Source organism: Stenotrophomonas sp. TWI273, assembly GCF_039674765.1.
In the GTDB taxonomy this organism is placed as follows: domain Bacteria; phylum Pseudomonadota; class Gammaproteobacteria; order Xanthomonadales; family Xanthomonadaceae; genus Stenotrophomonas.
On sequence record NZ_JBDJOA010000003.1, the window covers coordinates 115344 to 228553 of the forward strand.

The 113210-nt window shown below is 66.0% G+C and carries 105 protein-coding genes, 6 tRNA genes and 2 pseudogenes (2 of these 113 cut by a window edge); 35 read left to right on the forward strand and 78 right to left on the reverse strand.

What is annotated here, in order from left to right; translation table 11 throughout:
- From gluQRS to phaR, 3 genes and pseudogenes are all read left to right on the forward strand, one after another.
- Positions 1 to 141: pseudogene (gene gluQRS, locus ABE571_RS05080) on the forward strand (tRNA glutamyl-Q(34) synthetase GluQRS); its annotated part reaches 779 nt to the left of the window's first position; the annotation flags it as partial.
- Positions 142 to 180: 39 nt separating this feature from the next.
- The gene (gene phbB / locus ABE571_RS05085; RefSeq protein WP_121038246.1) at positions 181 to 921 is read left to right on the forward strand and encodes an acetoacetyl-CoA reductase; all 741 of its coding nucleotides are present in this window, start codon (positions 181 to 183) and stop codon (positions 919 to 921) included.
- A gap of 121 nt (positions 922 to 1042) precedes the next feature.
- Entirely contained in the window at positions 1043 to 1588 is a 546-nt protein-coding gene (gene phaR, locus ABE571_RS05090) for a polyhydroxyalkanoate synthesis repressor PhaR (RefSeq protein WP_313218920.1), read from the forward strand.
- 121 nt (positions 1589 to 1709) lie between these two features.
- Here phaR and ABE571_RS05095 read toward each other — a convergent pair whose 3' ends face one another.
- The 6 genes from ABE571_RS05095 to ABE571_RS05120 form a co-directional block, all read right to left on the reverse strand.
- Positions 1710 to 2672 carry a TraB/GumN family protein gene (locus ABE571_RS05095; RefSeq protein ID WP_346481771.1) on the reverse strand — a complete coding sequence of 321 codons (963 nt, stop codon included), beginning with the start codon at positions 2670 to 2672 and terminating at the stop codon, positions 1710 to 1712.
- Positions 2673 to 2674: 2 nt separating this feature from the next.
- Positions 2675 to 3613: a DUF1684 domain-containing protein gene (locus ABE571_RS05100; RefSeq protein ID WP_346493325.1), complete on the reverse strand. Its 939-nt coding sequence runs from the start codon at positions 3611 to 3613 to the stop codon at positions 2675 to 2677.
- A gap of 10 nt (positions 3614 to 3623) precedes the next feature.
- Positions 3624 to 5495, reverse strand: a complete 1872-nt coding sequence (mutL, locus tag ABE571_RS05105) for a DNA mismatch repair endonuclease MutL (protein ID WP_346465984.1) — start codon at positions 5493 to 5495, stop codon at positions 3624 to 3626.
- 107 nt (positions 5496 to 5602) lie between these two features.
- Positions 5603 to 7195, reverse strand: coding sequence for an N-acetylmuramoyl-L-alanine amidase (locus ABE571_RS05110; RefSeq protein ID WP_313209019.1), 1593 nt, complete (start codon positions 7193 to 7195; stop codon positions 5603 to 5605).
- 88 nt (positions 7196 to 7283) lie between these two features.
- Positions 7284 to 7766: a tRNA (adenosine(37)-N6)-threonylcarbamoyltransferase complex ATPase subunit type 1 TsaE gene (gene tsaE, locus ABE571_RS05115; protein WP_346493326.1), complete on the reverse strand. Its 483-nt coding sequence runs from the start codon at positions 7764 to 7766 to the stop codon at positions 7284 to 7286.
- A gap of 2 nt (positions 7767 to 7768) precedes the next feature.
- A complete protein-coding gene (locus ABE571_RS05120) occupies positions 7769 to 9247 on the reverse strand; it encodes an NAD(P)H-hydrate dehydratase (protein WP_313209009.1) in 1479 nt (492 codons plus the stop codon).
- A gap of 72 nt (positions 9248 to 9319) precedes the next feature.
- Between ABE571_RS05120 and queG the strand changes: the two genes are divergently transcribed.
- Both queG and xseA read left to right on the forward strand, forming a co-directional pair.
- Positions 9320 to 10408, forward strand: coding sequence for a tRNA epoxyqueuosine(34) reductase QueG (gene queG / locus ABE571_RS05125; protein WP_346493327.1), 1089 nt, complete (start codon positions 9320 to 9322; stop codon positions 10406 to 10408).
- A gap of 60 nt (positions 10409 to 10468) precedes the next feature.
- Positions 10469 to 11809, forward strand: coding sequence for an exodeoxyribonuclease VII large subunit (gene xseA, locus ABE571_RS05130; protein WP_313209007.1), 1341 nt, complete (start codon positions 10469 to 10471; stop codon positions 11807 to 11809).
- Positions 11810 to 11842: 33 nt separating this feature from the next.
- On the opposite strand, the gene ABE571_RS05135 is transcribed toward xseA, so the two are convergent.
- Together ABE571_RS05135 and ABE571_RS05140 are read right to left on the reverse strand one after the other, a co-directional pair.
- On the reverse strand, positions 11843 to 12745 hold the full coding sequence (locus ABE571_RS05135) for a M48 family metallopeptidase (RefSeq protein WP_313218924.1): 903 nt from the start codon (positions 12743 to 12745) through the stop codon (positions 11843 to 11845).
- Positions 12746 to 12853: 108 nt separating this feature from the next.
- The gene (locus tag ABE571_RS05140; RefSeq protein ID WP_346493392.1) at positions 12854 to 14686 is read right to left on the reverse strand and encodes a formylglycine-generating enzyme family protein; all 1833 of its coding nucleotides are present in this window, start codon (positions 14684 to 14686) and stop codon (positions 12854 to 12856) included.
- Positions 14687 to 14996: 310 nt separating this feature from the next.
- On the opposite strand from ABE571_RS05140, the gene rnd reads away from it, so the two are divergent.
- Both rnd and ABE571_RS05150 read left to right on the forward strand, forming a co-directional pair.
- Entirely contained in the window at positions 14997 to 16079 is a 1083-nt protein-coding gene (gene rnd, locus ABE571_RS05145) for a ribonuclease D (RefSeq protein WP_313209005.1), read from the forward strand.
- 284 nt (positions 16080 to 16363) lie between these two features.
- Complete coding sequence (locus ABE571_RS05150) at positions 16364 to 17542, forward strand: serine hydrolase domain-containing protein (RefSeq protein WP_346493328.1); 1179 nt, start codon at positions 16364 to 16366, stop codon at positions 17540 to 17542.
- 88 nt (positions 17543 to 17630) lie between these two features.
- Here ABE571_RS05150 and ABE571_RS05155 read toward each other — a convergent pair whose 3' ends face one another.
- On the reverse strand, positions 17631 to 19979 hold the full coding sequence (locus tag ABE571_RS05155; protein WP_313209003.1) for a TonB-dependent receptor: 2349 nt from the start codon (positions 19977 to 19979) through the stop codon (positions 17631 to 17633).
- A gap of 332 nt (positions 19980 to 20311) precedes the next feature.
- Between ABE571_RS05155 and ABE571_RS05160 the strand changes: the two genes are divergently transcribed.
- Positions 20312 to 21637 carry an acetamidase/formamidase family protein gene (locus tag ABE571_RS05160; protein ID WP_346493329.1) on the forward strand — a complete coding sequence of 442 codons (1326 nt, stop codon included), beginning with the start codon at positions 20312 to 20314 and terminating at the stop codon, positions 21635 to 21637.
- 104 nt (positions 21638 to 21741) lie between these two features.
- Positions 21742 to 21817 (forward strand) — tRNA-Ala (locus ABE571_RS05165).
- A 70-nt stretch (positions 21818 to 21887) separates the two neighbouring features.
- On the opposite strand, the gene ABE571_RS05170 is transcribed toward ABE571_RS05165, so the two are convergent.
- Together ABE571_RS05170 and ABE571_RS05175 are read right to left on the reverse strand one after the other, a co-directional pair.
- Positions 21888 to 22058: a hypothetical protein gene (locus ABE571_RS05170; protein WP_176989378.1), complete on the reverse strand. Its 171-nt coding sequence runs from the start codon at positions 22056 to 22058 to the stop codon at positions 21888 to 21890.
- 124 nt (positions 22059 to 22182) lie between these two features.
- Positions 22183 to 23205: an NADP-dependent oxidoreductase gene (locus tag ABE571_RS05175; protein ID WP_313218928.1), complete on the reverse strand. Its 1023-nt coding sequence runs from the start codon at positions 23203 to 23205 to the stop codon at positions 22183 to 22185.
- A 223-nt stretch (positions 23206 to 23428) separates the two neighbouring features.
- On the opposite strand from ABE571_RS05175, the gene ABE571_RS05180 reads away from it, so the two are divergent.
- Positions 23429 to 23818 (forward strand): hypothetical protein, encoded by a 390-nt coding sequence (locus tag ABE571_RS05180; protein ID WP_346493330.1) that lies wholly within the window; start codon positions 23429 to 23431, stop codon positions 23816 to 23818.
- On the opposite strand, the gene ABE571_RS05185 is transcribed toward ABE571_RS05180, so the two are convergent.
- Positions 23808 to 24614: a helix-turn-helix transcriptional regulator gene (locus tag ABE571_RS05185; protein WP_123730689.1), complete on the reverse strand. Its 807-nt coding sequence runs from the start codon at positions 24612 to 24614 to the stop codon at positions 23808 to 23810. The genes ABE571_RS05180 and ABE571_RS05185 overlap by 11 nt on opposite strands.
- Positions 24615 to 24707: 93 nt before the next feature.
- Between ABE571_RS05185 and ABE571_RS05190 the strand changes: the two genes are divergently transcribed.
- From ABE571_RS05190 to dxs, 9 genes are all read left to right on the forward strand, one after another.
- On the forward strand, positions 24708 to 25889 hold the full coding sequence (locus tag ABE571_RS05190; protein ID WP_346493331.1) for a YbfB/YjiJ family MFS transporter: 1182 nt from the start codon (positions 24708 to 24710) through the stop codon (positions 25887 to 25889).
- 203 nt (positions 25890 to 26092) lie between these two features.
- A tRNA-Phe gene (locus ABE571_RS05195) sits at positions 26093 to 26168 on the forward strand.
- Between the two features lie 107 nt (positions 26169 to 26275).
- Positions 26276 to 26800: a hypothetical protein gene (locus tag ABE571_RS05200; RefSeq protein ID WP_123730687.1), complete on the forward strand. Its 525-nt coding sequence runs from the start codon at positions 26276 to 26278 to the stop codon at positions 26798 to 26800.
- A 125-nt stretch (positions 26801 to 26925) separates the two neighbouring features.
- Entirely contained in the window at positions 26926 to 27642 is a 717-nt protein-coding gene (locus ABE571_RS05205; RefSeq protein WP_346481748.1) for a hypothetical protein, read from the forward strand.
- A 123-nt stretch (positions 27643 to 27765) separates the two neighbouring features.
- On the forward strand, positions 27766 to 28305 hold the full coding sequence (locus ABE571_RS05210) for a lipocalin family protein (RefSeq protein ID WP_123730686.1): 540 nt from the start codon (positions 27766 to 27768) through the stop codon (positions 28303 to 28305).
- 168 nt (positions 28306 to 28473) lie between these two features.
- Positions 28474 to 28959, forward strand: a complete 486-nt coding sequence (locus ABE571_RS05215; RefSeq protein ID WP_123730685.1) for an LEA type 2 family protein — start codon at positions 28474 to 28476, stop codon at positions 28957 to 28959.
- Between the two features lie 47 nt (positions 28960 to 29006).
- The gene (locus ABE571_RS05220; protein WP_346493332.1) at positions 29007 to 30800 is read left to right on the forward strand and encodes an acyl-CoA dehydrogenase C-terminal domain-containing protein; all 1794 of its coding nucleotides are present in this window, start codon (positions 29007 to 29009) and stop codon (positions 30798 to 30800) included.
- Positions 30801 to 31075: 275 nt separating this feature from the next.
- On the forward strand, positions 31076 to 31735 hold the full coding sequence (locus ABE571_RS05225) for an HNH endonuclease (protein WP_088432555.1): 660 nt from the start codon (positions 31076 to 31078) through the stop codon (positions 31733 to 31735).
- Positions 31736 to 31851: 116 nt separating this feature from the next.
- Positions 31852 to 33762, forward strand: coding sequence for a 1-deoxy-D-xylulose-5-phosphate synthase (gene dxs / locus ABE571_RS05230; RefSeq protein ID WP_313218937.1), 1911 nt, complete (start codon positions 31852 to 31854; stop codon positions 33760 to 33762).
- 116 nt (positions 33763 to 33878) lie between these two features.
- Here the strand turns inward: dxs and ABE571_RS05235 are convergent, their stop codons facing one another.
- The 3 genes from ABE571_RS05235 to ABE571_RS05245 form a co-directional block, all read right to left on the reverse strand.
- Positions 33879 to 34439, reverse strand: a complete 561-nt coding sequence (locus ABE571_RS05235) for a DUF3011 domain-containing protein (protein ID WP_346481749.1) — start codon at positions 34437 to 34439, stop codon at positions 33879 to 33881.
- A gap of 167 nt (positions 34440 to 34606) precedes the next feature.
- Positions 34607 to 34810 (reverse strand): hypothetical protein, encoded by a 204-nt coding sequence (locus tag ABE571_RS05240; protein ID WP_313208993.1) that lies wholly within the window; start codon positions 34808 to 34810, stop codon positions 34607 to 34609.
- A gap of 118 nt (positions 34811 to 34928) precedes the next feature.
- Positions 34929 to 35969, reverse strand: coding sequence for a linear amide C-N hydrolase (locus ABE571_RS05245; protein ID WP_313219225.1), 1041 nt, complete (start codon positions 35967 to 35969; stop codon positions 34929 to 34931).
- Between the two features lie 283 nt (positions 35970 to 36252).
- On the opposite strand from ABE571_RS05245, the gene ABE571_RS05250 reads away from it, so the two are divergent.
- Positions 36253 to 36531 (forward strand): peptidase, encoded by a 279-nt coding sequence (locus ABE571_RS05250; protein ID WP_313218938.1) that lies wholly within the window; start codon positions 36253 to 36255, stop codon positions 36529 to 36531.
- Positions 36532 to 36543: 12 nt separating this feature from the next.
- Here ABE571_RS05250 and ABE571_RS05255 read toward each other — a convergent pair whose 3' ends face one another.
- From ABE571_RS05255 to ABE571_RS05265, 3 genes are all read right to left on the reverse strand, one after another.
- Positions 36544 to 36792, reverse strand: coding sequence for a hypothetical protein (locus ABE571_RS05255; protein WP_313208992.1), 249 nt, complete (start codon positions 36790 to 36792; stop codon positions 36544 to 36546).
- A gap of 69 nt (positions 36793 to 36861) precedes the next feature.
- The gene (locus tag ABE571_RS05260) at positions 36862 to 38226 is read right to left on the reverse strand and encodes a HAMP domain-containing sensor histidine kinase (RefSeq protein ID WP_346463798.1); all 1365 of its coding nucleotides are present in this window, start codon (positions 38224 to 38226) and stop codon (positions 36862 to 36864) included.
- Positions 38223 to 38897, reverse strand: a complete 675-nt coding sequence (locus ABE571_RS05265) for a response regulator transcription factor (RefSeq protein ID WP_313208990.1) — start codon at positions 38895 to 38897, stop codon at positions 38223 to 38225. The genes ABE571_RS05260 and ABE571_RS05265 overlap by 4 nt, the downstream gene beginning before the upstream one ends.
- Positions 38898 to 39012: 115 nt before the next feature.
- Here ABE571_RS05265 and ABE571_RS05270 point away from each other — a divergent pair, with 115 nt between their 5' ends.
- The 4 genes from ABE571_RS05270 to ABE571_RS05285 all read left to right on the forward strand — a co-directional run bounded on the left by ABE571_RS05270 (position 39013) and on the right by ABE571_RS05285 (position 41358).
- Positions 39013 to 39801 (forward strand): MipA/OmpV family protein, encoded by a 789-nt coding sequence (locus ABE571_RS05270; RefSeq protein WP_346493333.1) that lies wholly within the window; start codon positions 39013 to 39015, stop codon positions 39799 to 39801.
- Positions 39802 to 39803: 2 nt separating this feature from the next.
- A complete protein-coding gene (locus ABE571_RS05275) occupies positions 39804 to 40016 on the forward strand; it encodes a hypothetical protein (RefSeq protein ID WP_313208988.1) in 213 nt (70 codons plus the stop codon).
- 38 nt (positions 40017 to 40054) lie between these two features.
- Entirely contained in the window at positions 40055 to 40471 is a 417-nt protein-coding gene (locus ABE571_RS05280) for a hypothetical protein (RefSeq protein WP_313208987.1), read from the forward strand.
- Between the two features lie 116 nt (positions 40472 to 40587).
- Entirely contained in the window at positions 40588 to 41358 is a 771-nt protein-coding gene (locus tag ABE571_RS05285; protein WP_313218942.1) for a transporter, read from the forward strand.
- 93 nt (positions 41359 to 41451) lie between these two features.
- Here ABE571_RS05285 and ABE571_RS05290 read toward each other — a convergent pair whose 3' ends face one another.
- From ABE571_RS05290 to ABE571_RS05325, 8 genes are all read right to left on the reverse strand, one after another.
- A complete protein-coding gene (locus tag ABE571_RS05290; RefSeq protein WP_019182774.1) occupies positions 41452 to 41625 on the reverse strand; it encodes a DUF1328 family protein in 174 nt (57 codons plus the stop codon).
- A 96-nt stretch (positions 41626 to 41721) separates the two neighbouring features.
- Positions 41722 to 42177 (reverse strand): GNAT family N-acetyltransferase, encoded by a 456-nt coding sequence (locus tag ABE571_RS05295; RefSeq protein WP_313218944.1) that lies wholly within the window; start codon positions 42175 to 42177, stop codon positions 41722 to 41724.
- A gap of 90 nt (positions 42178 to 42267) precedes the next feature.
- Positions 42268 to 43650, reverse strand: a complete 1383-nt coding sequence (locus ABE571_RS05300) for a hypothetical protein (RefSeq protein WP_346493334.1) — start codon at positions 43648 to 43650, stop codon at positions 42268 to 42270.
- Between the two features lie 73 nt (positions 43651 to 43723).
- Positions 43724 to 46771, reverse strand: a complete 3048-nt coding sequence (locus ABE571_RS05305) for a TonB-dependent receptor (protein WP_346493335.1) — start codon at positions 46769 to 46771, stop codon at positions 43724 to 43726.
- 160 nt (positions 46772 to 46931) lie between these two features.
- Positions 46932 to 47987 carry a FecR domain-containing protein gene (locus tag ABE571_RS05310; RefSeq protein WP_346493336.1) on the reverse strand — a complete coding sequence of 352 codons (1056 nt, stop codon included), beginning with the start codon at positions 47985 to 47987 and terminating at the stop codon, positions 46932 to 46934.
- On the reverse strand, positions 47984 to 48508 hold the full coding sequence (locus tag ABE571_RS05315; RefSeq protein ID WP_282262043.1) for a sigma-70 family RNA polymerase sigma factor: 525 nt from the start codon (positions 48506 to 48508) through the stop codon (positions 47984 to 47986). Before ABE571_RS05315 ends, ABE571_RS05310 begins: the two co-directional genes overlap by 4 nt.
- 134 nt (positions 48509 to 48642) lie before the next feature.
- Entirely contained in the window at positions 48643 to 49488 is an 846-nt protein-coding gene (gene panB / locus ABE571_RS05320) for a 3-methyl-2-oxobutanoate hydroxymethyltransferase (RefSeq protein ID WP_313218952.1), read from the reverse strand.
- Between the two features lie 31 nt (positions 49489 to 49519).
- Entirely contained in the window at positions 49520 to 50137 is a 618-nt protein-coding gene (locus tag ABE571_RS05325; RefSeq protein ID WP_346493337.1) for a LysE family translocator, read from the reverse strand.
- A 117-nt stretch (positions 50138 to 50254) separates the two neighbouring features.
- Here ABE571_RS05325 and ABE571_RS05330 point away from each other — a divergent pair, with 117 nt between their 5' ends.
- Complete coding sequence (locus ABE571_RS05330) at positions 50255 to 50716, forward strand: Lrp/AsnC family transcriptional regulator (protein WP_346493338.1); 462 nt, start codon at positions 50255 to 50257, stop codon at positions 50714 to 50716.
- A 235-nt stretch (positions 50717 to 50951) separates the two neighbouring features.
- Here ABE571_RS05330 and ABE571_RS05335 read toward each other — a convergent pair.
- From ABE571_RS05335 to thrS, 9 genes are all read right to left on the reverse strand, one after another.
- A tRNA-Pro gene (locus ABE571_RS05335) sits at positions 50952 to 51028 on the reverse strand.
- A gap of 67 nt (positions 51029 to 51095) precedes the next feature.
- Positions 51096 to 51452 carry a MerR family transcriptional regulator gene (locus ABE571_RS05340; protein WP_019182707.1) on the reverse strand — a complete coding sequence of 119 codons (357 nt, stop codon included), beginning with the start codon at positions 51450 to 51452 and terminating at the stop codon, positions 51096 to 51098.
- Positions 51433 to 51732, reverse strand: coding sequence for an integration host factor subunit alpha (locus ABE571_RS05345; RefSeq protein ID WP_005410432.1), 300 nt, complete (start codon positions 51730 to 51732; stop codon positions 51433 to 51435). Before ABE571_RS05345 ends, ABE571_RS05340 begins: the two co-directional genes overlap by 20 nt.
- Positions 51733 to 51758: 26 nt before the next feature.
- Entirely contained in the window at positions 51759 to 54188 is a 2430-nt protein-coding gene (pheT, locus tag ABE571_RS05350) for a phenylalanine--tRNA ligase subunit beta (protein ID WP_346493339.1), read from the reverse strand.
- A gap of 93 nt (positions 54189 to 54281) precedes the next feature.
- A complete protein-coding gene (locus ABE571_RS05355; protein ID WP_313208977.1) occupies positions 54282 to 55277 on the reverse strand; it encodes a phenylalanine--tRNA ligase subunit alpha in 996 nt (331 codons plus the stop codon).
- A gap of 195 nt (positions 55278 to 55472) precedes the next feature.
- Positions 55473 to 55832 carry a 50S ribosomal protein L20 gene (gene rplT / locus ABE571_RS05360; protein WP_017355264.1) on the reverse strand — a complete coding sequence of 120 codons (360 nt, stop codon included), beginning with the start codon at positions 55830 to 55832 and terminating at the stop codon, positions 55473 to 55475.
- 10 nt (positions 55833 to 55842) lie between these two features.
- Positions 55843 to 56040 carry a 50S ribosomal protein L35 gene (rpmI, locus tag ABE571_RS05365; RefSeq protein ID WP_017355265.1) on the reverse strand — a complete coding sequence of 66 codons (198 nt, stop codon included), beginning with the start codon at positions 56038 to 56040 and terminating at the stop codon, positions 55843 to 55845.
- Between the two features lie 468 nt (positions 56041 to 56508).
- A complete protein-coding gene (gene infC, locus ABE571_RS05370) occupies positions 56509 to 57048 on the reverse strand; it encodes a translation initiation factor IF-3 (protein ID WP_172838068.1) in 540 nt (179 codons plus the stop codon).
- Positions 57049 to 57096: 48 nt separating this feature from the next.
- Entirely contained in the window at positions 57097 to 59001 is a 1905-nt protein-coding gene (thrS, locus tag ABE571_RS05375) for a threonine--tRNA ligase (protein ID WP_313218960.1), read from the reverse strand.
- A gap of 407 nt (positions 59002 to 59408) precedes the next feature.
- Here thrS and ABE571_RS05380 point away from each other — a divergent pair, with 407 nt between their 5' ends.
- From ABE571_RS05380 to ABE571_RS05395, 4 genes are all read left to right on the forward strand, one after another.
- The gene (locus tag ABE571_RS05380; protein ID WP_346463810.1) at positions 59409 to 59705 is read left to right on the forward strand and encodes a hypothetical protein; all 297 of its coding nucleotides are present in this window, start codon (positions 59409 to 59411) and stop codon (positions 59703 to 59705) included.
- The gene (locus ABE571_RS05385; RefSeq protein ID WP_313218962.1) at positions 59705 to 59968 is read left to right on the forward strand and encodes a hypothetical protein; all 264 of its coding nucleotides are present in this window, start codon (positions 59705 to 59707) and stop codon (positions 59966 to 59968) included. Before ABE571_RS05380 ends, ABE571_RS05385 begins: the two co-directional genes overlap by 1 nt.
- A 10-nt stretch (positions 59969 to 59978) precedes the next feature.
- Positions 59979 to 61544, forward strand: a complete 1566-nt coding sequence (locus tag ABE571_RS05390; protein ID WP_346493340.1) for a PepSY-associated TM helix domain-containing protein — start codon at positions 59979 to 59981, stop codon at positions 61542 to 61544.
- Between the two features lie 108 nt (positions 61545 to 61652).
- Positions 61653 to 62729: a serine hydrolase gene (locus tag ABE571_RS05395; protein ID WP_346493341.1), complete on the forward strand. Its 1077-nt coding sequence runs from the start codon at positions 61653 to 61655 to the stop codon at positions 62727 to 62729.
- Here ABE571_RS05395 and ABE571_RS05400 read toward each other — a convergent pair.
- Complete coding sequence (locus ABE571_RS05400) at positions 62698 to 64296, reverse strand: winged helix-turn-helix domain-containing protein (protein WP_346493342.1); 1599 nt, start codon at positions 64294 to 64296, stop codon at positions 62698 to 62700. The genes ABE571_RS05395 and ABE571_RS05400 overlap by 32 nt on opposite strands.
- Before the next feature lie 148 nt (positions 64297 to 64444).
- Between ABE571_RS05400 and ABE571_RS05405 the strand changes: the two genes are divergently transcribed.
- Complete coding sequence (locus ABE571_RS05405; RefSeq protein WP_346493393.1) at positions 64445 to 64828, forward strand: VOC family protein; 384 nt, start codon at positions 64445 to 64447, stop codon at positions 64826 to 64828.
- A gap of 201 nt (positions 64829 to 65029) precedes the next feature.
- Here the strand turns inward: ABE571_RS05405 and ABE571_RS05410 are convergent, their stop codons facing one another.
- From ABE571_RS05410 to ABE571_RS05435, 6 genes are read right to left on the reverse strand one after another with little or no spacing between them, the layout of a single operon-like run.
- Positions 65030 to 65458 (reverse strand): SMI1/KNR4 family protein, encoded by a 429-nt coding sequence (locus ABE571_RS05410; protein WP_346493343.1) that lies wholly within the window; start codon positions 65456 to 65458, stop codon positions 65030 to 65032.
- A 2-nt stretch (positions 65459 to 65460) separates the two neighbouring features.
- Positions 65461 to 66054, reverse strand: coding sequence for an HNH/ENDO VII family nuclease (locus tag ABE571_RS05415; protein WP_346493344.1), 594 nt, complete (start codon positions 66052 to 66054; stop codon positions 65461 to 65463).
- A complete protein-coding gene (locus tag ABE571_RS05420; protein ID WP_346493345.1) occupies positions 66051 to 69341 on the reverse strand; it encodes a DUF87 domain-containing protein in 3291 nt (1096 codons plus the stop codon). Before ABE571_RS05420 ends, ABE571_RS05415 begins: the two co-directional genes overlap by 4 nt.
- Positions 69338 to 70231: a hypothetical protein gene (locus tag ABE571_RS05425; protein ID WP_346493346.1), complete on the reverse strand. Its 894-nt coding sequence runs from the start codon at positions 70229 to 70231 to the stop codon at positions 69338 to 69340. The genes ABE571_RS05420 and ABE571_RS05425 overlap by 4 nt, the downstream gene beginning before the upstream one ends.
- On the reverse strand, positions 70228 to 72495 hold the full coding sequence (locus tag ABE571_RS05430) for a dynamin family protein (RefSeq protein WP_346493347.1): 2268 nt from the start codon (positions 72493 to 72495) through the stop codon (positions 70228 to 70230). Before ABE571_RS05430 ends, ABE571_RS05425 begins: the two co-directional genes overlap by 4 nt.
- A 5-nt stretch (positions 72496 to 72500) precedes the next feature.
- Positions 72501 to 73478, reverse strand: coding sequence for a dynamin family protein (locus ABE571_RS05435; protein ID WP_346493348.1), 978 nt, complete (start codon positions 73476 to 73478; stop codon positions 72501 to 72503).
- 294 nt (positions 73479 to 73772) lie between these two features.
- Here ABE571_RS05435 and ABE571_RS05440 point away from each other — a divergent pair.
- Positions 73773 to 73925, forward strand: a pseudogene (locus ABE571_RS05440) (transposase); the annotation flags it as partial.
- A 98-nt stretch (positions 73926 to 74023) separates the two neighbouring features.
- Here ABE571_RS05440 and pnp read toward each other — a convergent pair.
- From pnp to ABE571_RS05480, 8 genes are all read right to left on the reverse strand, one after another.
- Positions 74024 to 76135, reverse strand: coding sequence for a polyribonucleotide nucleotidyltransferase (pnp, locus tag ABE571_RS05445; protein ID WP_121038382.1), 2112 nt, complete (start codon positions 76133 to 76135; stop codon positions 74024 to 74026).
- Between the two features lie 147 nt (positions 76136 to 76282).
- Positions 76283 to 76543 carry a 30S ribosomal protein S15 gene (gene rpsO, locus ABE571_RS05450; RefSeq protein ID WP_038687260.1) on the reverse strand — a complete coding sequence of 87 codons (261 nt, stop codon included), beginning with the start codon at positions 76541 to 76543 and terminating at the stop codon, positions 76283 to 76285.
- 172 nt (positions 76544 to 76715) lie between these two features.
- A complete protein-coding gene (gene truB, locus ABE571_RS05455) occupies positions 76716 to 77627 on the reverse strand; it encodes a tRNA pseudouridine(55) synthase TruB (RefSeq protein ID WP_346493349.1) in 912 nt (303 codons plus the stop codon).
- A 118-nt stretch (positions 77628 to 77745) separates the two neighbouring features.
- Positions 77746 to 78183: a 30S ribosome-binding factor RbfA gene (rbfA, locus tag ABE571_RS05460; RefSeq protein ID WP_346493350.1), complete on the reverse strand. Its 438-nt coding sequence runs from the start codon at positions 78181 to 78183 to the stop codon at positions 77746 to 77748.
- 157 nt (positions 78184 to 78340) lie between these two features.
- Positions 78341 to 80983 carry a translation initiation factor IF-2 gene (gene infB, locus ABE571_RS05465; protein ID WP_313208969.1) on the reverse strand — a complete coding sequence of 881 codons (2643 nt, stop codon included), beginning with the start codon at positions 80981 to 80983 and terminating at the stop codon, positions 78341 to 78343.
- Between the two features lie 95 nt (positions 80984 to 81078).
- Entirely contained in the window at positions 81079 to 82590 is a 1512-nt protein-coding gene (gene nusA, locus ABE571_RS05470) for a transcription termination factor NusA (RefSeq protein WP_019182690.1), read from the reverse strand.
- A 4-nt stretch (positions 82591 to 82594) separates the two neighbouring features.
- Entirely contained in the window at positions 82595 to 83185 is a 591-nt protein-coding gene (gene rimP, locus ABE571_RS05475; RefSeq protein ID WP_313208968.1) for a ribosome maturation factor RimP, read from the reverse strand.
- A gap of 811 nt (positions 83186 to 83996) precedes the next feature.
- A tRNA-Met gene (locus ABE571_RS05480) sits at positions 83997 to 84073 on the reverse strand.
- Between the two features lie 47 nt (positions 84074 to 84120).
- Between ABE571_RS05480 and ABE571_RS05485 the strand changes: the two genes are divergently transcribed.
- Complete coding sequence (locus ABE571_RS05485; protein ID WP_346493351.1) at positions 84121 to 84312, forward strand: hypothetical protein; 192 nt, start codon at positions 84121 to 84123, stop codon at positions 84310 to 84312.
- 35 nt (positions 84313 to 84347) lie between these two features.
- Here ABE571_RS05485 and ABE571_RS05490 read toward each other — a convergent pair.
- The 19 genes from ABE571_RS05490 to ABE571_RS05580 form a co-directional block, all read right to left on the reverse strand.
- Positions 84348 to 84424, reverse strand: a tRNA-Met gene (locus ABE571_RS05490).
- Between the two features lie 126 nt (positions 84425 to 84550).
- Positions 84551 to 86011: an NADH-quinone oxidoreductase subunit NuoN gene (nuoN, locus tag ABE571_RS05495; protein WP_346481764.1), complete on the reverse strand. Its 1461-nt coding sequence runs from the start codon at positions 86009 to 86011 to the stop codon at positions 84551 to 84553.
- 36 nt (positions 86012 to 86047) lie between these two features.
- Positions 86048 to 87556 (reverse strand): NADH-quinone oxidoreductase subunit M, encoded by a 1509-nt coding sequence (locus ABE571_RS05500; RefSeq protein ID WP_282260951.1) that lies wholly within the window; start codon positions 87554 to 87556, stop codon positions 86048 to 86050.
- Between the two features lie 23 nt (positions 87557 to 87579).
- Complete coding sequence (gene nuoL / locus ABE571_RS05505; RefSeq protein WP_346493352.1) at positions 87580 to 89772, reverse strand: NADH-quinone oxidoreductase subunit L; 2193 nt, start codon at positions 89770 to 89772, stop codon at positions 87580 to 87582.
- Between the two features lie 7 nt (positions 89773 to 89779).
- On the reverse strand, positions 89780 to 90085 hold the full coding sequence (gene nuoK, locus ABE571_RS05510; protein ID WP_019182685.1) for an NADH-quinone oxidoreductase subunit NuoK: 306 nt from the start codon (positions 90083 to 90085) through the stop codon (positions 89780 to 89782).
- Positions 90082 to 90738, reverse strand: a complete 657-nt coding sequence (locus ABE571_RS05515) for an NADH-quinone oxidoreductase subunit J (protein WP_121041162.1) — start codon at positions 90736 to 90738, stop codon at positions 90082 to 90084. The genes nuoK and ABE571_RS05515 overlap by 4 nt, the downstream gene beginning before the upstream one ends.
- A gap of 9 nt (positions 90739 to 90747) precedes the next feature.
- Positions 90748 to 91236 (reverse strand): NADH-quinone oxidoreductase subunit NuoI, encoded by a 489-nt coding sequence (nuoI, locus tag ABE571_RS05520; protein ID WP_121038409.1) that lies wholly within the window; start codon positions 91234 to 91236, stop codon positions 90748 to 90750.
- Positions 91237 to 91239: 3 nt separating this feature from the next.
- Entirely contained in the window at positions 91240 to 92331 is a 1092-nt protein-coding gene (gene nuoH, locus ABE571_RS05525; protein WP_313208965.1) for an NADH-quinone oxidoreductase subunit NuoH, read from the reverse strand.
- Positions 92328 to 94562 (reverse strand): NADH-quinone oxidoreductase subunit NuoG, encoded by a 2235-nt coding sequence (gene nuoG, locus ABE571_RS05530; RefSeq protein ID WP_346481765.1) that lies wholly within the window; start codon positions 94560 to 94562, stop codon positions 92328 to 92330. The genes nuoH and nuoG overlap by 4 nt, the downstream gene beginning before the upstream one ends.
- On the reverse strand, positions 94559 to 95899 hold the full coding sequence (nuoF, locus tag ABE571_RS05535) for an NADH-quinone oxidoreductase subunit NuoF (protein WP_123730636.1): 1341 nt from the start codon (positions 95897 to 95899) through the stop codon (positions 94559 to 94561). Before nuoF ends, nuoG begins: the two co-directional genes overlap by 4 nt.
- Positions 95900 to 95902: 3 nt before the next feature.
- Positions 95903 to 96430 carry an NADH-quinone oxidoreductase subunit NuoE gene (gene nuoE, locus ABE571_RS05540; protein ID WP_121038421.1) on the reverse strand — a complete coding sequence of 176 codons (528 nt, stop codon included), beginning with the start codon at positions 96428 to 96430 and terminating at the stop codon, positions 95903 to 95905.
- Positions 96431 to 96524: 94 nt separating this feature from the next.
- Entirely contained in the window at positions 96525 to 97832 is a 1308-nt protein-coding gene (locus ABE571_RS05545) for an NADH-quinone oxidoreductase subunit D (RefSeq protein WP_313208961.1), read from the reverse strand.
- The gene (locus ABE571_RS05550) at positions 97829 to 98581 is read right to left on the reverse strand and encodes an NADH-quinone oxidoreductase subunit C (RefSeq protein ID WP_313208960.1); all 753 of its coding nucleotides are present in this window, start codon (positions 98579 to 98581) and stop codon (positions 97829 to 97831) included. The genes ABE571_RS05545 and ABE571_RS05550 overlap by 4 nt, the downstream gene beginning before the upstream one ends.
- 32 nt (positions 98582 to 98613) lie before the next feature.
- Positions 98614 to 99168 (reverse strand): NADH-quinone oxidoreductase subunit B, encoded by a 555-nt coding sequence (locus ABE571_RS05555; protein WP_019182677.1) that lies wholly within the window; start codon positions 99166 to 99168, stop codon positions 98614 to 98616.
- Positions 99159 to 99515, reverse strand: a complete 357-nt coding sequence (locus ABE571_RS05560; RefSeq protein ID WP_026069699.1) for an NADH-quinone oxidoreductase subunit A — start codon at positions 99513 to 99515, stop codon at positions 99159 to 99161. The genes ABE571_RS05555 and ABE571_RS05560 overlap by 10 nt, the downstream gene beginning before the upstream one ends.
- 112 nt (positions 99516 to 99627) lie before the next feature.
- A tRNA-Leu gene (locus ABE571_RS05565) sits at positions 99628 to 99712 on the reverse strand.
- 49 nt (positions 99713 to 99761) lie between these two features.
- Entirely contained in the window at positions 99762 to 100202 is a 441-nt protein-coding gene (gene secG / locus ABE571_RS05570; RefSeq protein ID WP_346481772.1) for a preprotein translocase subunit SecG, read from the reverse strand.
- A 55-nt stretch (positions 100203 to 100257) separates the two neighbouring features.
- Positions 100258 to 101013 (reverse strand): triose-phosphate isomerase, encoded by a 756-nt coding sequence (gene tpiA, locus ABE571_RS05575; RefSeq protein WP_346493353.1) that lies wholly within the window; start codon positions 101011 to 101013, stop codon positions 100258 to 100260.
- 472 nt (positions 101014 to 101485) lie between these two features.
- Positions 101486 to 102421 (reverse strand): 2-oxoglutarate and iron-dependent oxygenase domain-containing protein, encoded by a 936-nt coding sequence (locus ABE571_RS05580; protein WP_313208958.1) that lies wholly within the window; start codon positions 102419 to 102421, stop codon positions 101486 to 101488.
- Positions 102422 to 102818: 397 nt separating this feature from the next.
- On the opposite strand from ABE571_RS05580, the gene ABE571_RS05585 reads away from it, so the two are divergent.
- Both ABE571_RS05585 and ABE571_RS05590 read left to right on the forward strand, forming a co-directional pair.
- Positions 102819 to 103970 (forward strand): glycosyltransferase family 4 protein, encoded by a 1152-nt coding sequence (locus ABE571_RS05585; protein ID WP_346482772.1) that lies wholly within the window; start codon positions 102819 to 102821, stop codon positions 103968 to 103970.
- A complete protein-coding gene (locus tag ABE571_RS05590) occupies positions 103957 to 104811 on the forward strand; it encodes a polysaccharide deacetylase family protein (RefSeq protein WP_346493354.1) in 855 nt (284 codons plus the stop codon). The genes ABE571_RS05585 and ABE571_RS05590 overlap by 14 nt, the downstream gene beginning before the upstream one ends.
- 72 nt (positions 104812 to 104883) lie before the next feature.
- On the opposite strand, the gene glmM is transcribed toward ABE571_RS05590, so the two are convergent.
- From glmM to trpB, 5 genes are all read right to left on the reverse strand, one after another.
- Positions 104884 to 106236, reverse strand: coding sequence for a phosphoglucosamine mutase (glmM, locus tag ABE571_RS05595; RefSeq protein WP_346493355.1), 1353 nt, complete (start codon positions 106234 to 106236; stop codon positions 104884 to 104886).
- On the reverse strand, positions 106236 to 107120 hold the full coding sequence (gene accD, locus ABE571_RS05600) for an acetyl-CoA carboxylase, carboxyltransferase subunit beta (RefSeq protein WP_070470925.1): 885 nt from the start codon (positions 107118 to 107120) through the stop codon (positions 106236 to 106238). Before accD ends, glmM begins: the two co-directional genes overlap by 1 nt.
- A 138-nt stretch (positions 107121 to 107258) precedes the next feature.
- Positions 107259 to 108065: a tryptophan synthase subunit alpha gene (gene trpA, locus ABE571_RS05605; RefSeq protein ID WP_313209014.1), complete on the reverse strand. Its 807-nt coding sequence runs from the start codon at positions 108063 to 108065 to the stop codon at positions 107259 to 107261.
- Positions 108066 to 108072: 7 nt separating this feature from the next.
- On the reverse strand, positions 108073 to 108771 hold the full coding sequence (locus tag ABE571_RS05610; RefSeq protein WP_313208955.1) for a hypothetical protein: 699 nt from the start codon (positions 108769 to 108771) through the stop codon (positions 108073 to 108075).
- The gene (gene trpB / locus ABE571_RS05615) at positions 108768 to 109994 is read right to left on the reverse strand and encodes a tryptophan synthase subunit beta (protein ID WP_346493356.1); all 1227 of its coding nucleotides are present in this window, start codon (positions 109992 to 109994) and stop codon (positions 108768 to 108770) included. Before trpB ends, ABE571_RS05610 begins: the two co-directional genes overlap by 4 nt.
- A 95-nt stretch (positions 109995 to 110089) precedes the next feature.
- Between trpB and ABE571_RS05620 the strand changes: the two genes are divergently transcribed.
- Positions 110090 to 110980 (forward strand): LysR family transcriptional regulator, encoded by an 891-nt coding sequence (locus ABE571_RS05620; protein WP_313208953.1) that lies wholly within the window; start codon positions 110090 to 110092, stop codon positions 110978 to 110980.
- A gap of 45 nt (positions 110981 to 111025) precedes the next feature.
- Here ABE571_RS05620 and ABE571_RS05625 read toward each other — a convergent pair whose 3' ends face one another.
- The 4 genes in view from ABE571_RS05625 to ABE571_RS05640 are tightly spaced (at most 47 nt apart) and all read right to left on the reverse strand, a layout consistent with a single transcriptional unit that may run on beyond the window.
- Positions 111026 to 111682 carry a phosphoribosylanthranilate isomerase gene (locus ABE571_RS05625; RefSeq protein ID WP_088433287.1) on the reverse strand — a complete coding sequence of 219 codons (657 nt, stop codon included), beginning with the start codon at positions 111680 to 111682 and terminating at the stop codon, positions 111026 to 111028.
- Positions 111679 to 112452, reverse strand: coding sequence for a tRNA pseudouridine(38-40) synthase TruA (truA, locus tag ABE571_RS05630; RefSeq protein WP_313208952.1), 774 nt, complete (start codon positions 112450 to 112452; stop codon positions 111679 to 111681). Before truA ends, ABE571_RS05625 begins: the two co-directional genes overlap by 4 nt.
- A gap of 47 nt (positions 112453 to 112499) precedes the next feature.
- Entirely contained in the window at positions 112500 to 112883 is a 384-nt protein-coding gene (locus ABE571_RS05635; RefSeq protein ID WP_346493357.1) for a VOC family protein, read from the reverse strand.
- Positions 112880 to 113210: the 3' end of a FimV/HubP family polar landmark protein gene (locus ABE571_RS05640; RefSeq protein WP_346493358.1), read on the reverse strand. Its footprint extends 1715 nt past the window's final position; the window shows 331 of its 2046 coding nt (coding positions 1716–2046); its start codon lies beyond the right edge, outside the window; it ends in the stop codon at positions 112880 to 112882. Before ABE571_RS05640 ends, ABE571_RS05635 begins: the two co-directional genes overlap by 4 nt.

A 113210-nucleotide genomic window follows, 5' to 3' on the forward strand; every position in this document is an offset into this window, starting at 1 on the left:
TGCAGGGGCCGATGAGGTGGGCGGGTGGCTTCAGCAGGCGGCCGATGGCTTCGATCCGGCGCGATTGCCACCGGGCGACATTCCGCTGCCGCACGGCGCCGGCGCGGGCGCCCCTTTTGCCCGCTGATGTTGCAGAATCCTGTTCCCCCTTGTTCGCCCTGCCTTTCGGAGTAGCTGCTCATGACATCTCGCGTCGCACTGGTCACCGGTGGTACCGGCGGTATCGGTACTGCCATCTGCCAACGCCTGGCCGACCAGGGCCATCGGGTCGCCACCAACTACCGTGACGAAGCCAAAGCCAAGGCCTGGCGCGAGAAGATGCTGGCGCGCGGCTGCGATGTGGCGATCTTCCCGGGCGATGTGTCCGACCCCGGCACCGCCGAAAGCATGGTGCAGGCTGTCGAAGCGGCGCTGGGCCCGGTCGAGATCCTGATCAACAACGCCGGCATCACCCGCGACACCACCTTCCACCGCATGCGTGCGGACCAGTGGCACGACGTGATCAACACCAACCTCAATTCGGTGTTCAACGTCACCCGCCCGGTCATCGAGGGCATGCGCCGCCGCGGCTGGGGCCGGGTCATCCAGATCAGCTCGATCAACGGCCTGAAGGGCCAGTACGGCCAGGCCAACTACGCCGCCGCCAAGGCCGGCATGCACGGCTTCACCATTTCGCTGGCCCGTGAGAATGCCGGCTTCGGCATCACCGTGAACACGATTTCGCCGGGCTATGTGGCCACCGACATGGTGATGGCCGTGCCGGACGAAGTGCGCGCCAAGATCATCGCCGACATCCCCACCGGCCGCCTCGGCAAGCCGGAAGAGATCGCCTACGCAGTGGCCTTCCTGGTCAACGAGGAAGCGTCCTGGATCACCGGCTCCAACCTGGACATCAACGGCGGCCACCACATGGGGTGGTAAGCGCCGAAAATGCTGCACTCCATGTTGCGCAACATAAATGCGGCCCCTTGCTACCTATGGCGGTTGCATAGGCTGCTGCACTGCGCCATGCTGCGCGCCTACTGTGATGAGTGACTGCTTCATGGCTGCGACCCGCATTATCAAGAAGTACCCGAACCGCCGGCTCTACGACACGGAAATCTCCAGCTACATCACCATAGAGGATGTGCGCCAGCTGATCCTGGACGGTGAGGACTTCGAGGTGCGTGACGCCAAGAGCGGCGATGACCTGACCCGCTCGGTGCTGCTGCAGATCATCGCCGACCAGGAGCAGGACGGCGAACCGATGCTGTCCACCCAGCTGCTCAGCCAGCTGATCCGCTTCTATGGCGACTCGCTGCAGGGCTTCATGGGCAACTATCTGGAGCGCAGCATGCAGGTCTTCCTGGACCAGCAGCAGCAGTTCCGCCAGCAGATGGGCAATCTGCTCGGCCAGACCCCCTGGGCGATGATGAACCAGCTGACCGAGCGCAACATGGAGATGTGGCAGGACTTCCAGCGCAACATGGGCGCCGGCTTCGGCGGCCGCCCAGGTGGCACCGGGACGGGTACCGGCACGGGCACGGGCACGGGTACCGGCAAGAAGCCGGAAACGCCGCCACCGGGCGCAGGCAAGACCCGCCGCTGAGCCCACGCTCGGCGCAATAAAGAAAAAGGCGCTGCCCTCGGGCCGCGCCTTTTCTCGTTTCAGGGTCCGGCGACGTCATCGACGCCGTGCGGTCGGCCCTATCGCCGTCCAGCCGCGCGCATCAGCGCTTGGGCTTGGCGCAGCCGGTGCAGACGCGCTCCACCTTGTAGCCCTTGGCGCGCAGCTTTTCGACCACACCGTCGTTGCCGAGCAGGTGCAACGTGCCCACCACCACCATCGTGCCGCCCTGCCCGGCCTGCAGATGCTGCTGCAGCTTGGGCACCCAGGCATCGTTGCGGTCGGTGTTGATGCGCTTGTACAGCTGCGGGTACTGGCCGCGCATTTCGGTGGCCATCGAGGTCCACAGCAGCTTGTCGTCGCCGCGGCGCCAGGCGTCATGCAGCTTGCGCCCCATCTCGTCGCCCTTGCCGGCCTGCTCCAGCGCTTCGGCCACCATCTGCTGCTGCTCCTTGGCCGACATCCCCGACAGCACCGCGATCTGGGTATCGATGTCTTCCAGCCCGGCGGTCGCCTTGCCGGCACTCGCGGCGCGGGTCATGAAATGTCGATCCAGGCCGAGCGCGGGGTCCAGCCCCATTTTGGTGAACTGACTCAGGGTGATCGTCAGGCCGACGAACCACGGCTTCATGCCCTGCAGCTGGGCCAGCGGCAGCTTGTTCTCCTGCGCATAGGCCTGCAGCCTGGTCCAGGTCGCGGCGTCCAGATCGCGTTTCAGCTCCGAGCCATCGGTGCGCATCGCGGCCTGCACCATTTTCTGTGCCAGCTGCGGCGATTCCATGTCCTGCGGCGACAGCTCGAACACCACCCGCTGGGACGCCGTGAACGCCTGATCGACATCGGCAGAGAGCGGGTAATCGCTCGGCTGCAGCAGATGGAACGACCCCAGCAGATACAGGCGGCTGTCGCCCGGGCCGGTCACCTTCCACAACAGCGGGACCGGCGGGGTGGCTTTCGCCGCTGCCGGCGCGCTCGGCGGCGCGGGGCGCGCTTCGGCGCCGCCCGTACCGACCAACAGGCTCGCCGCGATCAGCAACGGGGACACGACACGCGACAACATCAAGATCATCAAGCCTCTCCTTCAGGGGCGTGGTACGCCTGCTCACCGGCGTCCACACGCAGGTCCAGGCGGTTTTCAGGGGGGGGCAGCGGACAGGTCGCGAACGGGGTGAACGCGCACGGCGGGTTGTAGGCGTGATTGAAATCGATCACCACCCGGCCCTGCGCGTCGGGCGCGGGCAGATCCAGATAGCGGCCGGCCGGATAGCTGCCGTGGCCGCTGGTGCGATCGCCAAAGATCACGAACAACTCGCGGCCAGGCTCGCCGATCGCCTCCAGCCGCCAGGTGCGGCCAGCGCGCTCGAATTCCAGCGTGCCGGCATTGGGCAGGTTCGTGGTCAGTCCGGTGATGTCCACGATCGGCAGCGTCTTGCCGGCCGGATGTGGCACGAAGCGCGCAGTGATGCGCCAGGACGGCCCCCCCGGCCAGTACGTCAGGCCGGTGAAGTTCGTTCGCGAGGGGGCATCGGCGTGCTTGACCCGCAGCGCGAAGCGCTCACCGCGATGGATCAGGCTGAGCCGGCCCTTGTCGTCATCGAAGGCGATGACTGTCGGCGTTGGATCGCGATCACTGAAGAAGCGGATGCGGCCGGTGACCGGCTTGCCCTCCACGCGCATCGGCACGCCACGCTCCGGCGTGAACCAGACGGTGCTGCCCTCGCGCGCGACCATGCCGAGCCTGTCGGGGCCGACCGCCAAACGGATGCCGCTGCCCGGCCCACGCCCGATGTAGTGCGCCTTGTACTCCAGCCAGTGCAGGCCAACCAGGCTGGTCCAGCCATCGGCGGCGTGCAGCGCTTCATAGCGCTGTTGGCGCCACTGCTGCTGTTGGGCCTCGAAGGCCGGATCGACCGCCACGTTCGCCGGTGCCGCCTCATTCTTTTCGCCGCATCCCGACACGCTCACTGCCAGCAGCAACGCGGCGGCCCACACTCCCCAGTGCTTCATGACCTTCCTCTCAACGTCCGCGCAGGAACCAGCGGTCGATTTCCGCCAGCGAAAAACGCGCCCAGGTCGGTCGGCCGTGATTGCACTGACCCGAGCGTTCGGTAATTTCCATGTCGCGCAGCAGGCCGTTCATTTCCGGCACGGTCAGCCGCCGGTTGGCGCGCACCGCGCCGTGGCAGGCCATGGTGGACAGCAGTTCGTCGCGGGCACTGGCAATGCGTCGGCTCTGCCCATGCTCGCGCAGGTCGGTGAGCACGTCGCGCAGCAGCGCTTCGGGTTCGGCATTGGCCAGCAACGCCGGAATGCTGCGTACGTGCAGTGAACCGGGGCCGGCGCGGGTGATCTCAAAGCCCAGCGAGGTCAAGGTTTCGGCCTCGCGCTCGGCGGTGTCGGCATCGCGTTCGCCCACCGCCAGGGTGATCGGCACCAGCAGCGGCTGCGCATGCAGGCCCATGCCATCGTGTGCGGTTTTCAGGCGTTCGTAGCCGATGCGTTCGTGCGCCGCGTGCATGTCCACCACGATCAGGCCTTCGGCGTTCTCGGCCAGGATGTAGATGCCATGCAACTGCGCGATCGCATAACCCAGCGGCGGCACGCCACTGTCGGCTGCGGTCATCGGCAGGCCGTTTTCGGTCGGCATGGGCGGCAGGCTGCCGGTCGCTGCGGTACCGCCCGGCGCGCCATACAGCGCTGCATAGGCGGACGGCGCATCGGCCACGCGCAGCCCCAAGGGGGATTGCTGCGGGCGCCAGTCGCCGCCCATGCCGCCGCCTGCTCCGTTGCCGGCGAGCGCATAGCCGGTGCTGCCGGCGGACGGCAGGCCGTAGGCCGGCGCCGCGGTAGCGGCACTCTCGGTGGCATGCACCTGGGGACCGGCCGCGGTCATGCCGGCACGGGTGTCGGCCAGCGCTTCCTTGAGCGTGCGGTAGACGAAATCGTGGATCAGGCGCGAGTCGCGGAAGCGAACCTCATGCTTGGCCGGGTGCACGTTGACGTCCACGCGGGTCGGATCGAGTTCCAGGAACAGCACGTACGCCGGCTGACGGCCATGGAACAGCACGTCGCCGTAGGCCATCTTCACCGCATGGGCGACACTGCGATCGCGCACCGAACGGCCGTTGACGTACAGGTACTGCTGATCGGTGCTGGCCCGCGAATAGTGCGGCTGCGCGATCCAGCCGTGCAGGCGCAGACCGGCCCCGCTGTGATCCACCCGCAGCGCCTGGTTGGCGAAGTCTTCGCCCAGTGTTTCGCCCAGGCGCGCATCCGAGTACAGGTCGCCGGGCTTGTAGCGGCGCGAGGGTTTGCCGTTGTGCGACACGCGCAGCTCGACATCCGGGCGCGCCAGCGCGAGCGAGCGCAGCCACTCTTCGATATGGCCCAGCTCGGTGCGCTCGGCGCGCAGGAACTTGCGGCGCGCCGGTACGTTGTAGAACAGCTCGCGCACTTCCACCGTGGTGCCGGGCGCATGCGCACGCGGCGTGACTTCGCCCAGCCGACCGCCTTCGATCTGCAGGGCCGAACCGTGCTCGTCGATGGCGCGGCGCGAGCTCAGGGTGAAGCGGCTGACCGAGGCGATCGACGGCAGCGCTTCGCCGCGGAAGCCGAGCGTCGCCACCGATTCCAGATCATCCAGGCTGGCGATCTTGCTGGTTGCATGCCGCGACACTGCCAGCGGCAGCTCTTCCGGGGCGATGCCGCCGCCGTCGTCGCGGATGCGGATCAGCCGCACACCGCCCTCTTCCAGGTCGATATCCACGCGGGTGGCGCCGGCGTCCAACGCGTTTTCGACCAGTTCCTTGACCACCGACGCCGGGCGTTCGACCACCTCGCCGGCGGCGATCTGGTTGATCAGGATCTCAGGGAGTTGGCGGATGCTCATGCGCACCTCCGGGCAGTGGAGGTGGCGGGCGTGGTGGCGCTGGGAATTCGGGAAACGGACGTCATCCCGTGATGATAGCGTGCGCCGGGCAGTGCAGCCCGGAGGGGTTACTTGCTGCCGCCCGCCACGGTGCCGGCGGCATCGATTTCCGCCTGGGCGCGCGCGGCGTACAGCGTGCCCGGCGGCGGCTGACGGCTGAAGAAGGTGTGCACACCGTCCAGCACCGCGCCGGCGATCTGGCGCTGGTAGGCCGGATCGATCAGGCGGCGCTCTTCATCCGGGTTGGAGATGAAGGCGGTTTCGACCAGCATCGCCGGCATGTCCGAGGTGCGCAGCACCGCGAAGTTCGCACGCTCGATATTGGGCTTGTGGTTCTTGCCGATCCGCTTCAGGCCGCCCAGCACATGCCCGGCCGCGTCTTCGGAGGCCTTCATGTAACCGCTCTGGGCCAGATCCAGCAGCACGTTGGCCAGGGTGCCTTCGGTCTGCTGCAGGCGCACGCCACCGACCAGATCGGCGGCGTTTTCCTTGTCGGCCAGCCAGCGCGCACGCTGCGAGGAGGCGCCCTTGGTGGAGAGCACGTACACCGAGGAGCCGGTCGCGGCCCGGTTCTCGGCGGCATCGGCGTGGATCGAGATGAACATGTCGGCCTTGGCCGCACGCGCCTTCTGCGCGCGCATCGGCAGCGGAATGAACACGTCACTGTCGCGGGTCAGGTAGGCCTTCAGCCCGGGCGTCGCATTGACCTGGCGGGCCAGTTCACGTGCCACCGCCAGGGTAATGTCTTTTTCGCGCTTGCCGGTCGGGCCGACGGCGCCGGGATCCTGGCCGCCATGGCCGGGATCGATCGCGATCACCAGTGGGCGCATACCGGCGCGCATCTTCACGCGCGAAGCGTCGCTGGGCATGGCCGGACGCGGGTTGTCCTGCAGCGCCGGGGTCGGCGCGGGCGCGGGAACCGGCGCACTGGCCACGACCGCCGGGGTCGACTGACCGGCCAGGATCGCGGCCGGCGACGCGCTGTTGCTGGCCGCGTTGGCGGTCCCAGCCGCAGCGACGTTGACGGTGGTGGCCGTCGCGGCAGCCGGGCCCGGCGCCGAGGTGGCGACCGTGGCGCTGGCCTGCTGGCGTACCGACGCGGTCAGCAAGGCGGTGGCGCGCGCGGCATCGCTGCGTGCCTGTGCAGTCTGGGCGGCGGTCGGTGCGGGGGTCGGTGCCGGCGCGGCGGCCGGCATCGACGCCGCTGGCGTGGGCGAAGGCGCTGCGGCCGCGGTGGGCGCGGGCGCACTGGCAACGGTGGGCGCGGCCGGCGCATCGCCCGGCCACTCGATCACCAAGCGCGACTCATTGCCCTGCTTGATCATCTGCGGGCGGAACGGCGCGACCGATTCGGCCAGATCGAACACCACGCGGAACGTACCTGGCACCGGCTGCCCGGTGCGGACAGCGGTGACCACGCCCTTGGGCGCAGGCAGTTTGAGGTTGCGGATCGCGCTGGAGTCCGGGAAATCCACCACCAGGCGGTTCGGACCGGCCAGCGACAGGGTCTTGTAGCCCCCGCTGCCGGCCAGCGAAATCTCCGCACGGGTACCGGTCGCACCGGTCTCCACGGCCACCTGGCGGACTTCGCCCGCCCACGACAGCGCGCTCGCCAGACAGAGTCCGACGGCAGTGCAGAGGGCGGCGAGTGATTTCCCCATTGGCATGGGTCTGGATTCAATCACCGCGCTGAATGAAATGCAACTACTTTTCCCTTAATAATCCGTAACCTGCCGGTGTTTCCTAGTGTCAGCCGACAGAAAGGGCCTGCAAGTCACCCCCTTGGGGCAGCCGAGCGAGCCATTCACGACCGGCCGGACTGGTCGCGGTGAGCCGGGCGCGACGCCCCTGTCCCTGGATATCCAGGGCCACTTCGAGGTCGGTCGGCGGCAAGGCACCGGCACCGCGCTCGGGCCACTCGACCAGCCACAGCGAGGCGCTGCCCTCGTCCAGCCCGAGGAAATCCAGCTCCTGTGCGTTGCCGATCCGGTACAGATCCAGGTGCCAGGCCTCGTGGCCGTCGGCCAGCGCGTAGCGCTCCACCAGGGTGTAGGTCGGGCTGCGGATCGCCCCCTGCACGCCCAGCGCGCGCAGCAGTGCGCGGGCCAGGGTGGATTTACCGGCCCCCAGGTCGCCCTGCAGCTGCATCACCGCCTGCGGCGGCCGGGTCGCGGCCAGCCATTGCCCGAGCAGGTCGGTGTCTTCGGTCTGCGCGAGGAAAAACTCGATCATGTTCAAACGTCCGGATTGACCAGCCGGCGCAGCGGCGCCAGCAGATCGGTGGGAAGCAGGCCCCGCTGGCCGTCACTGGCGGCGGCATCGCCGGCCAGGCTGTGCAGCAATGCGCCGGTGCTGGCGGCATCGAAGGCGCCCAGCCCCTGCGCGCGCAGGGCGGCAATGATGCCGGTAAGCAGGTCGCCCATGCCACCCACGGCCATGCCGGGATTGCCGGCGGCCATCACCCGCGGCAGCGCATCGGGCGCGGCGACCACGGTGCCGGCGCCCTTGAGCACCACCACCGCGTGGAAACGCTCGGCCAGCGCTTTGGCCGCCGTGAAGCGGTCGGCCTGCACCTGCGCGGTGCTCAGCCCGAGCAGGCGCGCGGCCTCGCCCGGGTGCGGGGTCAGGATCGCGTCATGGAGCGGCTGCGGCGCCTTGGCCAGCAGGTTCAGGGCGTCGGCATCGACCACCAGCGGCTTGCCGCTGGCCAGCACCTGGCGCCAGAGTTCGTGCGCCCAGTCGTCCTGGCCCAGGCCAGGCCCGATCGCGACCACCCCCGCGCGGGGCAGCAGGGCCTGCAGTTCCTGCGCGTCCTGGACGGCATGCACCATCGCTTCGGGCAGGCGCGCCAGCAGCGGTGCCACATGCGGTGGCTGCGTCGCCACACTCACCAGCCCTGCGCCCGCGCGCAACGCCGATTCACTGGCCAGCATCACCGCGCCGCCGCTGCCGAGGTTGCCGCCCACGCACAGCACGTGGCCGGATTCGCCCTTGTGGGTGTTGGCGCGTCGCGCCGGCAGCTGCGCGCGCAGGCGCGGTTGCTGCCAGCACTCGGCGCTGTACTGCACGCCTTCGCCAGCGTCCGCGGGCAGATCCAGCGCGGCCAGGCGGCGACCGCCGACATGCTCCAGCGCTGCGCCGGTATACAGCCCCTGGTGGCGCACGATGAACTGCAGGGTGACCGTGGCGCGGATGGCAATGCCCGGCACGTGACCGGTGCGCGCATCCACGCCGCTGGGCACGTCCAGCGACAGCACCGGCACGCCAGCGCCGTTGATGGCCGTGATCAGATCCACCGCGGCACCGGCCGGCGCGCGGTTCAGGCCGATGCCGAACAGCGCGTCCACCAGCAGGTCTACCGGCGGGAGCGCCCCATCGAAGCGCGCCACCGCACCGCCGGTGGCGATGAACGCCTGCTCGGCCCGCTGCGCCAACGTCGTGGCTGGCGCATCGGCGTCCAGCCGCAGCGCCGTTACCAGGCGGCCGGCTTCACGGGCCAGACGGGCCAGCACGTAGCCATCGCCGCCGTTGTTGCCGGCCCCCACCACCACACCAATGCGCTGCGCCTGCGGCCAGCGCTCCAGCAGGCAGTGCCAGGCGGCCTGGCCGGCCTGCTCCATCAGCGAGGCCCCCCCATCGCCCAGCAAGGCACTGGCCTGCGCATCCAGGCGGCGCGCAGCGGCGATATCGAACAGTTCAGCAAGCTCGGGCATGCCGGGATTCTATACTTGTCGCCCAGGCGCAGCCGTGTCGCGCCCTCCCCAGGCTCCGTTTCCGCCCAGGCCATGTCCGCCGTTCCCCTGCCCGCCCCCGTCCATCTGGCCCGTGCCGCCGAACGCATCCGTGCGATCGCGCGCGTGCACGGCTTCCAGCGCTGCGGGGTATCCGGCATCGATCTGCGCGAAGACGAGGCGCACCTGGCCGATTGGCTGGGCAAGGGCCTGTACGGCACGATGGAGTGGATGGCGCGCCACGGCACGCTGCGCGCCCGGCCGGACGAACTGCTGCCGGGCACGGTGCGGGTGATCTCGGTCGGCATGGATTACGGCCACAAGGACGACGCTGAAGCCTGGGCCACCCTGCACGATGGTGACCGCGCCTACGTGGCGCGCTACGCGCTGGGCCGCGATTACCACAAGCTGATGCGCAACCGGCTGCAGAAGTTCGCCGACAGCATCGCCGCCGAGATCGGGCCGTTCGGCTACCGCGTGTTCGTTGATTCGGCCCCGGTGCTGGAGCGCGCGCTCGCCCGCAATGCCGGGCTTGGCTGGATCGGCAAGCACACCTGCCTGATCGACAAACAGGGCGGCTCGTGGTTCTTCATCGGCGAGATCTACGTCGACCTGCCGCTGCCGGTGGATACACCGGCCACCGCACACTGCGGCACCTGCACGCGCTGCATCGATGTCTGCCCGACCCAGGCGATCATCGCCCCGCACCGCCTGGATGCACGCCGCTGTATCTCCTACCTCACCATCGAACACGACGGCGCGATTCCCGAGGAAATGCGCACGGCGATGGGCAACCGCATCTACGGCTGCGACGACTGCCAGCTGGTCTGCCCCTGGAACAAGTTCGCCAAGCGCACCGACGAGCCGGATTTCCGCGCGCGCAACGATCTGGACACCGCCTCGCTCGCCCAGCTGTTCGCCTGGGAAGAAGACGAGTTCCTGCGCCGCACCGAGGGCAGCCCGATCCGCCGCAGCGGGCATGAACGCTGGCTGCGCAACATCGCCGTGGCGCTGGGCAATGCACCTGCCCATGCCGAGACGCTGGCCGCGCTGCAGGCACGACGCGAGCATCCTTCGGCGATCGTGCGCGAGCATGTGGCCTGGGCGCTGCAGCAGCACGCCGACCGCGCCGCCGCGGGATGAAGCATTGCCGCCGACGTGCGACCATGGCCCCCCGTTCGTACCGTTTGGCCTGATTCCTCCATGGACCGCAGCGCGCAGATTCTCACGCCCAGCCAGCTCAACATCCTGGCCCGCGACCTGCTGGAGGGCGCATTCCCGTTGATCTGGGTGGAGGCCGAGCTGGGCAGCGTGACGCGCCCGGCCTCGGGCCATATGTACTTCACGCTGAAGGACGCGCGGTCGCAGATCCGCGCGGCGTTGTTCAAGCCCAAGAGCCAGTGGCTGAAGTTCGTGCCGCGCGAAGGCATGCGCGTGCTCGCGCGTGGCCGGCTGACCCTGTACGAAGCCCGCGGCGAGTACCAGATGGTGCTCGACCACATGGAAGAAGCCGGCGAAGGCGCCCTGCGGCGCGCCTTCGAGCAGCTCAAGGCGCGCCTGGAGGCCGAGGGCCTGTTCGCGCCGGAGCGCAAACGCCCGCTGCCGGCGCATGTGCGTCGCCTGGCGGTGATCACCTCGCCCACCGGCGCGGCGGTACGCGACGTGCTGAGCGTCCTTGAACGGCGTTTCCCGATGCTCGAGGTCGATCTGCTGCCCAGCCTGGTGCAGGGCGACAGCGCTGCCGCGCAGATCACCTCGCTGCTGCGTGGCGCCGATGCCAGCGGCCGCTATGACGTGATCCTGCTGACCCGCGGTGGCGGCTCGATGGAAGATCTCTGGGCCTTCAACGATGAGCAGCTGACCCGCGCGATCGCGGCCAGCCAGACCCCGGTGGTGTCTGCCGTGGGTCACGAAACCGACTTCAGCCTGGCCGACTTCGCCGCCGATCTGCGCGCGCCGACGCCGTCGGTCGCGGCCGAACTGCTGGTGCCTGATCAGCGTGACCTGCTGCTGCGTGTGCGTCGCCTCGACGCGCGTCTGGCGCAGCTGCAGCGGCACAGCCTGGGACAGGCCATGCAGCGCGCGGACCGTGCCCTGCTCCGCCTCAACGCGCAGAGCCCGCAATCACGCCTGCAGCTGTTGCAGCGCCGCCAGCAGGACGTCGCGCGCCGTCTGCACGCGGCGTGGACGACACAGCATCAGGGCCGTCTGGCCCAGCTGCGCCACGCAGCGGCCGTGCTGCGCAGCGGTCATCCGCAGCGCCGGCTGGATGCCCTGCGTGAGCGCCTGCAGCGCCTGCAGCCGCGTGCGGACAGTGCGATCGGCCGCCAGCTGCAGCGCGACGCCCTGCGCCTGCGTGCGCTCGCCCGTTCGATGGAGGCGGTCAGCCCGCTGGCCACCGTCGCGCGTGGCTACGCGATCCTGACCCGCGAGGACGATGGCAGTCTGGTGCGTTCGCCGTTGCAGGTGCGCCCGGGCGACACGCTCAAGGCACGCGTGCAGGACGGCGTGATCGACGTAACGGTCAACGAACCGGCGCGCTGATCCGCCACGCCTACACTGCTGCGCAGTTCGCCTTCAACGCCCTGCGCTTTCGCAGAATTTCTGCCGGTACTCCATCGCCTTGGGCATCAACGCCTGCAGGTTCTGGATGCGCGTGCCCGGGTTGGGATGCGTGGACGCGAATTCCGACGTTGACTGCCCCCCACTGGCCTGCCCCATCCGCTCCCACAGCGGAATGGCTTCCTGCGGATCGAAACACGCGGCCGCGGCCAGCATCAGGCCCACTTCATCGGCCTGGGTCTCATGGCTGCGCGCGTACGGCAGCAGGTAGCCGTAGCCCATCGCCGACATCATCATCTGCTGCTGTTGCGGGTCCATGCCGCTGGCGGCACCGGCCATCTGTCCGATCTGCGTCATTTTCTGCTGGGCCATCCGCTGGGCACCGTGCCGCAGCAAGGCGTGCGCGATTTCATGCCCCATCACCACCGCCATCGCGTCCACCGTCCGCGCCACCGGGATCAGCCCCGTGTAGACCGCCATCTTGCCGCCTGGCAGGCAGAACGCATTGGCCTGGTCGGACGGGATCACGTTGACCTCCCATTCGAACTCCCGCGCGAAGTGCGCAGGCTTCAGGCCATGCTCTTCGGCGAGCGCGGTTTCCACGACGTCCACCTTGGCGATCAGGCGCTGGGCGATCGCCTGGATTTCGCGTGACTGTGGCGCACTGGGATCCAGCGGTCGCTCCTGCGCCAGGATCTCCTGGTAGGCCTGCAGGCCCAGCGCCTTTTCCTGGGTCGCATCAAGCGAGCTGTCGATCAACACGCTTTCGCCGGTATACGGATCCACCGCACGGTTGGAGAACCAGTAGAACGCGGCATAGCCGGCAAACGCCAGCAGCACCCACCAGCGGATGTTGCCGAACAGGCCTGGCCGCCGGGCGCGGCCCTGCTGCTGACCGCCGAATGGATCGTTGCGCATGCGCGTGGTTCCTGAGATGGCCGCGGCACCCTGCCCGACACTGTGCCAATCCTAGAGCGCGCGCCGGGGGGCCGGGTGAAATCCCGTCACCTCACATCGGGGACATCCTCAGATGCCACGGACCAGCCGGAAGCCGATCCGTGCGCTGGTGGTGTCCGAATCCTGCGATTGCCGCCACGCCGCGCGGGTCTGTGCCGGCGCATTGGCCCAGTTGCCACCGCGGATCACGCGCTGCCGGCAGCCCGGGTTGAACCACGCGACGCCATCGGACGGCGCCCGCCGGTAGCTGGCATGCCAGCAGTCGGCCACCCATTCGCTGAGGTTGCCGGCAATGTCGTGCAGACCCCACGGATTGGGATCGAAGCTGGCCACCGGGGCCGGCCCCCAATACCCATCGCCATAGCCGACGAAGGCGTTGTACCAGTGCCGTCCGGAGGGCGAGACATCCTCGGCCCCGGTGAAATTGCCCGCGCGCGCGGGCGGCGTGCCCGCATCACCCCATGGATACCGGCCGCTGCTGCCGGCGCGCAGCGCGTACTCGAATTCGGCCTCGCTGGGCAACCGGTAGGAGCGCCCGGTCTGTTCGGACAGCCAGGTCGCGTAATTCTCGGCATCGCGCACGCTGACGTGCATCACCGGCAGGTTGGCGATCGCCTCGGCCCCGTTGTAATCGGACTGCCAGTCCACCCCGCTGCGCCGGACGAAGTTGCCGCTGCGCTCGTCATACACGATCGAATGGCCGCGCCGGGTGGCCCGGGGGCGGGCCTTGGTAGCCTGCACATAGCGGCGGAAATCGGCGACCGTCACTTCGGTGATCGACATCGCGAAGCCGCGCTCGAAGCGCACGTAGTGCGCGGGCTTCTCTGCATCGGTCGCGCCGAGCTCGTTCTCGGCCGCGCCCATCTGGAACCCGCCGTGCGGCACCACGATCATCTGCGGCCCGCGGCCGCCATCGCGCAGCGCATCGCTGAACACCTGCCGCGGCCGGAAGCTGCCGTAATGGGTGACCAGTTCGATGCGCTCGCGCAGCTGCCCCACGACAGGATCACCGGGCAGCGCGATGCGCAGGGCATCTTCCAGCTTCTGCCGGGCCGGCTTGAGTCCCTGTGGCGTGGCCAGATCGCGCAGACCCTCGTTACGCAGCCGCACCAGGGTGTCGGAGCGGATCTTCTCGATACGTTCGAAGGCGTCGGCAATGGTGATGGAGGAGTCCCGGACCTTGGCCGCTTCGGCCAGCCAGGTACCGGCCGTCGCGAAATCGGCCGCCAGCGCCGCCGTCTCGGCACGCCGGATCAGCGCGCTCTCGGCCGCTGCCAGTCCTTGCCGGGCGCGGGGGTTGTCCGCGTCTAGTGCGAGTGCTTCACGGAAATTGGGAATGGCGCCATCGCCGTCTTCGCCGATGCGGTCCGCGCGCAGATCGTCTTCGCCGGCGCGGTTGTACGCCACCACGCGCTGGGCAATTTCCACCCGCGACTGCAGCTCGCGCACCTTGGGATCGTCCGGCGCCAGGGTCAGCAGTACCAGGGCCATCTCGCTGGCCTGGGCCAAGGCCTCGCGCTGCTTGAGCGGCCGCTGCAACAAGGCGGACGCCTCCTGCAGCAGGCGTTGCCGCGCGCGTTTCAGCCCGGCCTCGGCCACGCGGTCCTTGGGGTCGTGCTGCAGCAGGGCAAGCCAGATCGGGATCGCGTCCTCGGCGGTGCGGTACAGCCGGTCCTCCTCGAAGGCGCCTGCGGCGTCGCGGCGAGCCTGGACAACGTCGTCGTCAACGAGGGTGACGGCAGGTGGCTGCCAGCGCTCCACCGTCTCGGCAGCGTCCTCGCCTCCGATGGTGACCTGCGCCACCGGCGCGCTCGCTTTGGCCGGTGCGGCAGCCGGCTTGGCCGCCGGCGCTGCCGACGGTGCCGGCGCGGGCGCGGGCGCGGGAGAACATGCGGCCAGCATGCCCAACAGAGCAGTGAACAGCAGCGGCAATGGGCCTGACGGTCGCAAATGGGGGTCCTTGGGGCGTGTCATCGTCTTGCTGGTGCCCACGCCACGTCGCAAGCCGCCGCCCGGGGCGGGATGGCGATCCAGGGGGCATGCCGCAGGCGCAGGCAGGGGATCATCATAATCGCCACCGTCGCGGGGGGCGACCGTCCCCGGCCCGGGCGTTCATCACCGCACGGCGGGATGCCGGACATGGCATGGCATCGCATGGCGTTAGGCTATCCTCCCCGACCTGAGCACCCCTTTGCAGTACATGGAATCCCACGTGGCTTACTGGATCAAAACCCCGGCGGAACTGGACGAGCGCTACCGCCAGCGCCCCACCCGCATCGGCCTGGACACCGAATTCATCCGCGAACGCACCTACTGGCCGCAACTGGCGCTGGTGCAGATGGCGGTCGGTGATGAAATCCTGCTGATCGACCCGCTGATCCCCGGCATGAACGCGGCGCTGGCCCCGTGGCTGGCCGACACCTCGATCCTCAAGATCATGCATAGCGCCAGCGAAGACCTGGTCACCTTCAAGGTCGCCTGCGGCGTGCTGCCGCGGCCGCTGTTCGATACCCAGATCGGTGCGTCGCTGGCCGGCATCGGCGGCGGCATGGGCTACCAGAAACTGGTCACGGCAGTCACCGGCGTCACCTTGGCCAAGGGCGAAACCCGCTCGGACTGGATGCGCCGCCCGCTCTCGGAGGCGCAGCTGGAGTACGCCGCCGACGACGTGGAATACCTGTTCCAGATCCACGACACCATCGAGGCCCGCCTGGAAGAACTGGGCCGCCGCCAATGGCTGCAGGACGACGCCGAGCGGCTGCTCGCCAGTGTCGAACACGATGAAGAGCGCTGGCCGCACGTGGCGATGCGCTCGGCACAGTTCATGGATACCCCCGCGCAGCTGCGCCTGCTGCGGCTGCTGCGCTGGCGCGACGTGCAGGCGCGCGCCAGTGACAAGCCGCGCAGCTGGGTACTCGACAACGAACTGGCTGCCGTGCTCGCACGCACCCCGCCGGCCGATGTGGAGGCGTTGTCCAAGCTGATGGAAGGCTTCCCCAAGGCTCCGCGCAAACTGGCCGCCCAGGTGTGGCAGGCGCTGTCCACCCCGCTGGCCGACGAAGCCGAGGCACCGCTGGCGCTGCCGGCCAACGATGCCAACAAGCAGGCGCTCAAGCGGCTGCAGGATGCCGTCAGCGCGCGCAGCGCCGAACTCGGGCTGCCTGATGGGGTGCTCGCCTCGCGCAAGCATCTGGAAAGCTATCTGGAAAACCGCCAATGGCCGGCCGCGCTCGCGGGCTGGCGCCAGGCGCAGCTGGAGCCGATCCTCTCGCCGCTGTTGCCGCCGGCGGCCTGACCTTCGTGCATCGGCGCGGATCTCACCGCACCGATGCACCGCCTCGCCCAGCGTTTCAGTGCACTGACGACGGCGCAACGCCGTCGATTCCTGAACGGATCGCGTCACCCTTTTGACCTGCCGCCATCGGCATGACTGCAGACACATACGCGGGTCTGAAACGCATGCAAGAGTGAATCGCACGCACCGTTCCCCGCCTGCTCCAGGCGCGGTCCGGACACGGCATCCCGCAGGACCGTGCCGCCGGCGCAGGTTCTGCCCACGCGGCTGCGCAAAGGACTCCCATGCATCTGATCGCGACTCGAAGGAACGCCCCCACCCCTCGCCGCACCACGCGCCGCCTGCACCGCTGGCTCGGCATGACCCTGCTGCTGGCGGCCACCACGGCCAGCGCTGCCGGTGATCTGAACGCACGGCTCGCGCAGGCCCTGCAGGGCACCGCCACACCGGCCATGGGCGTGCTGGTCATCCGCGATGGCAAGGTCGCTGAACATGCCGTGCGGGGCGTCCGCCGCAACGATGCGTCCACGCCGGTCACCACGGAGGATCAATGGATGATCGGCTCCACCGGCAAACCGATCACCGTGGCCATGATCGCGCGATTGGTCGAACAGGGCGTGTTGGGCTGGGATGCGCCGCTGTCGACATTGTTGCCCGACCTCGCCGCACAGATGCAGCCGGCCTACCGCAGCGTCACCCTCGTGCAGTTGCTCTCGCACCGCGCCGGCCTGCCGGAAAACCTCACCGACGCCGCCGCGCTGGACGCGTTCTTCGTCGATAGCCGGGCCCTGCCCGTGCAGCGCGAGGCTTACGTCAAGGCAGCCCTGGCCGAAGCGCCGGTGCATCCGCCCGGCACCGAATTCGCCTACAGCAACAGCGGCTTCCTGATCGCGGCGGTGATCGCCGAACGTGCCACGGGCAAGGACGTGGAAACGCTGATGCAGCGCGAAGTGTTCCAGCCGCTGGGCATGACCGGTGCCGGGTTCGGCCCCACTCCGGCCGGGCAACCGGTGGGCCATCGCGGCGGCAAGCCGGTGACCACCGCGCCGCAGAAGGCCGAGGACGGGGTGCCGCCGCTCTACACTGCCGCCGGCAACCTGCATATGCGACTGCACGATCTGGCGCTGTTCGCCATCGATCAGCTCGCGGGCAGCCAGGGCAAAGGCAGGTTGCTGACAGCGGCGTCCTACGCGCTGATGCAGACCGTTCAGCCGGGCAGTGGCTCCGGGCTGGACTGGGGCGTGCAGCCGTCGATCGCCGGTCGCCAGGGGCCGGTGCTGGTGCACGGCGGCTCGGACGGCAACTGGCTGGCCTGGGTGGTGCTGTTCCCTGGCCAGAACAACGGCGTTATCGCCATCGCAAATGCCGCCGAAGACATGGGCGCCGACCAGGCCACCATGGGCGTGCTGGGCGGACTGTTCGCCGAGCTGGCGCCCGCTGCAGCCGGGGCGCCCGCCAAGTAACAGAAACGACAACGCCCCGCAGGTGCGGGGCGTTGTCGGAACACGCATCACGCTCACCGGTGCCCTGCGGCACCGGCGATCGCGTGTCTTACCAGTTCATGTTGAGCGACACACCCACGGTGCGCGGTTCGTTGTAGACCGCGGCCATGTAGTTCTCGATCACACCCTTGAGGTTCTTCTCATTGGTGATGTTGCGCGCGAACAGCGCCACTTCCCAGGCACCGTAGTTGGCAGAGTAGCCCAGCTTCAGGCCGCCTTCGAAGCTACCCTTGGAGTTGAACTCGGCCGAGTCGTACAGCACGAAGCTGGTATAGCCCTGCTTGTTCCAATCGGTGGAGACGAAGAACACATCGCTGTCATTGACCGGCATGTCGTAACGCGCGGCCAGGTTGATGTTGTACTTCGGTGCGTTCGGCAACGGGTTGCCGTTGATCTGCGCGAAGGTGTTGGCACCGACCTTGATGGTCGGGTCATTCACGGTGCACACCACGGCGCCGTTCAGGGCACAGACCTGCGCGTACACGCGGTCGTCCTGGATCTTGCTGTGCAGCAGGCTGACACCGGCGCTCAGGGCCAGGTTCGGGATCGGGCGCAGCTCCATGTCCGCTTCCAGACCATAGGCCTTGGCCTTGTCGGCGTTGAACAGCACGCCGTTGCCGTCCGAATCGTTGCCGTTGAGCTGGATGTCATTGACCACGTAGGTGAACGCGGCGGCGTTCACGCGCAGGCGGTTGTCCCACAGGCTGCTCTTGATGCCGGCTTCCCAGGACAGGATGGTTTCCGAGTTCGCCGTGGTGAAATCGGCATTGAACACAGCCGAACGGCCCTGGATGGTCGGGCCACGGAAGCCGCGGGCCACGCGCGCATACACGCTCAGCTGCGGGTTGAACGCGTACATCGCGCTCAGGTCCCAGCTCGGCGTGGTGTCGGACATCTCCACGTAGGTGCGGCCCTTGTAGGTCACGGCACCAGCGGCGGTATCGGCGGTCTTGAGCAGACGGGTCTTCTTCTCGTCCTTGGTCTGGCGCAGGCCGGCGGTCAGGGTGAACTTGTCGGTCACGTCATAGCTGACCTGGCCGAAACCAGCCCAGGAGGTGTTGACGTTGCGCAGGCGCACCCAGTTGTTCGGATTGCGGGCATTGCCCTGCAGGAACCAGGCGCGCTGGTAGAAATCGGTGGTGTCGCGGCCGTCGAAGTAGAACGCGCCGACCTGCCACTTCAGGCGGTTGTCATCGGCGTTGGCCAGACGGAATTCCTGGGTCCACTGGTCCAGATCGCGGATCTGGCCCATCGACTGGCCGTAGCCGTTCGGCACGCCGTTGACCGGATAGTTCACGGCGGCGCCGCCGTCGGTGTCACCGCGGCTGTAGCCGGAGGTGGTTTCGTAGGCGGTGATCGAGGTCAGCGAGACGTTGCCGAAGTCGTAGATCGCCTTCACCGACCCGCCGTAGGTCTTGTAGGCCTGCGGGTTGTTGTCGGCTTCGTCGTAGGCGACCTGGTCGCGCGGCACGTCGGTCTTGTTGGAGCCCTTGGTCAGCGCGCTGCGCAGGAACAGGGTCGAGGTGCCGTCGTAATCGCGTGCGTGGGCCGAGGCCAGCAGCGAGAAGTTGTCGCTCGGCTGCAGCAGCAGCTGCGCGCGCACGTTGCGGTCGTCGAAGCCGCCCATCGCGTTCTTCTTCGGCGAGACCGTGCCATCGGCGCTCGGGCCGCGGTAGGTGTTGTCGACGTAATCATCGCGGTGCTGGTACAGCGCCGACACGCGGAACGAGGCGATGTCGTTGATCGGGCCGCCGAAGCCGCCATCGATGGCCACGCTGCCGTACGAGCCATAGCTGGCCTGCACGCGGCCGCTGTAGTCCTGGCTCGGCTTGATCGTGTCGAACTTGACGATGCCGGCGGTGGTGTTGCGGCCGAACAGCGTGCCCTGCGGGCCGCGCAGCACTTCGATCTGGTCCACGTCGTAGACCGGGTTGGACTTCAGCACCACGTGCTCAAGCACCACGTCGTCCTGGATGATCGACACCGGCTGCGAGGCACCCAGGTAGAAATCGATGTTGCCCAGGCCACGGATGTAGAAGCGCGGGAAGATGCGGCCGGTGGTGGTTTCAGCGTAGAAGCTGGGCACCTTGCCCGACAGCGCCAGCAGGGTGTCATCGCCGCCAGCGGTGTAGTCGCGGATCTTCTCGCCCTGCACCACGCCGACCGAGACCGGCACGTCCTGCAGGTTGCGCTCGCGGTGGTCGGCGGTGACGGTGATGGTGTCCAGCGAGGTGGCGCTGGCGGACTGCGCGTCCTGCGCCGAGGCGGCAGCGGACAGCATCAGCGCAGCGGACGCGCAGGCCAGCGCCAGCGCGCGGCGGCGCGGCAGCACGGCGGTGGTGGAGAGGGAACGGGAGAGAAGACGCGTCGACACAGGGGCGTGGCGTAGAGCGGGCATGCAGAGGTCTCGGGTAGTACAGATCGGGGCAGCCGGCGCGATGGCCGGGCACCATAGGAAATCGACATCGCTGTGGAGACAGCGATGCGGCACGGTATTGGCTGGATGTTGCAGATTGGTGTCAGGGCGTTGTGGGCGACGGCTGTCCGGCCCCCCTGGTCCACTGGCTATGCGGCCGCGTTTTCTGGCGCGGATTATGCCCGGCCAAGGCGCGCGCCGGAAGGGCGGGATTCGCGTGTGACGCTTTCCGGGCCATCGGTCACGTGTCGCCCGGCACTTGTCGCCCTGGCAGCGGCGGCGAACACTGAACCGGTCATCCACGAGATCTCTGCATGTCCTCTCGCCACCTGGCCTGCCTGCTCCTGTTGTTGTCCGCCTCGGCCGCCCAGGCCGCCGAACCGCCCGCACAGTGGCTGGTCACCACCGACCTGTGGGGAAACCCGGCCTACCAGCTGCTCAGCCTGCCCGACCAGCAGGGTCCGGTGGAGGGGCGCTTCGATGGGGACACCCTGCAGGGCAGCCGCCAGGGCAACGCGCTGGCGTTTGTCGTCACCGGCGGCGATGGCGCGACCTATCGCTTCCGCGGCGAGCAGACCGGCACGACCCTGCGCGGTACGGCCGATTATCCCGACACCAACGCCAGCGAGCGACGCGCGATGCATCCCTTCAGCGCGCGCCGTCTGCCCGAGCGGCCGGCCAGCGGCCCCCGCCAGCATGACTTCGTGCCCACCTCCTATTCGAACGAGTTCTCACCCCACCGCGCACCCGTGCTGACGATCTGGCCGGGCGACAGCGTGCGCACCACGACGCTGGATTCCGGCGGCGTGGACGCCAAGGGCCAGACCCGGGCGCTGTTCGGCAATCCGCAGACGGGGCCGTTCTATGTGATGGAGGCCGAGCCCGGCGATGTGCTGGCGATCCACATCAAACGCCTGCGCTTGAACCGTGACTACGCCGACAGCCTGGACAGCATCGTGGGACGCGCGCTGACACCGGCCCTGGCGGCGAAGGCCACCGCGCTGGACAAACCGGTGCGCTGGACCCTGGACCGCGAACGCGGCCGTGCCCGTCCAGAGGCGGCCACCGGCAAGCTCAAGGACTTCTGGGTGCCGGTCAGGCCGATGCTCGGCGGGCTGGCGGTGGCACCTGGGTTCGGCAACGCGCCGATCTCCACCGGCGACACCGGCCGCTTCGGCGGCAACATGGACTTCAACGAAATCCGCGAGGGCGCGACCGTGTATCTGCCGGTATCCCAGCCCGGCGCCCTGCTCTACCTGGGTGATGCGCACGCACTGCAGGGCGATGGCGAAACCTCGCAGTACGCGCTGGAGACCTCGATGGACGTGGACTTCAGCGTGGAGGTGATCAAGTCCCGGGCGCAGTCAGCGCCGCGGGTGGAATCGGCCACGCAGTTGATGGTCCTGGGCCAGGCCGGCTCGCTGGATGAGGCCCTGCGCGCAGCGACCGCCGGGATGGCGCAGTGGCTGGAACAGGACTACGGGTTGAGCCTGTCCGAGACGGCCCAGGTGCTGGGGAGTTCGGTCAGCTTCGTGGTGGCCAACCTGGCCGGGCGCAGCGTCGGCGTGGCCGCCAAACTGGACAAATCCCTGCTGCAGCAGGTGGAACGCGCGCCCGCCGCGGCGCGCGGCAGGCACTGAGCCGAACGCAGGCCCCACTTGGCAGGCGCCGCCGGTCGGCGCTAGACTAGGCGCATTGCGGGGTACGGCCGAGGCCGGTGACGCCACGCAGCAGCAGCATCCGTGGGGCCATAGCTCAGCTGGGAGAGCGCGTCGTTCGCATCGACGAGGTCAGGAGTTCGATCCTCCTTGGCTCCACCACTATTCAACAGAACGCCCCGGGAATCAGCTTCCCGGGGCGCTCTTGTTTTCACAGCCTTCGCGCAGTTGCTCACGCGCCCTCGGGAGTGTCCTTGCGCTCCGGCCGGCGCGTGCCTGCATCGTGGATCGCTTGATCGGTCTGCCCCGGCCGCTGCTTGGCGGTTTCATCCTGCTTGCGGTCCTGCTGGCTCTCTTCGATGCCTTCCTGCTTGCCGTGTTCGCTGGGCTTGGTGTCTGCCATGGGTCTACTCACTTGTGCGGTTCCCGGTACGGGGCCTTCATCCGCAGGCTAACCGGCCGATCGTGATGCACGAATCACGATCGGCACGGCCTTGCACACGTCGCACTCACATGCCCCGCGCCGCTCAATCCAGCTTGACCACCAGCTTGCCGAAGTTGTGGCCCTTGAGCAGTCCGAAGAAGGCCTCCGGCGCGCGTTCCAGTCCCTGCACGATGTCCTCGCGATACTGCACGCGGCCGTCCTTCAGCCACTGCCCCATGTCGCGCAGGAACGCAGGGAAGAAGGCGTGCAGATCCGACTGGATGAAGCCGCGCACGGTCAGGCGCTGGCGCAGCACCTGGCTCATGAAACCCGGCAGCCGGTCCGGCCCGGGCAACACCGCACCGCGCGCGTTGTAGGTGGCGATCGTGCCGCAGACCGGAATGCGCGCGAAGTCGTTGAGCAATGGCGCGACCGCATCGAAGACGTGTCCCCCGACGTTCTCGAAGTAGACATCGATGCCGTCGGGCACCGCCGCACGCAACTGCGCGGCGAAATCGTCGGCGCGGTGATCCAGCGCTACATCGAAGCCCAGTGTTTCCAGATACGCGCGCTTCTGCTCGCCACCGGCAATGCCCACCGTGCGCGCACCCTGCAGCTTGGCGATCTGACCCACCGTCGCGCCCACCGGGCCGCTGGCAGCCGCCACCACGAGCGTTTCGCCCGGCTGCGGCTTGCCGATTTCCTGCAGGCCCACGTACGCCGTGAATCCGGGCATGCCGTACACGCCCAGTGCAGTGCTGATCGGCAGGCCGTTGTCTTCCAGCTTGCGGCTGAGCTGATCGCCGTCGATGACGGCATGCGTCTGCCAGTTGCCCGGAGCCAGCACATGCTCGCCGATGGCGAAACCGGGATGGTTGGAGGCGAGCACTTCAGCAACGGTGCGCCCTTCCATCACCGCATCCAGCGCAACCGGTGCGGCGTAGGACGGCCCCTCCTCCATGCGACCGCGCATGTAGGGATCCAGCGACAGATAGCGATTGCGCAGCAGCACCTCGCCCGGGCCAGGCGCGGGAACCGGCACGTGTTCGATACGGAAGTTGGACGAGACGGGAGCACCGTTCGGGCGCGAGGCGAGGACGATGCGGGTGTTGGTGAGCGCGGTCATCAGAGGATCGCTCCGGGGAGACGAAAAAGGAATCCCGACAGTACGCCGTCCAGGCACGTCCGGGCGGGGGGTAAAACAGCGTTCCATCGGTGCAGGACGACGCGGCTGTGCAATCACCTTGTGCGACAGGGACCGATCATCCCGATGGCGTCACAGCATTCCATCCGTACGCTGCACCGCGCATGCGTTGCCCGCGCCGCCGGCCAGGGCGCATGATCGCGTCATGAACGTTCCCTCCTCCAGCCGACGCCGCTACCTGCTGCCCGTGTTGATGTCCGCCACCACGGTGTTCGGCCTGACATGCTGGGCGATTCTGGCGACCGAGCCCGGTTGCCTGGCCGCGCAAGGCCATTGGTCGTCCGGTGCAGGCAAGTGCCACACGCGCCTGTGCCTGCTGCAGGGCGACTGCGGCGAGATGGCGTCACCTATCGTGGCATGCAGCAAAGTGCAGGTCGGCGACAGCCGTGGCCGCGTGTACTTCCACCTGGGCAATCCCCTGCCTGGTGCGGGCGCCGAAGCGGAGTGGCCCGCAGGCAAGGCCGACAACGGCTCGATCCGTGCACGCTTCGAGGATGAGCGGCTGGTCAGCCTGGCCTGCCCGGTCACGCCGTAGGGCGTGCGCGCTTCCATTGCAGCGGGCTCATGCCCATCTCGATCCGGAACATGTAGTTGAACGCCGACGCCGAGGCATAGCCCAGCTCGTGCGCGATTACCGTGGGCGAACGCCCCTGCGCCAGCCACTCGATGGCGCGCAGCAGGCGCAGCCGCAACCGCCACTCGCGCAGCCGCATGCCGGTCTCGCGTTCAAAGTGGCGCGCCAGGGTACGCGGCGATGCCCCCAGCAAGGGCGCCCAGTCCTCCACGCTGCGGGTATCGGCAGGTTGCTCGTACAGTGCCTGGCACCAGCGCTGCAGGCGCGCATCCTGCGGCCACGGCAGGTGCCGGGTGTGCTGCCGCTGGCGCGGCAACTGCGCAGTGATCAGGGTGCACAAGGTGGCGTAGTAGGTGCGGTCGTGATCGGGCACGGTGCGATCGAGTTCAATGATCAGTTCGCGCAGCAGCGGTGACACATCGAGTACCACGCAATGCGTGGGCATACCCAGTGCCGGCCCATCCGCCACGTAAAGATTGCGGAACGCCGAGGTATTCAACGCGCCCGTGTGATGGGACGTGCCCGTCGGCACCCACAGCGCCTGCTGCGGGGTGATCACGTGACGTGCCTGCCCGGCGCTGGCCTGCAGCACACCCGTGCTGGCGTGGACCAGCTGGTTCCAGCCGTGCACGTGCGGCGGGAAGCGCTCGCCCGCCTCCAGTCGCTGGCTGCGCGCCACCACCGGCCAGGGCAGACGCCGCAGCGGCGGCACCGGGACTTCGCGCCAACCCGGCGCAGTGGGTTCCGCCGTGGCCATGTGACGCCTCATCGACAGGATGGGTCATTCTATCGAAAGACGCGGTCACCTCTGTCCACGGACCATGGGCCCTTCCCGCTGCCCTCCCCACCCATGTCACTCTCGATCCCGCCTCCCCGCCGCGCCTGGCAGGTCATCACGGCCGGCATCTGCGCGCTGGTACTCACGGTCGGCCTGGCGCGCTTTGCCTACACCCCGCTGCTGCCGGTGATGCGGCTCGACGCCGGGCTCACGGCAGCCGGCGGCGGCTGGCTGGCAACGTTCAACTATCTGGGCTACCTGGCCGGCACTGTGCTGGTCGCCCGGGTCGGCGACATGCAGCTGAAATTCCGCTTCTACCGCATCGGACTGGTCCTGGCAGTGGTATCCACCGGCCTGATGGGCACCACCACGGACATGGCCACCTGGGGCGTGCTGCGCTTCGTGGCCGGCCTGTCCAGCACCGCCGGCCTGCTGCTCGCCTCCGGGCTGGTGCTCAACTGGCTGCTCGCCCATCAGCGCCTCCCACAGCTCGGCCTGCACTTCGCCGGCCTCGGGGTAGGGATCGCGGTCTCGGGCCTGGCGGCTGCGGCGATGGCCGATCAACTGGCGTCCTCCCGGCAGTGGATCGCGCTGGGCACCCTCGCGGTGGTGTTCCTGATCCCGGCCTGGGCATGGATGCCGCCGCCGGCAGCGATCTCCAGTGCCACTGGGGCCAACGCTCCCCCGCCACCCGGGCGGCGCTGGCGCTGGCTGCTGATCGCCTCGTACTTCTGCGCGGGGGTCGGCTTCGTGGTCAGCGCGACCTTCATCGTCGCCATCCTGGTGCAGACCCCTGCCTTCGCCGGCCACGGCAGTTGGGTGTGGGTCCTGGTCGGCCTCACCGCCATCCCCTCGACGTTTGCCTGGGATCGGCTCTCGAACCGGCTTGGACTGATCCGTGCATTGATGCTCGCCTATGCGTTGCAGGCTACGTCCTTCGTATTGCCCTTGCTGGATGGCGGGCTGTGGGCCGGCGCAGTCAGCGCCGTGCTGTTCGGCCTGACCTTCGCCGGCATCGTCAGCCTGACCCTGACCGTGGTCGGTCGCCACTACCCGCACAATCCTGCCAAGGCGATGGCGACGCTGACGCTGAGTTATGGCGTCGCCCAGATCATCGCCCCCGCGATCGCCGGCACGCTGGCGCGCGACAGCGGCAGCTACCAGGGCGCATTGGTGCTGGCGGCGATCATGATGGTGATCGGCATCGTGCTGTTGTGGTGCATGCCCGACGACGCCCGATCCACCACGGGCTGATCAACTGCACCGGCGGAAAGCATCCGCCTGAACCGACGTTCATGCGCTTGGGTGATGTGCTCGGGCCCGCTGGATCAAGCACTTGGATGTGGGCGGACACGGGTTTGGAAACAAATGTGAAATTTTTTTCCCGAAACGCTTGCCGAACCCCTCATACCTCCGTATTATTCGCGTCCTCGCCAGCGGCAACGCAGCGATGAAGTGGCCGGGTAGCTCAGTTGGTAGAGCAGGGGATTGAAAATCCCCGTGTCGGCGGTTCGATTCCGTCCCCGGCCACCACAATTTCAGATGACCTGCAGAAATGCAGGTCATTTTTTTTGTCTGTTGTTCGGCGTCGCTACATCGCGCAGCGTTCAAGGAAGGAGGTTCCGCACATGGTTCGTGCTTTGTTCGCCGCGCTGTTCGGCAAACGTCCTGTTGCCTTCCACAGTACATCCCCGATCGATGTGACCGTGCTGCGCCTCAAGCAGTCGATCCAGCATGGCCCGCGCCTCTCTGTCGCCGGAATGCGCGGGAAGGCCTCCGCTCAACGGATCCGCCTGTGCTGGACGCGCCCGTTCGTGTCCAATTCTTTCAAGCCGTATTTCATCGGCCAGTGCATCCCCACCGAACGCGGCACGCGGCTTGAAGGTGCGTTCCAGATGCATCCCTTCATCCGCACCCTGATGATCGGCATGTTCGTCAGTCTGCTCATCGTTCCGCTGGTGGCGGTGGTGAAGCACTGGCAACACACACACGACCTCGCGCCTGCCCTGTTGGCCAGTCTGGCGGTGGTGCCTGCTGCCTACTTCATGGCCGGCGCGGTGCTGGTGATCGTCACGATCAGCCGCTGGGCCGCACGCGACGATGAAGCGATGATCGAGGCGGAGATCCATCGCGCGCTGCAAAGCGGGCACACCGCTCAGGGATGATTTCCGCGGGCGGGCCGTTGCGCGCCTTGCCGTCCATCGCCACGCGCTGGCATGCTCACCCGGCGGACAGGATCGTCTGCGGCCGCGCTTGTTCGTCCCCATGGCCGCACACACAGGGAGAGGTGATGTCCGAAAGCATCGAAGTGCTGCAGGCGCAGATCGCGCATCTGCAGCGAAACCAACGGCGACTGACGCTGGGCTGCGCAGCAGCCGGCCTGCTCACCATGGCCGCCTTGATGATGGGTGCAACGTCACAGCGCAGCGCCAGCTTTGATGTCATTGATGCGCAACGCATCAACATCAAGGAGCCTGACGGAACGTTGCGGCTGGCGATCTCCAATCGCACGCTGTTTCCTGGGGTGGTCATTCACAACAAGGAGCAACCTCATCTGCGCCCGATGGCAGGCATGCTGTTCTTCAACGATGAAGGCACGGAAAACGGCGGGCTGATCTACAACGGTTCGCTCGACAAGAGCGGCAAACCCTCCAGCGGCATGAGCCTGACCTTTGATCGCTATCAGCAGGATCAGCAGATGCAACTGCTGGGCGTGGATGATGCGGGGACACACTACGCAGGGCTGACCTTCAATGACGTTGCCGATGGCCTGTCCCGCCCGTTCTTCTCCGAGCGGGACGAAGCACTTCATCGGAAGGGCATTCCTGCGATCACCGAGCGCGTGTTCCTTGGCAAGTCTGATGCGCGCGATGCCATGCTGACCCTGCGCGATGGTCAAGGAAAGCCGCGGCTTGAGTTGGTGGTCACGCCCTCGGGAGATGCCAAGGTGCGCTTCCTGGACGAGAGCGGCAACGCCACGCGGGAACTCTCCGCTGACAGTCGGTAGCGCGGGTGCCGCACGCTGCCACGCGCACGTCAGCGACGTGGGACGGCCACTGCATGACGGAATATTCACAATTTCCGCTCAGCCTATGCCTAAGCTCGCTGCGTCTTGTGTGGAGTGTCGACAATGCGCAGCCGCTATCTGATCAGTGCCCTGCTCGCCCTTGCCGCCACCGGGTCGGCCTGGGCGGCCGCGCCGGTGACCTCGGTGGAGGCGCTGGACATGGGCCGCTATGCCGGCCAGTGGCATGAGATCGCGCACCTGCCGGTGTCGTTCCAGAAGAAATGCGTGGGCGACATCACCGCCACCTACAGCCTGCGTGCCGATGGACGGATCAGCGTGCACAACGCCTGCCGCGAAGCCGATGGCGACCGCGTGGCAGCAGATGGCGTGGCGCGCCCGATCGAGGGCCATCCCGGCCGCCTGCAGGTACGTTTCGTGCCGGACTGGCTGTCCTGGGCGCCGCTGGTGTGGGCCGATTACTGGGTGATCGCGCTGGACCCCGGCTACCAGTGGGCAGTGGTCGGCGAGCCGGACCGCAAGTACCTGTGGATCCTGTCGCGCTCACCGAGCATGGATACCGCCCTGTTCGAGCAGCTCAAAGCCCGTGCCGAAGCAATGGGCTATGACCTCGCCCCGCTGCGGGTGATGGCGCCGCTGGACTGACCCGGCCCGGCCTCACCCCACGCGCCGGGCCAGCCTGCCCCCACGACTAAAAGCACGTGGCCCCGTCATCCCGGTGCCCTACCCTTGCATCTCGCTGCCGCAGGCAGCGCGAACACCATACGCCGTAGTATGCTCACACCCATGCAACACCCGCCTGAGGATTGCGCCATGTCCCACCGCTTCCGTCCCCGCCTCGCCTTTGCCCTGATCGTCATCGCCTCGCTGGCCCTGACCGCCTGCAACAAGACGGTCAAACGCGTTTCCGAGCCGGCCGCCAGCGTGCAGGAGTTGACGGTGCGTGCCGATGGCAGCTGGACGGTTGCGCTGCGCCTGCAGAACTTCAGCTCCATGCCCATGACCTTCGACAACGTCGCGCTGCAGTTGAAGGTGAGCGATGAGGATGCCGGCCAGCTGCAGCTGAAGCCCGCACTGTCCATTGGCGGGGTCTCGGCCGATGTGGTCAACGTGGACATCAAGCCGAGCTCGGGCGCCCGCCTGGTGATGGCCGATGCACTGGCCGGCAACCGCACTCTGGGCTATTCGCTCAAGGGCACGGTAAGCGCCACCCCGCAGGAAAAAAAGCAACGCACCTTCGAGATTGAAAGCCGCAGCACGCTCAACCAGGCCCCTGGCCTGCCCGGCGTCCTGCGCTGACCGGCGGCCTTTCCGCCACCCTTCGCCACTGATCGAGACTGTCCCCGATGAGCAGCTACACCGCCCCGCTTTCCGATATCCGTTTCGCCCTGCATGACGTGCTCAAGGTCGAGCCGCTGTTCGCGCGCCTTGGCCTGACCGATGCCACCGCCGATGTGGTGGATGCCGTGCTGGAAGAAGCCGGCCGTTTCAGTGCCAGCGTGCTGGCGCCGTTGAACAGCGTGGGCGATGAGATCGGCTGCGTCCTCGACCAGTCGACCGGCGAGGTCACCACCCCGCCGGGCTTCAAGCAGGCCTACGCCCAGTTCGTGGACGGCGGCTGGACCGGTCTGACCGCTGCACCGGAACTGGGTGGCCAAGGCCTGCCGCATACGTTGGGCGTGCCGCTCAATGAAATGATCAATGCCGCCAACCTGGCGTGGGGCAACTTCCCGCTGCTCTCGCACGGTGCGATCGAAGCGCTCAAGCAGCATGGCGAGGCCTGGCAGCAGGACGCCTTCCTCAAGCCGCTGATCGACGGCCGCTGGACCGGCACCATGTGCCTGACCGAACCGCATTGCGGCACCGATCTTGGCCTGCTCAAGACCAAGGCCGAGCCGAACGCGGATGGCAGCTATGCGATCACCGGCACCAAGATCTTCATCACCGCCGGCGAGCACGACCTTACCGACAACATCGTGCACCTGGTGCTGGCCAAGCTGCCCGACGCACCGGCCGGGGCCAAGGGCATTTCGCTGTTCGTCACCCCGAAGTTCAAGGTCGATCGCGAGGGCAAGGTGGGCGAGCGCAATGCGCTGCGCTGCGGCTCGATCGAACACAAGATGGGCATCAAGGGCTCGGTCACCTGCGTGATGAACTTCGACGGCGCCGAAGGCTACCTGGTGGGTCAGCCGCACAAGGGCCTGCAGGCAATGTTCACCATGATGAACACCGCGCGCCTGGGCGTCGGCCTGCAGGGCATCGGCCTGTCCGAGCGGGCCTACCAGAACGCACTGAAGTACGCCCGCGAGCGCCTGCAGTCGCGTTCGCTGAGCGGTGCGAAGAACCCGGAAAAGCCGGCCGACCCGATCCTGGTCCACCCGGATGTGCGGCGCATGCTGCTGACCATCAAATCGCTGGTCGAAGGCAGCCGCCTGCTGGCCCTGCACGCGGCCACCCTGATCGACGTCGCCCACCACGCCGAGGATGCCGGCGAGCGCGAACGCGCGGACACGCTGGTGAGCTTCCTGACCCCGATCTCCAAGGCCTGCCAGACCGAATGGGGTATCGAGAACACCTACAACGCGCTGCAGTGCTTCGGTGGCCACGGCTACATCCGCGAGCACGGCATGGAGCAGCTGGCCCGCGATGCGCGCATCACCACGCTGTATGAAGGCACCACCGGCATCCAGGCGCTGGACCTGATCGGCCGCAAGACCGCCTCCAGCCAGGGCGCGGGGCTGAAGCTGATGCTGGCCGAGATCGAGGCCTTCACCAAGGCCAATGAAGGCAACGAAGCGCTGGCCGAATTCATTGCCCCGCTGCGCACCAAGGCCGACGAGTGGGCCAAGCTGACCATGGCGACCCTGCAGCGCGCGGCCACCAACCCCGATGAACTCGGCGCAGCCAGCTTCGATTACCTGTTCTACTCGGGCTATGTGGTGCTGGCCTACTGGTGGGCCCGCAGCGTCGCCGCCGCCGAGGCCTCCGCGCAGAGCGACGCGTTCAAGCAGGCCAAGCGCGAGACGGCCCGCTTCTACTTCGCCCGCGTGCTGCCGCGCACCCTCAGCCACGCCGCCGCGATCCAGTCCGGCGCCGAACCGTTGATGGCGATGACCGACGCGCATTTCGGCGAAGGCTGATCGGCTGCCAGACCACCGACCAACGGTCGGTGGCTACCTGATTGCCGCGCAGGTGCCGACCGCCCGCCGGAATACCGACGCCTGATCGTCGGTAGGTGCCGACCGGTGGTCGCCACCCCGATACACCTTCTGGAGAAAAGCCCCCTTGATGTTCAAGGGGGCGCGCCAACGGCGCGGGGTTAAGGTGGAATGCCTGTCCGAATCGTTACGAATCGGGTAGGGGCGCAACCCCCTATACCCAATTCGTAACGATTCGGGTATAAGCTGTTTTCCCGATGGAGACAGACACTACACGCTTGGGTCTGATCGATACCGGAGCCTCGTCCGCCCCGGTCGCCGAGGTGTCGCCGATCGTTACGCTGCATCGGCCCGGCTCGGTGAGGTTATTGGCCCTGGACGCCCATGGGCGCGTACTCGACTGGATCAATTGGCAGGACGCCTCCTGCCTCTACGCGCGTGGCGCGGTGGCCTGGACCCTGGGCGACCCCTGCCTGCACATCCACGGCGGCATCTGCCGCACCACCGGCCTGCAAAGCGGCTTGGACCTGCACCCGATCATCGCCGCCCGCGGGCATGCGCGCTCCCGCGCGATCGACCCCACCCCGAATCTGTCCAATCCCGCGCTGTTCGCGCGCGATTCGCACCTGTGCCTGTACTGCGGGCAACAGTTCAACCGCCCGCAGCTGACCCGCGACCACGTCATGCCGCTCTCCAAGGGCGGCCTGGACGTGTGGGAGAACGTGGTCAGCGCCTGCTTCCACTGCAACTCGCGCAAGAGCAACCGGACCCCGCAGCAGGCCAGCATGCCGCTGCTCGCCGTGCCCTATCGGCCGAGCTGGATCGAGCACATGATCCTGTCCAACCGCAACATCCTGGCCGATCAGATGGCATTCCTGAAGGCGCAGTTGCCCAAGCGTTCCAAGCTCTGCGCCTGAGCGCGCTGCGACGTTCTGTCGCAGCCTCCGTCACCGTTTACTCACTGAAAAGGCGGTTTGCTTGCCCCACCCTCATTTGGGGGGGAAAATAGGCGCTCAGAAGAAGCGCGATAAACATGATCGATTCCGCCCGCTATCCCCGCCTTGCGCGCATCCAGTCACCGGATGACCTGCGCAGGTTCGAAGAATCCGAACTGCCCGCGATCGCGGATGAACTGCGTGCCTACCTGATTGAGTCGGTCGGCAAGAGCGGCGGCCATTTCGGCGCCGGCCTGGGCGTGATCGAACTGACCGTCGCCCTGCACTACCTGTATCAGACGCCCGTCGATCAGCTGGTGTGGGATGTGGGTCATCAGACCTACCCGCACAAGATCCTGACCGGCCGCCGCGACGAGATCCACACGGTCAAGCAGAAGGACGGCGTCGCGCCGTTCCCCAAGCGCGAGGAAAGCGAGTACGACACCTTCGGTGTCGGCCATTCCTCCACCTCCATCTCGGCGGCGCTGGGCATGGCGATCGCACGCCAGGCCGAAGGCGATGACCGCAAGGTCGTGGCCGTGATCGGCGATGGCGCGATGACCGCCGGCATGGCTTACGAGGCGCTCAACCACGCCGGCGGCATGGAGCAGGAACCGAACCTGCTGGTGATCCTCAACGACAACAACATGTCGATCTCCGAGGCCGTGGGCGGGCTGACCAAGATGCTCGGCCGCGCCACCGGCAGCCGCACGCTCAATGCGCTGCGCGAAGGTGGCAAGAAGATCCTCGGCGACAAGAAGCACAACCCGACCGCGCGCTTCGTCAAGCGCTGGGAAGAGCACTGGAAGGGCATGTTCGTGCCGTCCACGTTCTTCGAGGAAATGGGCTTCCATTACACCGGGCCGATCGACGGCCATGACGTGCCGGCGCTGGTCGCCACGCTGAAGACGCTCAAGAGCCTGAAGGGCCTGAAGCTGCTGCACGTGATGACCACCAAGGGCAAGGGCTACGAGCGCGCCGAGGGTGACCAGATCGGGTATCACGCGGTCGGCCCGTTCGATCCGGACAAGGGCCTGGTCTCCAAGGGCGGGGCCAAGAAGCCGACCTATACCGACGTCTTCAGTGACTGGCTGTGCGATGCCGCCGCGGCCGAGCCGAAGCTGATGGGCATCACCCCGGCGATGCGTGAAGGCTCGGGCCTGGTGCGCTTCAGCAAGGAATACCCGGAGCGCTACTTCGATGTGGCCATCGCCGAGCAGCACGCGGTGACCCTGGCGGCCGGCATGGCCACCCAGGGCGCCAAGCCCGTGGTGGCGATCTACTCGACCTTCCTGCAGCGCGCGTATGACCAGCTGGTCCACGACGTGGCCGTGCAGGAGCTGGATGTGCTGTTCGCCATCGACCGCGCCGGCGTGGTCGGCCCGGACGGGGCGACCCATGCCGGCAACCTGGACCTGAGCTTCCTGCGCTGCGTGCCGCACATGGTGGTCATGGCACCGTCCGATGAGGCCGAATGCCGCCAGATGCTGACCACCGGCCTGCGCTACGCCGGCCCGGCTGCGGTGCGCTACCCGCGCGGCAGCGGGACCGGCATCGCCGCCGGTACGGATCTGGCCACGCTGGAGATCGGCAAGGCCGAGCTGCGCCTGCAGGGCAGCCGGATCGCCCTGCTCGCGTTCGGCAGCACCGTGACGGCCGCCGAACAGGTCGGCCGCGAACTGGGCCTGACCGTGGTCAACATGCGTTTCATCAAGCCGCTGGACCGGGCCCTGCTGCTGGAACTTGCGCAGCGCCATGAAGGCTTCGTCACCATCGAAGACAACGTGGTTGCCGGCGGTGCCGGCTCCGGCGTGGCCGAGCTGCTCAATGCCGAGAACGTGCTCAAGCCGTTCCTGCACCTGGGCCTGCCGGACAGCTTCCAGCACCATGCCAGCCGCGAAGACCTGCTGGCCGACGCCGGCATCGATGCCGCCGGCATCCGAAAGGCCGTGCTCAAGCGCTGGCCGATGCTGGTCAAGAGCGGCCAGACGCTCAGCGCCGCCGGCTGAATCACGGCGCGCCCCCACTGGGTGAGCGCTCAGGAAAAGCAGCGAGGCCGCGTCCCATCGACGCGGCCTCGTTCGTTTGAGCGCTCAGGGGGCGCTCAAGCGCGGTGCACCGGCCATCAGTAGATCTGGAACTGGGCGCGGCAGCCGCCATCCACCCAGACGCCGGTGCGATCCCAGCCCCAGGTCCGACCTTCGATACAGGCGTTACGCGAGGTCTGACGGACCAGCCGCGCCTCGCGGCGGACATTGGCCACGCAGCGCTGACGGCGATGGTCGTTGGAATCGCAGGTCAGGATCTGGCCCCGGCCGTTGTTGCCGCCGCCGTTGTGGCCCCAGCCACCCCCACCGCCATTCCAGCGGCCGCCGCGGCCGCCCTCGGCGATGAACTCGGCCCGGCAGCCCTGCGTTACCCACACGCCGTTGCGTGCCTGGCCCCAGGTCTGGCCTTCAACGCAGGGCGAGCCGGAAATCTGCCGCACCAGGCGCGCGCGTCCCGGCAAGGCGCACTGCTGCGTCCGGTTCTTGATCGATTCGCAGCGCACCGGACCGCCGTTGTAACCGTCGTCGTAATAGCGGTCGTAGTTCTGCGCCGGGGCGCCGCCGGCCAGCGCCATCAGCGCCGGCACCACGGCCCAGCGCAATCGTCTGGCGGCCTGGGAAGGGCTCGTGTTCGACATGGGATCCTCGTTGCGTGTTGGGGGAGGCGCACAGGATCGGTGATCGTCCGGCGGCGCGACATAGGCCAGAAGTCGCTGATTTCATCCCCTATTTAGGTACCCGACGCGAGGCTGACTGGACGGACGGCAGGCGGTCACATCCGCACGGACAGCCTTGGATGGCCGGCTCAGCCGTAGCGGACGGCGTCCACGTAGGTCTCCAGCACCTGCACCCGGACGGCGCTGCTGTCGCCGGTCTCGGCATAGTGCTCGCGTGCCAGGGCATCGGCGAAATCGAAGGCGGTGGCCCCGCTTCGGAACGCAATCGGTGCGGATTTGGCCGGATGCACGACGTGCCAGCGGCGTTCGATGTGTTGCAGTTTGATCACCATGCGGATCGTTCCTTTGCGGCATGCCTGGGCGAAAAGCTCACGACGGGAGGGGTCCATCCCTCAGCAGGAACGATAGAGCAGGTTGAAGCCCGTTGTTATCGGATTAGTCTGATTTTGCTCAGCCGTCGGTGCCCAGGAACCGGAACGGTTCGGACGGCTGGAACCGGGGCAGCGCGTCGCCGGCGAATACATTGCGCTGGTCCGGCCCGAGGTCGAGTTTCAACACCGAAGCGCCGCGCGAGAAATCGGCCTTGTTGAGATCCACCCAGAAGGTATTGGGCGTCATCGCCGATTCAAAGAAATACAGCTTGCGCTTGTGGTCGGCCACCGTCCGCCAGCGCGTGGAGGAGATGTTCGGCTCGCCCGGCGTGGTGATTCCGTAGGGCACGGATACATTGCGGATCACACTGAACACGCTGGCCAACGCGACCACGGGATCCTCGCTTTTGGGAATCGCGTTGATGTAGAACTTCGCGCGGGCGAAGCGATCGGCCGAGCGGTTGGTGCCGGGCAGCATCACGGTGCCACCGATCTCCTGCCAGTACGCATTGAGCGCCAGTTGCTGATCGAACACAGGCGAGTTGGTCATCACCTGATAGGCGCGATCGTGATGGATCACCTGCTTGCCGTTGATGTATTCCACGATGGCGCTGTCGCCGCTGGCGTCGGACAGGGACAGGTGCAGCGTGGCCAGCCGGGACTCGCCCGGCACCTTGTCCGTCACGATCGAAAACGGCTCGCGCTCAAGGGCGGCGACGGCCTCGGCAACGCTGGCGAAGTTGTCGAGCACGTATTGCGCCCACAACGAGATCGCCAATCCCGGTTTGCTGCCCCGTTGCTGCGGGTACTGCGATTCTGCCAGCCACAACAGATTGGCTGACAACCCTGCTTCGTTGAGTCCATCGGTGGTGGAGATGTCATACCCGGTGGCGACCACGCTGCCGTAGCGCGAGGTCCAGCGGATCGAGCGAGGGCCGGCCTGGCCATCACGGTCGATGCCTTTGGGCAGCACCCACAGGTTGGTGGCCACATCGCTCTTCCAATCCATCGAGCGGGCCGTGATCACATCCTGGTTGTCGCCCAGGTACACCACGCGGGTGCAGGCATCGGCCTGGGCCGAGACACAGGTGAGCGCCGCAGCGAGTGCGATGTGACGCATCGAAAACAGTGTTTTCATGACGTGCCTCCTGGCAGTGGTGCTGACAACCTCGCGTCAAACCTGATACCGGCGACGTCCATCCAGGCAGGTCGCACGCATCCTGCTTCAACGCATCATCGCGTTCCGCAGTGCTCGTCACGGACTACAACGCAGCATCGGCAGAATCGCCCAGCGTCATATCAGCCCACGCCCGGTGATGGAGGAGTGAACCCTGCATCCTGCACGTGGCATCGACGGAGCCGGCGCGAGACTGCCCGCGACCTCAAGCGCCCACGGAGCCTGCATGTCCATTCGAGCCGCCCTGCTTGCCCTGCTTCCCCTGCTCGCCGCCCTCACCGCCTGCGCCCATCCTTCGCCGTCACCCTCCTCGCCCACTGCAGGCGTACCCGGCGCGGACCGCGATGCGCACGGGTGCATCGGCTCGGCAGGCTACCGTTGGTGCCAACGCACGCAGCAGTGCGAACGCCCTTGGGAGCTGGCCAAGGCCAAGGGGCTGGAGAACACCGCCGAGGACATCACCGCCTACTGCGCTGCACCGCCTGCCGGGCCGGCGCAACGCTGATCCAAGGCGGGATCAACCGTCCTTGTTCTTGCCGCCGAAATCGAGCGGCTTGCTGTCGCCGCCGCGATCGTCATTGAACCGGATGTTCAACTCATTGCAGCGGCTTTCGCGGCGGGCGACCTGCGTCGGCAGGTCCTTCACCTGCGGCGAATCCTCGCACTGCGGGCGCGAGGCGACATCGTCATAGGTGGCGCAAGCGGACAGGCCGGACAGGGCCAAGCCGGATACCACGATCACACCGAACAGCGAACGTCTGCGCATCGAACCGGCACCAGAAAGGGGGACGGGTCCGTTGTCCCACGATGCCCCGGCCCGATCACCTGCCATTGGTCATGCCGGGGACACCCCCGGGAACGGCCGCGGGTCCACCGGCAACACCACCAGGAACCGCGCGCCGCCGCCCGGGGCGCTGTCCACCGCGATGGTGCCGGCATGGCGCAGTACGATTTCGCGCGCCAGGTGCAGGCCCAACCCACTGCCACTGCCGCTGGGCCGCAACCGGTGGAACGGCTCGAACACGGACAGCCGTTCGGCCTCCGGCACGCCTGGGCCTTCATCACTGACCGACAGGCCCCCATCGTCATGCAGCGCCACGGCGATCATGCCGCGGCCGCCACCGTGGGCGATGGCGTTCTGCAGCAGGCTGGCGATGACCCGGTGCAGCGCATGCGGATCCCCGCGGACCCAGATCGGCTGATCCGGAGCATCCACCGAAAAGCCGTAGCCGGCATCCACCACCAGTGGCGCGACATCGGCGGCCACGTCGCGGGTCAACGCGGAAAGATCGATACGCTGGGACTGGCTGCCGTGCCGGTCCAGCCGCTGCAGATCCAGCAGCTGCTCGGCGATGTTGCTCAGCCGGCTCAGGTCCAGCTGCAGGCGCGAACGCGCATCACCGGGCGGCAGATCGGCCAGGCGCGTGGCGAGGATCGCGATCGGCATGCGCAGTTCATGCGCTGCACCGGCGAGGAAGCGATCCTGCGCATCGTAGCTTTCGCCGATGCGGCGCACGGCCGCGTTGAAGGCGTCCACCAGCGGATAGATCTCCAGCGGCACCGCACGCGTATCCAGGCCGCTGCCGCGCTCGTTGACCTGGATCGCTGCGGCCTGCGCCGCCACGCGGTTGACCCCGCGCAGCGCGCGATGGATCACCCATGGCGCCACCACCAGCGTGATCACCAGCACCGGCAACGCGATCCAGCCGCCCAGATAGCGGAAGATCAACAGCAGCTGCCGCACGATGCTGCGTTCGGGAATGCCGCCTACCGCCACGTGCAACCGCCCTTCCGGCCGAACAACGACCACCACGCGCACGGCAAGCGCATCGGCATTGATGCGGGTACGGATGTCGGTCTGCTCGATCTGATCCAGCCGTGCCACCAACTGACGGTACTGCACGGGAACATCGCCATGTACCAGGCGTCGGCCACGCTCATCGGCCGCGGCGAACCAGAACGTCGCCGGCGGCCGTGGCACGGCCAGCGCTACCTTCGGCAGATCCGCCTCCAGTCCCTGGGCACCGAAGGTGATGGCCGATGCGATCTGGTCGCTGGTCTTCCAGTCGATATAGGCCGAACGGCGGTCGCCGTAGGTCAACACCATCGCACTCAAGGCCAGGGCGATCGTGGCCGCCTGGATCAGGCAGACCTTCCACACCAGGTTGAACGCCAGGGAATCGGGTTTGAGCAATCTCACGGCGTGTCCTTGAGCAGATATCCGATGCCGCGCATGACGTGGATCTCCACGCCCGCGTCGGCTTCCAGCAGCGCTTTGCGCAGCTTGGAGACGTGCGCATCCAGCGCATTGGATTGGATCGCATCGTCAAAGCCGTACACGGCTTCCAGCAACGAGGCGCGGCCCACCGTGCGCCCTTGCCGCAGTGCCAGTGCCTCGAGCACCAGCAGCTGCCGCCGCGGCAGCGCCAGCAGCACCTCGGACACGCGGGCTTCGCGCGCCACGAAATCGAACTGCAGCCGGCCCAGCGACAACACCGGCAGGGTGATCTGCGAGGGCCGCCGCGAGATCGCGCGGATGCGCGCGAGCAGCTCTTCGACCGCGAACGGCTTGGTCAGGTAATCATCCGCACCCACGTCCAGGCCGGTGACCCGATCGGCCACCGAATCGCGCGCGGTCAACATGATCACCGGCAGGTTGGGCACGCGCTCACGCGCGATCCGGACGAAGCTGGCACCGTCGCCGTCGGGCAGCTGCCGGTCCAGCAGCAGGATCTGATGGACGCCGGCCTTGAGGGCTTCATCGGCCTGCGCCATCGTGCCGACCACGTCGATCACCATGCCGTGGCGCGCCAGGCTGACCTGGATCGCGCTGGCCATTTCCGGGTCATCTTCCAGGAGAAGAAGGCGCATGGGGCGGTGCCTTGCGGGGTACGAAGGAGGCGATGGTACCGCGCAGCCGGACGTAACGTTCCGACAATGTAGGGCGCCCACCATGACACTCCGGTTGTTCCCCCTCGGCAGGTCCATGCACGTCCGTTTCCGTTCTCCGCGCCCTTCCCTTCCGCTGTTTGGCCTGGCCCTGGCCAGTGCGTTCACCGCCGCCACTGCGCAGGCGGCTGATGCCCCCGAGGGCGCCAGGAAAAGCAGCATCGGCATCGCCGTCGTCGCACTCAAGGCCCCCTACGCCGGCTATGACACCGATCGTCTGGCCGCCCCGATCGTCAGCTGGGAAGGCCGTTCGTTCTTCTTCCGCGGTGGCAGCGTGGGCTATCGCCTGCACCAGACCGCGCAGTCCGAGCTTGCCCTGACCGCCTCGCCATACGTGATGCGCTTCAAGCGCCGCGACAGCCACGACCCGCAGCTGCGCCAGCTCGACAACCGCAGCCTGTCCGGCATGCTGGGCGTCTCCTGGCGGCACCAGGCTGAATGGGGCGTGCTGCAGGCCAATGCGCAGGCGGAAGTCACCGGACATGGCGGCGGCTTTTCGGCCGATGCCCGGTACGCCTACCCGATCCCGGCCGGCCGCGTGACCTTCATGCCTGCGCTGGGCGTGACCTACACCAGCGCCGATCTCAACGACTATTACTTCGGCGTCAGTGAACGCGAAGCGGCACGCAGCGGCCTGGCGCAGTACTCGGCCGGCAGCGGTGTGTCGCCCTACATGGACATCGCCGCCGTGATGCCGCTGGGGCCGCGCTGGACCGCGACTGCGTCGATCCGCCGCACCTCGCTGGCCGATGCCGTGCGCGACAGCCCGATGACCCGTGGCGACCACATGGATACCGCCGCACTCTCCCTCAGTTACGGATTCTGATCATGCGTCAGGGAATCGTACGTCGTGTCGCGGATCTGGCCTTGCAGATCGAACCGGACCGCGCCGCCGTTCTTGAATGGATTCTGCATTCCCCACTGCCCGCGCTCGACGGGCAGACCACGTTCGAACTGGCCTGCGAGGGCCAGGGTGAACGCGTCGTCGCGCTGCTGGACACCCTGCTGCGGCAGGGTGATCCGATCCTGCCGCGCGGCTGATTCCTCGTTTTCCCCCCACCGGTGTCCTGGAGGCGCGAATGAACAACGCAACCGATACCCCGCTGCTGCAAGCAGCCAACGATGACCTCGCCGCGCACGCGATCGTGGCCAATCTCCACCGCGCGATCCAGCACCGCATGGACCGCGACAGCCAGGCCCACGGCCGTTTCTCACGGGCTTACATCGCCGAGCTGTTCGACATCGGGCGCACCATCAGTCCGGCATGTCGGCCGCACCAGGTCGACAGTGAATGGATCACCGCCCGACGTTCCTGGCTGGATACGGTGCTGGGCGAGCATCCGTTGGACCGTCGCGACGCGCAACTGACCGCTGCACGGCACGCCGCCGATGGGTTCCTGCTCCGCGCCTGCGTGCTCGGCTGTGACGCCACACCGGAGGCCGCGACCGAGCGCGTACGCGATGCCCTCATTGCCATGACCCGGCCGCCGCACTGAGTGACGAAACGCCGCCGCTACGTGCACATGACCGCCGGAATCACCGTGCTACATTCCGGCCAAGGGGCAGGCTGACTGCTTCTTGATGCCGGTATCGGCCGGCCCGGAGCGTGCCCATGCGGTGTTCGGCCCTGCTGCTGTCCCTGCTGTTCTGCGGTGCGGCGCATGCCCAACAGGACGCGCCGCCGGACCTCGCCTTCGACCGCCCCGGCATCGGCTTCGCCGCCTCGACACTGCCCCGCGGTAGCGTCGCGCTGGAGGCGGGACTGCCCAGCTTCAGCCGCGACCGCGACAGCGCGGGCGTGCTGAGCACGCAGTACAGTGCCGACATCACGCTCCGGATCGGCTTGGTCGAGCATCTCGAACTGCAGGCCTTCACCTCGCCCTGGAACCACCTGCGGGTGGCGCCGCGCGATGCACCGGCCGAGCGCAGCAGCGGTGCGGGTGACCTGGGCGTCGGACTGAAGTTCGCCCTGCCCTTGTCCTCGGAAAAGCACGCCGTGGCGCTGCTGGCCAGCACCACGTTCGCTACCGGCTCGCGCGACTTCAGCGAGGGCGCCACGCAGTACGCGCTGGGTGCGAGCTATGAGTACAGCTTCAATGATCGCTGGACCGGGGCCCTGTACGCCAATGTGGCCCGCGGTGGCAGCGAGGACAGCGTCACCTGGGCGCCGAGCCTGAGCTTCGCTGCCACCGATACCGTCAGCACCTATCTGGAAGCCGGCTTCACCGACACCCACGGCGAGCCCTCGACCGGGATGGCCGGCGCAGGCGTCACCTGGATGGTGACCCCGACGGTGCAGCTGGATGCCTCATTCGATGTGGGGCTGGATGACGACAGCCCGGACACACAGGCCGGGATGGGGGTATCGCTGTATTTCGAGTGAGCCTTGCGAGGCTCGTGCAGCCTCACCAACGAAAAGGCCTGCGCGAAACCGCGCAGGCCTTTGTCTGGGACTGCAGTGTCTTTACGCGGCCGGTCAGGTCACTTTCTTGGCGATGGTCATGCCCAGCACGAACAGCACCACAGCGATGATGATGCCCGCCCAGAACAGGAACTTGGCGATGCCGATCGCGGCGCCACCGATGCCCGCGAAACCGAGGGCGCCGGCAATCAGGCCGATGACAGCAAAAATGATGGCCCACTTGATCATGATGATCCTTTCCCCGAATCGGGTTGAATGACAGGACTCCACGGTAGCCAGCCGGCTGTCTCACCTTCGTGAACGCGCCGACTGAACGGCGTGAAGTCAGGCGCGCGGCGCCAGGCGCATTTCCATCGGCTGGTAGCGCAGCCCGGAGGATTCCGCGGCATCGGCGCTGCAGGCAAAGCCGTAACGCTCATACGCAGGCACCGACGAGAGCGATGCGCTGACGGTCAGGACCTCCACACGCGCCTGCTCGATCATGGCCGCCATCAGTGCCTTGCCGATGCCCTGCTGCTGGGCCGCCGGGTCGACGAACAGCATGGCGACATGGCGCCCTTCCTTGAGCTCGGCGATACCGATGATCCGTTCCTCCTGCGCGTAGGCGAACATCAGAGTGTCCTGCACCATGCGCGCACGGAACCCTTCCACCGAGGCGATACGGCTGAAGGTCTCGACACCCAGTGCAGGCAATGATTCCGCCACCGATCCCATGAAGGCCGCCATGCATACACGGCTGGCCTGTTCGAGATCCGCTGCCACCAAGGGTCTTACCGCCATCTGCATCTCCTTCCACGTCCATGAAGTCAGCGATCACTCTACCCCGCTGGCCCCACCCCGCGCACCCCGCGCCAGCGGATCGACACCCGCTCAGCGCACGGCCTCGACAAAGACGGGATTGGAGTAGAACCACAGGTCCTGCCAGGGATCTTCACCGGGCACATCGGGCAGCGGCGTCACCTCCGCAGTACTGCTGCCGCGGGCACGGACGAAACCGCCCCGGGTGGGGACCGGCAACACCCAGGACACCGAGCGCCATGCGCCGTCCACCTGCCAGTCGCTGGCGCCGAACACACGCGTTTGCATCACAGGCCCATTGCCACCGCCGGGGCCGCCCACGATCAACTCCACGTGATCCAGCACCGGGTGCCGCCCAGCGTGATTGGCTGAGGCCGGTACACGCACCCGCAGTTCCACGCGCATGGAGGCGCCAGGCGACATCGACAGCGTGCCGCCCATCGTGGCACTACGTGCCTCGTCGTCGTTCGCAGTCGCACGCAGCTCCAGTGCATCGATCAGATCACCGGTGACCGCGAACATCCGTCCGTGTCGAAGGCCATCGAGGATGTCCTCGGCGTCCCGCCGCGCCCAGATATGGGTCTTGCTGTACTGGCCCGGATCGAAGTCACTGCCGCCATCACGCTGGTTGATGTGCGAATCGGAGCTGGCCGTGATCCAGAAGCGATGCCCCTCGGACAACAGCGTGTCCCAGATGCCGCCGACCGTCGCTGTCATCTGGTCGAAACCGCCCAGGGTCGGTGCATCCGCATTGCGATACAGGCCGCGATGGACACGGGTGGCCTGATGGCCCGGCGCGCCTTCCATGCCAACCAGCACCTGCGGTGCGGCCGCATGCCAGGCACGCAGTTCATCGGGCGCGACGTCGCCCCACCGGCCCATGGCGGTGGCAGTGCGCGCGGGGTGATTGATGAACATCAACGGCGGTGCCGGCAGCGACCGCATGTGGACCAGTGCATCGAGCATCGTCTGCCCGTCGTCGCGGCTTCCCTGCAGCGGCTCGCTGCGGCCGTAATCGCGTTCGATCGCGACCAGCTGCTCGCGCTCATCCGGGCCGGGGGCGATGATCAGCGAGGCGTGCTCGCCGGCCGGTACATCGAATTCCATGCCGTTGAACTGGATCAGTCCGGGCACCTCGCGGCGGGCATCCAGCAGCGCCGGCCACGCATGGTCCCGGGTGACCGCCGAATGCCCCGGCCCGCCATGATCGGTATGCACCACCCAGGTCAACCCATTGGCGAGCGCCTGCCGGGCGTTATGGGTGCGGGTGTAGGACGAGTCGCCGCCACGGATCGGCGTGGGCGGTGTGGTCCTGCGATCCCAGTCCACGCTCCACTCGCTGTGGACGTGGTGGTCGCCGGCCTGCCAGCTGCGGCCGGCATCGTCATCGGCCGCCTCGGAGACCATTGGCCACGCCAGCACGGCCACAAGCGGCAGGAAGAAAACATGTCGCATCGGATGTTCCTCACAAACGGGCAGCCGCATCCGGGGCACGCGCACGTGCCTCCGGATGCACCGCGAAGGTGGCTCAGAAATCCGCGCGCAGGCCGAGGCTGATGCGGCGACCGGAGCGCTCGTACATCGTCGGGAACGCGGGATCCATCGTGTAGCCGGTGGTCGCCTGGTTGGTCAGGTTGATGCCCTTCAGGCTGAGCTTGATGCTGTCGGTCAGGCGGTAGCCGATCGACACATCCACCTGGCCGTAGTCATCGCGCCAGATCGGGTACATGTTGTAGCCGATCGATTCAACGTACTCACCCTTGTGGTTGTACGACACGCGCGCGTCGAAGCGCTCGTTCTCGTAGTAGACGGTCATGTTGTACGACTTCTCCGAGAGCCCCGGCATCGGCGTGCTCACGCCCAGATCGGATTCACCGGCCAGCGAACTGTCCAGCATCGTGTAGTTGGCATTGATCCCGAAGCCTTCCAGCGAACCGTGCAGCATGCTCAGCGGCAGCTGCGCGATCAGCTCGACGCCTTTCACAACGTAGGTGCCATCGGCATTGATCGGCTGGTACACGTCGAAATCATAGGTGCCGTTGAGCGAGCCGTTGGCGTTGTACACCGCCACATCCGGCACCACGCCGGTCAGCGCATTGATCACCACGCCGTCAATCTTCTTGTGAAAGTACGAGGCCGCCAGCAGGCCGCCGTTGTCCAGGTACTTCTCCAGACCCAGCTCCCATTGCTTGGCATAGGTCGGCTGCAGGTCCGGGTTGCCATCGGTGAAACGGAACGAGCTCCAGCTGGCGGTGCGCTTGTAGGCGATGTCGGTCAATGCCGGGCGGATGAAGGTCTTGGAGGCGGCACCCCGCAGCACCATTCCCTCGGCCAGTTCGGCGGTCGCATTCAGGCTCGGCAGCAGATCGTTGTAGCTGCCTTTGCGCGAGACGGGCGTGTCGGTATAGCCGGTGCTACCGTCTGCCCGCTGGATCGGGTGGAAGCCGGAGGACTGCACCGAGGTATCCACATAGCGCACGCCCGCGTTGATCGAGACCGGCACGCGGCCCACATCGAAGCCGATGTCGGTCATCGCGTACAGACTGGTCACGTTCTCGTCGACCCGGTAGTACTGGCCCGGATCGAATGGCGTTGCGAAGCCCGGATAGCGGAACGCACTGCGTGCGTAGTCGTTGGAGACCATCTTCCAGTCCAGGTCCTTCACCGAATAGCCACCGCCGGGCACGATATCGGCGATCGACTGCAACGGACTGTCGGCCAGGGTGCGCGTGTTCACCCAGCTGTTGTTGCCCGGGCCCGGCCCGTAGATCTTGGCCTCTCCGTATTCGCGCTGCTTGGACTTGTCGGTATAGCGCGCGCCGAACTGCACGCTGCGCAGCGCCGGCAGGAAGGCCAGTTCCAGCGCCTTGGTCACATCCACCTGGGCGGCATACTTGTCATCGCTGACCTTCTCCAACGTCGTCTCATACGCTTCGAACAGATACTTGTCCGAGGCGTTGTACATGTCGATGCTGGCCGGGTTGGCGCTGGGTATCGTCTCGCCACTCTTGCCGGTCCAGCGGGTTCGCGAAGGCGCGTAGGCCACATGCTTGAGGTTGCTGGCATCCAGCGTCTTGTCGGCGCCGGAGTAACCGACCATCGCATCCACGCCCCAGGTGTCGCCCTGCCAATCCATCGCCACGCTGTACTGGCTGAAATCGGTCTTGTTGATCCGCTCCTTGCTCAGCATCTCGTGCTGGGTGGCGGTGTAGGACACATCGCGCAGCACCACGATGCCGTACTGCGACAACGTGCTGGCGTCGTAATCGTGGATGGTCTCCAGCGTGCTGCGGCTGGACGCCGAATATGCAGCCGCGTCGTACTCGTCTTCGGTGGTGTCGTAGCCGCCGCGCATCGCATCGAAGGTCAGGCTGAAACGGCTGCTCGGCTTGTATTGCAGCGAAGCGGTGGCACCCCACTTGTCCTGGTCGTTGACGAAGACACGGTCGCCCACTTTGTCCTGGAACACGATCAGGTTGCTTTCATCGGTGTTGTTGCGGTTCTTGACCACCACGCCGGCATCGCGCGCCAGCACGGCAGCAGCCTGCGTGCCGCGCGTGCCGGACGCACCGAGGAAGCGCGACATCGGGCGGAAGTTGATGCCCGAGGTGGCGTCCGTGCGGTTGCTGCGCTTGGCGGTGGCGAAGGACACCAGGCCACCCCAGTCGCCCCAGGTGTCACTGGCCAGGAAGGAGAATTTCGGGTCGACCTCTTCAGAGATCGAGTTGTGCGCCCCTTCCACCGACGCCACCAGCTTGCGGCCGGTGTAGTCGAACGGGCGCGCGGTGGAAATCTGCACCGAGCCGGCGATGCCGCCCTCTTCGTCCGCGGCGGTCGGCGATTTCAACACCGTCACCTGCTGGATGATCTCTGAGGCGAAGATGTCAAACTCGATGTCACGCCCGCCGCTGCCCGATGCCGTGGCCAGGTTGTTGATCGAGACATGGGTGTACTCCGACGGCAGGCCACGCACGTTGACGCGGCTGCCCAGGCCCTTGTCACGTTCGATGGTCACGCCCGGCATGCGCTGCAGGGCTTCGGCCAGGTTCTGCTCGGGAAAATCGGCCACGTCGGTGGCCACGATTGAGTCGGAGAAACCGATGGTGGCGCGCTTGATGTCCACCGCCTGCTCCAGGCTGCGGCTGTAGCTGCCGACCACGTCGATGCGCTCCAGCTGCTGCAGGCCCGCGCCTTCCTCTGCGGGGGCCGCTTCAAGTGCCACGGCGGATGTGGCGACGGGCACGGCGGACGTGCCCGACGGTGCGGCGTCACTGCGTGCTTCGATGGTGACCGTGGTGTCGTTGAGATAGCGGTAACGCAGCCCGGTGCCGTCCAGCAGCTGCTCCAGCGCCTGCTGCAGGGCCAGCCCAGCCGGCATCGCGCGGGTACGCGGGTTGCCGGCCTGCTGCGCGTTGTAGACAAACTGCAGGCCCGTCTGGCGCGACAGATCGTTGAGTGCACGGTCCAGCGGCTGGGCGGGAATCGCCTCGCTGGCCACGCGGGTGTCCTGCGCGGTGGCGGTGACGGCGGCGCTCTGCAGGGCAAGAGCGATCGAAAGGAAAAGAATGCGGCGCATCGTAGAAGTCCAGTGGGGTGGTATGAGCGTCGCGAGACGGAATCGTTCGCGCTTGCCTGGAGTACGAGGGCGCAGGGCGAGGATCGGGCACCGGTATTTCGATGAATTTTTTTTGACAGCCGCTCGGCATGCGCCGCGCGATGACGCGCGGATAGCGCAATTACGGCTGTTTCGTGTTGATTTCCGCCGCCGATGGGCTGCTCACGTGGATCTGATTACCGACCACGCGTGTACGCAGCGATGGCTGCTGATCGAGGAAGGTACGAAGCGATGAAAGATCGTCGCCGCGCAGGTTGCCGGTCAGTCGCAGTGCCCCGGCGACATCGTCGTCCACCTGCAGACGCACGTTGTTGAGTCGATTGAACTGCTCGACCACCTCGCGCAGCGGTTCGTCCTGGAACACGACGCGTCGTCGCCACCACGCGGTCATCGTGTCGGTGTGCTGCTGGCGGAGGCTGACGGTCTGATCGCGGTAGTCGATGTGGGCGCTCTGCCCGGCATGCAGGTCGGCCAGCAGGCGTCCCTGACCGGAATCGCCGCGCACCTGTACGCTGCCTTCGGCTACCTCGATGCGCGCCTGCTCGCGCCGCAGCGACACGTCGAACGTCGTGCCGATATCGCGCACCTCCAGCCCTGCCGCATGCACCGCGAAGGGACGGCGCTCCTCGGCCACCACAAAGCTCGCCTGCCCGCGCGAGAGCTCCACGCGGCGGCTCAACAAGGTGAAGCGGATCGACAGTTCACTTTCCGCGTTCAGATGCACGACGGTGTGGTCCGGCAGCGCAAATCGCTGCGGTGCGCCGTGTGCCGCCACATAGTGGCGGGTCTGTGGCCACGCCATGTGCCCGGCGAACGCAACGCCCAGCAGCAACGCGGCCGCCGCGGCGATGCCCGGCAGGTGCCGGCGCGGCGCACGGGAGGCCGCGGGCGGTGGAGGGCGTCGCCGTACCGGCAAGGCCACCACGTTGTCGTCGGCGGGCGGTGGCCCGGCGGCGATCAGTGCGTCCAGATCCACTGCCATGTCACGCAGCGCATCGCCGAGTTCGGTGGCGACGCGGCTGACCGTGATGTACTCGCGCAGGTGCGCCGGTGAGGTCACCAGCCACGTCATGAACTGGCGTTGTTGTTCGGCGGTCAGCCCGCCCTGGCGCTGCAGCGCATGCCAGTGCGCGGCCTCGCTGGCGAGGGAAGGACGCGGTGCGGGAAACTCGCTCACCACGCCTCCGCGTGGCCGGCCAATGCACGGCGGCACACGGAGAGTCCGCGTACCACGTGCTTCTTGACCATGTGCGAGGACACGCCCAGCCGCTCGGCGATTTCCTTGTAACTGAGGCCGTCACGGTACTGCATCACCAGCACCGCGCGGGTGTGCTCGGGCAAGGTGCCCAGCAGGGCCTGCAGCTGCACGCGGCGCTGCTCGCGCTCGGCGGCATCCTCCACGGTTTCTTCGCCGCTCAGCAGCGTGGTGAGGTGTTCAAGATCGTCGATGGGCAGCATCGACCAGCGCCGCCGCGCGGCCTGCTCGCGTGCGAGATTCTGCGCGACGGTAAACAGGTAGGCCTCGGGATTGGCGATTGCCTCGCCTTGATCCTCATGTGCGCGCAGCAAGCGCAGATAGGTCTCCTGCACCATGTCCTCGGCATCCTGGCGCGCACCGCGGCGGGTGAAGAATCCCCGCAGCACCGGCCCCTGCTCCAGAAACATGCGCGCCAAACGCCGTTTTGCGTGTTCGGCCACGATCCCACCTCGCCCCCAGGTGCGGCGAAGGTACGTGGCCCGCATGACGATTCGATGACGCAGGCGACACGGTACCGCCGCGCGGCGATACCGTGGACACGCGCCTCAGGTGGTACGAACGTCGATCAGGTCGATCAGAACGTGTGTTCCGGACCGGGGAACGTGCCTGCCCCAACCTCTTCCGCGAACTCACGCGCGGCCTTCTGCAACACGCCATGCATATCCGCGTACTGCTTTACGAAGCGCGGCAGCTTGCCGGTGCGCAGCCCGGCCATGTCCTGCCAGACCAGCACCTGTGCATCGCAGTCGCTGCCGGCCCCGATGCCTACCGTCGGAATCTTCAGCGCGGCGGTGATCTGTGCGGCGACCGCGCCGGGTACCATCTCCATCAGCACCGCGAACGCACCTGCGGCTTCCAGCGCGCGCGCTTCCTCGATCAGCCGTGCGCCATCCTCGCCCCGCCCCTGCACACGGAAACCACCGAGCTGGTGCTCCGATTGCGGGGTGAAGCCGATGTGCGCCATCACCGGGATGCCGCAGCTGACCAGCTTGCGGACCTGCGGCACCATCTCGATGCCGCCCTCCAGCTTGACCGCATGGGCGCCGCCTTCCTTCATGAAGCGCACCGCCGTGTGGAAGCACTGCTCCGGCGAGGCCTGATAGGAACCGAACGGCAGATCGGCGATCACCAGCGGTCGCCGCGTGCAGCGGCTCACCGCGCGCACCAGCGGCATCAGCTCATCAACCGTGACCGGCAGCAGCGAGTCGTTGCCGAACACGTTGTTGGAGGCCGAATCGCCGATCAGCAGCACCGGAATGCCGGCGTCTTCGAAGATCGCCGCGGTGTACATGTCGTAGGCGGTGAGCATGGCCCACTTCTCGCCACGTTCCTTCATCTGCTGCAGATGCGGAATGCGCACGCGCGGTGCCGGGACCGGGGCGCTGCCCGGCGTCGCGTAGGGATGGAGCTGTTCGGTCATGCCAAGGATCCTCGTGGGGACAACGTGGGGGTCAGAGTGTGCCGGTTCCGCTCAGCAACAGCACGGCGATCAGGATCATCGCGGCACCCGAGATGCGGCCAACAACGCGTGATGCACGCGGGCGGCTGCGCAGCACGGCACCGGCGCCGTACCCGACCGCCAGGTAGACCGCCGCGCAGCTGACCAGATGGACCATGCCCAGCGCGATGATCTGTACCGGCATTGCCCATGCGGCGCTGGCGGAAATGAACTGGGGCAGCAGCGCCAGGAACAGCAGCAACACCTTCGGATTGAGCCCGCTCACGCAGGCGCCCTTGAGCGCCCAGTGGCGCCAGCCCGCCACTGCCTCCGCATCGTCGGTGGTGGCCACCGGCGGATGGCGCAGCAGCCCGATGCCCAGCCACAGCAGATATAGCGCACCCAACACGGTCAGTACGTGCAGCGCGACCGGTGCGCGCACAAACATCGCACCGACGCCGGCGGCCACCAGCCCGATCGCCAGCAGGTGGCCAGACAACAACCCGGCTACTGCCGGCACCACTGCCCGCCCGCGCAGGCCGGCGGCGATCAGGTGCGCCCAATCCGCACCGGGAGTGAGCACAAAGAGGATCGAGACCGCCCAGAAGGCGGCAATGACGCTGGGGTGCATGGGTCCAGGGGCGGTCTTGCCGCGATCTACGTGCCAGACAGGAGAATATTCCCGCTCCTCTGGAATGTGCTTCCAAATACTTGCCCCATACGGCGCTGCAGGAGGAAACTCTTGCGCATGGACATCACTGACCAGCGAATTCTTGCCGAGCTGCAGAAAGACGGCCGCCTCACCGTGACCGAACTGGCCGAGCGCATCGGCCTGAGCGTCTCGCCCTGCCACCGCCGCGTGCGCGCCCTGGAGCAATCCGGTGCGATCCGCGGTTACCGCGCCGAGCTGGATCCCGCCGCCTTGGGCCTGAAGTTCTCGGCGCTGGTATTCGTCACCCTGCGCGACGGCGACCGACAGGCGGTGGATGCCTTCGAGCACGCCGTCGCCGACGTGCCCCAGGTGCTGCAGGCGCAGCGCCTGTTCGGCGATCCGGACTACCTGCTGCACGTCATCACCCGCGACCTGGCCGCGTTCCGGCAGCTCTACGACGAACACCTCTCTGCCCTGCCCGGTGTGCAGCGGCTCACATCGACCCTGGTGATGAAAGATGTGGTGATCGACCGGCCGCTGCCGTTGCACGGGCATTGACGCAACGGCGTCATACCTTCCGACCGCGGCCTGCATCCAACGGTGAGTGACCTGCCGGAAGAGATGTGCGACCGACGTACTACGCACCGGCGGCAACCGGACAACCGGACAACCGGACAACGCCAAGGTGATCGCCACGTTGATCGAGCGGTGGTATGACGGGCAACCCACAGCAGCCCAAAAAGAAAAAAGGCCTGCGCATCGCTGCACAAGCCTTTGATCGAATCACCAACATTGGTCGGGACGGCCGGATTTGAACCGACGACCCTCTGCCCCCCAGGCAGATGCGCTACCAGGCTGCGCTACGCCCCGATGATGCTGGCAATGTCCCCGCCTCTCAGCGGGCCGACGAGTATAACGGGTTTGCGTGAAAAATGGTTCAGCGGCGCAGCAATTGCAGCACTTCTTCCAGTTCCATCCGCGTCTGCTTGATGATCTGGTTGCTCAGCGCCGATTCCTCGCGCGCATCGGCACCTTCCAGGCGCAGGCGCGCGCCGCCGATCGTGTAGCCCTGCTCGTACAGCAGGCCGCGGATCTGGCGGACCATCAGCACATCGTGGCGCTGGTAGTAGCGGCGGTTGCCGCGGCGCTTGGCCGGCTCGAGACTGGGGAACTCGGTTTCCCAGTAACGCAGCACGTGCGGCTTGACGTCGCACAGTTCGCTGACCTCACCGATGGTGAAGTAGCGCTTGGCCGGTATCGGCGGAAGCTCTCGGTTACTGCCCGGATCCAGCATATGCCTCTACCCTCTCCTTGAGCTTCTGGCCCGGACGGAAGGTGACCACCGTACGGGCGGAAATCGGAATTTCCTCACCGGTCTTGGGGTTGCGACCCGGGCGCTGGTTCTTGCGCCGCAGGTCGAAATTCCCGAAGCCGGACAGCTTCACCTGACGTCCCTGTTCCAATGCTTCACGCAGCACATCGAAGAACGCGTCGACAAATTCCTTGGCTTCGCGCTTGTTCAGACCGACTTCGTCGAACAGCTTCTCGGCCATCTCCGCCTTGGTCAATGCCATTGCCTGCTATCCCCCATGCTTCCCGCTCAACCGCGGATCCGGGCGTGATGTTCACGCTCCATGGCAGAGACCGCCTCGGCCACCACCGCATCCACGTCGCGGTCCGTCAGAGTGCGCGACTTGTCCTGCAAAATCAAGCCCATAGCGAGACTCTTGAACCCCGGCTCGACCCCCTGGCCGACGTACCGGTCGAACAGGGTGACCTCCCGCAGCAGCGGGCCGACGGCGCGGCGCAGGGTCGCTTCCAGGTCGGCCCAGGCCGCGGCCTCGGGCACCAGGAACGCCAGATCGCGGCGCATCGACGGGAAGCGCGACAGCTCGGTCGCGCGCGGCAGCGCGCGGGCGGCCAACGGCGCCAGGTCCAGCTCGAAGGCGAACACGTCCACGTCAATCTCCATGGCCTTGGCCAGGCGCGGGTGGATCTGGCCGATCCAGCCCAGGCTGACGCCGTCACGGGAGACCTCGGCCGACCGTGCGGGGTGGCCATACGGACGCTGCGACGGCGTGAACACCAGCGCGGCGCCACTGGCCGCGGCCAGCGATTCCAGGTCGCCCTTGAGGTCGTGGAAATCGACCTTGCGGGTCGGCAGACCCCACTGCTGGGTGTCGGCATCGCCACAGATCGCGGCGGCCACGCGCTGGGTTTCCAGCGGCGCGGGCTGGCCTTCGCCGGCCTGCTGATGGAATACGCGGCCCAGTTCGAACAGGCGCACGCGGCCCAACTGGCGCGCGGCGTTGCGGCCCAGGGTGGCGACCAGACCCGGCAGCAGCGACGGGCGCATCACCGCCAGTTCTGCGGAGAGCGGGTTGGCCAGCGCGACCAGGCCCTCGCCCAGCTGCCACTGTGCAAGCAGCGCGGCATCGACGAAGGCGTAGTTGATGGTTTCCTGCAGGTCACGAGCGACCAGCTGGCGACGGACGCTCGGGTCGTCCAGGCGGGTCTCGGTCGGCATCGCCACGCGCGAGGCACCGCCCGGCAGCGTGGTCGGAATCTGCTCGTAGCCGTGGATGCGGGCCAGCTCTTCGATCAGGTCTTCTTCGATGGCGATGTCGAAGCGGCGGCTCGGCGCGGTGACCTGCCAACCATCGGCGGTCGCGGTCACGTCCATGCCCAGCGCGCGCAGGATGCGCTCCACATCGGCATCGGCGATCTGGATGCCCAGCACGCGCGCGATACGGGCGCGGCGCAGGCCGATGGTGGCGGTTGCGGGCAGGTCAGTCTCAGCCGCTCCCGGCATCCTGCCTCCCGCGGCACTGGCGCTGTCCTGCGCGGCGCGCGCCTCGGTGACCGGCGCCGGGGTGCCGCCGGCCAGATCCAGGATCAGGCGGGTGGCGTACTCGATCGCCGTGCGCGGCAGCGCCGGGTCGACGCCGCGCTCGAAGCGGTGGCCGGCATCGGTGTGCAGGCCCAGCTTGCGGCCACGGCCCATGATCGCGGCGGGCGCGAAGTGCGCGGCCTCCAGGAAGACGTTCGTGGTGTCGTCGGTGACGCGCGTATCGAAGCCGCCCATCAGGCCGGCCAGCGCGATCGGGCGGTCGGCATCGGTGACGAGCAGGAAGCTGTCGTCCAGCGCGGCGTCGCGGCCGTCGAGCAGTTTCAGGGTTTCACCCGTACGCGAACGGCGCACGCCGATGCGGCCCTGCAGGGTGCCCAGATCGAAGGCATGCATCGGCTGGCCGAGTTCCAGCATCACGTACTGGGTGACGTCCACCAGCAGCGAGACCGGGCGCACGCCACTGCGGCGCAGGCGCTCGGCCATCCACAACGGGGTGGCGGCGCGGGCGTTGACGCCCTCGATCACGCGGCCCACGTAACGCGGAGCCTCGGCGCCGGCGTCCAGCTGGATCGTCAGCTCACGCGTGCCCACGGCGGCGACCGGCGCAGCATCGAACGGCACCACTTCACTGGCGCACGCGGCGGCCACGTCGAAGGCGATGCCGCGGATGCTGAAGCAATCGGCGCGGTTGGGGGTCAGCTTGATCTCGATGCTGGCGTCGGGCAGGCCGAGGTACTCGATCAGGGTCTGGCCGACCGGCGCATCGTCCGGCAGTTCGAACAGGCCCGAGGCATCGGTGTCCAGGCCCAGCTCCTTGGCCGAGCACAGCATGCCGTTGGAGTCCACGCCACGCAGCTTGGCCGGCTTGATCTTCAGATCGCCGATCTGCGCGCCGACCATCGCCAGCGGCGCGACCAGACCCGGGCGCGCGTTCGGCGCGCCACAGACGATCTGCAGGTGCTCGCCCTGCCCCGCATCGACCTGGCAGATCTGCAGGCGGTCGGCTTCGGGATGGCGTTCGGCGGAAATGATCTTCGCCACGACCACATGCTGCAGGCCATCGCCCAGCGCATCGACCTCTTCCACTTCCAGACCGATCGCGGTCAGCACCGCGCTGAGTTCATCGCGCGAAACGGTGGTCGGGACGTGGCTGCGCAGCCAGTTTTCAGAGAATTTCATGGTGTCACCCTGGTGGGCCCGGCGCAGGCGCCTGGGCCGTGATGGTCTTCAATCCTGTCCAGCCGGGCATGGCCCGGCGCTACGCTGACGCGCTTACGCGAACTGCTTCAGGAACCGCACGTCGTTTTCGAAGAATGCGCGCAGGTCGTTGACGCCGTAACGCAGCATCGCAAAGCGCTCCACGCCCAGGCCGAAGGCGAAGCCGGTGTAGCGCTCCGGATCGATGCCAACGCTGCGCAGCACGTTCGGGTGGACCATGCCGCAGCCGAGCACTTCCAGCCAGCGGGTGCTGCCATCGGGCTGCTGCCAGGCAATGTCCACTTCCGCGCCCGGTTCCACGAAGGGGAAGTAGCTGGGACGGAAACGCATCTCGAAATCGCGCTCGAAGAACGCGCGCACGAACTCGGACAGCGTGCCCTTGAGATCGGCAAACGTGGAGTGCTCATCGACCAGCAGACCTTCCACCTGGTGGAACATCGGCGAATGGGTCTGGTCGCTGTCGCTGCGGTACACCTTGCCAGCGGCGATCATGCGCAGCGGCGGTGCGTGCTCGCCCATGTAGCGCACCTGCACACCGGAGGTATGCGTGCGCAGCAGGCGGCCGTCGCCGAAATAGAAGGTGTCGTGCATCGCGCGCGCCGGGTGGTGCGGCGGGAAGTTCAGCGCTTCGAAGTTGTGCCAGTCATCTTCGATTTCCGGACCTTCGGAGAGCTCGTAACCGAGCCGGCCGAAGATCTCGGTGATGCGCTCCAGGGTACGGGTCACCGGATGCAGGCCACCGCGCTCTTCGCGACGGCCCGGCAAGGTGATGTCGATCGCTTCAGCGGCCAGGCGCGCGTCCAGCGCAGCGTCTTCCAGCACGGTCTTGCGATCACCCAGCGCGCTGGTCAGCGCGTCACGGGCACGGTTGATGGCTTCGCCGGCGGCTTTGCGCTCTTCGGCCGGCAGGCCACCGAGCTGCTTGAGCTGGGCGGTGATGCTGCCGTTCTTGCCCAGCAGGGCCACGCGCAGGGCTTCCAGCGCATCGGGGCTCTGGGCAGCGGCCACGTCGGCCAGTGCCTGCGTGGTCAGGGATTGGATGTCACTCATGGATAGCCGGAGCCTCGCGTCGGTATGCCATCGCGATGCGCGTCGGGCCGACCCCCGTCGCCACCGCTGTCGATCGATGGCACCGGGAGGGCCACCGCCAACACAAAAAAGAATGGGGAAGGACTTGCGCCCTTCCCCATGCATTTGCCTTACCCACAGCCGTTGCGCGTGAACGGCAACGGCAGGGGAATGGACTTATGCCGCCAGTGCGCCCTTGGCCTTTTCGGCCAGTGCAGCAAAACCAGCTGCGTCGTGCACGGCGATGTCAGCCAGAACCTTACGGTCCAGGGTGATGCCGGACTTGAGCAGGCCGTTCATGAAACGGCTGTAGCTCAGGCCGTTGATGCGGGCAGCCGCGTTGATGCGGGTGATCCACAGCGAACGGAAGTTGCGCTTCTTCTGCTTACGACCGATGTAGGCGTACTGCTGTGCCTTGATCACGGCCTGCTTGGCAACGCGGAAGACCTTGCGGCGAGCGTTGTAGTAACCCTTCGCCAGGGTCAGAATTTTCTTGTGGCGGCGACGCGCCTGTACGCCACGCTTTACTCGTGCCATGGGTCAGTCCTCAGAGGTAGGGAAGCATACGGTTCAAACGGCCTGCGTCTTCTGCACGAACATGGTTCGTCTGACGCAGATTGCGCTTCCGCTTGGTCGACTTCTTCGTGAGGATGTGGCTACGGTTGGCGTGGCCAGCCTTGAACTTGCCGGACGCGGTCTTGCGGAAGCGCTTGGCCGCCGCCCGGTTGGTCTTGATCTTGGGCATTGCTATGTCCTTGATGATGTTTTGTCACTGACCAGGGCGGTGGCATTGCCACACTTTCCGTCCGTGCCCTTGCCTGCTTGTAAGCCCGGGATCCCCTATGGGAACCAGGCCGGTCCTGTTTGCCGTTGAAACAGCGTGCCTTTATGGGGCGGGAAACCGTTCAAAACAGCACCCCCGCAAAACGGGGCCGCCCATTATGCCCGTGAACACGGGAGGTTGCAAACTGTTGATTGGGCGAATGTTTACCGCGGGGCGGACGAACCTGAACGGAACGGCCGCGAGGGCCGGCGTCATGCCAAGCCGCGCACGCGGAAAACGGCAGAAGGCGCCGGTGGGCGCCCGCCGTGTGGTGCGCGAAGCGGGGAAGCCGAGCGAGCGCTCGGTGCAGCCGACCAACGGTCGGCTCTACCCATCGCCACGGTGGGGTGTGCAGCCGACCAACGGTCGGCTCTACCCCCCGGTGGGCGGTTACTTCTTCTTGGGCGCGATCATCATCACCATCTGCCGGCCTTCAAGGCGCGGACGGGACTCGATCACGATGTCCTCGCCCAGATCACCTTCGATCCGGCTGGCCATCTCGCGACCCAGTTCCTGATGGCTCATTTCACGGCCACGGAAGCGGATGTTGACCTTGATCTTGTCGCCCTCTTCCAGGAAACCGCGCATCTTGCGCAGCTTGATCTGGTAATCACCTTCATCGGTGACCGGGCGGAACTTCACTTCCTTGATCTCGACCTGCTTGGTCTTCTTCTTGGCCTCATTGGCCTTCTTCTGCGCTTCGAACTTGAACTTGCCGAAGTCCATAATCTTGCACACCGGCGGATCAGCCTGCGGCTGAATCTCGACCAGGTCCAGACCTTCGTCTTCGGCCATCGACAGCGCTTCGTCACGCGTCAACACACCAATCATTTCTCCGTCGCTGCCGATCACGCGGACGCGCGGCACCCGGATTTCCTGATTCTTGCGGTTCTGTTTGTTGTCAGGGGTACTGATATTGCAATCTCCCAGAGGAATCAAACCGGCCCATCGCGGAGCATCCGCAGGGCCGGGACTTTCTTACACGGACTGTTCTGCCTGCAACCGCTCGATGAAGGCCTGGACGGACATGCTGCCCAGATCTTCGCCAGAGCGCGTACGCACGGCCACGGCGCCATTTTCCTTCTCACGGTCGCCAACCACCAGCAGGTACGGGACCCGCTGCAGCGTATGCTCGCGAATCTTATATCCGATCTTCTCGTTGCGCAAATCGGCGTTCACGCGGAAGCCTTGATCTGCAAGGGTTTTCCGCACTTCGCTGACGTATTCAGCCTGCGCATCGGTGATATTGGCCACCACCACCTGGGTCGGGGCCAGCCAGGCCGGGAACTGGCCGGCATGGTGCTCGATCAGGATGCCCAGGAAACGCTCCATGGAACCGACGATCGCGCGGTGCAGCATGACCGGATGCTTCTTCTGGCTGTTTTCGTCCACATACTCGGCGCCAAGGCGGCCAGGCATCATGAAGTCGACCTGCATCGTGCCCAGCTGCCAGGTACGGCCGATGGCATCCTTGAGGTGGTACTCGATCTTCGGGCCGTAGAAGGCGCCCTCGCCCGGCAGCTCCTGCCACTCCACCCCGCAGCTGGACAGGGCCGAGCGCAATGCGCCCTCCGCCTTGTCCCACGTGCTGTCATCGCCCAGGCGCGATTCGGGGCGCAGCGCGATCTTGACCTGGATCTCCTCGAAGCCGAAGTGCTGGTACACCGCCAGCGCCTGCTGGTGGAACGCGGTCACTTCCGCCTCGACCTGGTCTTCGGTGCAGAACACGTGGCCGTCGTCCTGGGTAAAGCCACGCACGCGCAGGATGCCGTGCAGCGCGCCGGAGGGCTCGTTGCGGTGGCAGGCACCAAACTCACCGTAGCGGATCGGCAGATCGCGGTAGCTGTGCAGCCCCTGGTTGAACACCTGCACGTGGCCCGGGCAGTTCATCGGCTTGAGCGCGTAGGTACGCTTCTCCGACTCGGTGAAGAACATCGCGTCCTGGTAGTTGTCCCAATGGCCGGACTTCTGCCACAGCGACACGTCCAGGATCTGCGGGCAGCGCACTTCGCCGTAGCCGGTATTGCGGTACACCTTGCGCATGTACTGCTCGACCACCTGCCACAGCGCCCAGCCCTTGGGGTGCCAGAACACCAGTCCCGGGGCCTCTTCCTGCAGGTGGAACAGGTCCTGCTGCTTGCCGATGCGGCGGTGATCGCGCATTTCGGCTTCTTCGATGCGCTTGATGTACGCATCGAGCTGCTTCTTGTCGGCCCAGGCGGTGCCGTAGACGCGCTGCAGCTGCTCGTTCTGCGCGTCGCCGCGCCAATAGGCGCCGGAAATGCGGGTCAGCTTGAAGGCCTTCAGGAAGCGCGTGTTGGGCACGTGCGGGCCGCGGCACATGTCCACGTATTCCTGGTGGTAGTACATGCCCATGGCCTGAATATCCGGCGACATGTCGTCGATCAGGCGCAGCTTGTAGTCTTCTCCACGGGCCTTGAATATCTCGATGACCTCGGCACGCGGAGTGACCTTCTTGATGACGTCGTAGTCCTGCGCGATCAGCTCGCCCATGCGCTTTTCGATGGCGGCCATGTCCTCGGGCGTGAACGGACGCTCGGAGTAGATGTCGTAGTAGAAGCCTTCGGCGATGACCGGGCCGATCACCATCTTGACGTCCGGGTACAGCTGCTTGACCGCATGACCGACCAGATGGGCGGCGGAGTGGCGGATGATCTCGACGCCCTCCTCGTCCTTGGCGGTGATGATGCGCAGGCTGGCATCGTGGTCGATGACGTCACTGGCATCGACCAGCACGCCATCCACCGAACCGGCGATGGTGGCCTTGGCCAGGCCGGCGCCGATCGACTGGGCGACGTCCATGACACTGACGGGATGTTCGAATTCACGGCGGCTGCCGTCGGGGAGCGTGATCGCGATCATGAGAGTGCTTTGGTCTGGTGGCCCGCAGGGGGCCTGGAGAATCCGGGGGCGAGGCAATAAAAAAAGCGCCACGAAGGCGCCTGCGTCAGGGGCCGTCGGGGGCGTTCAGCGGTGGGCGGTGGTAGTGCTCATGTCACACGCTAGACCGGCGCAGGGCGCGGGCCACCTTGTTGCCTCGATAGAGATGCCCTGATCTTAAACCAATCCGCCGATGAATGCGCCGCTCCGGCGGTGGTCAGGCAACGGGACCGCCTGAATGCGCCCATGTGGCGCCCACAAACCGCAATGATTACCATGCGCGGATTACTGTCCTGCCCAGGACAGGATTGCCGATTGGATTCCCCCATGCCCTGCCCCGCTTCCTTCCCGGCCTGCCGCGCTCTGTCGCCCATGCCGGCAGCCGCCCGATGATTACCGTCGCCCTGACCTCGCTTGGCTTCTGCAGCCTGGCGCTGGCCGGCTCGGCGTTCTCGGCGCTGGCGCTGTATGCCGCCTCACCGCACTGCCGCTGGCCGCGCCTGCGCCGTGCCGGCCGCCTTGGCCGGCAGATCAGTCTGGTGGCTGCGGTGGCGGCGCTGTGGCTGTGGATCGCCAACATGGGCATCGCCACCGGCGTGGTGGTGATGCTGTGCAGCTGGATGCTGGTGGCGATCGCGCTGCCGCTGCTGGCCGCGTGGCATCGTCCGGCACAGGTGATGCGCTGATGTGGGTCCGCGCGGGCGCCGGCCTCCTGGCGGGATTCTTCGTCGCGGCCGCGGCCACCGGCCTGGTCGCCTGGCTGCCGCCGGGGCCGTGGCAGAGCGCGCTGGTGCCCAGCCTGATCGCCTTCATTCCGCTGTGGATGCTGGCGGCGATCTGGGCCTTCAGCTTCCGCACCGGGCTGCGGGCGTGGGCCGTGATGAGCGCGACCGCCCTGGCCGGATTCGGCCTGTTGTGGCTGCTGCGCCTGACCGGCGCGGTGCAATGAGAGCGATACGATGAAGTTCAGTTCCCAGACCCTGCGCACCTTCACCACGCTGCATACGTGGGTCGGCCTGGTCGCCGGTTTCGCCCTGTTCGTGGCGTTCTACGCCGGTGCGCTGACCCTGTTCCACCACGATCTGCCGCTGTGGCAGACGCCGCATGCGGTGGATACCCCGGCCGCGACCCTGGACGACGCGCAGCGCCTGCTCGAGGGGGTGCTCGAGCGCCATCCGGCCGCACGCGCCCATGTGGGCATGACCTTCCCGGGGGCGGATCATCCACAGCCGATCGCGTATTGGCAGGATGCCAAGGGCACCTGGCTGTACGCCTGGCTGGACCATTACGACGGCAGCGTGACCCCGCCACAGACCGGACTGGCCGAGCTGGTCAACGAGCTGCATTACAGCCTGGGCCTGCCGGTCGCGGGCACCTACCTGATGGGCATCGTCAGCCTGCTGTATGGCGTGGCCCTGCTCAGCGGCCTGGTCATCCACCTGCCCAGACTGCTGGGCGATCTGTTCGCACTGCGCCCGGGCCGCAACCTCAAGCAGATGTGGCAGGACGCGCACAACGTGATCGGCGTGCTCAGCCTGCCCTTCCACCTGATGTTCGCGGTCACCGGCGCGCTGCTCTGCCTGATCTTCCTGCAGATGGCGGCGCTCAATCCGCTGATCTTCGACGGCAAGCTGCTGCAGGCAGTGCCGGCGGCGATGGACACCGCCCCGGTACGCGAGCCCAGCGGCCAGCCCGGCGATGACACCCACCTGCGCATGCTGCATGCACGCGCCATCGAGGTGGCGCGCGCACAGGGCGTGGCCGATTTCGAACCAGCCTTCCTGAAACTCGCCCATGCCGGCGATGCCAACGCGACGATCGAGATCACCGGCGAATCCGGGGGCACCCTGGGGCCGCTCGGCGCGGTCGGCCTGGATGCGGCCACCGGCCGCCTGCTGAGCAGCCAGCTGCCCGGCCAGCGCGATGCCAACCACGCCACCCTCAGTGCGGCCTACGCGCTGCACTTCGGCGAGTTCGGCAATGGCGTGGTGGTGTGGTTGTACTTCCTGCTCGGCCTGGGCGGCGCCTTCCTGTTCTACTCGGGCAACCTGCTGTGGATCGAATCGCGTCGCAAGCGGCGCCAGGTGGAACAGGGGCGCGCGCAGATCAATATGGCCCGGGCCACGGTGGGGGTATGCATCGGGTTGTGCGTGGCAGTCTCGGCGAGCTTCGTCGGTGCACAGATCCTGGAGCAGGTCGCGCCGCAGGCGGTGGACCACGGCATCCGCTGGATCTGTTTCGTCACCTGGGGCGTCTGCGCCCTGTGGGCGGCGCTGCGTCGCCCCGACCAGGCAGCCCGTGAGCTGCTCTGGGCGGCCGCCATCAGCACCGCACTGGTGGCGGTGGTGCACGGCGGCCTGACCGGCTACTGGCCATGGGCGAGCGCGGCACGGGGCTACTGGCCGCTGTTCTGGGTGGACGCGGTGGCGCTGGCACTGGCCTTTGGTTTTGCCACCCTGGCGCGTGCGAGCCTGCGCCGGGCGAGGCATGGCGATCCGAACAGCGTCTGGAGTGCACCGCGCTGATGACCCTGGGGGCCTGCTGCGGCGGGCTTTCAGAATTCTTCAGACGCCTTTCCAGCACTTCAGACCGCGTCATGGCGTAGTCGGCCCTCATCTCGAGGAGCCTTGCCCATGCACCCCTACCGACACCGACTTGCCGCCCTGGTCTTCGCCCTGGCGGCCGCCCTGCCACTGGTTGCTTCCGCCGCACCCGCGGTGCTGGACAGCGCCCGGATCACCGCACTGGAGTCGGCGATCGCCAGCCAGGACATCAAACAGGTCACCAGCGTGCTGCTGCTGGTGGACGGCCAAGTGGCGTACGAGGGCTACTTCAACGGCGGCTCGGCGGACACCCTCAATGACGTGCGCTCGGCCAGCAAGAGCGTGACCGCGATGCTGGTCGGCGCGGCCATCGGCGACGGGTCCCTGCCCGGCGTACAGGCCCGTGTGTACGACTACTTCCCCGCGTTCACCGCTGGCCATCCCGTCGATCCCCGGCTGCGCGCGATGACGGTGGAAGACCTGCTCACCATGAGCACGCTGTGGGAGTGCGATGACGAGAATGCGTTCTCGGCCGGCAATGAAGAGCGCATGTACGTGACCGAGCACTGGCTGGACTTCGCGCTGTCGCTGCCGGTCAAGGGTTTCGCACCGTGGATGACGCGACCGGAAGACAGCCCGCACGGCCGCGCGCATGCCTACTGCACGGCCAATTCCTTCGTGCTCGGCGCAGTACTGGAACAGGCCACGAAGCGGCCCTTGGCCGACTACGCCGCGCAGGTGCTGGAGCGCCCGCTGGGCATCACCTCGAGCACGTGGAACCGCTCACCGGAGGGCATCGGCATGGGCGGCGGTGGGACGCGTTACCGCAGCCGGGACCTGGCACGGTTGGGCGAACTGGTGCTGGCCGAGGGACGCTGGCAAGGCAAACAATTGATCCCGACGCGCTATGTGCGGGCGATGCTCAGCGCGCAGGCCACCGCCGGTGATGGCAGCGACTACGGCTATCAATGGTGGGGGCTGAAGCTTCCGGTCGACGGGCACGACAGCACCGTGTGGACGATGTCCGGCAACGGCGGCAACTACGTGTTCGTGATACCCGGCAAGAAGCTGGTCGCGGTGATCACCAGCCAGGCCTACAACCGCAGCTACGCCCACCCGCAGTCGCGCCGCATCCTTACCGAGTTCCTGCTGCCCGCGCTGCGCTGAGGCCGTCGAGGTCTGTTGGCCGCCATGGGGCGGCCAATACCCGGGCGCGCTGGGCGGATACGTCTTTCTCGATCGTGTCGAGCAGTTCCTGCCAGCCGGCCGCACCGTGCAGCGGCGCAAACAAGGGGGTGGCGCGCAACCACGCCGCGTCGCGGAAGCCGGCGTTCACCGCGTGATGCAGGGCCACCAGCGCAGCGGCCTCATCGCCCTGGGCCTGCAGCACCATCGCACGCTCCAGTGCGGTGTCGGACCAGCCATCATCGCCTTGCCCTTCCAGCATCTGCAGGCGCTCGGCGATCCAGGTCGGGGCAGGCGCCGGATCGCCATAGAGGCCGGCCAGGGTCTGCCCCATCGACTGCTGCGGGCGCAATGCCCGGCTCTGCTCGAAGGCTTCGGCGGCGCCCTTCCGATTCCCGCTCAACAGCAGCATCTCGCCCTGCAGGCGCAGCAACTGCGGATGTGGCGTCCCGCGAGCCAGTGCCTGATCCAGCGCCTGCTGTGCTTTTGCCGACTCCCCCATTGCCAACAGGCTGTGCGGCCAGGCGATGTTGGCGAACACATTGTCCGGATAGAGCTGGAAGTTGTGCGCGTGCCGGCGAGCGGCCGCATCGGTGAACCCCAACAGCTCCAGTTCGCGTGCGACCTGTACGTCGCGGAAGCGAACCCGCTCGGGCGCGCGCAGTGACAGGTTGTCCTGCAAGGCCTGCGCGAGGTCGCCTTTTTCCTGCTGCAGATAGGCCAGCGATGCGCGCGTGCGCTCGTCACCCGGGTCGCGCCGCAGTGCCTGCCGGTAGTCCGCCATGGCGTGCGACATCGCGCCGAGGCAGTCGTGGGCATAGCCGCGTGCGGCCCAGCCGGCGGCATCTTCCGGCGCCTTGAGCACCAGCTGGCTGCTCAACACCAGCGCCTCCTGCGCACGCTCGCGCGCGCCGTTGAACAAGCAGGCATCGGCCGCCAGCGCTCGGGCGAGTCCACGCCGTGCGCTTAGCGATTCAGGGTCGATCTGCAGCGCCTGGCGGTACAACGCGATCGCCCGTTCGTTGTTGCTGGCCTGGCCGATGCCCGCGTAATAGGCGGCGCGCTGCAGCACCGCCTCCGCTGGCGACGCCGGTGCGCTGGCGGGACGTACCAAGGCGAACACGACGGCAGCAGCGGCGACCGTTACCCCAGCCAGCCAGACCCACCGTGCGGGTGCGCGCGCGCCGGGTGCGACGGGAGCGCCCTCCGTGCCGGCGCTGGCAACGGCATCACGCATCACCGGCTGCGGCGAGGCGCACAACTGGTAGCCACGGCCACGAACCGAGCGGATGTAGCGCGGCCGACGGCCGTCATCGCCCAGCGCCTGCCGGAGCAGCTTCACCCGCTGGCTGATCGCATCCTCGCCGACCACCGCCGGTGCCCAGACCTGATCGGCGAGCGTGTCGAAATCGACGACGGCGTTGCCGTGGGCCAGCAGGCAGTCCAGCAGCCGCCAACTCAGCCCGTTGACCGGCAACACCTCATCGCCGCGCCGCACCTGCTGTGCGGTGCGGTCGATGTGCAGATCCAGCAGTGTGCAGGTCCCCATGCCGCCCAGCATAGGGCACTGCCTGCAGGCGCGGCAGGAAGCGCTCGATGAGGAGGCCTGACGGCGCAAGGCATTCACCTGCGGCTTGCGCGCGCGGCCTTACAGTTCAACCGCGTTCCCTCACTGCTGCGTGGCACCGATGACCGACCTGCATATCGACCGATTGGACCATCTGGTCCTGACCGTGGCGGATGTCGCCGCGACCTGCGCGTTCTACCAGCGTGTGCTGGGCATGGAGGCGGAGACCTTCGGCGAAGGCCGCAAGGCGCTGCGCTTCGGGCTGCAGAAGATCAACCTGCATGCGCACGGGCGCGAGTTCGAGCCCAAGGCCGAGCGGCCCACACCGGGCTCGGCGGACCTGTGTCTGATCACCTACGCAACCATGGACGAGATCCTGGCGCATCTGCAGGCGCAGGGCGTGACTGTGGAAGAAGGGCCGGTGCAGCGGACTGGTGCGACCGGACCGATCCTGTCGGTGTATCTCCGCGATCTGGACCGGAATCTGATCGAGGTGTCGCGCTACCTGGCATAGCGCACCCGCACCAGCGGCAGCCCTGCGTGGCTTAGCGCTGCACGGCGGACCGGCTCCCTTGGCTAAAAACTGGTTCTTCTCCCATCTGAGGGGAGAAGGCGCACGGCCGACCAGCTAGATTTGCAGTTGTCGAGAAAACAAGATGAAGCGGACTCCTTCCTGAATATCCGGACGGCCTTCCCCGGAGTTGGTTAAAGAACCTCACATACCCTGCCCCTGAACAAGACGCTTCAGTAGGAATGCACCGAGGCTTTCGGAAACACGTCGCACAATGCCGCCGTTGGGCATCGCCCAAAGCACGATGTCCTTGGCAGTGGTGTCGTAAAGATAGTAGTGGCCATCCCCTTCATCAACCAGGGGCAACGCGCCCAGCGGGTAGCTCGCATCCTGGGCGAGATCAGCGTAGGCCGCCAGGATATTCAAGTAGTAGCCGTCAGGCACACCCAGGCCATAGACCTCGGTGCTGCCGTGAACAATCACGCCAAAGCGGCGCAGGTATTCACGGTAGGCCGCGCCAAAGTCCAGCCCCAACTGCTGCTCGGCCTGGATAATCGCTTCGGCCGGCACAGGACGGGTGGTGGCCTGGCCTGCATTGAGCGCGGCTTCAAGCTGGTCGAAAGTCTCGGTCATGCTCATTCTCCTGCCTTGAAGTCGGCTGCGCGCGCCTTCCAGTGCTCAGCGCGTTCCTTAGCGAAACCATCGCGATTAATCGTAGACTCCTGCCGTTTGTTGTGGAGCACGTTATCGTTTCCGCTGCCACAGTGCTCAGCTTTGGTGAGTTCCGCTAGGGAGGAGTCCTGCCTCTGACCAATATGATGCAGCTCGATGGGCTTGCCGTTCTGGTCAAGCGGTGGCAATCCGGCCGTCATTCGCTCCAGGTTGGTTGCGCCAAAAATGTCCTGCTTTTCCAAATCTATGTCCGTGCGCACAAGTGCCGGCTTGCCATTGACTTCCTTTGCCTCAAGCCCCGCACCCTTGTAAATGTTGGCTTCTGCCTCACTCCCAAGGTCATCTACCAGCGATTCCGGCCACCCGTTGTCCTTCAGCTCATTCCGGGTGTCCTCAGAGACGGGGGGAAGCTCCCCACGGGTTTCCTGGGTGACATGCACCGTGGCGTCCAACCGACAAATGTCGATCTGCACCTCGGTGCGCTCCATCGGGCCCTTGCCCCAGGGAATTTCGTTCCTGCCGCCTCCGTCGCGACCCACCACGCTCTGATCCATCATGCTGTCTCTTCCTTCATACAACGGTGCCATTCGGCATAGAGTGATTTGTTTGACGCGTCCATGGAATAAATCTCCCGCACCATGCACTGTTCCACCGCCACTTGTATCTGCGGCAGGGTATCTGGCGCCAGCCCGGTGATAACACGTCGCAGGTGGTCGCGCGCAGCCTGCAACTCCACCACACCACGTCCTGCCGCCGCCACCTCCCGGCGGCAGCCCCACGCGTCCACCAACAGCGCTGCCAACTGGTCAAAGCCCTCTGCTGCATCGCCCGGCATTGGAGCGCCTTCCATGCGTGCCTGCAGCATTTTCTCCAACGCCAACCGTACCCGGCTGGGCATTGGCATGTCAGCCAACCCCTGCCGGAGGAGGCGAATGTCTACTCTCGGTGCCCGTGGCACTCGCCGGCCCAACAAGAGATTAGCAACCTGGGCGCGCCACTGCGCCGCATCCACCGCAGTGTGAGAAGCCACTACCGGCACGAACGGCATTGCTTCTGTTACCAAGTAGTCCATCTGGCACAAAACCGGTTCCAGCCAGTCATTTTGGTGGATCACCGCGGCCCCACAGGGCAGGCGTGCGATCTCTGCAACCTGGCCCTCGCTCAGGCCCATGGAACCGCCAACCAGGCGACGATCAGCTTCTTCCGGCAGGCGCAGCACTACCTTGATGTTGGTATTACGGATGGCGGCCATGTCCACGGCATGCGGGGACTGGTCGGCAATGATGAAACCCTCGCCATAGGTGCGCATTTCGGCAATGGCGGCGGCCAGCATTTCTACCGACTTCCCCGCCATGCTTCCACCTTCCGGCCCGCTGGCAACGCTGCGAGGTAGCAGGTTGTGGGCCTCTTCCAGCACTGTGAGATGACGCAGCGACTGATTCATGCCGCCTGTGGCCATTCGGTACTCACTGAGCCGCATGACCAGCATGCCCATGACGAGCGCCCGGGTTTCGCTGGAACCCACCCGGCTCAGGTCCACTACCACCGACGAATCAAACAGCGCGCTGTCATCTAGTTCATCCATGCCGAACAGGCGCGCGTTGAGCCCGTTGCACAACGACTGCACGCGGGTACCGAGCGCGCCCTTGTAGTTGGACTTGGCTTCCTCGGCATAGTCCGATGAAGTGATCACCCGCTGCAACGATTCCAGAAGATCGCCAAAGCCAGGAAAGACGCGTGGCGCACGCGTGTTGCATGATGCCTCCAAGTCCCAGCCGCAGTGCGTGTAGGCTTGCAGGATGGCCTCCTTCAGAACTGCGGGCATGGCCGCATACAGGGGCCAGCAGACGTTGAATATCTCCACCATACGGTCCACATGTTCCAGCACATGGATCTGGTCGGGAAACGCAAACGGGTTGATACGCAGCAACTCAGCCTGCATGGGATTGGTCCCCAGCACCCGCACGCCTGGCCAGTGCCCCAGTACATGCTTGTACTCGCCCTTGGCAGGCTCGATGACCAGGAAGGGCACACCGGCGGCGTGGGTCTGCTTGAGCAGGCTGTAAATCGCGTTGCTCTTGCCAGAGCCGGTGGAGCCGCAAATGAACATGTGGCGGCACAGCTGGTCCATATCCAGTGCCACCGGCTGCGCCAGGTTCTCCCACAGGTGACGCATCTTTCCCAGAACAACGGTGCGTGCCTGCGGCGGACGGTTTGCGGTGCCGTCCACATGCTGGATACGGCGGCCAAAGCCCTGGGTTTCCACCACGCTGACCGTGGATGTGGAACGGCGCGGCAGACTCAATTGCAACGCGACCTCACGCCCGGACAGCAGAGTGGCCGGCGTGGTCAGGTGCGCGGCGCCACTGCCAAAAAGCTGCCGCCGCAGCTTGGGGTGGGTGAGCTGGCCAAGCCACGCCAGTACCCGGGTGCGCGCGTCATCGCACCACGTGGTTACAGCGAAGTCTTCCTGGCTGCTGTTCTTGCCGCGCACCAAGCCAAGGAAGATGCTGGAAAGCGCTTCCGTGCCGGCCTTACTGTCCGCCACGAAGTACGCCGAAGCGCTCCAGCCACCGTAGATGCGCGCTTCCTCTACCCGGGCTAGGTGCTGGTCAACGCGGAGCAGCAACTGCTCAATGCCCTTGTCGTTGAACTCCACCGTCAACTGGCGGGAAGACCCCTCCGTATTGGTGTCCGAGCGCCCATCGGTAACGGTATCGCTGGCCGTGCGCGAGGTGGTTCTGGACTTGGACTTTCCGCTGGACGTGCTAACGCTGTTGCTGGTGCCGGTGGAATCAGAGGTGCTGGTTCCCTGCGACTCGCTGCCGGCGAATGTCTCCCGCACCACCGATCCCAGCATCATGGCGGCGGGCATGACGACTGGTGCTGCGACCCCGCCCGTGGCAACCGACACGGCCATGCCCGCAGCATTGATGCCCGTGGCCACCACACCGGCCACCTTCCCGCCCGTCGTTGGCGACTGCGTGCCACTGCTGGTGCCGGTGGTATGCGTGGTGCTGCTGCCAACGGTATCGCTTCGCCCGGTCGTTTCAGTCAGGCCCATGCTGTGGCCCAGCGTTTCGCCCACGCTTCGGCTCAGCGTGGTGCCAACGCTGTAGCTGTCCTGGTCACCAAAGCTCCAGCTCATCTTCTGCAGCGGCGCCAACTGGGTGGCCACCTGTTCGTAACCGGTGCGGATGCTTTCCAGCTGACGGCTTTCCAGCGGCTCGGCCAGAATCAGCGCGCGGTAGGGGCGCCGCTCGGCCGCATCCAGAAAGCGCTCCAGGCCCTGCGCGAAACGCTGCACGTCTTCGGTCGCCAGCGAAGGTACGCCGGTCACCGCAGAGACATAACCGCTGCGGCTTGTGCGCGACGACACCAAATCCTGCAGCGTTTGACCCACTTCTCCGGCGCTCAGCGATTCCATGGCGCTGCCAGCAAAATGGCCCCGGAATGCCTCCTGCAACAGCGTACCAGCACTTTCACCTTGGAAACGGGCGGGCGCCCCACGTGTGCCGATGAACACATCGGTCTTTTCACCATCCGAATCCAGATACAGCAGCACCGCGTAGCCCGAAGCCCCCAGCGCGGTGTAGGCCGCCGTGAGGCTCTCAAGCACCGATTGCCGGTTCTCATGCACCAGCCGGCAAAGCCGGTACAGGCGCACATCGGTGGCGGCGCTGAGTTGCGCTTGGTCCTGCGGCAGCGGCAGCACCACGTACTGGTCAAGCTCGGAAAGGTAGGTGCGGTTGATCTGCATGCGGGCGCTTTCGAGTGCTGCCGCCGCGCGCTCGCGCAGTGCCACGCCGGCGTTCTCAACGGTTCCGGTAACAGGCAGGTTCATCGGCGCCCCCCACGGAAATACGCCGCAAGTGCGGCAATCCCGGCGGCCAGCAGCATGGCAATGCGTCCCGCCCAGGCAGGCCTGTTGCCTTTGGAAGTGTCTCCCTCGGGAGCAACGCCATGCCGGGGTGCCGACGCATCGCCGGTACTACCCGCTTTAGCTGACAGGGTGGCCGCCACAGGAGCCGGGGCCAGGGGCGCAAAGCCTGCCGCGCCCTTCAAGCGCAGGTGCTCGCGAACATCCACCACGTGCAGGAAGCGTTCGATGCTGAAGTTCGCGTCCAGGTACACCATTTGGTCATCGTGGTATTGGGAAGACCAAGCGGCCCGGTCGCCGTTCAATGGCGCCATGAAGCGCCCTTCCTCGAACGGGACAAACACCGTTTCCTTCTGGTCTGCTGCCAGTGCCATAGCCGCCTGCAGGTAAGCACCACTGAGCCGGGCATCGGCCAGCTCCAGCACAAGCGCCGAGCGGATGATTTCTGCATCGCCCGTACCAAGCGCACGCGCTAGGCTGGACGTAGGTGAAAAGGCCGCGGCTACTGCGGTCGCGTCCACTTCATCCTTCGCCAGCGGCGTGCTATCCGCCAACTTCACAAAGCCAGCGGCGCCAAGCTGCTCCAAGTAAGCACGAACCCGCAACAAGTGCTCGGCGCGTTCAGCGGAAAAGTTGTGTTTGGCATGGGTGACTTGGCGGAAGAAGTACTGCGCCGTCCAATGGGCTCTGTCCGGCTTGGTCGCCGGGACCATTTCAGTCACGGCGTAAGGCATCAACACCGTTCCTTTCGCCTGCCATGCATGAAGTGCCACTTCCAGTGATTCCACGGGCATGGCCACATCAGGCACTGCCCTCAACCAGTCCTCGCCCGTGCGTAGATCCGTGGTATTCATCCGTGTACCTCCTGTACGGCCAAGGTTGTGCCCAGCCGCTGGCGAATTGTCTCGCTCCAGCGGCGCAGTTCGGTTGCCTCTGCGAGTGCAGCTACGCGCAGGTCACGGTCTTCGATGCGGGCCTGGGCTTGGTCAAACAACTCGGCCACGCGTGGCTGGAATACGGTACGCACGTGTTCAACGAACACCTCGCGCAGCTTCTGCCCCTCACGCACCATGGCAGCGCGCGCCGTCTCTTCAAGCGCCTTGAAATGTGCCTTAGGCCCCTGATGTTCAATTTTGTAGAACTCGACCAAGTCCACGTACTTCTCTTCGCCGTACACGGTCTCAACCTTTGGCTTGAACCAGGAGATCGGGTTGAACAGCTTGCGGTCCATCACTTCGCGCGTGCCCTTTCGGATGGATCGTGTTTCTACATGCTCGCTTGTCACCGCCGGAGCAAACGATAGGTTGCTCGCACTGCGCATAAGGCGCGCGAGCGCCGGGAACTGAACCGCGTCAATCTGGCCCACGCTGCTCGAAACCAGCGCGTGGTAGCGGCTCTGCAGATCTTTCTTAAGCGTTTCCTGCTCGGCTTCGAACGCAAGTTGGTATGCACCAAGGACTTCCTTGTGACGGGAGTTCATGTGCTCGCCCCATTCCTTGACCAACTGCCTCGCCTGCGCGGGGGTTACGTCGCCTTGGAACTTAGCCATGTCCTCACGCGCATAGGCGTGGAGCCTCCCTGCAACAGTCACCAACGCCGCTTCAGCATCCTTGGTCAGCTCGTGGTGATCACGGCTCAGCTGTTCTGCCAGCGCCTGACCATCCACGCCCCGTTCGTAGCGCGCCCGTAGCTTTTCAACCTCGGCGGCCAGGGCCTGCACATTGCCGGCTTCCAGGTCTTCAATGGCCTTGTGCCGGTTGATGGCCTCGTCCACGAGGCGAGCAACGGCATCATGGCTTCGCTTGAACCGGTCCGGAAGATGGTATTTCTCGATGTACGCGCCTACCGTTGACTCCAACGCCGGCAGCCCGCTGCGACGTTCCAACGCCGCGGCATCGCCTGCTCCAGCCAGGGTGCGCTCACGCACGCGCAGCGGGGCGTACTGGGCCAGATCCATGCTGGGCTCACCCTGGAACCAGTCTAGGAACGACGCTTTGCCGCAGCGTTCCTTGCTGGACAACACCGCCTCCGGGAAGCGGATCAACCGCGATGCATAGGCAGACACCGGGAAGATCTGGGGGTTATGGATACCATGCTCCTGCAGGTACTGGCGCGTGCGCGCCAGCATCCCAGCCACATCATCACCGGCCTCGTCATCCAGCGCGTCCATCTTGTTGAGCACAAAGATGAAACGGTCACTGGCTTGGCGCCCGCCTTGCGCAATAGTCTGCGCCACCAGCTTCAACAGACGGGAGTCATCGGTGATGCCACGTTGGGTTGCGTTCAACACATACAGAATCAAGGGGTTGCGGGTTGTGTCCTGGATGTAGCGCATGGTGGTGACGCCATGCGCCTGGTCGCTTCCATTGTTCGGACCCGGGGTATCGGTAAGCACCAGACGTGCATGGCCGCCACCACGGGCAGCCTGAATTGGCCCGTGCACTTCCACCAGGCTGGTTTCCGGGTCCTTGTTCCAGGCCCGCATGGTCGCCAGATCCAGATTTTCGGACTCGTCAAGCAACTCACTGGAGGCATCAAAGCGCCTTCCCATGAACTGTCCGGGCGCCACGCTCTCGTCGTGGTAGATGCGGGTAATGGTGGCGGTGGTGGCTTCATTGCCCGCCGGCAACAGGTCACGCCCAAGCATTGCGTTGATCAATGTGGATTTGCCAGAGGACATTGTGGCCACGATGTACACATCGAAATCGTTGTTGCCCAGATCGTGCAACGCCGCGCGCGACACGGCATCATCTTTCAGCACCGACGCATAACCAGGGTGCTCGAGCACCTGCGCGCGCAAGCTTTCAACTTCGGCCTGTCTTGCCTCTGCGGACTCTGCCGCCACCCACTGCAGGTTGACCTTCATGTTTGCGTCGCGCGCGGCCTGCGCGGCTACTTCCAAGTCGCGGAAGTCCGGCTCCACCCCGGTGAAGATCACGTTGAATGTATCGTGCCCATTGAACATGGTCTTGAGGTCGTGGAACAGCTGGTCCACCCAAAGCTGCATGCGCAGCTTAGTGCAGCGGTGCAGGCGAGCACCGTCGGTCAGCTCTACTCCATCAATCAGGAAAGTGGTTTCAACAGTGAATGGGTTGTGGATGATGCTTACTTGGGTCATGGCACTCACGAGAAGGCAAGGCAGTGGTGAATGATGTCTTCCACGCCACTGATGCCGCTGGCAACGACCGAAGCGGCAAGTAGGGAACGGGGAAGTTGCCGAAGCGGCGGGTTATCAAGAAATGCGTTCCAGTGCGGGGCATGTGCCTGCTGGAGCAGGCGCCCGCGCACCCGCGCCGGCACGTTGGCAGTCGCAACCAATGCCTGTGCACTGGCGGGAAGGAGCGGCACCATCGCCTGGTAGTGCATGGCCTGGCGTGCCGATATGGCACCGCCGGCCATCTGCATCCGAGCCACCAGCGCAACCTGCGCCATGGTGGGCACCACCCACGGCTCATGAAACCCCAGCCGTGACAGCCGCTCCACGGCGTGGCGCACCATGGTTTCCAGCGGCTCTTCCCTGTCGGGGTCTACTTCATCAACTTTGTTGAGGACGAACAACAGCCTGCCCTGCGGACGCGCAGCGGCAATCGCGCACACCTGCTGTAGAAGTGCATGTTCGTCAGTGGTGCCTGGCGCAGTGGCATCCAGCACGAAGCACAGCAGATGCCACGGCACGCTGGACAGCGTGCTAGTGGCAAGGTGCCAGTGCTCGCTGTCCAAGCTGTTGTTTGCGCCGGGGAGATCGTGAAGGTCCAGCTTCCCGCGCGCACCGGCCACATACCCCAGGTTGCCGGAAACATGGATGCGCGCCACCTGGGCGCGTGCATTCCATTGACGGTAAGTCGCGGCATTCATGCCACGGCGGAAGTCCACCAGTGCGCCATTGCGGCTGTAACCACCGCAGACCACGCGCGATGCGTGGGGCCGGTGACGAAGAACGGTGTGAGTGGCCGTTGCCGGCTCGTTGCTTGAGTACAGCAGCTGGCGGCCCAGCAGTGCGTTGAGCACTGTTGTCTTGCCTGCACTGACCGTACCGGCTACCGCCAGCGTGAATACGTCCTTCGCCGGTGCCCCGGCGTTTGCACCGATTCTGTTACGCATGCACACACCACATCCTTGTTATTGTCCAACCCTGCGCCAAAACACGGGCCTAATCCTGTTCCCGCTGGTCGTATTATCGGCCAACAAGTGGAAACCTTTAGAAGGCAACCCGGGCACTTGCTACATCCTTGCAGTACCCCGTCTCACCAGAAGAGATGGCGAAGCGGCTCCGACTTTGAAGCCAGTGCCCCTAAAACGGCCCGGGCCACTTCCCTTCGGCCCGGCGCTTCAACTTCATGAGCTGCTTACACTCCCGCGCGGGATGCAGCCCCAAGACAAGCTGCCTGACTTCCGGGCATCCTGGCACACTGCCGTCGGCCTCTCAGAACGAACTTGGTGGAAGGCATCAACAACAAGTTCAAGGTCACCAAGCGCGTTGCTTACGGATACCGGGACGATACCCATTTCTTCCTGAAGATCCGGGCAGCCTTCCCCGGAGTTGGGTGAAAATTCAAAAAAAAAAGCGGGCCGAAGCCCGCTTTTTCTTGTCTGCGTAGGCGTGAGGAACGACGATCCTCACCTACCGCGAGATCGGCGTTGGCCGATTACTCGGCGGCGGGGGCGCCCTCGCCTTCTTCGACGGCCTTCATCGACAGGCGGATACGGCCCTGCTTGTCGACTTCCAGCACCTTGACCTTGACCACATCGCCTTCCTTCAGCACATCGCCGACCTTCTCGACGCGATCGCTGGAGATCTGCGACACGTGGACCAGACCGTCCTTGCCCGGCAGGATCGTGACGAACGCACCGAAGTCCATGATCTTGGCGACCTTGCCTTCGTAGATGCGGCCCGGCTCGACGTCCGAGGTGATCTGCTCGATGCGGGCCTTGGCAGCCTGCGCAGCGATGGCGTTGACCGACGCGATGACGATGGTGCCGTCATCCTGGATGTCGATCTGGGTGCCGGTTTCCTTGGTGATGGCCTGGATGGTGGAACCACCCTTGCCGATCACTTCGCGGATCTTGTCCGGGTGGATCTTGATGGTCAGCAGGCGCGGCGCGTAGTCCGACAGCTCTTCGCGCGGGGCGGTCAGGCCGTGGGCCATTTCACCCAGGATGTGCAGACGGCCAGCCTTGGCCTGCTGCAGTGCCTGCTTCATGATCTCTTCGGTGATGCCTTCGATCTTGATGTCCATCTGCAGGGCGGAGATGCCCTCAGCGGTACCGGCGACCTTGAAGTCCATGTCGCCCAGGTGATCTTCGTCACCCAGGATGTCGGACAGGACGACGAAGCGCTCGCCTTCCTTGACCAGACCCATGGCGATACCGGCCACCGGCGACTTCACCGGCACGCCGGCGTCCATCAGGGCCAGCGAGGAACCGCAGACCGAGGCCATCGACGAGGAGCCGTTGGATTCGGTGATTTCGGAGACCACGCGGATGGTGTACGGGAAGGCTTCCAGCGACGGCATCACTGCCAGCACGCCGCGCTTGGCGAGACGGCCGTGGCCGATTTCGCGACGCTTCGGGCCCATCATGCGGCCGGTCTCACCCACCGAGTAGGGGGGGAAGTTGTAATGGAAGAGGAAGTTTTCCTTGTACTCACCGGCGACGGCATCGATGACCTGGCCATCACGGGCGGTGCCCAGGGTGATGGTCACGATGGCCTGCGTTTCACCGCGGGTGAACAGCGAGGAGCCGTGGGTACGCGGCAGGATGCCGGTCTTCACCGAGATCGGGCGGACGGTGTCCAGCGCACGGCCGTCGATGCGGACCTTGGTGTCGAGCACCGAGTTGCGCATGGTGCTGTATTCCAGCTCGCCGAATTCCTTCGACAGCTCGGCCGGGTTCCAGCCTTCGGCGGCCACACGGCCAGCCAGCGACTCGACCACGTCCTTCTTGATCGCCGAGATGGCGTCACGGCGCTGCAGCTTGTCGCGCACCTGGAAGGCTTCGCCCAGACGCGGGCCGATGGCTTCCTGCAGGGCGCTGATCAGCACGTCGTTCTTGGCCGGGGCTTCCCAGGTAGACGGCTTGGTGCCGGCTTCCACGGTCAGCTCGTTGATCGCGTTGATGACCTTCTGCATTTCGCGGTGACCGAAGGTCACAGCGCCCAGCATCACGTCTTCGGACAGCAGCGCGGCTTCGGATTCCACCATCAGCACGGCGTTGGCGGTACCGGCGACAACCAGTTCCAGCTCCGAATCCTTCAGTTCGGTCACGGTCGGGTTGAGGATGTACTCACCGTTCTTGTAACCCACCTTGGCGGCGGCGATCGGACCCTTGAACGGGGTACCGGCCAGCGACAGCGCAGCCGAGGCGCCGATCAGCGCGGCGATGTCGCCGTCGATGTCCGGGTTCAGCGACATCACGGTAGCGATGATCTGAACTTCGTTCTTGTAGTCTTCCGGGAACAGCGGACGGATCGGGCGATCGATCAGGCGCGAAATCAGCGTCTCTTTTTCGGTCGCGCGGCCTTCGCGCTTGAAGAAACCGCCCGGGATACGGCCACCTGCGTAGAACTTCTCCTGATAGTCGCAGGTCAGGGGGAAGAAGTCCTGGCCCTCACGCGCGCTCTTGGCGGCAACGGCGGAGACCAGCAGCACGGTGTCGTCGAACTTGACGATGACGGCACCGCCGGCCTGACGGGCGATTTCGCCGGTTTCAAGCGTGACGGTGTGCTTGCCGTACTGGAAGGTTTTGGTGATTTTTGCCACGGGGGTTTCCTTGGATGATGCTTTCTTCAATGGACCGCTGGCGACCCTTGCCGCCGACGGGTGACCGGTTGTCCGGCCCATACGTTTGATGCGGTACTGCCAAAACAAAACCGCGGCGCATTCCTGCGCCGCGGTGGGGGTTCGTGCTTAGCGACGCAGGCCGAGCTTTTCGATCAGGGCCTTGTAACGCGGAGCGTCTTTCTTCTTCAGGTAGTCGAGCAGGCTGCGGCGGCGGTTGACCATCTGCAGCAGACCACGACGGCTGTGGTGATCCTTCTTGTGGGTCTTGAAGTGGCCGGTCAGCAGTTCGATGCGGGCGGTCAGCAGAGCGACCTGGACTTCCGGGGAGCCGGTGTCAGCCGCGCTGCGCTTGTTGTCTTCAATGACTTTCTGGGTGTCGATCGACATATCTGTTTTCTCTTGGATGCGTGGCCCGCAGAAACGTCCCATTGACGTACCGCGCGACTCGCCGTTAACGAAAGGATGAACCCGCAGAACGCGGGAAGCCTGAAAAGGCCGCGGAATTGTAACGTCCGCGGGCGTCCGGAACAAGGACCAGGGTGGCGCCCGGCCCGCTCGCTCAGAGGTTGAACAGGCGCTGCGGGGCCAGCAGACCGGTCTCGTCGACCTGGCCCAGGCCCTGGATCGCCTCGACCGGGCCGAAGACCACCACCCCACCCTGCGGCCAGCTGGCGTCGCGGATGCGCTGCCCCACCCGGAACCGACGGGCCTGCTCGTCGTCCAGCGTGACCCGCGGGTAATGGGCCAGACCCGCGTCCAGCGGCAGCAGCAGGGCCTCCATGCCGGCCTCATCGCCCTGCTCGGCCAAGGCGCGCAGGGTGTCCAGGGTGACCATCGGCGCCTCACGGAAGGGATCCACCCACAGCCGACGCAGGCCGGCGATATGGGCGCCGCAGCCCAGCGTCTCGCCAAGGTCGCGGGCCAGGCTGCGGATGTACGTGCCTGAACCGCAGGTCACCCGCAGCGACAGCCGGGTCGGCTGCTGGTCCAGCACCTCCAGGGCGTGGACCTCCACATCGCGCTCCGGCGCTTCGATCGCCTCGCCACGGCGGGCCTTCAGGTACAGCGGCTCGCCGCCCTGCTTGAGCGCGGAGTAGATCGGGGCGCGCTGGCGGATGCGACCGCGCAGCGGTGCCAGCGCCGTCTCCAGTTCGGCCGCAGTGATGGCCGGGACCGGCCGCTCGCGCAGCACGGTGCCATCGGCATCATCGGTATCGGTGGTCTGGCCCAGCACCACCTCGGCGTCATAGGCCTTGGCGGAGCCGAGCAACAGGCCGGCAATCTTGGTGGCCTCACCGAAGCACAGTGGCAGCAGCCCGGTGGCCAGCGGATCCAGGCTGCCGGTGTGGCCGCCCTTCCCGGCGCGGTACAGGCGGCGAGCCACCTGCAGGGCCGCGTTGGAGCTCATGCCGGTCGGCTTGTCGAGCAGCAGGATGCCATCCAGGCGGCGGAATGAAATTCGGGGTGCCATGCATTCAATTCAAAACGGCGCCGTGTGGCGCTGCCGGTCAATCCGGCCTCCGGCGGAGCGGTCGCACTGCGACAGGCCCCGCCCCATAAGACAACAGCCCTTTCGGGCTGTTGGTCCATCAGGCTTTCTTGTCGCCTTCGTCGGCGTCTTCGCCTTCGTCCGCGTCATCTTCGCCGCCGTCATCGCCCTGCCGACTTTTTTCTGCCGCCAGCGTATCGGGCAGATCGCGCAGGATGTTGTCGATGCGCTCGCCGCGATCCACCGAATCATCGTAGTGGAAGTGCAGCTCGGGCACGTGGCGCAGCTTCATCGCACGCGCCAGCTCCATCCGCAGCTCCCAGGCCAGTTCCTTCAGGCCTTTCATGGCTTCTACCGAACGTTCGGGCATCAGCGCGGTGACGAAGATCTTGGCATGCGCCATGTCACGGGTGATTTCCACGTCGGAGACGCTCACCGAAGGCAGGCCGTGTACACGCACGGCGTTGTGCACGAGCGTCCCCAGTTCGCGGCGGATCTGGGCGGAAACACGGTCGGTTCGATGGAAGGTCTTTGGCACGAGGCACTCTTGATTCGGTGGTCGCCCGACCAACGGTCGGGCGCTACAGGTATACGGGACCCGACCAACGGTCGGGCGCTACATCACGGTAGGACCCGACCAGCGGTCGGGCGCTACATCACGGTAGGGCCCGACCGTTGGTCGGGCCACCGCGACATTACAGGGTGCGCGGCACTTCGATACGCTCGAAGCACTCGATCTGATCACCCGGCTTGACGTCGTTGTAAGCCTTCACGCCGATACCGCATTCGGTACCGTTGCGGACTTCTTCGACGTTCTCCTTGAAGCGACGCAGCGATTCCAGCTCGCCTTCGAAGACCACGACGCTGTCGCGCAGGACGCGGATCGGCTTGCTGCGCTTCACCGTACCTTCGATGATCATGCAGCCTGCGACCGCACCGAACTTCGAGCTGCGGAACACATCGCGGACCTGGGCGATACCGATGATCTCTTCGCGGATTTCCACGCCGAGCAGACCGGAGGCCACCTGCTTCACCTGATCGATCACGTCATAGATGATCGAGAAGTAACGCAGGTCAACGCCGTTGGATTCAATGATGCGACGGGCCGAAGCATCCGCACGCACGTTGAAGCCGATCACGGTGGCCTTGGAGGCAACCGCCGAGTTGGCGTCCGATTCGGTGATGCCGCCCACGCCGGAGTGGATCACGTTGATGCGGATGTCGTCGTTGGACAGCGCGACCAGTGCTTGGCTCAGCGCCTGCACCGAACCCTGCACGTCAGCCTTGATCACCAGGTTCAGCACCTGCTGGCCATCGCCCTTGCCCAGGGTCGCCATGATGTCTTCCATGCGGCTGCCGGCGGACTGCACCAGGCGCGATTCACGGCGCTTGGTTTCGCGCTGCTGCGCGACATCCTTGGCCAGACGCTCGTCTTCAACCACGACGAAGTCATCACCGGCATCCGGCACGCCGGACAGACCCAGCACCTGCACCGGAATCGACGGGCCAGCCTGGTCGGGCTGTGCGCCGGTTTCATCGAACAGCGCGCGCACGCGGCCGTACTGGATACCGCAGACCAGGTAATCGCCCTTCTTCAGCGAACCCTGCTGCACCAGCACGGTAGCGATCGGGCCACGGCCCTTGTCCAGCGAGGACTCGATGACCACGCCGCTGGCGCGACCGTCGGCCACGGCCTTCAGTTCCAGCAGTTCGGCCTGGATCGAGATCGCGTCCAGCAGGTCGTCGATGCCCAGACCGGCCTTGGCCGAGATCTCGACCATCTGCACGTCACCACCGAAATCTTCGGAGACGACCTGCTCGGTGAGCAGTTCGTTCTTGACGCGCATCGGATCGGCGCCGGACTTGTCGATCTTGTTGATCGCCACGATCAGCGGCACACCCGCCGAACGGGCGTGCTGGATGGCTTCCTTGGTCTGCGGCATGACGCCGTCATCGGCCGCCACCACCAGCACCACGATGTCGGTCAGCTTGGCACCGCGGGCACGCATGGACGTAAACGCCGCGTGGCCCGGGGTATCCAGGAAGCTGATCACGCCCTTCGGCGTTTCAACGTGGTACGCACCGATGTGCTGGGTGATGCCACCGGCTTCGCCCGTGGCGACCTTGGTGCGGCGGATGTAATCCAGCAGCGAGGTCTTGCCGTGATCGACGTGGCCCATGATGGTGACCACCGGCGGACGTGCCACCGGCTCGCCCTGGTTGCCACCAGCCAGCGCCAGCAGCGCGTCTTCGGCGTCGTTGGTGTTGGCACGGATCACGTTGTGGCCGAGTTCTTCGGTCACCAGCGCAGCAGTGTCATGGTCGATGGTCTGGGTGATGGTCGCCATGACGCCCATCTTGAACAGCGCCTTGACCACATCGCCGCCCTTGACGGCCAGCTTCTGGGCCAGATCGGCGACGGTGATGGTGTCGCCGATGGTGACGTCACGCACGATCGGCGCGACCGGACGTTCGAACCCATGGGCACCACCGCCGCTGCGCGACTGGTTGCTGTCACGGCGGCTGCCGTGCTGCACGCGCCCGGTCGGACGACCGCGCGAGTTGCTGTTGTTGCCGCGGCGGGCACGATCGGCGGCCGACAGATGCAGCTGACCGGCGAAGCGGTTGCCACCATCGTCGTCGCGCTTGGCGCCCGGACGGTTGTTGTTGTTGTTCGAGTTGCGATCGTCCGAACGCGGTGCCGGACGGGCAGCCGACGGTGCAGCCGGACGCGCATTGCGGGCCGGTGCATCGGCAGCAGCCGGCTTGGCGGCAACCGGGGCCGGGGCCGGCGGTGCGTTCTTGGCCGCTTCTGCAGCGGCTTCGGCCGCCTTGCGCTCGGCTTCGGCACGTTCCTTGGCGTCGATCTCTTCCTGACGCTTGCGGGCGATTTCTTCGTCGCGCGCACGGTCCTTCTCGGCCAGTGCGCGCTGCTCGTCCAGATTGCGCTGGCGGGATTCCTCCAGCTTGCGCAGGATGTCGGCGCGCTCCTCATCCGCGGTCATCGGCTTGCCGCTGGCGTCCTTCATGTAGGTACGCTTCTGGCGCACTTCCACGTTGACGGTGGTCTTGCTGCGGCCGGCGCTGACGGTCACTTCCTGCAACTTGCGACGGTTCAGGGTGATCTTCTTGGCGGCCTCGTCATTGCTCTCGACGGGCTGCTCGGTCTTGCCGTGCGAACGACGAAGGAAGCCCAGGAGCTTCACCTTCTCGGTACTGGTCACGACCTGGTCGGGACCGCTGAACTTCATGCCGGCTTCGGCAAGTTGTACGAGCAGTTTATCGACCGGGGTGTTGACCAGTTCGGCAAGCTTGCGGATGGTGGTTTGCTGCGACATTCGGATCCTATGATCTGGTTGGCGCTCCCTCGAAACGTGCGAAGGCAGCGCGGAGTCTAAGCCCTGAGCGGGTCAGGGCACTGTTCATCGCTGGCTCATTCGCCGCGCTCCAGGCGGGCGATCTCCTCGGCTCGGGCGGCAAGGATCAGGGCGGCGGCGCGCTCCTGGTCCATGTCCTCGATGCCGAACTCGAGGATCTCGTCGGCGGCCAGGTCCGACAGGTCCTCACTGGTACGCACGCCGTGACCGGCCAGGGCGTAGGCAGTTGCCTCGTCCATGCCTTCCAGGGCGAGCAGGTCTTCCGACGGCGAACCGTCCTCCAGACCTTCTTCCACCGCCAGCGCTTCGTTGAGCAGCGCATCGCGGGCACGGGCACGCAGCTCTTCGACGATGTCTTCGTCGAAGCCTTCCACGGCCAGCAGTTCGCCGACCGGGACGTAGGCGATTTCTTCCACGGTGTTGAAGCCTTCGGTCACCAGGATGGCGGCGATTTCTTCATCCACTTCCAGCTTGTCCATGAACAGCTGACGGGCAACGCCCTGCTCTGCCTCGGACTTGGCGGTCACCTGGTCCTGGGTCATCACATTGAGCTGCCAACCGGTCAGGCGGCTGGCAAGACGGACGTTCTGGCCGCCCTTGCCGATCGCCTGGGCCAGGCGCTCTTCCGCCACGGCCAGGTCCATCGAGTGCTTTTCTTCATCGACGATGATCGACTGCACTTCCGCCGGCGCCATCGCATTGATGACGAAGTTGGCGGGGTTCTCGTTCCAGAGCACGATGTCCACGCGCTCGCCATTGAGCTCGTTGGACACGGCCTGCACGCGCGAACCGCGCATGCCGATGCAGGCACCGATCGGATCGGTACGCGAATCGTGGGCCAGCACGGCGATCTTGGCGCGGTCGCCCGGATCACGTGCACAGGCCTTGATCTCGACCAGGCCCTGGCCGACTTCCGGCACTTCGAGCTTGAACAGTTCGATCATGAATTCCGGGGCGGCGCGGCTGATGAACAGCTGCGGGCCACGCGGTTCCGAACGGACTTCGGCCAGGTAACCGCGCACGCGGTCGCCAGCGCGCAGTACGTCGCGCGGAATGCCCTTGTCCTTCGGAATGAAGGCCTCGGCGTTGCCGCCCAGGTCCACATAGATGTTGCCGCGCTCGGCGCGCTTGACCACACCGGTGACCAGTTCGCCGACACGATCCTTCCACGCATCGACCACCTGCTGACGCTCGGCCTCGCGCACGCGCTGGACGATCACCTGCTTGGCGGCCTGTGCGGCGATACGGCCGAAGTCCGGGTTCTCGATCTGCTCTTCGATGAAATCGCCGACTTCCACGCCGTCGGCTTCATCGATGGCGTCCATCAGACGGATCTGGCGGTCCGGGGACTCCATGACCACGTCATCGGCCACCACTTCCCAGCGGCGGAAGGTTTCGTAGTTGCCGTCCTTGTGGTCGATCGACACACGGGCCAGCACTTCTTCTTCCGGGTAACGCTTTTTGGCAGCCGAAGCCAACGCTGCCTCGATGGCATCGAAGATGACTTCGCGCGGGACGCCTTTTTCGTTGGCGACCGCATCCACTACCAGCAAAAGTTCCTTGCTCATTGGCTCACTCCGCGCGCGGCTTTTTGGCCGCCGGCTCGTTGGATGGTTTCTTGTTCGCCTTGCCACCCTGTTTGGGTGCCGGGCCAGTCGGTTTGGTCGGAGCCAGGCCGAGGGCGGCCCAGTCCGGCATGATGCGCGCCTTGTCGATGTTCTCGATGTCGGCGGTAAACGGGGCATTGTCGACCTTGAAGGTGACCGTGCCTTGTTCGATATCCACGGCGAGGATCTCGCCCTGCAGACGGCGGCGGCCATCCTGCGGCAGGCTCAGCGTCACCTTGGCGGATTCGCCGATGGCGCGCTCGAACTGGTCGCCGGTGAACAGCGGGCGGTCCACGCCCGGCGAAGACACTTCCAGCGTGTAGTTCGCCGTGATCGGGTCTTCGACGTCCAGCTGGGCAGACACTTCGCGGCTGACACGTTCGCAGTCGTCGATGTTGACGATGCGCTCGGGCTGTTCGGCCAGCGGCACGTCGATGTACAGGCGCAGCGTGGCACCACCCGGGGCGGTGAGATATTCCACGCCCAGCAGCTCGAGACCCAGCGACTGAACGGTGGGGGCGAGCAGATTCGCGATTTCGGTTGCCTTGTCGCTCACAGTCGGCCTTGATTCGTTGAAAAGAAATACGGGTCTGGTCCGTTGCATGGACCACCTTCCGGAAACAACAAAGGGCCCGTTGGGCCCCTGTCCGGTACAACTCCGGTCATGCTGGATTCCGGTGCAGAGACGCACGTGGTGCGTTCCTGCGAGCCCAGCGTTCCGGGGGTCACGGCGGCCTGGGTACAGGTTGCCGTTCCTGGAAGCCGGTTGCGGGGCCTGTTCATATCCGTTGAGAGGAGATGAGTAGACAGTCCGCTAAGCCACTGATGATAGCCGTTGCACCGCGCTGGTGCAATGGCCGGGGTGGCTGCTGGCGCCTCTATTCGGAAAGCTGAACGGCCAGAGCGGGCTGTTTGGGCGTTCGTCCAAGCCATCGGTGCGGGCAGGTCCGCGGGACGCGCCGTGACCCCCGCTCCGCGGCCCGGCCCAGCCGCTGGCGGCTGTGCGTTCGAACGCATGCGAGGCAGCGCCTCGCAAGCAATGCGCCCTCACCCTTGGGGGCTCATGGGCGACATCCATGTCGCCTCAATGGTCCCGCCAACCCGCCCACACCGCTGCCTACGGACATGGCTGGGCAGTCACTGAAGTTGCAAGCAAAGGCGGGGCAACATGTCACGCGACGACGTGTCATTGACGCTGACTGGCTGTCGAGCATCGTCGCCGCAGCCGCCATCGCCCCACCCCGCTCCGCCGACCTTTCCACTGTCATGCCGCGTCGCCGTCCACGTCGCCGATGCCACAACGAAAAAAACGACCTCGTTGCCGAGATCGCCTTTTCGTCTACTGCATCTGCACTGCAGATTTTCTGTGGTAGCGGGGGCAGGATTTGAACCTGCGACCTTCGGGTTATGAGCCCGACGAGCTGCCAGACTGCTCCACCCCGCAGCAGAAGCGGAATTGTAAGGGAGTTTTCACCACCGTGCAACCCCCTTGTGAAACATATCGTTCGACGTCCAGGAAAGGCAGCCGACCAACGGTCGGCTCTACCGAAAGGTCCGAAGCAGCCGGAGCAGCCGGAGCAGCCGGAGCAGCCGGAGCAGCCGGAGCAGCTGGAGCAGCTGGAGCAGCCGACCAACGGTCGGCTCTACAACGAAAAAAGCGACACCGTTTCCGGTATCGCTTGATTCGTCCACTGCCTCCGGTTTGCACCGGAGCTATATGGTAGCGGGGGCAGGATTTGAACCTGCGACCTTCGGGTTATGAGCCCGACGAGCTGCCAGACTGCTCCACCCCGCAGCAGAAGCGGATGAGTTGTGTGCCAACCAACGGCTGGCACCTACCGCAACGATGTTCTGGCGAAACCGCTGCATCAACAACTCAGGAGATGAATATTACACGAGTTGCGCACGTTTGTATCGTTTTTTACGAAATATGTGCAAATGCCTGCTGGCACCACACCATGATCGGGTTCCACGCCACGCCCAGGGCCAGCAGCGCCAAGGCATTCACGCCCAGCACAACGCCCAGCACGCGATCGTTGTTGGCCGGCAGCGGCTCGCCCACCGGCTCATCGAAGTACATGACCTTGATCACGCGCAAGTAGTAGAAGCAGCCGATCACGGCGCAGATCACGCCGACCATGGCCAGCCACAGCATGTCGCCCTGGATCGCCGCGCCAAGCACGGCCAGTTTGGTCCAGAAGCCCAGGAACGGCGGGATGCCTGCCAGCGACGCCATGATGCACAGCACCAGGCCGGCCATCCACGGGTTGCGGGCATTGAGGCCCTTGAAGTCTTCGATCTTCTCGGCTTCAAAGCCGTTGCGCGACAGCGCGATGATCGCGCCGAACGCGGCCGTGGACATGATCGCGTAGCTCAGGGCGTAGAACAGTGCCGCCGAGTAACCCCGCTCGCCACCCCCGGCCATGCCCATCAGCAGGAAGCCGATGTGCGAGACGGTCGAGAACGCCAGCATGCGCTTGAGGTTGGTCTGCGCGATCGCCATCAGGTTGCCGATCACCAACGACAGTGCGGCCAGGCCACCGATCAGGTACTTCCATTCGTCGGCCAGCGGACCCACGCCCATTTCCAGCAGACGGTAGGCCATGCCGAACGCGGCAAGCTTCGGGGCCGAGCTGATGAACAGCGCGACCGGTGCCGGGGCACCCTGGTACACATCGGGCAGCCACATGTGGAACGGGGCCGCACCCAGCTTGAAGGCCACGCCGGCGATCATGAACACCGCGCCGGTCAGCAGCAGTATCTTCTCTTCGGTATGCGGGATGGCGGCGTTGATGGCGTCCAGGTGCAGCGAACCGGTGGCGCCGTAGATCAGCGACATGCCGTACAGCAGCAGGCCCGATGCCAGCGAGCCGAGCACGATGTACTTCATCGCCGCTTCCGAGGCCAGACCGTTTTCACGGTTGCTGGCCACCAGGGCGTAGGAGCACAGCGCCAGCAGTTCCAGGCCCAGATAGACCATCAGCAGGCTGCCGGCCGAGACCAGGATCATCATGCCCGCGGTGGCGAACAGGATCAGCACCGGGATCTCGCCCTGGTAGAGCTTGCGCTCGCGCAGGTAGCTCCAGCCGTAGATCAGGGTCAGGCCGCTGCACAGCACGATCACGGTCTTCATCACGTCGGCCGCGTTGTCGCGGACGAACATGCCGTGGAAGACCTCGCCCTGCCCGCCCACTCCGGTGGCGAGCATGAAGAAGACGACCGCCAGCGCAGCGATCGAGAACAGGTGGGTCCAGATCTTGTTCTTCTCACTGATGAAAAGATCAAGCATCAACAGGGCGAACGCACTGCCAACCAGCACCAGCTCGGGAGCGAGCGGCGGGAGGTCAGCGGCGGTCAGTGGCAACAGCGGCGAGGTGGTCATCATCAAATCCTGGAATCAATACTCTCGACGGCCCGATTACAGCAGCTTGCTGGATGCGATCTGCATCGCCAGCTTCGCGATCGAGGGCTCCATCAGGTCGGTCAGCGGCTTGGGGTACAGGCCCAGGGCAAGGGTGCCCACGGCGAATACACCCAACACCAGCCACTCGCGACCGTTGATGTCCTTCAGTTCGGCGACATGGGCGTTGGCCACTTCACCGAAGAACACGCGCTTGTACAGCCACAGCGTATACGCCGCGGTGATCACCAGGGTGCTCGCCGCGCCGAGTGCCAGCCACGGATTGCGCTGGAAGCTGGCCATGATGATCATGAATTCACCGACGAAACCGCTGGTACCCGGTAGGCCGGCATTGGCCATGAAGAACAGCATGGCGAAGGTGGCGAACCAGGGCATCACGTTGACCACGCCGCCGTAATCGGCGATGCGGCGGCTGTGCATGCGGTCGTACAGCACACCCACGCAGGAGAACATCGCGCCGGACACGAAACCGTGCGAGACCATCTGCACCATAGCGCCCTGCAGGCCCAGGCGGGCTGCGTCCGGGTTGCCGGCGTCACGCACCAGCCACAGAGCGATGAAGGTGCCCAGGGTGACGAAGCCCATGTGGGCGATCGACGAATAGGCGATCAGCTTCTTCATGTCGTCCTGCACCAGGGCGACCAGGCCGACGTAGATCACCGCAATGAGCGACAGCGCGATCACCAGCCAGGCCCATTCATGCGAGGCGTCCGGCACGATCGGCAGGTTGAAGCGCAGGAAGCCGTAGCCACCGATCTTCAGGGCGATGGCGGCCAGGATCACCGAACCGGCGGTCGGCGCTTCCACGTGGGCGTCCGGCAGCCAGGTGTGGACCGGGAACATCGGCACCTTGACCGCGAAGGCGATCAGGAACGCGAAGAAGATCCAGGTCTGTTCCTTGCCCGACAGCTGCAGCTGGTACAGGTCGGCCAGCTGGAAGCTGCCGCCCTTCAGGTACAGGTAGATCAGCGCAACCAGCATCAGCACCGAGCCGAGGAAGGTGTACAGGAAGAACTTCAGCGCGGCGTAGATGCGGCGCGGGCCGCCCCAGACACCGATGATCAGGAACATCGGGATCAGCATCGCTTCGAAGAACACGTAGAACAGCATCGCGTCCGTCGCAGAGAAGATACCCACCGTGACACCTTCCAGGATCAGGAAGGCGGCCACGTACTGGTTCACGCGCTTGTCGATCGCGCTCCAGGCACCGATCAGGGCCAGCACCGAGACCAGCGTGGTCAGCAGGATCAGCGCGATCGCGATGCCGTCGACGCCGAGGTTGTAGCCGATGTCGTAGGCGGGAATCCAGGCGCGGGTCTCGACGAACTGCAGCGCGTCGATTCCCGTGTCATAGCCGCTGAGCAGCGACAGGCTGGCCACGAAGGTCAGCACCGCGACGCCCAGGGACGCCCACCGGGCGGTTTGGGCATCACGGATGGCAAGGATCAAGGCACCGCCGATGATCGGCAGCCAGATGAGAACACTAAGTAGGGGCCAGTTCGACACGTCTTCTTATTCCGTACAGGTCATCAACGCAGGTAATGCATCAGGACGCCCAGAAGGGCAATCAGGCCGATGATCATCGCGAAGGCGTAGTGATAGAGGAAACCGGATTGGGTGCGACGCAGCAGGTTGGCCGCCAGATCGATCAGGCGCGCCGAACCGTTGACCACCACACCATCGACCACATTCGTGTCGATCGCGCGCGAAACCTTGCCGAGCTTGATACCGCCGCCGGCGAACCCGCCGATCCAGAGCTTGTCGAAGCCGTACTTGTTCTCCAGCACCGACACGATCGGCGCGAAGGTCTTGCGGGCCTTGCCGGCCAGTTCCGGCTTCCACAGGTAGAACAGCGCCGCCAGCAGGAAACCGACCACCGTCAGGATGAAGGCCGGGGCCATCATGCCGTGAATGGCGAAGGCCACCGGGCCGTGGAACTCTTCGGCCAGCGCACCAATGGTGTTGCGCGCCGGGTCGTAGAAATCAACGATACCGGTGAAGAACGAATGCACCTGGCCCGCGATGGCAGCGTCGGCATGGTGGCCGGCCCAGTCGGTGCCGTACAGCATCGGACCGATGCTGAAGAAACCGATGACCATCGAGGGGATCGCCAGCAGGATCAGCGGCAGCGTCACCACCCACGGGGTCTCGTGCGGCTCATGCGCGCCATGGCCGTGGCCATGATCGTCATGATGCGCGTCGCCATGGTGGGCATCGGCTGCATGCGCGTCAGCGGCGTGGTGACCGTCATGGCCATGGCCGTGATCGTCATGCGCATCGCGGAAGCGTTCCTTGCCATGGAAGGTCAGGAACAGCAGACGGAAGCTGTAGAAGCTGGTCACGACCACGCCACCCAGCACCGCCCAGTACCCGTAGGTTGCCACCCAGCTCGAGGACACATGCGCGTGGTGCTGCGCGGCCTCGATGATGGTGTCCTTGGAGTAGAAGCCGGAGAAGAACGGGGTACCGACCAGGGCCAGCGTACCGATCCACATGGTGACGAAGGTGATCGGCATGTACTTGCGCAGGCCGCCCATCTTGCGCATGTCCTGCTCGTGGTGCATCGCGATGATCACCGAGCCCGCGCCGAGGAAGAGCAGCGCCTTGAAGAAGGCGTGGGTCATCAGGTGGAACACGGCGGCCGAATAGGCCGACACACCCAGCGCCACGGTCATGTAACCCAGCTGGGACAGCGTGGAGTACGCGACGACGCGCTTGATGTCGTTCTGCACGATGCCGATCAGGCCGGTGAAGAACGCGGTGGTGGCGCCGATGAACAGCACGAAGTTCAGCGCGGTCTGCGACAGCTCGAACAGCGGCGACATGCGGGTGACCATGAAGATGCCCGCGGTGACCATGGTCGCGGCGTGGATCAGGGCCGAGATCGGGGTCGGGCCTTCCATCGAGTCCGGCAGCCAGACGTGCAGCGGCACCTGGGCCGACTTGCCCATCGCACCGATGAACAGGCAGATGCAGATCACCGTGGCAACCGACCAGATCACCGGCTCGCTCATCACCGGGATGGAGGTGCCGAACAGGTCGATCGTGCCCGACCAGATCTGGATCAGCGCGTCCGGATGGCCCAGCACCTGGGCATTGGCGAACACGGTGGCGTAATCGAGGGTGCCGAACACCCACAGCACGCCGGCGATGCCGAGGATGAAGCCGAAGTCACCGACACGGTTGACCAGGAAGGCCTTCATGTTGGCGAAGATGGCGGTCGGGCGCTTGAACCAGAAGCCGATCAGCAGGTACGAGACGAGGCCCACCGCTTCCCAGCCGAAGAACAGCTGCAGGAAGTTGTTGCTCATCACCAGGGTGAGCATCGAGAAGGTGAACAGCGAGATGTAGCTGAAGAACCGCTGGTAGCCCGGGTCATCCTGCATGTAGCCGATGGTGTACACGTGCACCAGGAACGACACGAAGGTCACCACGACCATCATCATCGCGGTGAGCTTGTCGACCATGAAGCCGACGTGCGCCGAGTACTGGCCCACTTCGAAGAACGTATAGAGGTTCTGGTTGAACGGCTGGGCGCCGCCCCACAGCAGCATGTACAGCACGTAGCTGGACAGCACGCAGCTGACCGCCACGCCGAGGATGGTGACCGCCTGCGCGCCAGCGCGACCGACCTGACGACCGAACAGGCCGGCGATGATGCTGCCGAACAGCGGTGCAAGCACCACTGCGATCAACAGACTCTTGGAGAGAGTGATTTCCATCTACGGATCAGCCCTTCAGCGAATCGACTTCGCCGACATTGATGGTGCGGCGAGTACGGAACAGGGTTACCAGGATCGCGAGGCCGATGGCGGCCTCGGCCGCGGCCACGGTCAGGATGAAGAAGACGAACAGCTGTCCGGCCGTATCACCCATCTCACGCGAGAACCCGACGAAATTGATGTTGACCGACAGCAGCATCAACTCGATGGACATCAACAGCACGATGATGTTCTTGCGGTTGAGGAAGATGCCGGCAAGGCTGATGCAGAACAGCACCGCACCCAGCGCCAGAATATGGCCAAGCGTGATCATGGCTGCGCCTCCTCGTTGCTGGACGGCTTGATGTTGGTGTGCACGACCGGCTTCTCCACATCCATCTTGACGATGCGCAGGCGATCGCTGCCCTTGACCATGGTCTGCTCGGACGGGTTCTGTGTCTTCAGGCCGGTGCGGCGACGCAGGGTCAGCATCACGGCGGCAACCACGGCCACGGTCAGGATGACGGCGGCGAACTCGAACGGCAGCAGGTACTCGGTGAACAGGCTGCGGGCCAGCCAGGTGATGTTGGAGGTGTCGGCGGCCAGCGCGGCAGCGTTGTCGGCCGGGAACGGATTGACCGCCCTGCCCTTCACGCCGATCAGCACCAGCATCTGCACCAGCATCGTCACCGCCACCACCAGGCCGAGCGGCAGGTAACGCACCCAGCCCTCACGCAGGTTGGAGGGATCGATGTCCAGCATCATCACCACGAACAGGAACAGCACCATCACCGCGCCGACGTAGACCAGCACCAGCGCGACACCGAGGAACTCGGCCCCGACCAGGATCCAGATGCAGGCCACGGAGAAGAAGGTCAGGATCAGGCACAACACGGCGTAGACCGGATTGCGCACGCTGATCACCGCCGCAGCGGAAATGCCCGCCACGATGGAGAAGACCCAGAAACTGATATTTACCCAATCCATCATTCGACCTCAGCGGAAAGCGGCATCGGCGGCGCGACGCTCGGCGATCTCGGCTTCAAGCCGATCACCGATGGCCAGCAGCTGCGGCTTGGTAACGATGTTCTCGCCACGGTTCTCGAAGTGGTACTCGAGAATGTGGGTCTCGACGATCGAGTCCACCGGGCAGCTTTCTTCACAGAAGCCGCAGAAGATGCACTTGAACAGATCGATGTCGTAACGGGTGGTACGGCGGGTGCCGTCCTCGCGCTTGGCCGAATCGATGGTGATCGCCAGCGCCGGGCACACCGCTTCGCACAATTTGCATGCGATGCAGCGTTCCTCACCGTTGGGGTAGCGGCGAAGTGCATGCAGACCGCGGAAACGCGGCGACTGCGGGAACTTCTCCATCGGGTACATCATCGTGTACTTCGGCTTGAAGGCGTACTTCAGGGTCAGCCACAGACCACCGAGCAGCTCAAGGAGCAGCAGGCTTTTGAAGTAATGAGTAATTCGGTTCATCGCTTAGACGCCCTTCTGGATCACGCCGTAAAACACCATCAACGCCGTCACTGCAATCCAGAAGATGGTGAGCGGGATGAAGACCTTCCAGCCCAGACGCATGATCTGGTCGTAGCGGAAGCGCGGGAAGCTGGCACGGAACCAGATGTAGGAGCTGGCGAAGAAGAAGACCTTCAGCAGCAGCCACGGCCAGCCGCCCTTCCAGATCCAGTCGATCCACGGCGAGATGTCTGCCGTGATCCAACCCTGGAGCGGGCTCAGCCAACCACCGAGGAAGAAGATCGAGATCAGGAAGCTGATCAGGATCATGTTGGCGTATTCGGCCAGGAAGAACAGCGCGAAGGCACCACCGGAGTATTCGACCATGTGGCCGGCCACGATTTCCGATTCACCTTCCACCACGTCGAACGGCGCGCGGTTGGTTTCGGCGACGCCGGACACCCAGTACACGATGAACAACGGGAACAGCGGCAGCAGGAACCAGTCGAACAGACCGGAGTTGCCCGCCTGCGCCATCACGATGTTGCTCAGGTTGAGGCTGCCCGAGGCGATCATCACGCCGACCAGGGCAAAGCCCATCGCGATTTCGTAGCTGATCATCTGCGCCGAGGCGCGCATGGCACCCAGGAACGCGTACTTCGAGTTGGAGGCCCAACCTGCCAGGATGATGCCGTACACGCCCAGCGAGGTCATCGCCAGCAGATACAGCAGGCCGGCGTTGGCGTTGGACAGCACGATCTTGGCGTCGAAGGGAATCACCGACCAGGCCGCGAAGGCCGGGCCCAGCGTGATCAGCGGCGCAAGGATGAACATCGCCTTGTGCGAGCTGCTCGGCTGGATGATTTCCTTGAACAGCAGTTTGAAGACGTCGGCGAAGGCCTGGAAGATGCCCATGCCGACATACATCGGGCCATGACGCACGTGCATCCAGCCGATCAGCTTGCGCTCCCAGACCACGTAGAAGGCCACCGAGATGATCACCGGCATGGCGATCACCAGGATCTTCAGGATGATCCAGAGCAGCGCGCCGATGTCGCCCAGTGACAGCAGCCACTGGTGCAGCGGGTCGACCGCGTTCAACAGCAATTCGTTCATGCAGCCACCACCGTTACGCGTGCGGCACCCAGCGGTGCGGTTGCACCGTGGCCCGATTCAATCCAGACCGACCCCGCGGCGACGCGGGCGTCGACCACCACCGGCAGGGTGGCGCGACCGGCATCGGTGCCGACCTTGGCCATCTGCCCTTCGGCCAACTGCAGGCGGGCGGCATCGGCGGTGTTGAGCACGATGCGCGGCGCGGTGTTGAGCGGATGCGACTGCAGTGCCTGGGCGCGACGGACCACCGCATCGGTTCGGTAGATCGCGGCGGTCGAGGTCACTTCCAGGCCCTCACCTGCCACCGGCGTTGCCGCCGAGGACGAGACGGTGACGCTGACCGGTGCCAGGCTGGCGCGCAGGCCGGCCAGATCGGTGAACTCGAAACCGGCCAGCGACAGTTCGCCGCCCAGTGCACGCAACACACGCCAGCCTTCACGCGCCTCACCCGGCAGCTTGCCGCCGGCACGGGCCGACTGCTCGCGACCATCAAGGTTGGTCAGGGTGGCATCCACTTCCGGCAGCGCGCCGATCGGCAGGATCACGTCGGCGACGTCGCGGGTGGAGGCACAGGCGAACTGGCTGAAAGCCACCACCTGGGCACCGGCCAGTGCCTTGCGGGCAGCGGCGGCGTCGGCGAAGTCCAGGCCCGGCTCGATGCCGTAGATGGCATAGGCCTTGCGCGGCTGGGCCAGCATGGCGTTGACGTCCTTGCCGGCCGGCAGCACGCCGGCGCGGGTCAGACCCACGGCATTGGCGCCCTGCGGGATACGGCACAGCTTGGCACCGGTGGCAGCGGCGAAATCACGCGCAGCGGCGCGGATCGCGGCAGCCTGCGGGTGGTTTTCGGCGATCCCACCGACGATTAGCACGGCGTTGCTTGCGCCCTTGACGGCGTCACGCAGCTCGGCGTTGCCCAGTGCGTCGATGAAGGCTGACGGGGCGACGATCTGCTTGCTGGCCAGCTTGAACGCGAAATCGAAGTCCACCGGATTGACGGCGTGGATCTTCGCATTGCGCGTGGTCTGCGCCTTGCGCAGGCGGGCATGCAGCAGCGGCAGCTCGTGGCGGATGTTGCTGCCCAGCACGACGATGCTGTCCGCGCCTTCGATCTCGGCCAGCGGCAGGCCGAACACTTCGGCGGTGGCGGCGTCGGAGAAGTCGCGGTTGTTGATGCGGTGGTCGATGTTGGTGGTGCCCAGACCGGCAGCGAGACGGGCCAGCAGTGCGCCCTCCTCGTTCGAGGCCGACGGGTGCACCAGCACGCCGAGGTCATCGCCCTGATGGGCGGCGAAGATTTCCTTGGCAGCGGCCAGGCCTTCAGCCCAGCTCACTTCCTTCCACTCGCCATTGAGCTTGCGCAGCGGCTTGACCGCACGGTCATCGCTGTACAAGCCCTGGTGCGAATAGCGGTCGCGATCGGACAGCCAGCATTCGTTGACCGACTCGTTGTCGCGCGGCACGGCGCGCAGCACTTCGCCGCGGCGCACGTGCAGGAACAGGTTCGAGCCCATCGCGTCGTGGTAACCCAGCGACTCGCGCGCGGTCAGTTCCCACGGACGGGCGCGGAACTGGAACACCTTGTTGGTCAGCGCGCCGACCGGGCAGACGTCGACGACGTTGCCGGACAGCTCGGTGGTCAACGGCTTGCCGTCGTAGGTGCCGATCTGCAGGTTCTCACCGCGGTACATGCCACCCAGCTCGTAGGTACCGGCAACGTCGGCGGTGAAGCGGACGCAGCGGGTGCACTGGATGCAGCGGGTCATTTCGGTGGCGACCAGCGGACCGATGTCCTCGTCGGGCACCACGCGCTTGCGCTCGTTGAAGCGGCTGACCGAACGGCCATAGCCCAGCGACACGTCCTGCAACTCGCACTCGCCGCCCTGATCGCAGATCGGGCAGTCCAGCGGATGGTTGATCAGCAGGAATTCCATCACCGAGCGCTGGAACTTCAGCGCCTTTTCACTGCGGGTGGCGACCTTCATGCCATCCATGACGGGCGTGGCGCAGGCCGGTGCCGGCTTGGGCGACTTTTCCACGTCGACCAGGCACATGCGGCAGTTGGCGGCGATCGGCAGCTTCTCGTGGTAGCAGAAGCGCGGGATCGGAATGCCCGCCTTGTCGGCGGCCTGGATGATCATCGAGCCCTTGGGCACGACCAGGGACTGGCCGTCGATTTCGACGGTCACATGATCCGGTGGCACGCTCGGGTTTACGGGTTGCGCGCTCATGCGGCGGCTGCCTCCACCTTCTTGCCGTCAACCATCGAATGACCGTTGACGATGTAGTACTCGAATTCGTCCCAGAACTGGCGCAGGAAGCCCTGGATGGGCCATGCCGCCGCTTCACCGAACGCGCAGATGGTGTGGCCTTCAATCTGGCCGGCCACCGTCTTCAACTGATGCAGGTCTTCCATCGTGGCCTTGCCGGCGACGATGCGCTCCAGCACACGGTGCATCCAGCCGGTGCCTTCACGGCACGGGGTGCACTGCCCACAGGATTCCTTGTGGAAGAACTGGCTGATGCGGCAGGCGAACTTGACGCAGCAGACGCTGTCATCCAGCACCACGATGGCGCCCGACCCCAGACCGGTGCCCAGGGCACGCAGGGTGTCGTAGTCCATCTGCAGGCCCTTGAGCTCTTCGGCCTTCAGCACCGGCATCGAGACGCCGCCCGGGACCGCGCCCTTGAGCGTGCGGCCCGGCTTCAGACCACCGGCCATTTCCAGCAGGTCGTCAAAGGTGGTGCCCAGCGGCACTTCGAAGTTGCCGCCCTTCTGCACGCAACCGGAGACCGAGAAGATCTTCGGACCGCCGTTCTTGGTCAGGCTCAGGCCTGCGAACCATTCCGGGCCGTTGCGGATGATCGCCGGCACCGAGGCATACGTCTCGGTGTTGTTGATCGTCGACGGCTTGCCGTACAGGCCGAAGTTGGCCGGGAACGGCGGCTTGTAGCGCGGCTGGCCCTTCTTGCCTTCCAGCGATTCCATCAGCGCGGTTTCTTCGCCGCAGATGTAGGCGCCGGCACCCAGCGCACCGTAGATGTCGATGTCCACGCCGCTGCCGAGGATGTCCTTGCCCAGCCAGCCGTTCGCGTATGCGTCGGCCAGGGCCTGTTCGAAGTTCTCGAACGGCTCGTGGTGGAACTCGCCACGCAGGTAGTTGTAGCCCACGGTCGAGCCGGTGGCGTAGCAGGCGATCGCCATGCCTTCCACGACCGAATGCGGGTTGTAACGCAGGATGTCGCGGTCCTTGCAGGTCCCCGGCTCGGATTCATCCGAGTTGCACAGGATGTACTTCTGCATGGTGCCCTTGGGCATGAAGGACCACTTCAGGCCGGTCGGGAAACCCGCGCCGCCACGGCCGCGCAGGTTGGACTGCTTGACCATCTCGATGACCTGCTCCGGCGAGATCTTCTCTTCGAGGATCTTGCGCAGGGCAGCGTAGCCACCGGTCTTGAGGTAGCTTTCATACGACCACGGAGTGTCGTAATGCAGGGTGGTGTAGACCACCTGGTGCGGCAACGGTGCGGGACCGACCGGACCACTGGGTGCGTGATGATGTGCCATGTCTTACTCCAACCCGTCCAGCAGCTCGTCGACTTTCTCGACGGTCAGGCGCTCGTGGTAATGGCCATTGATGACCATCATCGGCGCACCGGCGCAACCGGCCAGGCATTCTTCTTCGCGCTTGAGGTAGATGCGGCCGTCGGCGGTGGACTGTCCGGTCTTGCAGCCGAGCTTCTTCTCGGCGTGCGCGACCAGGTCTTCGGCACCGTTCAACCAGCAGCTGATGTTCGTGCAGAAGGCGACGTTGTGGCGGCCGACCTTCTCCAGTTCGAACATCGAGTAGAAGCTGGCGACCTCGTAGGCCCACACCGGCGGCAGATCCAGGTACTTGGCGACGCCGGCGATCAGCTCGTCGGTCAGCCAGCCTGCATTCTGTTCCTGTGCGGCGTGCAGGCCCTGCAGGACAGCCGAGCGCTTGCGATCCGGCGGGAACTTGGCCAGCCAGTGATCGATGTGCGCACGGGTCTTGTCATTCAAGACCACCATCGGGTCGACGTCACGCGCCGCCTCGAAATTACCTGTCGCCTTCATCGGCCGACCTCAGCGAATACGAAATCGTTAAAAACCAGAACCTGCAGCGCCGGCAGCAGCCGGCGGGTGTCAGGCGTCGTGCAAGCGGATGCGATCACCGGTCCACCTCGCCGAACACCAGATCGTAGGTGCCGATCATGGCCACCACGTCGGCGAGCATGTGCCCGCGCACGATCGAGTCGATCGAGGACAGATGGGCGAAGCCCGGCGCGCGCAGATGCACGCGGAACGGCTTGTTGGCACCATCGGACATCAGGTAGCAGCCGAACTCGCCCTTGGGCGCTTCGACGGCGGCGTAGGTTTCGCCGGCCGGGACGCAGTAGCCTTCACTGAACAGCTTGAAGTGATGGATCAGCGCTTCCATGTCGTCCTTCATGTCTTCGCGGCTGGGCGGCGCGACCTTGAAGTTCTTGACCATGACCGGACCCGGGTTGGCCTTCAGCCAGGTCACGCACTGCTTGATGATGCGGTTGGATTCGCGCATCTCGGCCACGCGGCACAGGTAACGGTCGTAGCAGTCACCTTCCTTGCCGAGCGGGATGTCGAACTCGACCGCGTCGTACTTGGCATACGGCTGCTTCTTGCGCAGATCCCAGGCGATGCCCGAGCCGCGCAGCATCACGCCGGTCATGCCCCAGGCATGCGCCAGTTCCGGGGTGACCACGCCGATGCCGACCGTACGCTGCTTCCAGATACGGTTGTCGGTCAGCAGGGTTTCGTATTCGTCCACGCGCTTGGGGAACTCAACGGTGAAGTTCTCCAGGAAATCCAGCAGCGAACCTTCGCGCGAGGCGTTGAGGTTCTTCAGGGCCTTGCCCTTGTGCCAGCGCGATTCCTTGTACTTGGGCATGTGGTCCGGCAGGTCGCGGTAGACGCCGCCCGGACGGTAGTACGCCGCGTGCATGCGCGCGCCGGAGACCGCTTCATAGCAGTCCATCAGCTCTTCGCGTTCGCGGAAGGCGTACAGCATGACCGCCATCGCGCCCAGATCGAGCGCGTTGGACCCCAGCCACATCAGGTGATTCAGGATGCGGGTGATTTCGTCGAACATGGTGCGGATGTATTGCGCACGCTCCGGCGCCTCGATCCCCATCAGGGTCTCGATCGCGCGCACGTAGGCGTGCTCGTTGCACATCATCGACACGTAATCCAGGCGATCCATGTAGCCGATCGACTGGTTGAACGGCTTGGACTCGGCCAGCTTTTCGGTACCACGGTGCAGCAGGCCCACGTGGGGGTCGGCACGCATGATGGTTTCGCCGTCCATTTCCAGGATCAGGCGCAGCACACCGTGCGCGGCCGGATGCTGCGGACCGAAGTTCATCGTGTAGTTGCGGATTTCCTGGCGCAGTTCGGCCGGGTTGCTCGCAAAGGCCTGGCTGGCCTGGGTGAATTCACTCACTTGCTTGCCTCCGACTGCGCGGATTCACCGGCAGCGGTCTGGAAACGGGCGTCGTCACGGATCACGCGCGGCACGCCGACACGCGGTTCGACCGAGGTCACCGGTTCATAGATGACGCGCTGTTTTTCTTCGTCGTAGCGCACTTCGACGTTGCCGATCAGCGGGAAATCCTTGCGGAACGGATGGCCGACGAAGCCGTAGTCGGTCAGGATCCGGCGCAGGTCCGGGTGACCTTCGAAGATCACGCCGAACAGATCGAACGCTTCACGTTCGAACCAGTTCAGGCCCGGCCAGATATTGGTCAGCGAGGCGACCACCGGCAGCTCCTCGTTCGGCGCAAAGCAACGGATGCGCATCGTGAGGTTGTGCTGGTAGGAACGCAGCTGGGTAACCACGGCGAAACGCTGCAGCGGGATCGGCTGCGGCTGGGCGCCATCGCTGGTTTCGCGGGTGGGGAATTCACCCCAGGCGAAACGACCGACGGACTTGCCCTCTACGCCACGGCTGAAGCCCTGGGACGACACATCGGCCGTATCCCATTCGTCGCTGCCATAGCCGAGGTAGTCCAGGCCGCACAGGTCAACCGCCTGCTCGAAACCGAATTCGTCGCGCAGCGCCAGAGCGGTGGCATGCCAGTCAGCGGCGGGCACTTCCAGCGTCACTTCGCCGCGGGGTTCGACCACGAAGACCTGCGCACCTGCGAAACGTGCGGAAAGTCGGTCGATGAAGGAATGTGCTTGCTCTGCCATGGGGGCTTGGCGTGCTCTTGTCAGGAGGGATGTCAGCGGGCGATGGTCTGCGTACGCCAGATCTTCTTCTGCAACTGCAGGATCCCGTACACCAGCGCTTCGGCGGTAGGTGGGCAGCCGGGGACATAGATGTCCACCGGCACCACGCGGTCACAGCCACGCACTACTGCATAGGAGTAGTGGTAATAGCCGCCACCGTTGGCGCAGCTGCCCATCGAGATGACCCACTTCGGGTCCGGCATCTGGTCATAGACCTTGCGCAGGGCCGGAGCCATCTTGTTGACCAGGGTGCCGGCCACGATCATCACGTCGGACTGACGCGGCGACGGGCGGAACACCACGCCGTAACGGTCAAGATCCAGACGCGCCGCACCGGCGTGCATCATTTCCACTGCGCAGCAGGCCAGACCAAAGGTCATCGGCCACATCGAACCGGTACGCGCCCAATTCAACAGCGCATCGACGCTGGTGGTCACGTAACCCTTTTCGAGCAGGGGGTTGTCGCCTTCGGGGCGCAGGATGTCATCGACCCGCCCTTCCGGGACCGGGTTGTTCATCAGGCCGTCGAGCGTCTGAATTACTCCCATTCCAGCGCTCCCTTCTTCCAGACGTAAATGAAACCGAGGAAAAGCATGCCTACGAAGAGGCCCATCGTGACCAGCGAACGTGCGCCCAGTTCCATGAAGACCTGGGTCCACGGCACGATGAAGATGATTTCCAGATCAAATACGATGAACTGAATCGCGATCAGGTAGTAGCGCACATCGAACTTCATGCGCGCGTCCTCGAAAGCCTCGAAGCCGCATTCGTACGGCGAGAGCTTTTTAAGATCAGGACGTCGGGGACCGAGGAATCGGCCAACCAGCATCAGCGCAACGCCGATACCGGTGGCAACGATCAGAAACAGCAGAGACGGCAAATATTCGGCCAGCACAGCGATTCTCTCTTGCCTCTGCCGCTGCGCCTGCAGGCGCTTTGGCATGGGGGAGTGGACGGATACCGCTACCTGGCGCTTTGCGCGCCAGACGAACCCGCTTACAAACAAATGGTGCCCAAGAGGGGACTCGAACCCCTACGACTCTCGTCGCTACCACCTCAAGGTAGTGCGTCTACCAATTCCGCCACCTGGGCTTACGATCGCACCGGTTGTTCTCCAGTGCGCCGCATATTGTAACCGTCTTCAGCGAGTCTGGGTGCCTTCCGAAGGCTTTTCTTCACCAGATTTCGGCGTTTCCGCCTGAGCCGGCACAGTGGCCGACGGAACAGGCTGCTGCGACGGGGTTTCCGGGGCCTTCGGCACGGCCGGAAGCTCGCCTGCCGGGGCGGCCGGCGCAGTTGCGGCTGGCGCCGACATCAGACCCAGATCCTGCTGCGCCGCCGGGCGCGAGCCATGGCTGGCATACCAGGCCATGAAGAGGCTGATGCCGAAGAACACCACGGCCAGCCACTTGGTCGACTTGGACAGGAAGTTGGACGCGCCACGCGCGCCGAACACAGTGCCCGAGGCGCCGGCACCGAAACCCGACCCTGCGGCCGCGCCGGAACCACGCTGCATCAGGATGAGCGCGATCATGGCCACTGCGACCAGCACGTAGACCACATTGAGGATCAACATCAGCATTTCGAATCCGTCCTCGGACATGTCGTGCCGGCGGTTGAGCCGACAACGTAACTAATTAGCGCCCCGCCGCCGCGGCAGCGATGGCAAGGAAGTCCGCGGCCACCAGGGAGGCGCCGCCCACCAGCCCACCATCGACATCGGGCTGTGCGAACAGTTCCGCGGCGTTGTCGGGCTTCACGCTGCCGCCATAGAGGATCGACAGTGAATCCGCAATTCTAACATCGAGCTTGGCCACTTCGCCACGGATGAACGCGTGGACCTGCTGGGCCTGTTCCTTGGAGGCAGTCCGGCCGGTACCGATGGCCCAGACCGGCTCATAGGCGACCACGGCCTGGGCGAAGCCGGCGGCGCCGACCAGCTCCAGCACCGGGGCGAGCTGGGCGGCGATGACCGCCTCGGTCTGATGGGCCTCACGCTGCTCGAGGGTTTCGCCCACGCACAGGATGGGGGTCAGGCCGGCATGCAGGGCGGCGGCGAACTTGCGGGCGACCAGCTCACTGCTTTCGGCGTGGTACTGGCGGCGTTCGGAGTGACCGACCAGGCCGTAACGTGCGCCGACTTCAGCCAGCATGGTGGCCGAGACTTCGCCGGTGTAGGCGCCCTTTTCGTTGCTGCTGACATCCTGGGAGCCAAAGGCGACGGCGCGCCCTTCGAAGGCCTCGACCAGTTCGCCCAGGTACGGGAGCGGCGGCAGGACCACGACTTCGACGCCCTGCAGTGGGAGGTCGGCAACCAGGTCACTGACCAGGTCGGTGGCGAATTGGCGGCTGCCGTGCAGCTTCCAGTTACCGGCGACGATCTTGCGGCGCATGGCGGGGGCTCCTTTGGGTATCAGCCGGCCATGATAACGGATGCAACGAAATGGCGTTGGCGGGAAAACGCTTACATTTCAATTGGATATTTATTTTTTGTTGCGGCCCCAAGTCAAAAGCAAGGGCGACGGGGCCGGTGGACGTGCCCGGACTGGGCGGGCGTGGGTGGGACGGCTAAGACGCGGTGGGTCGGCGTTGAATCTGCCTTGCTCTCCGGCGAGGCAATCTGTCGGGGCGAGCGCTGCCATGCCCAGCCGGGACCGTCGTGCGCCATGGATGGCGCACGTCGAGCCCCCATGGACGGGTTTACGGCGCGTCCCGGCTGGGCATGGCAGCGCTCGCCCAACACGGGGCAGCAAATAGCCGAATGCAACCAGGGCAGCAATGTTTGGAGCCAGCCAGAGGCAGGCAATACACCGAATGAAGAAGGCCGCCTTTCGGCGGCCTTCGTTCTTGTCCCAGCGGGATCGCTTACTTCAGCTTGATCTCGCGCAGGCGCTCTTCCAGGAAGCCGTGGGCGGTGATCGGCTCCGGGTAGCGGCTCGGGTTTTCCGGGGTGATGCAGGTCGGCAGCACGTCGATAAGGAAATCCGGGTTCGGGTGCAGGAAGAACGGCACCGAATAACGCGGCTGGCGCGCCTGCTCGCCCGGGGGATTGACCACGCGGTGGATCGTCGAGGGATACACATGGTTGGTCAGGCGCTGCAGCATGTCGCCGATGTTGACCACGATGGTGTCCGCGTCCGAGGTGAACGGCACCCACTTGCCTTCGTGCGACTGGACTTCCAGGCCGGCCGCGCTGGCGCCGACCAGCAGCGTGATGAAGTTGATGTCGCCATGGGCACCGGCGCGCACGTTCGGGATGTTCTCGGCGGTGATCGGCGGGTAATGGATCGGACGCAGGATCGAGTTGCCGTTGTTGGTCTTGTCCGCGAAGAAATCCTCCGGCAAGCCAATGTGCAGCGCCAGGGCCGACAGGACGCGCGAACCCAGCTTGTCCAGGGCCTGGTAGATGCCGTAGCCACGCTCGCGGAAGCCCGGGACCTCGCTCGGCCACAGGTTCGGGGCCATCACGTCACGGTACGGGGAGTCGTCCGGGATCTCCCGACCGATGTGCCAGAACTCTTTCAGATCAAAGTGCTGCGAGCCCTTGGCGGTCTCCACGCCGAAGGCGGTGTAGCCGCGCGCGCCGCCGCTGCCGGGCACGTGGTACTGGCGCTTGGTCTCTTCCGGCAGCGCAAAGAAGGCCTTGAAGACCTCATACGCCGCGTCGATATCGGCCTGCGGAATGCCGTGGTTGCGGATGCCAGCAAAGCCCCATTCGCGGTAGGCCGCACCCAGCTCGGCCACGAACGCGTCGCGGTCGGTGTCAAAACGGGTGATGTCGAGGGTGGGGATCTGGCTCACAGCGATTCCTGCTTGTTCATGGTGGTCGGTGGGCCAGCTGTGGCCCGGCTGAACATTGTGCCAGATCGGGCCAACCCCGCCACCGATACATTGATACAAACCGATACAATGCGCGCGCCCAGACGGCCAGAACGGGCCAACGGCGACGCTCACGCGCCGCCCCCTTTACTCCCAGCGTCGCCCGGTCCGCCTCATGGATGCCCTGCCCTCTTCCTCATCGCCAATGGCGTTGCGCTGGCTCGCGCCGGCAGGGCCCAGCCTGTGGCCGATGGACCCGCATGACCTTCCACCCACGGCACCGCACAGCGCATGGGATGCGCTGGTGCGATCCCGCAGGCAATGACGATGGCCGCCCGCGCAGGCCGCGGGCGCTTTTCCACACATGGACTGTCCACCGATGAACGTGCCACTGAAAATTCTCCATACCGAGGCTGCCAAGGGATTTGGCGGGCAGGAGATCTACATCTATCGCCACATGCTGGCCATGCGCGAGCGCGGCCATGACGTCTCCCTGCTCTGCCAGCCCGGCGCCCGCCTGGGCGAGATGGCGCGCGAAGCCGGCTTCACCGTCCACGCGCTGAAAATGGGCGGTCTGCTGCGCATGCTGCGGGGGATCTGGTCAGTCTCGCGCCTGGTGCGCCGCCAAGGCTACGACGTGGTCAACACCACCAGCCGCCGCGACAGTCTGATCGCCGCTGCCGGTGCACGCCTGGGCGGCACGCCCCTGGTGGTGCGCTCGCGCCACCTGATGAGCCCGATCAACTCGCTGCTGACCTACACCGGCCTGCCCCATCGGGTGATGACGGTGAGCAGTTTCGTGAAGAAGCTGATGGTCAGCCGCGGCATCGAGGACGCGCACGTCGGCATCGTCCCGCCGATCGCGGTACCGCCGCAGTGGTCGCAGATCGCCAAGCGCGATCCCTGGCAGTGCCTGCAGGACACCCGCGCGGACGTGCGCGCGGAGCTGGGCTTCAACGACGAACAGATCGTGGTCGGCTGCGTCGCGGTGCTGCGCGAACCCAAGGGCCACCTGGAGCTGCTGCAGGCCATGGCACCGCTGTGCCGCGCCGATGCGCGGGTGCAACTGGTGATCGTCGGCGACGGCCAGCCGGTGATGGACCGCCTGATCGCCCTGCGCGAGCAGCTCGGCATCGCCGCCCAGGTGCACTTGCTGGGCTACCGCCAGGGCGCTTGCCGGCTGATGACCGGTTTCGATATCTTCGCCCTCGCCACCCACAAGGAGGCAGCCGGCACGGTGTTTCTCGAAGCGGCGTACGTCGGCGTGCCGATCGTCGCCACGCGCGTGGGCGGTGTGCCGGAGATGGTGGTGGAAGGCAGTAACGCCCTGCTCGCGCCACTGGGCGACCAGACTGCGTTGACCAACGCACTGCGCACCCTGATCGAGCAGCCCGACCGCCGCCAGCAGATGGGCCTGGCGGGCTGGGAGTGGATGCGCAGCGCCCACCGTTTCACCCCGACCGGTCACACCGAAGCGACCGAACACTATTACCACCAGTGGTTGAAGGAACTGGGCCATGGCCAACGCTAGATCCGTCCCGGTGCTGATGCACCACCATGTCTCCCCCTCCCCGGGGATGATCACGGTGTCGCCGGAGAACTTCGAAAGCCAGATCGCCTGGCTGGCGGCCAACGGCTGGACCTCGCTGACGCTGGACCAGTACGCCGACTTCCTCGCCGGCAAGCCGACCCCCGCCAAATCGATCGTGATCACCTTCGATGACGGCTACCTGGACAACTGGGTGTACGCGCACCCGATCCTGGCCAAGTACGGGATGCACGCCGTGGTGTTCGTGGTCACCGGCTGGATGGGCGAAGGCGATGTCCGCCCGCACGCCGGCCAGCCCGGCGCCACCGTGCCCGCAACGCCGGACCATCGCGGCTGCGAGGCAGCGATCCTGCGCGAGAACCGTCCGGACGAGGTGATGATGCGCTGGAGCGAAGCGCGCGCGATGATCGCCGCCGGCACGTTCGAGGTGCACTGCCACACCCACACGCACACGCGCTGGCTCAAGCAGGATATCTCCCGCGAGCACAAGCGGCAGGGCATCAGCGGCGACCTCTCGGTGGCACGCGAAGTACTGCAGCAGCAGTTGGGCACCGTCTCGGACACGCTGTGCTGGCCGTACGGCGATTTCGACGAGGACTACGTGCAGATCGCACGGGCACAGGGCTTCAAGTACCTGCACACCACTCATCCGTTCGGCCGCAACGTGGTCGGCGGCGATCCGGGACACATCTACCGGTTCGCGATCCGCAACCGGCCGGCGAGCTGGCTGCGCAAGCGCATCGCCTACAGTTACCACCCGTTGATCGCCCCCCTGTTCAACCGCTTCAAGGCGAAGAAAAAGAAGATGGTGGCGGGGCCGTAACGCGCCACCGCGCTGCAACGAAAACGCCCCGGTCTCCCGGGGCGTTTTCAGTTTCCGGCATCACTGCACGGCTCAGGCCGCGGCCGCCGCCTTCACCGCTGCCGAGAGATTGTCCAGCGTGGACTGCATCAGCTCGGCGCTGTCTGCCTCGACGGTGACGCGCACCACCGGCTCGGTGCCCGACGGGCGCAGGAACGCACGGCCGCGCCCCTTCACTGCCTGCTGCGCAGCCGCCAGCGCGACCTGCACGCTCTCGGCCTGCACGGTGGCCTTGGCCGCGCCCTGCAGACGCACGTTGACGGTCTTCTGCGGCACCTTGTTGAGCACCGACAGCACCTGGCGCAGCGAGGTCCGGTCACGGCGCAGCACTTCCAGCACCTGCAGCGCGCTGACGATCGCATCACCGGTGGTGGCGCGATCCAGGCACAACAGGTGACCGGAGGCTTCGCCGCCGAGCACGCCGTTGTTTTCGACCAGGGCCTGATGCACGTAGCGGTCGCCGACGTTGCTGCGCTGGAACGGGATGTTCAGCCGTTCCAGTGCCTGCTCCAGGCCGAAGTTGGTCATCAGCGTACCGACCACCGGGCCATGCAGGCGACCGCTGCGCTGCCAGGCCTGGGCCAGCACGAACAGCAGGTCATCGCCATCGACCGGGTTGCCCTGGTCGTCGGCCATCAGCACGCGGTCGCCATCGCCATCGAAGGCGATACCGAAATCGGCGCCGACCTCGCGTACTTTCGCCGCGAGATTGTCGATGTGCATCGAGCCGACGCCATCGTTGATGTTCAGACCGTTGGGCGCATCGCCGATGCTGACCACCTCCGCGCCCATCTCGCGGAACAGCAGCGGGGCGACGTGATACGTAGCACCGTGCGCGCAGTCGAGCACGATCTTCAGCCCACGCAGATCGAACCCGCGCGGCACGCTGGCCTTGCAGAATTCGATGTAGCGACCGACCGCATCGCGCGCACGCATGGCCTTGCCCAGCCGCTCGGACTCCACCGTGGTGAACGGCGCATCGAGCGCGGCTTCCAGCGCCAGCTCGGTGGCGTCATCGAGCTTCTCGCCATCGGCGGAGAAGAACTTGATGCCGTTGTCGTAGTGCGGATTGTGCGAGGCGCTGATGACGATGCCCGCATCCGCACCGAGGGTGCGGGTGAGGAAGGCCACCGCCGGCGTCGGCATCGGGCCGAGCAGCTGCACATCGGCGCCGGCGGCGACCAGCCCGGCTTCCAGTGCGGCTTCGAACATGTAGCCGGAGATACGGGTGTCCTTGCCGATCACCACCACCGGGCGGTGCCCGTTGCGCTCGGTCAGCGCACGCCCGAGCGCATTGCCCAGGCGCAGTACGAAATCGGCGGAGATGACGCCCTCACCGACCTTGCCGCGGATGCCATCGGTGCCGAAATACTTGCGCGACGCCATCAGGCCGCCGCATCCGGTGCCGGTGCGGGCTGACGCGCCAGCATGGCCAGGAGCTCCGACAGGCGGTCGCGCATCTCGCGGCGGTCGCAGATCTGATCGATCGCACCGTGCTCGAGCAGGAACTCCGAGCGCTGGAACCCTTCCGGCAGCTTTTCGCGCACGGTCTGCTCGATCACGCGCGGGCCGGCGAAGCCGATCAGTGCCTGCGGCTCGGCGATGTTGATATCGCCCAGCATCGCGAACGAAGCCGACACGCCACCGGTGGTCGGATGGGTCAGCACCGAGATGTACGGCAGGCCGGCATCGCGCAGGCGACCCAGCGCGGCCGAGGTCTTGGCCATCTGCATCAGCGAGAACAGGCCTTCCTGCATGCGCGCGCCGCCACTGGCGGAGAAGCACACGTAGGGGGCGCCGATCTCCAGCGCCTTTTCCGCGGCCAGCGAGAAACGCTCACCGACCACCGAGCCCATCGAGCCGCCCATGAAGGCGAAATCGAAGGCCGAGGCAACCAGCGGGCGACCCTTCATCAGGCCCTGCATGGCGATCAGTGCGTCGTACTCGCCGGTGTTCTTCTGCGAGGCCTTGATGCGCTCGCTGTACTTCTTCTGGTCCTTGAACTTGAGCAGGTCCGTCGGCCCCAGGCGCGCACCGATCTCGGTGGTGCTGTCCGCATCGAACAGCGCGGCCAGGCGCGCACGCGCGCGGATGGCCATGTGGTGGCCACACTTGGGGCAGACTTCCAGGTTCTCTTCCAGCTCAGGACGGTAGAGCGCGCTGCCGCAGCTGCTGCACTTCTCCCACAGGCCCTCGGGGACGCTGCGCTTCTTGCTGGGGACGTTGTCGGTGCGGATGCCAGACGGCATCAACTTGCTGAGCCAACTCATGCGGGATGCTACTTCCGTTCAGGGCGGCCCGGGGGCCGCAAAGGCGGACAGTCTAGCTCACCGTTTCCATGCTCGGGCACCCCCCGGCGGTTGCCGGGGGGCTGACGCAAACCATTCTGGTACGTACGTTTACGTGCTTCAGGCAGCGTCGAGGGCGCGTCGCAGCGGCGTGAGGAATGCCTGCGCGGTTGCCGCCGCGGCCGTGGCGTCGGGCGCCTCACCCAGCGCAGCCACCAGCGCACTGCCCACCACCACGCCATCGGCCTCCACGGCCATGGCGGCGGCACTGGCCGCATCCTTGATCCCGAAGCCGGCCACCACCGGCACGCTGGAGCGGCGGCGCAGGTCGCGCAGGCGGGCACTGGCGGCGCCGCTGTCCAGGCGCTCGGACGCACCCGTCACGCCGGCGAAGCTCACGTAATACAGGTAGCCCTGGGCCATCGCGGACAACGTATCCAGACGGGTATCTGCGGTCGTCGGCGACGCCAGCAGGATCAGTGCCAGGCCGGCCGCGGTGAAGATCTCGCGGGTTTCAGCCGCTTCTTCCGGCGGCAGATCGACCAGCAGGATGCCGTCCACGCCCGCGGCGATGGCGGACTGCGCGAAGCGGGCCGTGCCGTGGATCTCGATCGGGTTGAGATAGCCCATCAGCACCACCGGCGTAGTGGCATCGTCCCTGCGGAACGCGGCGACGGTCTCCAGCACATAGCGCAGCCCTGCCCCACGGGCCAGCGCACGCTCGGAGCTGCGCTGGATGGTCGGGCCGTCGGCCATCGGGTCGGAGAACGGTACCCCCAGCTCGATCACGTCCGCACCGGCGGCGGCCAGTGCATGCATCACCGGCACGGTGGCCTCCAGGCCCGGATCACCGGCGGTGATGAAGGGGATCAGCGCCTTGCGGCGCTCATCGCGCAGGCGGGCAAAACAGGCATCGATACGGTCCACGGACATCTCAGGCACATCCTTCAATCAGTTCAACGGCGCCACTGGCGCCCCAGTACAGCTTCGATATCACCCCGTCGAAGATCTCCAGCCGGATCGCCAGATCCGAACCGGGGTCCTGCCAGGTCAGGTACTCGCCCGTTTCCGGGTCATAGGCATGCGGTGCGCGGGTAGTGCCGGGAGGGAGGCGCTTGAGCGCGTCATCCAACGTCATGCCCAGCCGCAGCCCGAACGGCCCCGGCTGGGTAATGGCCTCGTAGGACTCCTCGATCGGGGCCAGCTCGAAGCGCTGCACGTGGTCATCCTCGACCATCATCGAGACGCCTTCGGGCAGGTTGCCACGTTCGTAGTACTCGCAGGCGCCGTTGGGCTCGCCTTCGCTCAGGCCGGCCGAATGCCACGGGCCATCGGCGGCGAGCTCGGTGAAGCGCTGCCCGATGAGCACATCGCCGGCATGATCCAGCGCGACCGAGACCACCGACGGCGCAGCGTCATCCACAACAGGCGCATCGACAGCCCTGGGCGCTTCCGGCGCGTCCTCGATGGGGCGGTTGGCAATGTCATCATCATTGCTCGCCAGCTGCCGCGCCGGCGCCACCGCGCCCACAGGCGCGGCAGGGGCCGGCAACACCGGCGGATCCGGGGGCGCGCAGCCGGTCAGGCCGACCACCATCAGCAGCGCACTTCCCTGGCGCAGCAGCGGATTCACAGAACGAGACCCTCGCGGGCAGCAATGGTATGTACGTCCTTGTCGCCACGGCCGGACAGGTTGCACAGCACCAGCTTGTCGCGCGGCAGCTCGCGCGCGATCTTGATCGCCTGGGCCACTGCATGACTGGATTCCAGCGCGGCCAGGATGCCTTCGCTGTGGGCCAACTGGTGGAATGCAGCCAGCGCTTCGTCATCGGTGATACCGACATACTCGGCGCGGCCGGCATCGGCCAGGAACGCGTGCTCCGGGCCGACGCCCGGATAATCCAGGCCGGCCGAGACCGAATGGGTCTCGGTGATCTGGCCGTCGTCGTCGCAGATCACATAGGTGCGGTTGCCGTGCAGCACGCCCGGGCGGCCGGCCGCGATGGAGGCAGCATGGCGACCGGTCTCGATGCCGTCGCCGGCGGCTTCGGCACCGACGATGCGCACGTCGCGATCATTGAGGAAGGCATGGAACAGACCGATCGCATTGCTGCCACCGCCAACGCAGGCGGTGATCGCATCGGGCAGGCGGCCGTAGTCGGTCAGCATCTGCGCGCGCGCTTCGCGGCCGACGATGGCATTGAAGTCACGCACCATGCGCGGGTACGGGTCCGGGCCGGCCACGGTGCCGATGATATAGAAGGTGTCGCGCACGTTGGTGACCCAGTCGCGCATCGCTTCGTTGAGCGCGTCCTTGAGCGTGGCCGAGCCGGAGGTCACCGGTACGACGGTCGCCCCGAGCAGCTTCATGCGGTAGACGTTGATCTTCTGCCGTTCGATGTCGGTGGCGCCCATGTAGACCACGCATTCCAGGCCCAGCCGGGCGGCCACGGTGGCACTGGCCACGCCGTGCTGGCCGGCGCCGGTCTCGGCGATGATGCGCGTCTTGCCCATCCGCGCGGCGAGCAGCGCCTGGCCGATGGTGTTGTTGATCTTGTGCGCGCCGGTGTGGTTCAGGTCCTCGCGCTTGAGCAGGATCTGCGCGCCGCCGACCTGCTGGCTGAGGCGCTCGGCGTGATAGATCGGGCTGGGACGGCCCACATAGTGGGTCAGATCCTTGTCGTAGGCGGCGATGAAGGCCGGATCGCGACGCGCTTGGTCATAGGCGGCCGCCAGCTCCTGCAACGGCCCGATCAGGGTCTCGGCGACGAAACTCCCGCCGTAGCGGCCGAAATGACCGTTGGCATCGGGGTAGGCGTGGAAATCGGCGATGGGGGAGATGGGGGAAGCAGACATAGCGCGACAGCCGGTGGAGACAGGCTGCCAATTTAACGCACCTGTCATGACAGGAATATCGATAATATCTGCCACAACCTGTCAGGAAAACTCACATGACCGACGGACCGTTGCCCCCGCTCAATGCCCTGCGCAGCTTTGAAGCGGCCGCCCGGCTGGGCGGGGTTGGCCGTGCGGCGGAGGCACTGCATGTCACCCATGGCGCGATCAGCCGCCAACTGCGCCTGCTGGAGGAGCACCTGGGTGTCGTGCTGTTCCAGCGCGAAGGGCGTGGGCTGCGCCTGACCCGCGCCGGCGAGGATCTGCAGGCCGCCTGCGAAGGCGCCTTCGACCAGATCCGCGAGGCGGTGGTGGCCCTCAAGCGCCAACAGCGGCCCGAAGCGTTGGTGCTCGGCTGCAGCGGCAGCATCCTGGCGCGCTGGATGATTCCCCGCCTGCAGGCGCTGCAGAGCGCCCTGCCCCAGCTGCCGCTGCATTGGTCCGCGCAGGACGGGAGCTTCACCGCCGAACAGCAGGGCCTGGATGCGGTCCTGCTGCTCGCCCAGCCGCCGTGGCCGCGCGGCTGGCGGGTGCGGGAACTGGCGCCGGAGCGGGTGGGCGTGGTGGTCAGCCCGCAGCACCCGGCCGCGGCGCGGCTGGCACATCAGCCGCCCTCCTCCTTGTTGGGCGAATCGCTGTTGCATACGACCTCACGCCCGCAGGCGTGGCCGGCCTGGGCCCTGTCGCATGGGCTGGCGCCGGCACAGCTGCAGCTGGGCAGCGGCTTCGAGCATCTGTATTACCTGCTGGAGGCGGCGGTTGCCGGACTGGGCGTGGCGATCGCGCCGGAGCCGCTCGTGGCCGATGAGCTGGCCGCCGGCCGGCTGCTGGCACCCTGGGGATTCGGCGCGACCGGGGGGTTCTGGGTACTGGCCACGCCGGAGGGCGCGGCGGACCCACGGGTGGATGCGCTGGCCGGGTGGCTGCAGGAGCAGCTGGCGGGATGACGCCGCCACGACCAACGGTCGTGGCCTACACGTGGGGCGGGCGGATCAATCCGCCTCGTGGCAATCGGCGCGACGCACTTCTTCGACGAACTTGCGCATCTTGTAGCCGTCCTTGATGCCCGGTTCGGATTCGATGCCACTGGACACATCCACACCCCACGGCAGCGTGGCCACGATCGCGTCGAACACGTTGTCCGGGGTGATCCCGCCGGCCAGCAGGAACGGCCGGTGCAGGCCGGTGGGGAGGCGGGTCCAGTCGAAGGCGACGCCGGTGCCACCGCCGCCACCGGGGGCGTGGCTGTCGAACAGGAAGCCGGCCGCGCTGGGATAACGCAGTTGCAGCTGGCGGGCGTTGACCTCGTCCTTGCCCCCCATCGCCACGGCCTTCAGGTACGGCATGTTGAAGCTGCGGCAGAACGATTCGTCTTCGTCACCGTGGAACTGCAGCAGGGTCGGCCGCACGGTGCGCAGCACTTCGCGCACCTCTTCCTTGGTGTTGTCGCGGAACAGGGCCACCACGTCCACCATCGGTGCGATCGCCTGGCGCATCGCGCGCGCCTCGGCCGGGGCGACCCGGCGCTTGCTCTCGCGGGCGAAGATGAAACCGACGGCGTCCACGCCGAGCTCGCCGGCCAGGCGTACATCGCCGGCACGGGTCATGCCGCAGAACTTGATACGGGTGCGGTAGAAGGAGCGGCTCATAAGGTGACCTCGGCAGGCAGCTGCCAGTTGTCGGGGTACAGGGGACCAACGAAGACCAATCCCTGCGGCGGAGCGGTCGGGCCGGCCACGGTGCGGTCGCGCCCGGCCAGCAGTTGCCCCATCCACGCGACCGGCTGCTCACCACAACCGACCAGGATCAATGAACCGACGATATTGCGCACCATGTGATGAAGGAATGCATTGGCCTGAACGGCGACCTCCACCACCTCGCCCTGACGGGTCACCGAGAGCGATTGCATGTGCCGGCGCGCATGCAGGGCCTCGCACTGCACGCTGCGGAAGGCGCTGAAGTCGTTCTCGCCCAGCAGGGCCTGCCCGGCCGCATGCATCCGTTCGGCATCCAGCGGCCGGCGCTCCCAGCTCAGGGTCTGCCGGTACAGCGCCGGGCGGACCTGGCGGTTGAGCAGACGATAGCGGTAGCGGCGCGCGCGCGCGGCGAAACGTGCGTGGAACTCGTCGGCCACCGGTACGCACCAGCGCACAGCGATGGAGCGCGGCAGGCGGGTGGTGGTGCCCAGCATCCAGCTGCGCGGATCGCGCACGACCTCCGTATCGAAATGCACGACCTGGCATTCGCCGTGCACGCCGGCATCGGTGCGCCCGGCACACACCACCTGGATCGGCGCATTGGCCACCGAGGACAGCGCGTCCTGCAGGCTGGCCTGCACGCTCGGGCAGCCACTCTCGCCCAACTGCTGCCAGCCCTTGAATTCGCTGCCGTCGTATTCCACGCCCAGTGCGTAGCGCATGGTGAACCTCTATGTTTTGGGGGGCCGGCGCAGGCGCCGGTATTGCATCAGACGGCGTCGCGCTCGGACCACACGGCCAGCTCGTTGCCGCCGGGCTCCAGGAACTGGAACCGGCTGCCGCCGGGGAAGGCGAACACCGGCTTGATGATCTGCCCGCCCTGGGCCAGCACGGCCTCGAGCATGGGCTGCAGATCATCGGCGTAGATCACCAGCAATGGCGCGCCCGCACCCGCCGCCGTCTGCGGCTCAGCGCGGAAGAAGCCGCCCTGGCAACGGCCATCGTCGAAGGCGGTGTAGTCCGGGCCGTAATCCACGAACGACCAGCCGAACACCTGCTCGAAGAAGTGGCGACTGGTTGCGGGATCGCGCGAGGCGAACTCGACATAGTCCAGGCGGCGCTCACGGGCGGCCAGCGGGCGGGCGTCGCTCATCCCAGTCGCGCCAGCAGTTCCCGCGCCTCGGCCTGGCTGTGCGGGTCGGCGCCGACGGCCACTTCGTGCAGCAGCGTCCGCGCGGTCTCGGCATCGCCGAGGTCCAGGTAGGCGATGGCCAGTTCCAGTCGATCACGACCGGGGCTGCCGATCGGCGCGACCGGCGCGTTGTCGGCGACCGGGTCTGCACCCTCGGTGGTGTCGTCATGGGTGGCCATCACCGGCGCAACGTCGGCACCGAGGGTGTGATCGTCTTCGTCTGCCGGACGTTCGGCCGTCGCCGTTTCATCGGGGAATTCGAACACGCCCCGGAACGAAGGCTGCGCG

Excerpts from the sequence above, each read along its gene's own strand:
- phbB (WP_121038246.1), top strand. The coding sequence starts at position 181 with ATGACATCTCGCGTCGCACTGGTCACCGGTGGTACCGGCGGTATCGGT.
- phaR (WP_313218920.1), top strand. The coding sequence starts at position 1,043 with ATGGCTGCGACCCGCATTATCAAGAAGTACCCGAACCGCCGGCTCTAC.
- ABE571_RS05100 (WP_346493325.1), bottom strand. The coding sequence starts at position 3,613 with ATGAAGCACTGGGGAGTGTGGGCCGCCGCGTTGCTGCTGGCAGTGAGC.
- mutL (WP_346465984.1), bottom strand. The coding sequence starts at position 5,495 with ATGAGCATCCGCCAACTCCCTGAGATCCTGATCAACCAGATCGCCGCC.
- ABE571_RS05110 (WP_313209019.1), bottom strand. The coding sequence starts at position 7,195 with ATGGGGAAATCACTCGCCGCCCTCTGCACTGCCGTCGGACTCTGTCTG.
- tsaE (WP_346493326.1), bottom strand. The coding sequence starts at position 7,766 with ATGATCGAGTTTTTCCTCGCGCAGACCGAAGACACCGACCTGCTCGGG.
- ABE571_RS05120 (WP_313209009.1), bottom strand. The coding sequence starts at position 9,247 with ATGCCCGAGCTTGCTGAACTGTTCGATATCGCCGCTGCGCGCCGCCTG.
- queG (WP_346493327.1), top strand. The coding sequence starts at position 9,320 with ATGTCCGCCGTTCCCCTGCCCGCCCCCGTCCATCTGGCCCGTGCCGCC.
- xseA (WP_313209007.1), top strand. The coding sequence starts at position 10,469 with ATGGACCGCAGCGCGCAGATTCTCACGCCCAGCCAGCTCAACATCCTG.
- ABE571_RS05135 (WP_313218924.1), bottom strand. The coding sequence starts at position 12,745 with ATGCGCAACGATCCATTCGGCGGTCAGCAGCAGGGCCGCGCCCGGCGG.
- ABE571_RS05140 (WP_346493392.1), bottom strand. The coding sequence starts at position 14,686 with ATGCTGGCCGCATGTTCTCCCGCGCCCGCGCCCGCGCCGGCACCGTCG.
- ABE571_RS05150 (WP_346493328.1), top strand. The coding sequence starts at position 16,364 with ATGCATCTGATCGCGACTCGAAGGAACGCCCCCACCCCTCGCCGCACC.
- ABE571_RS05155 (WP_313209003.1), bottom strand. The coding sequence starts at position 19,979 with ATGCCCGCTCTACGCCACGCCCCTGTGTCGACGCGTCTTCTCTCCCGT.
- ABE571_RS05160 (WP_346493329.1), top strand. The coding sequence starts at position 20,312 with ATGTCCTCTCGCCACCTGGCCTGCCTGCTCCTGTTGTTGTCCGCCTCG.
- ABE571_RS05170 (WP_176989378.1), bottom strand. The coding sequence starts at position 22,058 with ATGGCAGACACCAAGCCCAGCGAACACGGCAAGCAGGAAGGCATCGAA.
- ABE571_RS05175 (WP_313218928.1), bottom strand. The coding sequence starts at position 23,205 with ATGACCGCGCTCACCAACACCCGCATCGTCCTCGCCTCGCGCCCGAAC.
- ABE571_RS05180 (WP_346493330.1), top strand. The coding sequence starts at position 23,429 with ATGAACGTTCCCTCCTCCAGCCGACGCCGCTACCTGCTGCCCGTGTTG.
- ABE571_RS05185 (WP_123730689.1), bottom strand. The coding sequence starts at position 24,614 with ATGGCCACGGCGGAACCCACTGCGCCGGGTTGGCGCGAAGTCCCGGTG.
- ABE571_RS05190 (WP_346493331.1), top strand. The coding sequence starts at position 24,708 with ATGTCACTCTCGATCCCGCCTCCCCGCCGCGCCTGGCAGGTCATCACG.
- ABE571_RS05205 (WP_346481748.1), top strand. The coding sequence starts at position 26,926 with ATGTCCGAAAGCATCGAAGTGCTGCAGGCGCAGATCGCGCATCTGCAG.
- ABE571_RS05210 (WP_123730686.1), top strand. The coding sequence starts at position 27,766 with ATGCGCAGCCGCTATCTGATCAGTGCCCTGCTCGCCCTTGCCGCCACC.
- ABE571_RS05215 (WP_123730685.1), top strand. The coding sequence starts at position 28,474 with ATGTCCCACCGCTTCCGTCCCCGCCTCGCCTTTGCCCTGATCGTCATC.
- ABE571_RS05220 (WP_346493332.1), top strand. The coding sequence starts at position 29,007 with ATGAGCAGCTACACCGCCCCGCTTTCCGATATCCGTTTCGCCCTGCAT.
- ABE571_RS05225 (WP_088432555.1), top strand. The coding sequence starts at position 31,076 with ATGGAGACAGACACTACACGCTTGGGTCTGATCGATACCGGAGCCTCG.
- dxs (WP_313218937.1), top strand. The coding sequence starts at position 31,852 with ATGATCGATTCCGCCCGCTATCCCCGCCTTGCGCGCATCCAGTCACCG.
- ABE571_RS05235 (WP_346481749.1), bottom strand. The coding sequence starts at position 34,439 with ATGTCGAACACGAGCCCTTCCCAGGCCGCCAGACGATTGCGCTGGGCC.
- ABE571_RS05240 (WP_313208993.1), bottom strand. The coding sequence starts at position 34,810 with ATGGTGATCAAACTGCAACACATCGAACGCCGCTGGCACGTCGTGCAT.
- ABE571_RS05245 (WP_313219225.1), bottom strand. The coding sequence starts at position 35,969 with ATGCGTCACATCGCACTCGCTGCGGCGCTCACCTGTGTCTCGGCCCAG.
- ABE571_RS05250 (WP_313218938.1), top strand. The coding sequence starts at position 36,253 with ATGTCCATTCGAGCCGCCCTGCTTGCCCTGCTTCCCCTGCTCGCCGCC.
- ABE571_RS05255 (WP_313208992.1), bottom strand. The coding sequence starts at position 36,792 with ATGCGCAGACGTTCGCTGTTCGGTGTGATCGTGGTATCCGGCTTGGCC.
- ABE571_RS05265 (WP_313208990.1), bottom strand. The coding sequence starts at position 38,897 with ATGCGCCTTCTTCTCCTGGAAGATGACCCGGAAATGGCCAGCGCGATC.
- ABE571_RS05270 (WP_346493333.1), top strand. The coding sequence starts at position 39,013 with ATGCACGTCCGTTTCCGTTCTCCGCGCCCTTCCCTTCCGCTGTTTGGC.
- ABE571_RS05275 (WP_313208988.1), top strand. The coding sequence starts at position 39,804 with ATGCGTCAGGGAATCGTACGTCGTGTCGCGGATCTGGCCTTGCAGATC.
- ABE571_RS05280 (WP_313208987.1), top strand. The coding sequence starts at position 40,055 with ATGAACAACGCAACCGATACCCCGCTGCTGCAAGCAGCCAACGATGAC.
- ABE571_RS05285 (WP_313218942.1), top strand. The coding sequence starts at position 40,588 with ATGCGGTGTTCGGCCCTGCTGCTGTCCCTGCTGTTCTGCGGTGCGGCG.
- ABE571_RS05290 (WP_019182774.1), bottom strand. The coding sequence starts at position 41,625 with ATGATCAAGTGGGCCATCATTTTTGCTGTCATCGGCCTGATTGCCGGC.
- ABE571_RS05295 (WP_313218944.1), bottom strand. The coding sequence starts at position 42,177 with ATGGCGGTAAGACCCTTGGTGGCAGCGGATCTCGAACAGGCCAGCCGT.
- ABE571_RS05300 (WP_346493334.1), bottom strand. The coding sequence starts at position 43,650 with ATGCGACATGTTTTCTTCCTGCCGCTTGTGGCCGTGCTGGCGTGGCCA.
- ABE571_RS05305 (WP_346493335.1), bottom strand. The coding sequence starts at position 46,771 with ATGCGCCGCATTCTTTTCCTTTCGATCGCTCTTGCCCTGCAGAGCGCC.
- panB (WP_313218952.1), bottom strand. The coding sequence starts at position 49,488 with ATGACCGAACAGCTCCATCCCTACGCGACGCCGGGCAGCGCCCCGGTC.
- ABE571_RS05325 (WP_346493337.1), bottom strand. The coding sequence starts at position 50,137 with ATGCACCCCAGCGTCATTGCCGCCTTCTGGGCGGTCTCGATCCTCTTT.
- ABE571_RS05330 (WP_346493338.1), top strand. The coding sequence starts at position 50,255 with ATGGACATCACTGACCAGCGAATTCTTGCCGAGCTGCAGAAAGACGGC.
- ABE571_RS05340 (WP_019182707.1), bottom strand. The coding sequence starts at position 51,452 with ATGCTGGATCCGGGCAGTAACCGAGAGCTTCCGCCGATACCGGCCAAG.
- ABE571_RS05345 (WP_005410432.1), bottom strand. The coding sequence starts at position 51,732 with ATGGCATTGACCAAGGCGGAGATGGCCGAGAAGCTGTTCGACGAAGTC.
- pheT (WP_346493339.1), bottom strand. The coding sequence starts at position 54,188 with ATGAAATTCTCTGAAAACTGGCTGCGCAGCCACGTCCCGACCACCGTT.
- ABE571_RS05355 (WP_313208977.1), bottom strand. The coding sequence starts at position 55,277 with ATGAGTGACATCCAATCCCTGACCACGCAGGCACTGGCCGACGTGGCC.
- rplT (WP_017355264.1), bottom strand. The coding sequence starts at position 55,832 with ATGGCACGAGTAAAGCGTGGCGTACAGGCGCGTCGCCGCCACAAGAAA.
- rpmI (WP_017355265.1), bottom strand. The coding sequence starts at position 56,040 with ATGCCCAAGATCAAGACCAACCGGGCGGCGGCCAAGCGCTTCCGCAAG.
- thrS (WP_313218960.1), bottom strand. The coding sequence starts at position 59,001 with ATGATCGCGATCACGCTCCCCGACGGCAGCCGCCGTGAATTCGAACAT.
- ABE571_RS05380 (WP_346463810.1), top strand. The coding sequence starts at position 59,409 with ATGATTACCGTCGCCCTGACCTCGCTTGGCTTCTGCAGCCTGGCGCTG.
- ABE571_RS05385 (WP_313218962.1), top strand. The coding sequence starts at position 59,705 with ATGTGGGTCCGCGCGGGCGCCGGCCTCCTGGCGGGATTCTTCGTCGCG.
- ABE571_RS05390 (WP_346493340.1), top strand. The coding sequence starts at position 59,979 with ATGAAGTTCAGTTCCCAGACCCTGCGCACCTTCACCACGCTGCATACG.
- ABE571_RS05395 (WP_346493341.1), top strand. The coding sequence starts at position 61,653 with ATGCACCCCTACCGACACCGACTTGCCGCCCTGGTCTTCGCCCTGGCG.
- ABE571_RS05400 (WP_346493342.1), bottom strand. The coding sequence starts at position 64,296 with ATGGGGACCTGCACACTGCTGGATCTGCACATCGACCGCACCGCACAG.
- ABE571_RS05410 (WP_346493343.1), bottom strand. The coding sequence starts at position 65,458 with ATGACCGAGACTTTCGACCAGCTTGAAGCCGCGCTCAATGCAGGCCAG.
- ABE571_RS05415 (WP_346493344.1), bottom strand. The coding sequence starts at position 66,054 with ATGATGGATCAGAGCGTGGTGGGTCGCGACGGAGGCGGCAGGAACGAA.
- ABE571_RS05420 (WP_346493345.1), bottom strand. The coding sequence starts at position 69,341 with ATGAACCTGCCTGTTACCGGAACCGTTGAGAACGCCGGCGTGGCACTG.
- ABE571_RS05425 (WP_346493346.1), bottom strand. The coding sequence starts at position 70,231 with ATGAATACCACGGATCTACGCACGGGCGAGGACTGGTTGAGGGCAGTG.
- ABE571_RS05430 (WP_346493347.1), bottom strand. The coding sequence starts at position 72,495 with ATGACCCAAGTAAGCATCATCCACAACCCATTCACTGTTGAAACCACT.
- ABE571_RS05435 (WP_346493348.1), bottom strand. The coding sequence starts at position 73,478 with ATGCGTAACAGAATCGGTGCAAACGCCGGGGCACCGGCGAAGGACGTA.
- rpsO (WP_038687260.1), bottom strand. The coding sequence starts at position 76,543 with ATGTCGATCGACACCCAGAAAGTCATTGAAGACAACAAGCGCAGCGCG.
- truB (WP_346493349.1), bottom strand. The coding sequence starts at position 77,627 with ATGGCACCCCGAATTTCATTCCGCCGCCTGGATGGCATCCTGCTGCTC.
- infB (WP_313208969.1), bottom strand. The coding sequence starts at position 80,983 with ATGTCGCAGCAAACCACCATCCGCAAGCTTGCCGAACTGGTCAACACC.
- nusA (WP_019182690.1), bottom strand. The coding sequence starts at position 82,590 with ATGAGCAAGGAACTTTTGCTGGTAGTGGATGCGGTCGCCAACGAAAAA.
- nuoN (WP_346481764.1), bottom strand. The coding sequence starts at position 86,011 with ATGACCACCTCGCCGCTGTTGCCACTGACCGCCGCTGACCTCCCGCCG.
- nuoL (WP_346493352.1), bottom strand. The coding sequence starts at position 89,772 with ATGGAAATCACTCTCTCCAAGAGTCTGTTGATCGCAGTGGTGCTTGCA.
- nuoK (WP_019182685.1), bottom strand. The coding sequence starts at position 90,085 with ATGATCACGCTTGGCCATATTCTGGCGCTGGGTGCGGTGCTGTTCTGC.
- ABE571_RS05515 (WP_121041162.1), bottom strand. The coding sequence starts at position 90,738 with ATGGATTGGGTAAATATCAGTTTCTGGGTCTTCTCCATCGTGGCGGGC.
- nuoI (WP_121038409.1), bottom strand. The coding sequence starts at position 91,236 with ATGAACCGAATTACTCATTACTTCAAAAGCCTGCTGCTCCTTGAGCTG.
- nuoH (WP_313208965.1), bottom strand. The coding sequence starts at position 92,331 with ATGAACGAATTGCTGTTGAACGCGGTCGACCCGCTGCACCAGTGGCTG.
- nuoG (WP_346481765.1), bottom strand. The coding sequence starts at position 94,562 with ATGAGCGCGCAACCCGTAAACCCGAGCGTGCCACCGGATCATGTGACC.
- nuoF (WP_123730636.1), bottom strand. The coding sequence starts at position 95,899 with ATGGCACATCATCACGCACCCAGTGGTCCGGTCGGTCCCGCACCGTTG.
- nuoE (WP_121038421.1), bottom strand. The coding sequence starts at position 96,430 with ATGAAGGCGACAGGTAATTTCGAGGCGGCGCGTGACGTCGACCCGATG.
- ABE571_RS05550 (WP_313208960.1), bottom strand. The coding sequence starts at position 98,581 with ATGGCAGAGCAAGCACATTCCTTCATCGACCGACTTTCCGCACGTTTC.
- ABE571_RS05555 (WP_019182677.1), bottom strand. The coding sequence starts at position 99,168 with ATGGGAGTAATTCAGACGCTCGACGGCCTGATGAACAACCCGGTCCCG.
- secG (WP_346481772.1), bottom strand. The coding sequence starts at position 100,202 with ATGCTGATGTTGATCCTCAATGTGGTCTACGTGCTGGTCGCAGTGGCC.
- tpiA (WP_346493353.1), bottom strand. The coding sequence starts at position 101,013 with ATGCGCCGCAAGATCGTCGCCGGTAACTGGAAGCTGCACGGCAGCCGC.
- ABE571_RS05585 (WP_346482772.1), top strand. The coding sequence starts at position 102,819 with ATGAACGTGCCACTGAAAATTCTCCATACCGAGGCTGCCAAGGGATTT.
- ABE571_RS05590 (WP_346493354.1), top strand. The coding sequence starts at position 103,957 with ATGGCCAACGCTAGATCCGTCCCGGTGCTGATGCACCACCATGTCTCC.
- glmM (WP_346493355.1), bottom strand. The coding sequence starts at position 106,236 with ATGGCGTCGCGCAAGTATTTCGGCACCGATGGCATCCGCGGCAAGGTC.
- accD (WP_070470925.1), bottom strand. The coding sequence starts at position 107,120 with ATGAGTTGGCTCAGCAAGTTGATGCCGTCTGGCATCCGCACCGACAAC.
- trpB (WP_346493356.1), bottom strand. The coding sequence starts at position 109,994 with ATGTCTGCTTCCCCCATCTCCCCCATCGCCGATTTCCACGCCTACCCC.
- ABE571_RS05620 (WP_313208953.1), top strand. The coding sequence starts at position 110,090 with ATGACCGACGGACCGTTGCCCCCGCTCAATGCCCTGCGCAGCTTTGAA.
- ABE571_RS05625 (WP_088433287.1), bottom strand. The coding sequence starts at position 111,682 with ATGAGCCGCTCCTTCTACCGCACCCGTATCAAGTTCTGCGGCATGACC.
- truA (WP_313208952.1), bottom strand. The coding sequence starts at position 112,452 with ATGCGCTACGCACTGGGCGTGGAATACGACGGCAGCGAATTCAAGGGC.
- ABE571_RS05635 (WP_346493357.1), bottom strand. The coding sequence starts at position 112,883 with ATGAGCGACGCCCGCCCGCTGGCCGCCCGTGAGCGCCGCCTGGACTAT.